The organism is Streptomyces sp. NPDC093261, assembly GCF_044753645.1.
Classification (GTDB): domain Bacteria; phylum Actinomycetota; class Actinomycetes; order Streptomycetales; family Streptomycetaceae; genus Streptomyces.
The window spans coordinates 1-112,371 of sequence record NZ_JBIVNO010000006.1; the positions used below are offsets into that span (position 1 = coordinate 1).

The 112,371-nt window shown below is 70.0% G+C and carries 109 protein-coding genes, 1 tRNA gene and 3 pseudogenes; 34 read left to right on the forward strand and 79 right to left on the reverse strand.

Annotated elements, in window-relative coordinates:
- On the forward strand, positions 1-969 hold a 969-nt coding region (locus ACIP94_RS15415), incomplete at its 5' end, for an alpha amylase C-terminal domain-containing protein (RefSeq protein ID WP_402424977.1).
- Between the two features lie 59 nt (positions 970-1,028).
- Here ACIP94_RS15415 and ACIP94_RS15420 read toward each other — a convergent pair.
- The 6 genes from ACIP94_RS15420 to ACIP94_RS15445 all read right to left on the reverse strand — a co-directional run bounded on the left by ACIP94_RS15420 (position 1,029) and on the right by ACIP94_RS15445 (position 7,043).
- Positions 1,029-3,293: a HelD family protein gene (locus ACIP94_RS15420; RefSeq protein WP_402424980.1), complete on the reverse strand. Its 2,265-nt coding sequence runs from the start codon at positions 3,291-3,293 to the stop codon at positions 1,029-1,031.
- Positions 3,294-3,432: 139 nt separating this feature from the next.
- Positions 3,433-3,765: a thioredoxin family protein gene (locus ACIP94_RS15425; RefSeq protein WP_402424983.1), complete on the reverse strand. Its 333-nt coding sequence runs from the start codon at positions 3,763-3,765 to the stop codon at positions 3,433-3,435.
- Positions 3,762-4,190 (reverse strand): MerR family transcriptional regulator, encoded by a 429-nt coding sequence (locus tag ACIP94_RS15430; RefSeq protein ID WP_402424986.1) that lies wholly within the window; start codon positions 4,188-4,190, stop codon positions 3,762-3,764. Before ACIP94_RS15430 ends, ACIP94_RS15425 begins: the two co-directional genes overlap by 4 nt.
- A 10-nt stretch (positions 4,191-4,200) precedes the next feature.
- Positions 4,201-4,467 carry a hypothetical protein gene (locus tag ACIP94_RS15435; protein ID WP_402424989.1) on the reverse strand — a complete coding sequence of 89 codons (267 nt, stop codon included), beginning with the start codon at positions 4,465-4,467 and terminating at the stop codon, positions 4,201-4,203.
- 35 nt (positions 4,468-4,502) lie between these two features.
- A complete protein-coding gene (locus ACIP94_RS15440) occupies positions 4,503-5,273 on the reverse strand; it encodes a DUF2127 domain-containing protein (RefSeq protein ID WP_402424992.1) in 771 nt (256 codons plus the stop codon).
- A 393-nt stretch (positions 5,274-5,666) separates the two neighbouring features.
- Complete coding sequence (locus ACIP94_RS15445; protein WP_402424995.1) at positions 5,667-7,043, reverse strand: cation:dicarboxylate symporter family transporter; 1,377 nt, start codon at positions 7,041-7,043, stop codon at positions 5,667-5,669.
- 393 nt (positions 7,044-7,436) lie between these two features.
- Here ACIP94_RS15445 and ACIP94_RS15450 point away from each other — a divergent pair, with 393 nt between their 5' ends.
- From ACIP94_RS15450 to ACIP94_RS15460, 3 genes are all read left to right on the forward strand, one after another.
- Positions 7,437-9,134, forward strand: coding sequence for an ATP-binding protein (locus ACIP94_RS15450; protein ID WP_402424998.1), 1,698 nt, complete (start codon positions 7,437-7,439; stop codon positions 9,132-9,134).
- Positions 9,131-9,823 (forward strand): response regulator, encoded by a 693-nt coding sequence (locus ACIP94_RS15455; protein ID WP_402425001.1) that lies wholly within the window; start codon positions 9,131-9,133, stop codon positions 9,821-9,823. The genes ACIP94_RS15450 and ACIP94_RS15455 overlap by 4 nt, the downstream gene beginning before the upstream one ends.
- 768 nt (positions 9,824-10,591) lie before the next feature.
- Entirely contained in the window at positions 10,592-11,221 is a 630-nt protein-coding gene (locus ACIP94_RS15460) for a helix-turn-helix domain-containing protein (RefSeq protein WP_402425693.1), read from the forward strand.
- Between the two features lie 42 nt (positions 11,222-11,263).
- On the opposite strand, the gene ACIP94_RS15465 is transcribed toward ACIP94_RS15460, so the two are convergent.
- Complete coding sequence (locus ACIP94_RS15465; protein WP_402425004.1) at positions 11,264-12,289, reverse strand: ATP-dependent 6-phosphofructokinase; 1,026 nt, start codon at positions 12,287-12,289, stop codon at positions 11,264-11,266.
- A 260-nt stretch (positions 12,290-12,549) separates the two neighbouring features.
- Here ACIP94_RS15465 and pta point away from each other — a divergent pair, with 260 nt between their 5' ends.
- The 3 genes from pta (at position 12,550) to pyk (ending at position 17,372) form a co-directional block, all read left to right on the forward strand.
- On the forward strand, positions 12,550-14,640 hold the full coding sequence (gene pta / locus ACIP94_RS15470; RefSeq protein WP_402425007.1) for a phosphate acetyltransferase: 2,091 nt from the start codon (positions 12,550-12,552) through the stop codon (positions 14,638-14,640).
- Positions 14,637-15,845 (forward strand): acetate kinase, encoded by a 1,209-nt coding sequence (locus ACIP94_RS15475; RefSeq protein ID WP_402425009.1) that lies wholly within the window; start codon positions 14,637-14,639, stop codon positions 15,843-15,845. The genes pta and ACIP94_RS15475 overlap by 4 nt, the downstream gene beginning before the upstream one ends.
- A gap of 96 nt (positions 15,846-15,941) precedes the next feature.
- The gene (gene pyk, locus ACIP94_RS15480; protein ID WP_402425011.1) at positions 15,942-17,372 is read left to right on the forward strand and encodes a pyruvate kinase; all 1,431 of its coding nucleotides are present in this window, start codon (positions 15,942-15,944) and stop codon (positions 17,370-17,372) included.
- Positions 17,373-17,528: 156 nt separating this feature from the next.
- On the opposite strand, the gene ACIP94_RS15485 is transcribed toward pyk, so the two are convergent.
- From ACIP94_RS15485 to ACIP94_RS15500, 4 genes are all read right to left on the reverse strand, one after another.
- Positions 17,529-18,890: a hypothetical protein gene (locus ACIP94_RS15485; RefSeq protein ID WP_402425014.1), complete on the reverse strand. Its 1,362-nt coding sequence runs from the start codon at positions 18,888-18,890 to the stop codon at positions 17,529-17,531.
- Positions 18,880-19,419 carry a DUF6114 domain-containing protein gene (locus ACIP94_RS15490; RefSeq protein WP_402425017.1) on the reverse strand — a complete coding sequence of 180 codons (540 nt, stop codon included), beginning with the start codon at positions 19,417-19,419 and terminating at the stop codon, positions 18,880-18,882. The genes ACIP94_RS15485 and ACIP94_RS15490 overlap by 11 nt, the downstream gene beginning before the upstream one ends.
- A gap of 144 nt (positions 19,420-19,563) precedes the next feature.
- A complete protein-coding gene (locus tag ACIP94_RS15495; protein WP_402425020.1) occupies positions 19,564-20,253 on the reverse strand; it encodes a DUF6230 family protein in 690 nt (229 codons plus the stop codon).
- Positions 20,254-20,872: 619 nt separating this feature from the next.
- Positions 20,873-21,847 (reverse strand): tetratricopeptide repeat protein, encoded by a 975-nt coding sequence (locus ACIP94_RS15500; RefSeq protein WP_402425023.1) that lies wholly within the window; start codon positions 21,845-21,847, stop codon positions 20,873-20,875.
- Between the two features lie 260 nt (positions 21,848-22,107).
- Between ACIP94_RS15500 and ACIP94_RS15505 the strand changes: the two genes are divergently transcribed.
- Positions 22,108-22,734 (forward strand): TetR/AcrR family transcriptional regulator, encoded by a 627-nt coding sequence (locus tag ACIP94_RS15505; RefSeq protein WP_402425026.1) that lies wholly within the window; start codon positions 22,108-22,110, stop codon positions 22,732-22,734.
- Positions 22,735-23,570: 836 nt separating this feature from the next.
- On the opposite strand, the gene ACIP94_RS15510 is transcribed toward ACIP94_RS15505, so the two are convergent.
- The gene (locus tag ACIP94_RS15510) at positions 23,571-24,287 is read right to left on the reverse strand and encodes a class I SAM-dependent methyltransferase (protein WP_402425028.1); all 717 of its coding nucleotides are present in this window, start codon (positions 24,285-24,287) and stop codon (positions 23,571-23,573) included.
- Between the two features lie 53 nt (positions 24,288-24,340).
- A complete protein-coding gene (locus tag ACIP94_RS15515) occupies positions 24,341-24,856 on the reverse strand; it encodes a hypothetical protein (RefSeq protein ID WP_402425031.1) in 516 nt (171 codons plus the stop codon).
- A gap of 135 nt (positions 24,857-24,991) precedes the next feature.
- Between ACIP94_RS15515 and ACIP94_RS15520 the strand changes: the two genes are divergently transcribed.
- Together ACIP94_RS15520 and ACIP94_RS15525 are read left to right on the forward strand one after the other, a co-directional pair.
- Entirely contained in the window at positions 24,992-26,251 is a 1,260-nt protein-coding gene (locus ACIP94_RS15520) for a histidine kinase (RefSeq protein ID WP_402425034.1), read from the forward strand.
- Entirely contained in the window at positions 26,239-26,889 is a 651-nt protein-coding gene (locus tag ACIP94_RS15525; RefSeq protein WP_089100675.1) for a response regulator transcription factor, read from the forward strand. Before ACIP94_RS15520 ends, ACIP94_RS15525 begins: the two co-directional genes overlap by 13 nt.
- Positions 26,890-27,199: 310 nt before the next feature.
- On the opposite strand, the gene ACIP94_RS15530 is transcribed toward ACIP94_RS15525, so the two are convergent.
- From ACIP94_RS15530 to ACIP94_RS15540, 3 genes are all read right to left on the reverse strand, one after another.
- The gene (locus tag ACIP94_RS15530) at positions 27,200-28,900 is read right to left on the reverse strand and encodes a methylmalonyl-CoA mutase (RefSeq protein ID WP_402425037.1); all 1,701 of its coding nucleotides are present in this window, start codon (positions 28,898-28,900) and stop codon (positions 27,200-27,202) included.
- 75 nt (positions 28,901-28,975) lie between these two features.
- Positions 28,976-29,314, reverse strand: a complete 339-nt coding sequence (locus ACIP94_RS15535) for a DUF3817 domain-containing protein (RefSeq protein ID WP_402425040.1) — start codon at positions 29,312-29,314, stop codon at positions 28,976-28,978.
- A gap of 68 nt (positions 29,315-29,382) precedes the next feature.
- Positions 29,383-29,889, reverse strand: a complete 507-nt coding sequence (locus tag ACIP94_RS15540) for a MarR family winged helix-turn-helix transcriptional regulator (protein WP_402425043.1) — start codon at positions 29,887-29,889, stop codon at positions 29,383-29,385.
- 124 nt (positions 29,890-30,013) lie between these two features.
- On the opposite strand from ACIP94_RS15540, the gene ACIP94_RS15545 reads away from it, so the two are divergent.
- Positions 30,014-30,445 carry an SRPBCC family protein gene (locus ACIP94_RS15545; protein WP_402425045.1) on the forward strand — a complete coding sequence of 144 codons (432 nt, stop codon included), beginning with the start codon at positions 30,014-30,016 and terminating at the stop codon, positions 30,443-30,445.
- 293 nt (positions 30,446-30,738) lie between these two features.
- Here ACIP94_RS15545 and ACIP94_RS15550 read toward each other — a convergent pair whose 3' ends face one another.
- The 5 genes and pseudogenes from ACIP94_RS15550 to ACIP94_RS15570 all read right to left on the reverse strand — a co-directional run bounded on the left by ACIP94_RS15550 (position 30,739) and on the right by ACIP94_RS15570 (position 33,183).
- Complete coding sequence (locus ACIP94_RS15550; RefSeq protein WP_402425048.1) at positions 30,739-31,371, reverse strand: TetR/AcrR family transcriptional regulator; 633 nt, start codon at positions 31,369-31,371, stop codon at positions 30,739-30,741.
- A gap of 107 nt (positions 31,372-31,478) precedes the next feature.
- A pseudogene (locus tag ACIP94_RS15555) lies at positions 31,479-31,574 on the reverse strand (DUF4166 domain-containing protein); the annotation flags it as partial.
- 35 nt (positions 31,575-31,609) lie between these two features.
- Complete coding sequence (locus tag ACIP94_RS15560) at positions 31,610-32,362, reverse strand: hypothetical protein (RefSeq protein WP_402425051.1); 753 nt, start codon at positions 32,360-32,362, stop codon at positions 31,610-31,612.
- Positions 32,363-32,545: 183 nt separating this feature from the next.
- Entirely contained in the window at positions 32,546-32,842 is a 297-nt protein-coding gene (locus tag ACIP94_RS15565; protein WP_402425054.1) for an MTH1187 family thiamine-binding protein, read from the reverse strand.
- Entirely contained in the window at positions 32,839-33,183 is a 345-nt protein-coding gene (locus ACIP94_RS15570; protein WP_402425057.1) for a DUF3817 domain-containing protein, read from the reverse strand. The genes ACIP94_RS15565 and ACIP94_RS15570 overlap by 4 nt, the downstream gene beginning before the upstream one ends.
- Before the next feature lie 216 nt (positions 33,184-33,399).
- Here ACIP94_RS15570 and ACIP94_RS15575 point away from each other — a divergent pair, with 216 nt between their 5' ends.
- The 4 genes from ACIP94_RS15575 to ACIP94_RS15590 all read left to right on the forward strand — a co-directional run bounded on the left by ACIP94_RS15575 (position 33,400) and on the right by ACIP94_RS15590 (position 36,044).
- Positions 33,400-34,032 carry an AIM24 family protein gene (locus ACIP94_RS15575; protein WP_402425695.1) on the forward strand — a complete coding sequence of 211 codons (633 nt, stop codon included), beginning with the start codon at positions 33,400-33,402 and terminating at the stop codon, positions 34,030-34,032.
- Position 34,033: 1 nt separating this feature from the next.
- A complete protein-coding gene (locus ACIP94_RS15580; protein WP_402425060.1) occupies positions 34,034-34,684 on the forward strand; it encodes an AIM24 family protein in 651 nt (216 codons plus the stop codon).
- A gap of 38 nt (positions 34,685-34,722) precedes the next feature.
- The gene (locus ACIP94_RS15585) at positions 34,723-35,475 is read left to right on the forward strand and encodes an AIM24 family protein (protein WP_402425697.1); all 753 of its coding nucleotides are present in this window, start codon (positions 34,723-34,725) and stop codon (positions 35,473-35,475) included.
- A 92-nt stretch (positions 35,476-35,567) separates the two neighbouring features.
- On the forward strand, positions 35,568-36,044 hold the full coding sequence (locus tag ACIP94_RS15590) for a MarR family winged helix-turn-helix transcriptional regulator (RefSeq protein WP_402425063.1): 477 nt from the start codon (positions 35,568-35,570) through the stop codon (positions 36,042-36,044).
- Between the two features lie 189 nt (positions 36,045-36,233).
- Here the strand turns inward: ACIP94_RS15590 and meaB are convergent, their stop codons facing one another.
- Together meaB and ACIP94_RS15600 are read right to left on the reverse strand one after the other, a co-directional pair.
- On the reverse strand, positions 36,234-37,190 hold the full coding sequence (gene meaB, locus ACIP94_RS15595) for a methylmalonyl Co-A mutase-associated GTPase MeaB (protein WP_402425699.1): 957 nt from the start codon (positions 37,188-37,190) through the stop codon (positions 36,234-36,236).
- A gap of 56 nt (positions 37,191-37,246) precedes the next feature.
- Positions 37,247-38,449 carry an acetyl-CoA C-acetyltransferase gene (locus ACIP94_RS15600; protein WP_402425066.1) on the reverse strand — a complete coding sequence of 401 codons (1,203 nt, stop codon included), beginning with the start codon at positions 38,447-38,449 and terminating at the stop codon, positions 37,247-37,249.
- Positions 38,450-38,598: 149 nt separating this feature from the next.
- On the opposite strand from ACIP94_RS15600, the gene mce reads away from it, so the two are divergent.
- From mce to ACIP94_RS15635, 7 genes are all read left to right on the forward strand, one after another.
- Positions 38,599-39,039, forward strand: a complete 441-nt coding sequence (mce, locus tag ACIP94_RS15605; RefSeq protein ID WP_402425069.1) for a methylmalonyl-CoA epimerase — start codon at positions 38,599-38,601, stop codon at positions 39,037-39,039.
- 235 nt (positions 39,040-39,274) lie between these two features.
- Positions 39,275-43,123 (forward strand): polarized growth protein Scy, encoded by a 3,849-nt coding sequence (gene scy / locus ACIP94_RS15610; RefSeq protein ID WP_402425072.1) that lies wholly within the window; start codon positions 39,275-39,277, stop codon positions 43,121-43,123.
- 181 nt (positions 43,124-43,304) lie between these two features.
- Positions 43,305-44,240, forward strand: coding sequence for a cellulose-binding protein (locus ACIP94_RS15615; protein ID WP_402425075.1), 936 nt, complete (start codon positions 43,305-43,307; stop codon positions 44,238-44,240).
- Positions 44,241-44,372: 132 nt separating this feature from the next.
- Complete coding sequence (locus ACIP94_RS15620; RefSeq protein ID WP_402425078.1) at positions 44,373-45,350, forward strand: ATP-binding cassette domain-containing protein; 978 nt, start codon at positions 44,373-44,375, stop codon at positions 45,348-45,350.
- 3 nt (positions 45,351-45,353) lie between these two features.
- Positions 45,354-46,124: an ABC transporter permease subunit gene (locus tag ACIP94_RS15625; RefSeq protein WP_402425081.1), complete on the forward strand. Its 771-nt coding sequence runs from the start codon at positions 45,354-45,356 to the stop codon at positions 46,122-46,124.
- A gap of 205 nt (positions 46,125-46,329) precedes the next feature.
- Entirely contained in the window at positions 46,330-47,625 is a 1,296-nt protein-coding gene (locus ACIP94_RS15630) for an ABC transporter ATP-binding protein (protein ID WP_402425084.1), read from the forward strand.
- A complete protein-coding gene (locus tag ACIP94_RS15635; protein WP_402425087.1) occupies positions 47,622-48,491 on the forward strand; it encodes an ABC transporter permease in 870 nt (289 codons plus the stop codon). The genes ACIP94_RS15630 and ACIP94_RS15635 overlap by 4 nt, the downstream gene beginning before the upstream one ends.
- A gap of 7 nt (positions 48,492-48,498) precedes the next feature.
- Here the strand turns inward: ACIP94_RS15635 and ACIP94_RS15640 are convergent, their stop codons facing one another.
- Positions 48,499-48,831 (reverse strand): ATP/GTP-binding protein, encoded by a 333-nt coding sequence (locus ACIP94_RS15640; protein ID WP_402425090.1) that lies wholly within the window; start codon positions 48,829-48,831, stop codon positions 48,499-48,501.
- Between the two features lie 221 nt (positions 48,832-49,052).
- On the opposite strand from ACIP94_RS15640, the gene ACIP94_RS15645 reads away from it, so the two are divergent.
- Positions 49,053-50,081: an LLM class flavin-dependent oxidoreductase gene (locus ACIP94_RS15645; protein ID WP_402425092.1), complete on the forward strand. Its 1,029-nt coding sequence runs from the start codon at positions 49,053-49,055 to the stop codon at positions 50,079-50,081.
- A 104-nt stretch (positions 50,082-50,185) separates the two neighbouring features.
- Here the strand turns inward: ACIP94_RS15645 and ACIP94_RS15650 are convergent, their stop codons facing one another.
- The gene (locus tag ACIP94_RS15650) at positions 50,186-50,578 is read right to left on the reverse strand and encodes an SCO5389 family protein (protein ID WP_402425095.1); all 393 of its coding nucleotides are present in this window, start codon (positions 50,576-50,578) and stop codon (positions 50,186-50,188) included.
- A 291-nt stretch (positions 50,579-50,869) separates the two neighbouring features.
- On the opposite strand from ACIP94_RS15650, the gene nucS reads away from it, so the two are divergent.
- Positions 50,870-51,541, forward strand: a complete 672-nt coding sequence (gene nucS / locus ACIP94_RS15655; RefSeq protein WP_402425098.1) for an endonuclease NucS — start codon at positions 50,870-50,872, stop codon at positions 51,539-51,541.
- Positions 51,542-51,635: 94 nt separating this feature from the next.
- Here the strand turns inward: nucS and ACIP94_RS15660 are convergent, their stop codons facing one another.
- The 3 genes from ACIP94_RS15660 to ACIP94_RS15670 all read right to left on the reverse strand — a co-directional run bounded on the left by ACIP94_RS15660 (position 51,636) and on the right by ACIP94_RS15670 (position 55,970).
- Entirely contained in the window at positions 51,636-54,401 is a 2,766-nt protein-coding gene (locus tag ACIP94_RS15660; protein WP_402425101.1) for an ATP-binding protein, read from the reverse strand.
- Positions 54,402-54,646: 245 nt separating this feature from the next.
- Positions 54,647-54,970, reverse strand: coding sequence for an STAS domain-containing protein (locus tag ACIP94_RS15665; RefSeq protein WP_311697334.1), 324 nt, complete (start codon positions 54,968-54,970; stop codon positions 54,647-54,649).
- A gap of 151 nt (positions 54,971-55,121) precedes the next feature.
- Complete coding sequence (locus ACIP94_RS15670; protein WP_402425104.1) at positions 55,122-55,970, reverse strand: 3-hydroxyacyl-CoA dehydrogenase family protein; 849 nt, start codon at positions 55,968-55,970, stop codon at positions 55,122-55,124.
- Between the two features lie 263 nt (positions 55,971-56,233).
- Between ACIP94_RS15670 and ACIP94_RS15675 the strand changes: the two genes are divergently transcribed.
- Positions 56,234-56,806, forward strand: coding sequence for a cob(I)yrinic acid a,c-diamide adenosyltransferase (locus ACIP94_RS15675; protein WP_402425106.1), 573 nt, complete (start codon positions 56,234-56,236; stop codon positions 56,804-56,806).
- 174 nt (positions 56,807-56,980) lie between these two features.
- Here the strand turns inward: ACIP94_RS15675 and ACIP94_RS15680 are convergent, their stop codons facing one another.
- Genes ACIP94_RS15680 through ACIP94_RS15700 form a run of 5 tightly spaced genes read right to left on the reverse strand, consistent with a single transcriptional unit; the run spans position 56,981 to position 60,449 of the window.
- Positions 56,981-57,220 (reverse strand): hypothetical protein, encoded by a 240-nt coding sequence (locus tag ACIP94_RS15680; protein ID WP_402425109.1) that lies wholly within the window; start codon positions 57,218-57,220, stop codon positions 56,981-56,983.
- On the reverse strand, positions 57,220-57,648 hold the full coding sequence (locus ACIP94_RS15685) for a hypothetical protein (protein ID WP_402425112.1): 429 nt from the start codon (positions 57,646-57,648) through the stop codon (positions 57,220-57,222). The genes ACIP94_RS15680 and ACIP94_RS15685 overlap by 1 nt, the downstream gene beginning before the upstream one ends.
- A gap of 50 nt (positions 57,649-57,698) precedes the next feature.
- Complete coding sequence (locus ACIP94_RS15690) at positions 57,699-59,162, reverse strand: sensor histidine kinase (RefSeq protein ID WP_402425115.1); 1,464 nt, start codon at positions 59,160-59,162, stop codon at positions 57,699-57,701.
- On the reverse strand, positions 59,159-59,857 hold the full coding sequence (locus ACIP94_RS15695) for a response regulator transcription factor (protein ID WP_402425118.1): 699 nt from the start codon (positions 59,855-59,857) through the stop codon (positions 59,159-59,161). Before ACIP94_RS15695 ends, ACIP94_RS15690 begins: the two co-directional genes overlap by 4 nt.
- A 10-nt stretch (positions 59,858-59,867) precedes the next feature.
- Positions 59,868-60,449: a hypothetical protein gene (locus ACIP94_RS15700; RefSeq protein ID WP_402425121.1), complete on the reverse strand. Its 582-nt coding sequence runs from the start codon at positions 60,447-60,449 to the stop codon at positions 59,868-59,870.
- 156 nt (positions 60,450-60,605) lie between these two features.
- On the opposite strand from ACIP94_RS15700, the gene ACIP94_RS15705 reads away from it, so the two are divergent.
- From ACIP94_RS15705 to ACIP94_RS15715, 3 genes are all read left to right on the forward strand, one after another.
- Positions 60,606-61,772, forward strand: a complete 1,167-nt coding sequence (locus ACIP94_RS15705; protein ID WP_402425124.1) for a sensor histidine kinase — start codon at positions 60,606-60,608, stop codon at positions 61,770-61,772.
- Positions 61,769-62,410 (forward strand): response regulator, encoded by a 642-nt coding sequence (locus ACIP94_RS15710; protein WP_402425126.1) that lies wholly within the window; start codon positions 61,769-61,771, stop codon positions 62,408-62,410. The genes ACIP94_RS15705 and ACIP94_RS15710 overlap by 4 nt, the downstream gene beginning before the upstream one ends.
- A 144-nt stretch (positions 62,411-62,554) precedes the next feature.
- Positions 62,555-64,390 carry a glycosyl hydrolase family 18 protein gene (locus tag ACIP94_RS15715; RefSeq protein ID WP_402425129.1) on the forward strand — a complete coding sequence of 612 codons (1,836 nt, stop codon included), beginning with the start codon at positions 62,555-62,557 and terminating at the stop codon, positions 64,388-64,390.
- Between the two features lie 79 nt (positions 64,391-64,469).
- On the opposite strand, the gene ACIP94_RS15720 is transcribed toward ACIP94_RS15715, so the two are convergent.
- The 25 genes from ACIP94_RS15720 to ACIP94_RS15840 form a co-directional block, all read right to left on the reverse strand.
- Entirely contained in the window at positions 64,470-64,916 is a 447-nt protein-coding gene (locus ACIP94_RS15720; RefSeq protein WP_402425132.1) for a DUF2550 domain-containing protein, read from the reverse strand.
- A gap of 128 nt (positions 64,917-65,044) precedes the next feature.
- Entirely contained in the window at positions 65,045-65,419 is a 375-nt protein-coding gene (locus tag ACIP94_RS15725) for a F0F1 ATP synthase subunit epsilon (RefSeq protein WP_311697346.1), read from the reverse strand.
- Positions 65,420-65,550: 131 nt separating this feature from the next.
- Positions 65,551-66,987, reverse strand: coding sequence for a F0F1 ATP synthase subunit beta (gene atpD / locus ACIP94_RS15730; protein WP_402425135.1), 1,437 nt, complete (start codon positions 66,985-66,987; stop codon positions 65,551-65,553).
- Between the two features lie 2 nt (positions 66,988-66,989).
- Complete coding sequence (locus tag ACIP94_RS15735; RefSeq protein WP_402425138.1) at positions 66,990-67,901, reverse strand: F0F1 ATP synthase subunit gamma; 912 nt, start codon at positions 67,899-67,901, stop codon at positions 66,990-66,992.
- 21 nt (positions 67,902-67,922) lie between these two features.
- Positions 67,923-69,515, reverse strand: a complete 1,593-nt coding sequence (gene atpA, locus ACIP94_RS15740; protein ID WP_402425141.1) for a F0F1 ATP synthase subunit alpha — start codon at positions 69,513-69,515, stop codon at positions 67,923-67,925.
- A gap of 115 nt (positions 69,516-69,630) precedes the next feature.
- The gene (locus ACIP94_RS15745) at positions 69,631-70,446 is read right to left on the reverse strand and encodes a F0F1 ATP synthase subunit delta (protein WP_402425144.1); all 816 of its coding nucleotides are present in this window, start codon (positions 70,444-70,446) and stop codon (positions 69,631-69,633) included.
- Complete coding sequence (locus tag ACIP94_RS15750) at positions 70,443-71,003, reverse strand: F0F1 ATP synthase subunit B (protein WP_402425147.1); 561 nt, start codon at positions 71,001-71,003, stop codon at positions 70,443-70,445. Before ACIP94_RS15750 ends, ACIP94_RS15745 begins: the two co-directional genes overlap by 4 nt.
- A 42-nt stretch (positions 71,004-71,045) precedes the next feature.
- The gene (gene atpE / locus ACIP94_RS15755; protein ID WP_234514092.1) at positions 71,046-71,291 is read right to left on the reverse strand and encodes an ATP synthase F0 subunit C; all 246 of its coding nucleotides are present in this window, start codon (positions 71,289-71,291) and stop codon (positions 71,046-71,048) included.
- A gap of 79 nt (positions 71,292-71,370) precedes the next feature.
- Entirely contained in the window at positions 71,371-72,141 is a 771-nt protein-coding gene (gene atpB / locus ACIP94_RS15760) for a F0F1 ATP synthase subunit A (RefSeq protein WP_402425701.1), read from the reverse strand.
- A 273-nt stretch (positions 72,142-72,414) separates the two neighbouring features.
- The gene (locus ACIP94_RS15765; RefSeq protein WP_402425150.1) at positions 72,415-72,852 is read right to left on the reverse strand and encodes a hypothetical protein; all 438 of its coding nucleotides are present in this window, start codon (positions 72,850-72,852) and stop codon (positions 72,415-72,417) included.
- Between the two features lie 300 nt (positions 72,853-73,152).
- Positions 73,153-74,508, reverse strand: coding sequence for an MraY family glycosyltransferase (locus tag ACIP94_RS15770; protein WP_402425153.1), 1,356 nt, complete (start codon positions 74,506-74,508; stop codon positions 73,153-73,155).
- A 128-nt stretch (positions 74,509-74,636) separates the two neighbouring features.
- Positions 74,637-75,878: a serine hydroxymethyltransferase gene (glyA, locus tag ACIP94_RS15775; protein ID WP_402425156.1), complete on the reverse strand. Its 1,242-nt coding sequence runs from the start codon at positions 75,876-75,878 to the stop codon at positions 74,637-74,639.
- Positions 75,879-76,026: 148 nt separating this feature from the next.
- Positions 76,027-76,728, reverse strand: a complete 702-nt coding sequence (locus tag ACIP94_RS15780; RefSeq protein ID WP_402425159.1) for a protein-tyrosine-phosphatase — start codon at positions 76,726-76,728, stop codon at positions 76,027-76,029.
- Positions 76,725-77,372, reverse strand: coding sequence for an L-threonylcarbamoyladenylate synthase (locus ACIP94_RS15785; RefSeq protein ID WP_402425162.1), 648 nt, complete (start codon positions 77,370-77,372; stop codon positions 76,725-76,727). Before ACIP94_RS15785 ends, ACIP94_RS15780 begins: the two co-directional genes overlap by 4 nt.
- Positions 77,373-77,427: 55 nt before the next feature.
- A complete protein-coding gene (prmC, locus tag ACIP94_RS15790) occupies positions 77,428-78,273 on the reverse strand; it encodes a peptide chain release factor N(5)-glutamine methyltransferase (RefSeq protein WP_402425165.1) in 846 nt (281 codons plus the stop codon).
- Between the two features lie 40 nt (positions 78,274-78,313).
- A complete protein-coding gene (gene prfA / locus ACIP94_RS15795; RefSeq protein WP_402425167.1) occupies positions 78,314-79,381 on the reverse strand; it encodes a peptide chain release factor 1 in 1,068 nt (355 codons plus the stop codon).
- 141 nt (positions 79,382-79,522) lie between these two features.
- Positions 79,523-79,744, reverse strand: coding sequence for a 50S ribosomal protein L31 (rpmE, locus tag ACIP94_RS15800; protein WP_103838593.1), 222 nt, complete (start codon positions 79,742-79,744; stop codon positions 79,523-79,525).
- 167 nt (positions 79,745-79,911) lie between these two features.
- Positions 79,912-81,051 (reverse strand): LCP family protein, encoded by a 1,140-nt coding sequence (locus ACIP94_RS15805; protein ID WP_402425171.1) that lies wholly within the window; start codon positions 81,049-81,051, stop codon positions 79,912-79,914.
- 376 nt (positions 81,052-81,427) lie between these two features.
- A complete protein-coding gene (gene rho / locus ACIP94_RS15810) occupies positions 81,428-83,407 on the reverse strand; it encodes a transcription termination factor Rho (RefSeq protein WP_402425174.1) in 1,980 nt (659 codons plus the stop codon).
- A gap of 410 nt (positions 83,408-83,817) precedes the next feature.
- Positions 83,818-84,735 carry a homoserine kinase gene (thrB, locus tag ACIP94_RS15815; protein WP_402425176.1) on the reverse strand — a complete coding sequence of 306 codons (918 nt, stop codon included), beginning with the start codon at positions 84,733-84,735 and terminating at the stop codon, positions 83,818-83,820.
- 241 nt (positions 84,736-84,976) lie between these two features.
- On the reverse strand, positions 84,977-86,035 hold the full coding sequence (gene thrC, locus ACIP94_RS15820) for a threonine synthase (protein ID WP_402425179.1): 1,059 nt from the start codon (positions 86,033-86,035) through the stop codon (positions 84,977-84,979).
- A gap of 6 nt (positions 86,036-86,041) precedes the next feature.
- Complete coding sequence (locus ACIP94_RS15825; protein ID WP_402425703.1) at positions 86,042-87,388, reverse strand: homoserine dehydrogenase; 1,347 nt, start codon at positions 87,386-87,388, stop codon at positions 86,042-86,044.
- Positions 87,389-87,560: 172 nt separating this feature from the next.
- On the reverse strand, positions 87,561-88,952 hold the full coding sequence (gene lysA / locus ACIP94_RS15830; RefSeq protein ID WP_402425181.1) for a diaminopimelate decarboxylase: 1,392 nt from the start codon (positions 88,950-88,952) through the stop codon (positions 87,561-87,563).
- Between the two features lie 24 nt (positions 88,953-88,976).
- Positions 88,977-90,254 carry an ArgS-related anticodon-binding protein NrtL gene (nrtL, locus tag ACIP94_RS15835; protein ID WP_402425184.1) on the reverse strand — a complete coding sequence of 426 codons (1,278 nt, stop codon included), beginning with the start codon at positions 90,252-90,254 and terminating at the stop codon, positions 88,977-88,979.
- A 136-nt stretch (positions 90,255-90,390) separates the two neighbouring features.
- Entirely contained in the window at positions 90,391-90,981 is a 591-nt protein-coding gene (locus ACIP94_RS15840; protein WP_402425187.1) for a response regulator, read from the reverse strand.
- 107 nt (positions 90,982-91,088) lie between these two features.
- Between ACIP94_RS15840 and ACIP94_RS15845 the strand changes: the two genes are divergently transcribed.
- Positions 91,089-91,160 (forward strand) — tRNA-Arg (locus tag ACIP94_RS15845).
- Between the two features lie 198 nt (positions 91,161-91,358).
- Here the strand turns inward: ACIP94_RS15845 and ACIP94_RS15850 are convergent.
- The 17 genes from ACIP94_RS15850 to ACIP94_RS15930 all read right to left on the reverse strand — a co-directional run bounded on the left by ACIP94_RS15850 (position 91,359) and on the right by ACIP94_RS15930 (position 102,329).
- The gene (locus tag ACIP94_RS15850) at positions 91,359-91,787 is read right to left on the reverse strand and encodes an SMI1/KNR4 family protein (RefSeq protein WP_402425190.1); all 429 of its coding nucleotides are present in this window, start codon (positions 91,785-91,787) and stop codon (positions 91,359-91,361) included.
- 191 nt (positions 91,788-91,978) lie between these two features.
- Positions 91,979-92,224, reverse strand: a complete 246-nt coding sequence (locus ACIP94_RS15855) for a hypothetical protein (protein WP_402425193.1) — start codon at positions 92,222-92,224, stop codon at positions 91,979-91,981.
- A 230-nt stretch (positions 92,225-92,454) separates the two neighbouring features.
- Positions 92,455-92,763, reverse strand: a complete 309-nt coding sequence (locus ACIP94_RS15860; protein ID WP_402425196.1) for a putative quinol monooxygenase — start codon at positions 92,761-92,763, stop codon at positions 92,455-92,457.
- Between the two features lie 262 nt (positions 92,764-93,025).
- The gene (locus tag ACIP94_RS15865; protein WP_402425198.1) at positions 93,026-93,526 is read right to left on the reverse strand and encodes a DUF6083 domain-containing protein; all 501 of its coding nucleotides are present in this window, start codon (positions 93,524-93,526) and stop codon (positions 93,026-93,028) included.
- A 75-nt stretch (positions 93,527-93,601) separates the two neighbouring features.
- Positions 93,602-94,975, reverse strand: coding sequence for a tyrosine-type recombinase/integrase (locus ACIP94_RS15870; RefSeq protein WP_402425201.1), 1,374 nt, complete (start codon positions 94,973-94,975; stop codon positions 93,602-93,604).
- Entirely contained in the window at positions 94,972-95,166 is a 195-nt protein-coding gene (locus tag ACIP94_RS15875; RefSeq protein WP_402425204.1) for a helix-turn-helix transcriptional regulator, read from the reverse strand. Before ACIP94_RS15875 ends, ACIP94_RS15870 begins: the two co-directional genes overlap by 4 nt.
- Complete coding sequence (locus tag ACIP94_RS15880) at positions 95,142-96,461, reverse strand: replication initiator (protein ID WP_402425206.1); 1,320 nt, start codon at positions 96,459-96,461, stop codon at positions 95,142-95,144. The genes ACIP94_RS15875 and ACIP94_RS15880 overlap by 25 nt, the downstream gene beginning before the upstream one ends.
- 130 nt (positions 96,462-96,591) lie before the next feature.
- The gene (locus ACIP94_RS15885) at positions 96,592-96,858 is read right to left on the reverse strand and encodes a SpdD protein (RefSeq protein WP_402425209.1); all 267 of its coding nucleotides are present in this window, start codon (positions 96,856-96,858) and stop codon (positions 96,592-96,594) included.
- A gap of 14 nt (positions 96,859-96,872) precedes the next feature.
- Positions 96,873-97,067: a hypothetical protein gene (locus ACIP94_RS15890; protein ID WP_361772238.1), complete on the reverse strand. Its 195-nt coding sequence runs from the start codon at positions 97,065-97,067 to the stop codon at positions 96,873-96,875.
- A 9-nt stretch (positions 97,068-97,076) separates the two neighbouring features.
- On the reverse strand, positions 97,077-97,268 hold the full coding sequence (locus tag ACIP94_RS15895; RefSeq protein ID WP_402425212.1) for a mobile element transfer protein: 192 nt from the start codon (positions 97,266-97,268) through the stop codon (positions 97,077-97,079).
- The gene (locus tag ACIP94_RS15900) at positions 97,268-97,468 is read right to left on the reverse strand and encodes a hypothetical protein (protein WP_402425215.1); all 201 of its coding nucleotides are present in this window, start codon (positions 97,466-97,468) and stop codon (positions 97,268-97,270) included. Before ACIP94_RS15900 ends, ACIP94_RS15895 begins: the two co-directional genes overlap by 1 nt.
- A 19-nt stretch (positions 97,469-97,487) precedes the next feature.
- Positions 97,488-98,117 (reverse strand): DUF2637 domain-containing protein, encoded by a 630-nt coding sequence (locus tag ACIP94_RS15905; protein ID WP_402425218.1) that lies wholly within the window; start codon positions 98,115-98,117, stop codon positions 97,488-97,490.
- 82 nt (positions 98,118-98,199) lie between these two features.
- On the reverse strand, positions 98,200-99,573 hold the full coding sequence (locus ACIP94_RS15910; RefSeq protein ID WP_402425221.1) for an FtsK/SpoIIIE domain-containing protein: 1,374 nt from the start codon (positions 99,571-99,573) through the stop codon (positions 98,200-98,202).
- A 5-nt stretch (positions 99,574-99,578) separates the two neighbouring features.
- A complete protein-coding gene (locus ACIP94_RS15915) occupies positions 99,579-99,929 on the reverse strand; it encodes a hypothetical protein (protein WP_402425224.1) in 351 nt (116 codons plus the stop codon).
- A gap of 124 nt (positions 99,930-100,053) precedes the next feature.
- Positions 100,054-100,782: a GntR family transcriptional regulator gene (locus tag ACIP94_RS15920; RefSeq protein ID WP_402425227.1), complete on the reverse strand. Its 729-nt coding sequence runs from the start codon at positions 100,780-100,782 to the stop codon at positions 100,054-100,056.
- Positions 100,783-100,871: 89 nt separating this feature from the next.
- Positions 100,872-101,309 carry an ATP-binding protein gene (locus ACIP94_RS15925; RefSeq protein ID WP_402425230.1) on the reverse strand — a complete coding sequence of 146 codons (438 nt, stop codon included), beginning with the start codon at positions 101,307-101,309 and terminating at the stop codon, positions 100,872-100,874.
- A 279-nt stretch (positions 101,310-101,588) separates the two neighbouring features.
- The gene (locus ACIP94_RS15930) at positions 101,589-102,329 is read right to left on the reverse strand and encodes a GntR family transcriptional regulator (protein WP_402425233.1); all 741 of its coding nucleotides are present in this window, start codon (positions 102,327-102,329) and stop codon (positions 101,589-101,591) included.
- A gap of 80 nt (positions 102,330-102,409) precedes the next feature.
- Here ACIP94_RS15930 and ACIP94_RS15935 point away from each other — a divergent pair, with 80 nt between their 5' ends.
- Positions 102,410-103,504 carry a DUF1152 domain-containing protein gene (locus ACIP94_RS15935; protein ID WP_402425236.1) on the forward strand — a complete coding sequence of 365 codons (1,095 nt, stop codon included), beginning with the start codon at positions 102,410-102,412 and terminating at the stop codon, positions 103,502-103,504.
- A 50-nt stretch (positions 103,505-103,554) separates the two neighbouring features.
- Here ACIP94_RS15935 and ACIP94_RS15940 read toward each other — a convergent pair whose 3' ends face one another.
- Positions 103,555-103,683: a hypothetical protein gene (locus tag ACIP94_RS15940; RefSeq protein WP_402425239.1), complete on the reverse strand. Its 129-nt coding sequence runs from the start codon at positions 103,681-103,683 to the stop codon at positions 103,555-103,557.
- Between the two features lie 309 nt (positions 103,684-103,992).
- Here ACIP94_RS15940 and ACIP94_RS15945 point away from each other — a divergent pair, with 309 nt between their 5' ends.
- Positions 103,993-105,087 (forward strand): acyltransferase family protein, encoded by a 1,095-nt coding sequence (locus ACIP94_RS15945; protein ID WP_402425242.1) that lies wholly within the window; start codon positions 103,993-103,995, stop codon positions 105,085-105,087.
- Positions 105,088-105,136: 49 nt separating this feature from the next.
- Here the strand turns inward: ACIP94_RS15945 and ACIP94_RS15950 are convergent.
- The 3 genes and pseudogenes from ACIP94_RS15950 to ACIP94_RS15960 all read right to left on the reverse strand — a co-directional run.
- Positions 105,137-105,339: pseudogene (locus ACIP94_RS15950) on the reverse strand (ISAzo13 family transposase); the annotation flags it as partial.
- Positions 105,340-105,372: 33 nt separating this feature from the next.
- Positions 105,373-105,831, reverse strand: a complete 459-nt coding sequence (locus tag ACIP94_RS15955; protein ID WP_402425705.1) for a GNAT family N-acetyltransferase — start codon at positions 105,829-105,831, stop codon at positions 105,373-105,375.
- Positions 105,832-105,921: 90 nt separating this feature from the next.
- Positions 105,922-106,155 (reverse strand): annotated as a pseudogene (locus tag ACIP94_RS15960) (helix-turn-helix domain-containing protein); the annotation flags it as partial.
- A gap of 52 nt (positions 106,156-106,207) precedes the next feature.
- Here ACIP94_RS15960 and ACIP94_RS15965 point away from each other — a divergent pair.
- The 3 genes from ACIP94_RS15965 to ACIP94_RS15975 all read left to right on the forward strand — a co-directional run bounded on the left by ACIP94_RS15965 (position 106,208) and on the right by ACIP94_RS15975 (position 111,868).
- Positions 106,208-107,167, forward strand: a complete 960-nt coding sequence (locus ACIP94_RS15965) for an IS481 family transposase (RefSeq protein WP_402425245.1) — start codon at positions 106,208-106,210, stop codon at positions 107,165-107,167.
- Between the two features lie 330 nt (positions 107,168-107,497).
- Complete coding sequence (locus ACIP94_RS15970; RefSeq protein ID WP_402425248.1) at positions 107,498-110,350, forward strand: NACHT domain-containing protein; 2,853 nt, start codon at positions 107,498-107,500, stop codon at positions 110,348-110,350.
- A gap of 522 nt (positions 110,351-110,872) precedes the next feature.
- Complete coding sequence (locus ACIP94_RS15975) at positions 110,873-111,868, forward strand: hypothetical protein (protein WP_402425250.1); 996 nt, start codon at positions 110,873-110,875, stop codon at positions 111,866-111,868.
- The last annotated feature ends 503 nt before the right edge of the window (positions 111,869-112,371 follow it).

Genomic DNA, 112,371 nt, shown 5'->3' on the forward strand with positions numbered 1-112,371 from the left:
TACTCACGCGAGTACGGCCAGTGGCGGCCGAACGAGCACGGCGGCCGGGAGAACCTGGACGCCGTGGCGTTCCTCCAGGAGATGAACGCCACGGTGTACCGGAGGAATCCGGGTGTGGTGACCGTCGCCGAGGAGTCGACCGCCTGGGACGGCGTCACCCGCGCCACGCACCACCGGGGCCCGAGCGGCTTCGGGGGGCTGGGCTTCGGCCTGAAGTGGAACATGGGCTGGATGCACGACTCGCTTCAGTACATGGCCCATGAGCCGGTCCACCGCACGTACCACCATCACGAGATGACGTTCTCGATGGTGTACGCGTACAGCGAGAACTACGTCCTGCCCATCTCCCACGACGAAGTGGTGCACGGCAAGCGGTCGCTGGTGTCGAAGATGCCCGGCGACTGGTGGCAGCAGCGCGCCGGCCTCCGTGCCTATCTGGGCTTCATGTGGTCCCATCCGGGCAAGCAACTGCTCTTCATGGGGCAGGAGTTCGCCCAGGGATCCGAATGGTCCGAGGCGCACGGCCCCGACTGGTGGCTGCTCGACCCGGGCTACGGCGCCGCGGCCGACCACCGGGGCGTACGCGATCTGGTCCGCGACCTGAACACGGTCTACCGCGGGACTCCGGCGCTGTGGCAGCGCGACACCGAACCGGCCGGGTTCCAGTGGGTGACGGGGGACGCGGCCGACGACAACGTCCTGGCGTTCCTGCGCTTCGACACGGACGGCACGCCCCTGCTGGCCGTGTCCCACTTCTCACCGGTCGTCCGCCACGACTACCGACTGGGCGTCCCGGACGATGTGCCGGCCTGGCACGAGGCCTTGAACACCGACCTCGCGCGCTACGGCGGCAGCGACGTCCACAACCCCGACCCGCTGAAGCCGGAGCCCACCCCCTGGCACGGCCGCCCGGCGAGCATCCGGCTGACGCTGCCGCCGCTGGCGACGGTGTGGCTGCGGCCCGCCTGACGCGTGAGGTCCCGCGGGGGCCTCCGGGGGCGGCGGCCCCCGGAGGCGGGCACCCGCACCTACGCCGTCGGCGCCTCGGCCAGGGCCCGGGGCAGCGGGTCCCGGTGCAGGATCCCCAGCCGCTGGGTCGCCCGGGTCAGGGCCACATAGAGGTCGCTCGTGCCGTACCGGCCGGGCTCGACCACCAGCACGGAGTCGAACTCGAGCCCCTTGGACTGGCGCGGGTCGAGCAGGACGACGGTCCGCGTCAGATCGGGCTCCGCCCCCGCCGTCACCCCGTCCAGCCGCGCGGCGAGCGACCGGTGCAGATCGCGCGGGGCGATCACCGCGAGCCGGCCTTCGGAGGGGGTGAGCTCCCGGACCGCCTCGGCCACGGCGCCGGGCAGGTCGTCGGTGGCGCGCACCCAGGGCCGTACCCCTGTGGACCGCACCGAACTCGGCGGCTCGAAGTCCGGGTGCTCGGCCCGTACGACCGCCGCCGCGACCTCCATGATCTCGGCGGGTGTGCGGTAGTTGACGCCGAGGCGCGTGTGCTCGAAACGGTTGTCGACATACGGCGTGAGGATCCCCGACCAGGAGCCGACTCCTGCGGCCTCGGCCGTCTGCGCCGGATCCCCGACCAGTGTCATGGAGCGGGTCGGGCAGCGCCGCATCAGCAGCCGCCACGCCATCGGTGACAGCTCCTGTGCCTCGTCGACGATGATGTGCCCGAAGGCCCAGGTGCGGTCGGCCGCCGCGCGTTCGGCGGCGCTGCGGTGGTCCGCCTCCTCGTGCCGTTCGGCGAACCGCTCCGCGTCGATGATGTGGTGCGCGGACAGGACCTCGGACCCGTCGGGGTCGTCCTCCTCCTTGTCCTCGAACTCGTAGGTCCGGGAGGCGTACGACACGTCCAGCACGCCCTGCGCGTACGACACCTGGTTCTCCCGCTCGCGCTCGGCGCGGGCGCGCGCCGGCCGGTCGTCCTCGCCGAGGAGTTCGGCCGCCTCGTCGAGCAGCGGCACATCGGCGGCGGTCCAGACCCGGGTGACCGGGCGGCGGACGGCGGCCGCGTCCTCGTCGGACAGATATCCCTCCGGGTCGGCGAGGAAGTCCGCGACCAGCCGCTGCGGAGTCAGCCGCGGCCACAACCGCTCGATCGCCGACCAGACTTCGGGGTTCTCCGCCAGCTCGTCGCGGATCTGGGTGATGTCGCTCGCGTCGAGGAGGTTGGAGCCGTCGTAGGGGTCGGTCCCGATCCGCTCGGCAACCATGTCCGTCAGGGTGTTGAGGATATGGCCCTCGAAGTGCTCGCGCGCGACGTTGTGCGGCAGTTTCGCCGCGCGGGTCCGCTCGCGGGCCATGTTCACAAGCCCGTCGTCGAGCAGCAGCACGTCCCGGTCGTGCTCGATGGCGATGACCGGGTCGGGCAGCGCCTGGCGGTCGCTGACGACCCGGGCGAGGACATCGGCCATCTCCGCGCGGCCCTTGACGACGGCCGCCTCGGGTGTGTCGGTCGCGGTGGCCCTGACGCCGGGGAACAGTTCGCCGACGGTCGCCAGCAGCACGCCGGTCTCGCCCAGGGAGGGCAGCACCTCGCCGATGTAGCCGAGGAAGGCGGGGTTCGGGCCGACGATGAGGACGGCGCGGCGGGCGAGCAGTTCCCGGTGCTCGTAGAGCAGATAGGCGGCTCGGTGCAGGGCGACGGCTGTCTTGCCGGTGCCGGGGCCGCCCTCCACCACGAGCACGCCCCGGTGCGGGGCGCGGATGATGCGGTCCTGGTCTGCCTGGATGGTCTGCACGATGTCGCTCATCCGGCCGGTGCGGGCGGAGGTGAGCGCGGCCAGCAGCACGGCGTCACCGGACGGGTCCTCGTGGCCGGTGCGCTCGTGGTCGGCGAGGTCGAGGATCTCGTCGTGCAGGGAGGTGACGCGGCGCCCGTCGGTGCCGATGTGCCGGCGCCGGCGCAGGCCCAGCGGAGTGTGGCCGGTGGCCAGGTAGAAGGGGCGCGCGACCTCGGCCCGCCAGTCGACGAGGATGGGCGTGCGCTCCGCGTCGTCGGCGCGCAGCCCGATGCGCCCGATGTGGTGGCTCGCCCCGGAGGTGAGGTCGATACGGCCGAAGCAGAGCGAGCCGTCCACGGCGTTCAGCGCCGCCAGCAGCCCCGAGCGTTCGGCCACGAGGATGTCCCGCTCCAGCCGGGCCTGCATGGGCTTGTCACCCTGCGCGAGCGCGTCCGCGACGGAGGTCTCGGTGTCGCCGCGCAACGCGTCCACCCGCGCGTACAGCCCGTCGATGAATTCCTGCTCATGCCGCAATTCATCGTCCGGAAATTCGGTGTTTGACAATTCCGCTCCCGACCCGATATACTGTGCTCACTGAACTTCTCCGCGACCCGCATGCAAATGAAGTCGCGAATCATTGAATATACGCAGAGAAATCCCCCGGGCACAATTGCCCCGGGGGATTTCTCTGTTGCGGACCAGGTCAGAGCACGTCGGACAGCTCCTCCAGCAGCCGTCGCCTCGGCCTGGCTCCCACCATCGCCTTCACCGGCTCACCGCCGCGGAACACCATGAAGGTCGGCATGGACAGCACCTTGTACTCGTTCGTCGTCGCCGGATTGGTGTCCACATCCAGCTGCACCACCTTGAGCCGTCCCTCCTCCTCCGCGGCCAGGGCGCTGAGCACCGGCCCCATCTGCCGGCATGGCGGACACCAGTCGGCGGTGAACTCCACCAGCACCGGCAGCTCCGCCCCGATCACCTCTTCCTCGAAGTCCGCGTCCGTCACCTCGGCCACACCCGCCGCCTTGATCACCGCTGTCGCCCTCCCAGCTCGCACACCGGTTCCGGACCGCCCGGAACCTCAGCCTCGGCCGCCAGCGCGTCGCGCGCCTGCTCCGCCCTCGCGAGCTGTGCCCCGACCTGCGCCCGCACGGCGTTCAACTCGCCGATCAGCGCGTCGAGTTCGTCCAGCTTGCGACGGTAGACCTCAAGCGACGCCGGGCAGGAGTCGCCCTCGGGGTGCCCGGCCCTCAGACACTCCACGAAGGGCCGGGTCTCCTCCAGGTCGAACCCGAAGTCCCGCAGGGTCCGGATCTGCCGCAGCAGCTTCAGATCGCGCTCGTCGTAGGTGCGGTGCCCGTTGCCCGCGCGCCGCGCGGTCAGCAGACCCCGTGACTCGTAGTACCGCAGGGCCCGGGTGGTGGTCCCGGCCCGCGCCGCCAGCTCGCCGATTCGCATGCGCCCGACGCTAGCCCTTGACGCCGACGTCAAGGCAACACCTCGGCCGGGCGGCGGCAGCGGCACGCGCGGGGCGGCCCCGCCAGCCGGGCGGCAGCAGCGCCCGCCGGGCCGCGCGCCGTCGTCCGGCGCCATGCGGCCCGGACGTCATCAGCGCGGCGGCCGCCCCGATGGCCACCGGCAGCCCGGCCACCGCAGCGGACGCGGCCCCGGCGCCCCGGGCCAAGAACACACTGCCGAGCAGGGCGACCCCGAACGTCGAGCCGGGCTGCCGCACGGCCTTCAGCAGCCCGGCCGCGAGCCGGTCTCAGGTCAGACGCTGACCTCGAGGCCCGCCGACTCCTCCACCTCGAGGAGCGAGGCGCTGTGCCGCTCCTCGTCGAACGCCTTGCGCCCGCCGCGCAGCCCGAACAGCCGTTTGGCGAGGGCGATGTAGAGGACCGCGAGGATGTTGAGGACCAGCGTGGCGATCTTCAGCCCGCTGACGTGCTCGGTGAGTTCGTAGACCTCCAGGGGGAGGAAGGCCGCGGTGGCGACGACCGTCAGGTACTCCGCCCAGCGCTTGGCGTACCAGAGCCCGACCGCCTCGACCAGCTCGATCAGCGCGTACGCCAGCAGCAGCCCGGCGACCAGGAGCAGCGTGGAGTGCCGGTAGCCGAAGGCCTTCTGGATGGTGCCGACCACGGGTGAGTGGTCGAGGTCGTAGTGGAAGTGCCGGAAGACGGGCCGCAGCACGTCGAGGTACTCGGTGAAGAGCCGCCGCACCGCGTCCTGGCTGTTGCTGAACTTCCACACGGCCACCGCGACCAGCACGATGAACACGCCGCGCACGGCCCGTTCGACCGCCAGGAAGCGCAGGATGAACAGGTCGCGCAGCACCTTGCCGCGCGGCACGAGCGGTGCGTCGGAGGCCGGTCCGGTGCCGTGCGGCTCGCCGAGCACGAAGTCGCCACAGCGCAGACAGCGCCACACGTCCCCGAGCGCGGTCCGGGCGTGCAGCCGTACCCGCAGCCGGGGATCGTCGGGCGCGTAGGTCACGTGCCCGCGGCGCGCACAGGTGCGCCGGTCCCAGTCGATCTTCATGCCCCGTGCCTCCCGGACAAAGGCGCCGTGCCGGTCGGTCCGGCACGGCACGGTCGTGCATGTACTACGAGACGTAGGCGCAGGGCCGGGGGTTCCGCGACGGATCAGCGGGTTCCGGCGGCCTCGGGCTCGCGCTCCTCATTCTCCCCCCGCACGGCGGCCGCATCCCAGCTGCCCGGCGGCAGCACCCCGGCCGGCCTGGTCCCCACGGCGGGGATCACCGCGCCGACCAGGCTGGTGTGGGCGACGGCATCGGGCCGGCCGCCCCGAGTACGGGGAACAAGGGGGATGCGGGGACGGGGTACGGGGGCGGGGATACGAGGACGGGGACAGGAGGACGGGGACAGGAGGACGGGGTACGAGGACTGGGGGTACGAGGACGGCGATTCGGCCTCAGGCCTTGGCCAGTTCCTTGTCGCCGCCCTGCTCGGGCACCGGGGCCGCGGCGCCGTCCTCGTCCAGCAGGGTCTGCTCGTCGAAGGGGATCTCGCCGGCGAGCACCCGCCGCACCCGCTCCTTGTCGACCTCTCCGGTCCAGGTGCCGATGAGCAGGGTGGCGACCGCGTTGCCCGCGAAGTTCGTGACGGCGCGGGCCTCGCTCATGAACCGGTCGATGCCGATGATCAGGCCCACACCGTCCACCAGGGCGGGCTTGTGCGACTGGAGTCCGCTGGCCAGGACGGCGATGCCGGAACCGGAGACACCGGCCGCGCCCTTCGAGGCGACCATCATGAACAGCAGCAGGCCGATCTGCTGTCCGATGCCCAGGGGCTGGTCCAGCGCGTCCGCGATGAACACCGAGGCCATCGTCAGGTAGATCATCGTGCCGTCGAGGTTGAAGGAGTAGCCGGTCGGCACGGTGATGCCGACGACAGGACGGCTGACGCCCAGATGTTCCATCTTGGCGATGAGCCGCGGCAGCGCGGACTCCGAGGAGGAGGTGGAGACGATCAGCAGGAACTCACGGCCGAGGTACTTCAGCAGATGCCAGATGTTGACCTTGGCCACCACCCGCACCAGCGCGCCGAGCACGATCCCGACGAACAGCAGACAGGTGACATAGAACCCGACCATGATCGTGGCCAGCGCCTTCAGCGCGTCCACGCCGGTCTCGCCGACCACGGCCGCCATGGCGCCGAAGGCACCGATCGGGGCGGCCCACATGATCATCGCGAGCACCCGGAAGACCAGCTTCTGAATGTGCTGGACGCCACGCAGGACCGGCTCGCCGGCGCTTCCCATGGCCTGGAGGGCGAAGCCCACGAGCAGCGCGACGAGCAGCGTCTGGAGTACCTGCTCCTGGGTGAAGGCCGACACCATGGTGGTCGGGATGATGCCGAGCAGGAAGTCCACCGGTCCCTCGGCGGCGGCCTTGGCCTGCGCATGCCCGACGCCCTTCACGGCCTCCGTCAGATGCATCCCGCTGCCGGGGTGGATGACATTGCCGACCACGAGGCCGATGGCGAGCGCGACGAGGGACATCGCGAGGAAGTAGCCGAGGGCCAGCCCGCCCACCTTGCCGACCTTGGCGGCCTTTCGGACGGAGCCGACACCGAGCACGATCGTGCAGAAGATGATCGGCGAGATCATCATCTTGATCAGGCTCACAAAGCCCGTACCGAGCGGCTTCAGTTCCTTGGCGAAATCGGGCGCGGCGAACCCCACGGCTATACCGAGGGCCACCGCGGCGATCACCGCGAGGTAGAGATAGTGGGTACGGTCCCGCCTGGCTGCGGGCGCGGCAGGTGCCGTTCGGGGTGTGCTGGCCACGGCTGCCCTCCTCGACGACGTCGTCGGATCATCCGGCGTGCGGCTCACGTCCGGGGAAACCGGGAGCGGTCTCCCCCGGTGGCCGGAAGGCATACCCCCGACGACCGGGAGGCGTCTTGCTCCCGGGGATGCGGTGACTATCTCCCGCCGTGTGAGGGCGGTCACCCTTCCGTTCATTTAGTTCACGCTTATACGGCGGCCTGGGCGGCCCGCGTGCGTCCCGGGCGGACCGGAGCCCTCCCGTACGGCGGGCGGCACACCGGAAGCCCCTCCCCTACGGCGGGCGAACCCCCGAATCCCCTGCCGTCCGGCGGGTCGCACCCCCGAATCCCCTGCCGTCCCGCGGGTCGCACCCCTCGACGCCGGGCCGGACCCGCGAGGCAGACTGAACGCATGCGCGTGCCCAGACTCCCGAGACCCCGCAGCCTGGCCGGCCAGCTCTTCGCGATGCAGGCCGTGCTGATCACGGTGCTCGTCGCCGGGTACGCCCTCTTCTCCTACGTCAGCGACCGCGGCCAGGCCCAGGAGGCGGCCGGCCGGCAGGCGATGGCGGTGGCCCGCTCGGTCGCGGACGCCCCCTCGGTGCGGACGGCGATCCGCACCCCGGACCCGACACGGACGCTCCAGCCGTACGCGTCCCAGGTGCAGCGGCACACCGGCGTCGACTTCGTCACGATCATGAACCCCCAGGGCATCCGCTGGACCCACCCCAACCCGTCGCTGATCGGCGAGCGCTTCCTCGGCCACACCGCCCGCGCGCTGAAGGGCGAGTCGTTCACCGAGACCTACACAGGAACCCTGGGTCCGTCCGTCCGCGCGGTCACCCCCATTCGCGACGGCGGCCGGATCGTCGGCCTGGTGAGCGCGGGCATCAAGGTCGACACCGTCTCGGCCCGGCTCCGGGAACAGGTGACGACCCTGGTCTCGGTGGCGGGCGGGGCCCTGGCCCTGGGCGCCGTCGGCACCTATGTGGTCAACGCGCGGTTGCGCCGGACCACCCACGGCATGAACGCCACCGAGCTGAGCCGTATGCACGACTACCACCAGGCCGCGCTGCACGCCGTGCGCGAGGGCCTGCTGATGCTGGACGGCCGGTTCCGGGTGGCGCTGATCAACGACGGCGGCCAGGAGTTGCTCGGGGTGAGCGGCGAGGTGGTGGGCCGCTCGGTGGCCGGCCTCGGGCTGCCGGCCCCGCTGACGGGCGCGCTGCTGTCCTCCGAGCCCCGGGTCGACGAGGTCCATCTGACGGCGACGCGGGTGCTGGTCGTCAACACATCCCCGGTCTCCGGCGGCGAACGCCGGGGCACGGTGGTCACGCTGCGCGATGTGACCGAACTCCAGTCGCTGATGGGCGAGCTGGACTCGGAGCGCGGCTTCACCCAGGCGCTGCGCTCCCAGGCGCACGAGGCGGCCAACCGTCTGCACACGGTGGTCTCGCTGATCGAACTGGGCCGCGCGGAGGAGGCCGTCGACTTCGCCACGGCCGAACTGGAACTGGCGCAGACCCTCACGGACCAGGTCGTCGCCGCCGTGAACGAGCCGGTGCTCGCGGCCCTGCTGCTCGGCAAGGCGGCGCAGGCCAACGAGCGGGGCGTCGAGCTGGTGGTCTCCGAGGCGAGCCGCATCGACGACGGGCTGCTGCCGCCGTCCCTGCCGCCCCGGGATCTGGTCACGATCCTCGGCAATCTGATCGACAACGCGGTGGACGCGGCACAGGGCTCGGAGGGTGGCCGGGCGACGGTGACCGCGCGCGTGGACGGGGCCGAGCTGGTCCTGCGGGTGTCGGACACGGGCGCCGGGGTCGATCCCGCGCACGCGGAGGCCGTCTTCCGGCGCGGCTGGTCGACCAAGCCGGCCGCCGCACCCGGCGGCCGGGGGCTCGGCCTCGCCCTGGTCCGCCAGACGGTACGCCGCCACAAGGGCACGCTGACGGTGTCGGAGGCCGCGGGAGGCGGGGCCGAGTTCGAGGCGCGGATCCCGTTGCCTACCGTGGGGGCGGCTTCGGGGGCGGACACGGCCGCGGATTCGGGGGCGGCCGGGGAGGTTCCCGGGGTTTGCCCTGAGCCCGCCCCGCCCGGAGGTGACGTATGAGCGAGCCCATCCGCGTCCTCGTAGTGGAGGACGACCCGGTCGCGGCCGACGCCCATGTGATGTACGTGGGCCGGGTGCCGGGCTTCACAGCGGTGGGCACGGCGCACACGGGCGCGGAGGCGCGGCGCCTGCTGGACCGCACCCCCGTGGACCTGCTGCTCCTGGATCTCCATCTGCCGGATGTGCACGGCCTGAACCTGGCGCGCTCCCTGCGGGCGGCGGGCTACCACGCGGATGTGATCGCGGTGACGTCGGCGCGGGATCTGGCGGTGGTGCGGGAGGGGGTCTCGCTGGGGGTGGTCCAGTACGTGCTGAAGCCGTTCACCTTCGCGACGCTGCGGGACCGGCTGGTGCGGTACGCGGAGTTCCGGGGCGCGGCGGGTGAGGCGAGTGGCCAGGAGGAGGTCGACCGGGCGCTGGCCACACTGCGGGCGCCGGGACCGGCGGCGCTGCCCAAGGGGCTGAGCGCGCCGACGCTGGAGCGGGTGACGCGTGTGCTGCGGGACCGCGAGGAGGGTCTGACGGCGGCGGGGGTCGCCGAGGCCGTCGGCATCTCCCGGATCACCGCCCGCCGCTATCTGGAGCATCTGGTGGAGGCGGGCCGGGCCGGTCGCAGTCCGCTGTACGGGCAGGTGGGGCGACCGGAGTTGGTGTACCGGTGGATCCGGGAGACGGGGCGGCCACGCTGAGCGGCCGCCGAGGCCCGGTCCCGGGTCTCGGCGGCCCGGGCGGAGCCGCCCGCCCGGGCGAAGGCCCTGGCGGCCAGGAGCAGGGCGGTGCGACCCGGTCCAGGCGGTGTGCGTCCTGGAAGACGTCCGCCAGTGCGCCGAGTGTTCGGCCGTCCGTCCGTCCGGCCGTCCGCGTACCGGTCGCCGGACTCCACGCGGATCCCCAGGTGTGCGGGGTAGGCCTCGACGGCCCCTCCGTCCCGTCACGGGCACGCTTATGCCCCGTCACCTGCCCGACACCCTCCGCGCCGCCCGTGGGATCACCACCCTGCCCGGGCCGCCCGGCAACGACAGGTTCGCGCCGCCCCGGCCACTCCTCCCCAGCCCCCGTCACCCGCCTTGCCCTCATGTATCAGCCCCTGTGTTCGCCCGCCCGGGTGCTCCCCCGGCCGTCCCGTCCGTTCCGTGATCACCGGAGGCGGCTGCGGTCGCGGCCACGCATATGCCCCGTCACCTTGCCCGACACCCTCCGCGCCGCCCGTGGGATCACCACCCTGCCCGGGCCGCCCGGCCCCTCCGGCGCCCCCGACCGGAGGACCGGCCGTCAAACCTCTGACGGCCGAAACCGTATGTTCCTACAATCCGTGAGTGTGGCCGAACAGACCGTAGTCACCGCAGTCCACGCGCCCCTACGTTGTGCGCGTGCACCGACCGCAGTCGCAGCCGCCCACCCCGCCCACCCCGCCGTTCAACGCCCTGGCCGCCCGGAGACTGCGGGCGGCGCTCGGGATGCGGCCCGAGCATGTCGCCTACGGCATGCGCTCCTCGTACGGGCTCCCCTATGTGACCGTCGATCTCGTGATCGCCTGGGAGCGCGGCATCACCGCCCCGAGCACCTCCGAACTCACCGCGCTGGCGGGCATGTTGTGGTGCTCCCCCGGTGAACTCATCGGCGCGCCGCGCACCCTGCGCGAGCACCGCGTCGCGCGCGGGCTCGCCCAGGAGGACGTCGCGCGCGCCGTGGGGCTCGAACTCCTCGTCTACGTAAGGATGGAGGAGGCGGGCGAGTGGCGCGGCAACGACCGGCAGTCCGCCGCCCTCGCCGAGGTGCTGGAGCTGACCCTGCCCGACTTCATCACGGTGACCGGGCGCGACGGCCGGCTCGCCGAACTGCTGCGCGGCGCGGTCACCACCCGCTGGCAGGCGTACGTCCGCCCGCTCGGCAAGCTGCTGTCCCTGGACCGCCATCTCCTGGAGGACGTCCTGGAGGAGATGCACGCCGACTACCAGGGGCAGATGGTCGCCACGCTCAACTGGGGTGCCACGGCGGCCGCGGCCGACTCCGAGGAGGCCGGCCGCGACTATCTCGACCACATCGTCGGGACCTTCTGGTCCACGGTCGAGAGGAGCACCGCCTGAGACCGCCGGGCGGCCGGCACGCGGCCGGTATCCCAGCCGCTCCTAGAAGACCGACTCCGCCTCGTCCATCCGGTCCTTGGGCACCGTCTTCAGTTCGGTCACCGCCTCCGCCAGCGGCACCATCACCACGTCCGTGCCGCGCAGCGCCGTCATCATGCCGAACTCGCCGCGGTGCGCCGCCTCCACCGCGTGCCAGCCGAAGCGGGTCGCGAGCACCCGGTCGTAGGCGGTCGGCGTGCCGCCGCGCTGGACGTGGCCGAGGATGACCGGCTTGGCCTCCTTGCCGAGCCGCCGCTCCAGCTCGTAGGCCAGTGCCGTGCCGATGCCCTGGAAGCGCTCGTGGCCGTACTGGTCGATCTCACCCTTGCCGTAGTCCATGGTGCCCTCGGCGGGGTGCGCGCCCTCGGCGACGCAGATCACCGCGAACTTCTTGCCGCGGGCGAAGCGCTCCTCGACCATCTTGACCAGGTCGGCGGGGTCGAAGGGGCGCTCGGGCAGACAGATGCCGTGGGCGCCGGCCGACATGCCCGACTCCAGCGCGATCCACCCGGCGTGGCGGCCCATGACCTCCACGACCATCACGCGCTGGTGGGACTCGGCCGTGGTCTTCAGACGGTCCATGGCCTCGGTGGCCACGGTCACCGCGGTGTCGAAGCCGAAGGTGCGATCCGTGGACGAGATGTCGTTGTCGATCGTCTTGGGCACGCCGACCACGGGCAGACCCGCGTCCGAGAGCATGCGCGCCGCGGTGAGCGTGCCCTCGCCGCCGATCGGGATGAGGGCGTCGATCCCGAAGTCGCGGATCATGTCCGAGGCGTTCTCGCACGCCTCGCGCAGCCGGTCGCGCTCCAGGCGGGAAGAGCCGAGAATCGTGCCGCCGCGTGCCAGGATGCCGCTCACGCCGTCGAGGTCGAGGCTGCGGTAGTGGCCCTCCAGCAGGCCTCGGTAGCCATCCTCGAAGCCGATGACCTCGTCGCCGTACTGCGCCACCGCCCTGTGGACGACGGACCGGATCACTGCGTTCAGGCCCGGACAGTCGCCGCCCGCGGTGAGGACTCCGATGCGCATCGTGCTGTGTCTCCTGCTCGCTTTGGTACCGGTGAGCCAATCCGATTCTTTCACGCTCCACAGGCCGGTGCCGCGCCCACCCTCGCCGGCTCCCGCCGCCTTCCGGCCCCGGGACCTGACGGGCGCTTTATCCAGCCCCAAGGGTATTGTCAAGAGGGTTCTGGTCCCCCTCGCGGTGGATTTTCGCGCGCCGCGGAACCCAACAAATACCCCCAGAAACGGTCAACGACCCCACCCGAGAGACGAAACGGAGAGCACGCGTGACGCCCAGCGTGTACGTGACCGGGATCGACCGCGGCGACGGCCGCCAGGTCGTCGAGCTGGGAGTGATGGAGCTCCTGAGCCGGCAGGTCGACCGGGTGGGCGTGTTCCGCCCGCTCGTCCACGACGGACCCGACCGCCTCTTCGAGCTGCTGCGTGCGCGGTACCGGCTGTCCCAGGACCCGGCGACCGTGTACGGGATGAACTACCGGGAGGCGTCCGCGCTCCAGGCGGAGCGCGGGACGGACGAGCTGGTGTCGGCCCTCGTGGACCGGTTCCGCGCCGTGGCCCGCGCGTACGACGTCGTCCTCGTCCTCGGATCCGACTTCGCCGACACCCAGCTCCCGGACGAGCTGTCCCTCAACGCCCGGCTCGCCAACGAGTTCGGGGCGTCCGTGATCCCCGTCGTCGGCGGGCGCGAGCAGACCACCGAGTCCGTGCGGGCCGAGGCGTGGAACGCCTACCGCGCGTACCACGGGCGGGGCTGCGACGTCCTCGCCATGGTCGTCAACCGGGTCGCCCGCGACGACCGGGACGAGATAGCCGAGCGGCTGGACTCCCGGCTGCCCGTGCCCTGTTACGTCCTCCCCGACGATCCCGCCCTCTCGGCCCCGACGGTCGCCCAGATCGCCCACACCCTCGACGCCAAGGTCCTCCTCGGCGACGACTCGGGGCTGGCCCGGGACGCGCTCGACTTCGTCTTCGGCGGCGCCATGCTGCCGAACCTCCTGGGCGCCCTGACCCCGGGATGCCTGGTGGTGACCCCGGGCGACCGCGCCGACCTCGTCATCGGCTCGCTCGCGGCGCACAGCGCCGGCACCCCGCCGATCGCGGGGGTGCTGCTCACCCTGAACGAGGTGCCCCGCGAGGAGATCCTCACCCTCGCCGCCCGCCTCGCCCCGGGCACCCCGGTGCTCTCGGTGTCCGGCAACAGCTTCCCCACCGCCGCCCGGCTCTTCTCCCTGGAGGGGAAGCTGAACGCGGCCACCCCGCGCAAGGCGGAGCGGGCGCTCGGTCTCTTCGAGCGGTACGTCGACACCGCCGACCTCCTCACCCGGGTGTCCGCCCCGAGCAGCGACCGGGTCACGCCGATGATGTTCGAGAACAAGCTGCTCGAACAGGCCCGTGCCGACAAGCGCAGGGTCGTGCTCCCGGAGGGCACCGAGGAGCGTGTGCTGCACGCCGCCGAGGTGCTGCTGCGCCGCGGCGTGTGCGACCTCACCCTGCTCGGACCCGTCGACCAGATCCGCAAGAAGGCCGCCGACCTCGGCATCGACCTCGGCGGCTCACAGCTGATCGACCCGGCCACCTCCGAGCTGCGCGACGCCTTCGCCGAGCAGTACGCCCGGCTGCGCGCCCACAAGGGCGTCACCGTGGAGCTGGCGTACGACGTGGTCGCGGATGTGAACTACTTCGGCACCCTCATGGTCCAGGAGGGCCTGGCCGACGGCATGGTCTCCGGCGCCGTGCACTCGACGGCCGCCACCATCCGGCCCGCGTTCGAGATCATCAAGACCAGGCCCGACGCGAAGATCGTCAGCTCGGTGTTCTTCATGTGCCTCGCCGACAGGGTGCTCGTCTACGGCGACTGCGCGGTCAACCCCGATCCGAACGCCGAGCAGCTCGCCGACATCGCCATCCAGTCGGCCACCACCGCCGAGCAGTTCGGCGTGGAGCCCCGGATCGCGATGCTGTCGTACTCCACCGGCACCTCCGGCTCGGGCGCCGACGTCGACAAGGTGCGCGAGGCCACCGAGCTGGTGCGGCAGCGCCACGGCGATCTGCGGATCGAGGGTCCCATCCAGTACGACGCCGCGGTCGAGCCGACCGTCGCGGCGACCAAGCTGCCGGGCTCGGAGGTCGCGGGGCAGGCGTCCGTGCTGATCTTCCCGGACCTCAACACCGGCAACAACACCTACAAGGCCGTGCAGCGCTCGGCCGGCGCGATCGCCGTCGGCCCGGTCCTGCAGGGCCTGCGCAAGCCCGTCAACGACCTGTCCCGGGGCGCCCTCGTCCAGGACATCGTCAACACGGTCGCCATCACGGCGATCCAGGCCCAGACCCCCCACGAGAAGGCGACCGCCCAGTGAGTCCCTCCCGCGTCCTCGTCCTCAACTCCGGCTCGTCGTCGGTGAAGTACCAGCTGCTGGACATGGGTGACGGCAGCCGGCTGGCCGCCGGTCTCGTCGAGCGCATCGGCGAGCAGACGTCCCGGCTGAGGCACACGGCGCTCGCCACGGGCGACACCCGCGAGCAGAACGGGCCGATCGCCGACCACCAGGCCGCACTGAAGGCGGTCGCCGAGGAGCTGGCCAAGGACGGGCTGGGTCTCGACTCGCCCGAGCTGGCCGCGATCGGCCACCGGGTGGTGCACGGCGGCATGTTCTTCACCGAGCCCACCGTCATCGACGACGCCGTGCTCACCGAGATCGAGCGGCTGATCCCGGTCGCGCCGCTGCACAACCCGGCCAACCTCACCGGGATCCGCACCGCCATGGCGCTGCGGCCGGACCTGCCGCAGGTCGCCGTCTTCGACACCGCGTTCCACACGACGATGCCGGAGTCGGCGGCGCGCTACGCGATCGACACGAAGATCGCCGACCGGCACCGGGTACGGCGCTACGGGTTCCACGGGACCTCGCACGCGTATGTGTCCCGGGCGACCGCGAAACTGCTGGGCAAGGCGCCGGAGGACGTCAACGTCATCGTGCTGCACCTGGGCAACGGGGCGTCCGCCTCGGCGGTCCGGGGTGGGCGGTGCGTGGACACCTCCATGGGGCTCACCCCGCTGGAGGGGCTCGTGATGGGGACGCGCTCCGGCGATCTGGACCCCGCCGTCATCTTCCATTTGGAGCGGGTCGGCGGAATGTCCATGGACGAGATCGACACTCTTCTCAACAAAAGGAGCGGTCTGTTCGGTCTCTGCGGCGACAACGACATGCGGGAGATACAGCGCCGGATCGACGAGGGCGACAGGGAGGCACGGCTCGCCTTCGACATCTACATCCATCGGCTGAAAAAGTACATCGGCGCGTACTACGCGGTACTCGGCCGGGTGGACGCGGTCGCCTTCACGGCGGGCGTGGGCGAGAACGCGGTCCCGGTGCGCAGGGCCGCCGTGGCGGGCCTTGAGGAGATGGGCCTGGCGGTGGACGACGGCCTGAACGCCGTACGCGGTGACGCGCCGCGGCTGATCTCGCCCCCGTCGGCGCGGGTGGCGGTCGCCGTGGTGCCGACGGACGAGGAACTGGAGATCGCCAGGCAGACATACGCACTGGTGGGAATGGACAAGTGAACAATTGGCGCGCTCTCGCCTGAGCGCCGGCCCGCCCATTTGTATTTTCCGCCAGCCGGAATATTCCGCGCCGAAACAAACCGATAGGATCGCCCCATGCGCCGTTCGAAAATCGTTTGTACTCTCGGCCCCGCGGTCGACTCCCACGAGATGCTCGTTGCGCTGATCGAAGCCGGCATGAATGTCGCCCGCTTCAACTTCAGCCACGGCACCCACGACGAGCACCAGGGCCGGTACGACCGTGTCCGTGCCGCGTCCGCCGAGACCGGCAAGGCCATCGGCGTCCTCGCCGACCTTCAGGGCCCGAAGATCCGCCTGGAGACCTTCGCGGAGGGCCCGGTCGAGCTGGTGCGCGGTGACGAGTTCACCATCACCACGGAGGACGTCCCGGGCGACAAGTCGATCTGCGGCACCACGTACAAGGGCCTGCCGGGCGACGTCTCCAAGGGCGACCAGATCCTGATCAACGACGGCAACGTCGAGCTGAAGGTCCTGGACGTCGAGGGCCCCCGGGTGCGGACGATCGTCATCGAGGGCGGTGTCATCTCCGACCACAAGGGCATCAATCTGCCCGGCGCGGCGGTGAACGTCCCGGCGCTGTCCGAGAAGGACATCGACGACCTGCGGTTCGCGCTGCGCATGGGCTGCGACATGGTCGCGCTGTCCTTCGTGCGGGACGCCAACGACGTCAAGGACGTCCACCGCGTCATGGACGAGGAGGGGCGCCGCGTCCCGGTCATCGCCAAGGTGGAGAAGCCGCAGGCGGTGGCGAACATGGAGGACGTCGTGATGGCGTTCGACGGCGTGATGGTCGCCCGCGGCGACCTGGCCGTCGAATACCCCCTCGAGAAGGTCCCGATGGTGCAGAAGCGGCTCATCGAGCTGTGCCGCCGCAACGCCAAGCCGGTGATCGTGGCGACGCAGATGATGGAGTCGATGATCACCAACTCCCGTCCGACCCGCGCCGAGGCCTCCGACGTGGCCAACGCCATCCTGGACGGCACCGACGCGGTCATGCTGTCGGCCGAGTCGAGCGTCGGCGCGTACCCGATCGAGACGGTCAAGACGATGTCGAAGATCGTCCAGGCCGCCGAGGAGGAGCTGCTCTCCAAGGGCCTCCAGCCGCTGGTCCCGGGCAAGAAGCCGCGGACGCAGGGCGGTTCGGTGGCCCGCGCGGCGGCCGAGATCGCGGACTTCCTGGGCGGCAAGGGCCTGGTCGCCTTCACCAAGTCCGGTGACACCGCTCGCCGGCTCTCCCGCTACCGGGCCTGCCAGCCGATCCTGGCGTTCACCACGGACGAGTCCACCCGTAACCAGCTCACCCTGAGCTGGGGCGTGGAGTCGCACGTCGTGCCGTTCGTGAACAGCACCGACGAGATGGTCGAGCTGGTCGACCAGCACCTGGTGCGGCTCAAGCGGTTCAACGACGGCGACATCGTGGTCATCACCGCCGGCTCCCCGCCCGGCGTCCCCGGCACCACGAACATGGTCCGCGTCCACCACCTGGGCGAGGGCCGCCGCAACTGACGTCCTGACGACGGCTGTACGGCGCTGAGGGCGCCTCCTGTGCCAGGGGGCGCCCTCAGCGACAGCCGGCCGCGTCGCATACGTCAGGGCCCCGCCGGTGTCGTCGTACCGGCGGGGCCCTGACTCCTGCGGCTCCCGGAAAGGTCTTGAGGGTGTTCAGCTCCCGCCGGTGACGTACTGGTGCATGCCGGGGACGGTCAGCGTGCCGCCGAACTGGCCGGCCTGGGTGACCTTCACGTTGGTGAAGTAGATGAGCGGGATGTTCAGCGGCGGCGGGTTGTCCGGGCTGAACGTGACCGGGATCAGGCCCAGCAGATTGCCGGAGATGCTCTCGGTGTACATCACCGTCTTGCCGCCGGTGATGGTGGACGTGGAGCCCTTGGCCGCCTGGACGTGGTACGTCTCGCCCTTCTGGCCGTCGACGAGCTGGTGAAGGTCGCCGATGTCCGTGCCACCGGAGATCACGTACTTCAGGACCTTCTTCACTGTCCCATTGGCGGTGCGCACCTTGACGATGCCCTGGTAGTCGGCGCCCTTGAGCGTCAGCGAGCTGGCCTGGAGGTGCCAGGGCGCGTCGGGCAGCGCCGTGATCTTCTCGACGCCGCCCTCGTCGTCGGTGGCCGCGACACAGTCCGCGGAGGGACTGGAGCTCGCGGACGGGCTCGGGGTCGCGGACTCCGCCGACTTCAGGGCGTCGTCCGCCGACTTGGTGGCGTCGGAGGCCGCCTTCGTCGCCGTGTCCGTGGTGTCCTTCACGGTGTCCTTGACCGTGTCGGTGACCTTCTTGGCCGTCTTGGTGACGGAGGACGACGAGGACGTGGAGGACGTGCCGCTGCTGTCCTTGGTGGCCTTGGTGCCCGTGGTGTCCTGGGTCGCGGACGGCGACGGCGTCGCGCTCGCATCCGTCGTCCCCGACGAGCCGCCGCCGGGCGTGAGGATGCCCTTGATCGCGTTGCCGAGGTCGTCCAGCACGCCGCCGTGACTCGCGGAGGCCGACGGGCTCGGCGTGGAACCCCCGCCCGCCGACGTACCGGATCCGCTCGCGGAGGACGCGGACGGCGCGGGCGCGGCCTTGTCGTCGGAACCTGAATCCGACGAAGAGGACGTGCCCGGCTTGGTGTCCGACGTCTTGTCCGGCGCCTTGTCCGACGTGGCCGAGGGTGCCGGCTCGGTCGTGCCGGCGGACTTCGACGCGCTCGCCGAGGCGGACGGCGACGGCGTGGCCGAGGCGTCCTTGGAGTCCTTCGAGCCCTTGGACTTGTCCAGAACCTCGACACACTTCTGGTACTCGTCGGCCGTCATGGTCTTCGACGACGCGTGATCGTCCGCGCGGGCGAGCGTGGACGTCAGCCCCATTCCCATGAGGACCGCCGTCGGCATCGCCGCCAGGGCTATCGCCTTGCCCGCCGGCACGTGGAACCTGGTGAACAGCGGCTTCCTCGGGGCCGCGTGGCGCGGCCCGGTTCTCGCACGGGACGCGTCCACGTCCGTCCCGTGGGTCACCTCGTCAGCCGGCACTGTGCCTCCCGTTCGTCCCGTTGACCGGGGTCGTCTTGGTCAGGTCCTGCGGCTCGTTCACCCCGTCCGGGGCCACCTGAGGGGCACCGCCGTCGCCCGCTGCCTCCGCCTGGGCCGGCTGCTCCACGGGCGGGACGCCCGGCGCCCAGGACACGGCCATCGCGCCGCCGACGAGGGCGAACAGGAAGCCCATGATGAAGCCGCCGAAGTTGGACACCGGGAGGGACACCAACGCCAGCAGGATCGCCGCTACGCCCGCGAAGGTGCGGATGTGCTGCTGAAACCAGAGGCTGAACCCCAGGACGACGAGCAGCACACCGATGATCAGGGAGCCGGAGCCCGCGGTGGTGGCCATCGCCACCGTCAGGTGCCCGACCTGGAGATGCGCGTACGGAAAGTACATGATCGGGAAGCCGGCGAGCAGGACGAACAGGCCGGCCCAGAACGGCCGGGTGCCCCGCCAGTCGCGGAACTGCAGCCTCCGGCGGGTGAACTGGCCGCGTGCGGCAGCAGGATTCTCGGCGCTCATGGAAAACAGCTCCCTGGTACAGCGTTGCTGTGGGTGGTGGTGCGGTGGTGATGTGGGGGGTGTGTGAAGTTGTGGCCGAAGAGCGGACGGGCGGGGGGCGCCACAGGCCTCCCCCCGCCCGTCAGGCAATGCCCAAGGCAGTGCCTAGTAGCACTCGGCCGTCTTGGGGTCCGTCGACAGCGACATGTGCAGACCCGGCAGGGTGAAGGTTCCGGCGGTGGTCGCCCACGCCGTCTGCTGCACCCCGTACAGGTCCGCCGAAGTGGCCTGCTGGGCGAAGCCGTACGGGCTGGCCTGCTCGTTGCCGCCCTTCATGCCCGGCCCCTTGCCACCCTTGCCCTCGGCCGTGTCACCGGCGGCCACACCGATGTCGATGCCGTGGAAGACGGCGCGACCCTGCTCGTGACCGTTGTCCTTCGTCTGAAGGTCCTGGACATCGATGTAGAGGTGGTCGGCCGAGACCTGCGCCTTCTCGTCACTGCTGTTGCCCGCCTCGAGCCGCAGAACCACGGACCCGAACAGCGGGACGTTCGGAGTGACGACCGACTGGCACAGGTTCTTGATCGTCGCGCTCTTGAACGAGGAGACCGCCACCGGGTGGGCGGTCTTCGTGCCGGAGAGCGTGTAGCCGGGGTCGATCGCTCCGTACTGCGCGAAGCCCTGGCCGTGCAGCTCGTCGGCCGTGACCTTGAACGACTGCCCCGACACACTGAACGACGCCGCGAGAGCGCCCTGCGCCAGGGCCACGCCTATCGCTGCCGTCGCGGCGACGCTGGGCACCATGACCACAGCGAACCGCTTCCATCTGGTCCCGCCACGCACCTGGGACTCCATAATTCCTCCTTCTCGGACGTACATCTCCTGACCCAGCTCGCTACCGATCGGCGGCTCAGCCGGGCAGGGATGGGAGAAGTGCTACGTCCTCGGGAAGGAGAGCGCCCGCGCTCGGAGGCGCGAACCGCGCCCGAATCACCGGCGATCACCCCCGAGCGACAACCACTGGTCGCGCCTGACACGCATCACGCACAACCTGCCGGACAGGCTCCGCCGGGGCGGAGACCCCCCTGTCCAGGAGCCGGCGCCACTGCCGTCGGCTCCTGCCCGGTGGGGACCCACGAAATCCCGTTGCCCCGGCTGGCTGTCGGGTACGGCGATGGACCGAGCGTGGCCGATCGTGGTGCATTCTCGCCGCCCCCGCAAGGGGGTTCGTTACTCACTAGTAACGGCCGGATAACCGAACAACGACCCCCCGGTCTCGTTCGGCAACTCTTCGTGCCCCAAAAGGAGATGATGAAACGGTTGAAGTGCGGACAGAACCCGACAGAACATGGGGCCCGACTTACTCCAAGTAACGGCGGCCGCGATTACCAAGATTTGGTAAAGCGCGGCCGCGATGCGCCCCTGGCGTCAAACCTTCACCCGGGCATCACACGCCCTGGCGTTTAGCAACTGGTCAGAACAGAGCCCGCGCGAGCGCCCGGCGCGCCGCCGCCACTCGCGGGTCCTCGGCACCGACCACCTCGAAGAGTTCCAGCAGCCGCAACCGCGCGGCCTCCCGGTCCTCTCCCGCCGTGCGGCGCACGGTCTCGACGAGCCGGCCGAGTGCGTCCTCCACATGGCCGCCCACCAGGTCCAGGTCCGCCGCGGCCACCTGAGCCGCCACATCGCCGGGCTTCTCCGCGGCCTCCTTGCGCACCTGCTGCGGGTCCAGATCGCGCACACGCCGGAGCAACTCGGCCTGTGCGAGGCCCAGTCGGGCCTCCGCGTTGCCCGGGTCGTCGCTCAGCACGTTGTGATACGCCTGGATCGCACCGCCCAGGTCGCCCGCGTCCAGGGCCTGGGCCGCCGCCTCGAGGAGCGCGTCATGGGGGCCCGCCGGAACCTCGGCGGCCACCGGCGCCGCTCCCGGCTCGGCGTCGGGGTCGACCGCAAGACCGGTCAGCCCGAAGCGCTGCTCGGCGACCTGGACGAGCTGGTCGAGGGTCGCGCGGATCTGCTGCTCGGGGGCGGCTCCCTGGAAGAGGGGGAGCGCCTGGCCGGCGACGACGGCGAAGACCGCCGGGATCCCCTGGATGCCGAACTGCTGCATCAGCAGCTGGTTGGCGTCGACGTCGATCTTGGCGAGCACGAAGCGGCCGTTGTACTCCTGGGCCAGCCGCTCCAGGATCGGGCTCAGCTGCTTGCAGGGCTGACACCACTCGGCCCAGAAGTCGATGACGACCGGCACCTCGTTGGAGCGCTGCAGGACGTCTCGCTCGAACCCCGCCTCGTCGACGTCGATGACGAGGTCGGCCGGGGAGACCGCCCCTCCCCCGCCCTGCCGGGCCGCTTGCGCGCGCGCCTGCTCCGCCTTCGTCTTGGCCTCCTGGGCGGCCTTCACCGCGGCGAGGTCGACGACTCCGCTCATGGACATGTTCCGTGGCTGCATGAGTACATCCTCCCCCCTCCGAAACGCCGCTGTGAAAAGCGCCGTGAAAGCCGTGCCCGCCGGTCGTGGTCCGCGCCGGGTCCCCACCCGGCGCCAGTGGTCGTCGCTGCTCGGCGCGCCGCTTGGACGCGCTTTCGCTACGAGTCGTAGCGTAACTGCACGCGGGGGTCACCGTCGCCCGTACGCGGGTGATCTCCCTCACCACTTCACACAACGCACGCATACGGCCGGAAACCGCAGCGGCGGATAGGGTCACCGATATGCAGCGCAGCACGTCCGCCGCCCGCACGGGGCGCCCCCGCAGCGCCGCCGCGGACGCCGCCATCCTGGAGGCGACGCGGGAGGCGCTGGTCGAGCTGGGCTGGTCGAAACTCACGCTCGGGGACGTGGCCACCCGCGCGGGAGTCGCGAAGACCACGCTCTACCGCCGCTGGTCGGGCAAGAACGAGCTGGTGGTGGACGCGGTGACGGCCCTGTTCGACGAGCTGGAGCTGCCCGACCGGGGGAGCCTCGTGGCGGACATCGAGGGGGTGGTGCTTCAGTTCGCGGCGATCCTGGACCGCCCCGAGGCCAAGAGCGGCCTGATGGCCGTCGTGGCGGAGTCGACGCGCGACGAGGCCCTGCGCGAACGCATCCGCACCTCGATCGTCGACCGTCAGAAGCGCCTGGTCCTCCAGGGCCGGGCCCGCGCGGCGTCACGCGGGGAGCTGCCCCCCGAGACGGACCCCGAGGCCGCCTCGCGCTCGGCGGACCTGATCTTCGACATGGTCGCGGGCGCGGTGGTCCACCGCACCCTGGTCAGCGCCGAGCCCGTGGACGAGGACTGGGCCCGGCGCTTCGCCGCGGTGCTGTTCGGCGGGCTCGTGGCGACCGGGGCCGGCACCTGAGGCCGTACGGCACGCACCGGTCGCCCTCCCGGCAGAACCACAGGAGTTCGCCGGTCGTGCGGCGCCGAGCCTTGTCGTTATGGCATGTTCCGGTCATCATGCGCGACGGTGTCTACTCGCATAGACCCCGCCTCGGGTTCCACCGGCTCCGCCCCCTGACAGCGCGTCATCGACTCTTCGCCTTAGGAGGACCGATCCACATGAGACCTCGTCAGAGGTATCGGCGCAACGGCGCAACGCGGAGGGCCGGCGGGAACGGGTCCCCGCCGGGCCTCCGCGTCCGCCCGTCAGAGCGCGAGCCGCCCCCGGAGAGAACCCCGGGGAGGTGACCCGCACAGCCGACCTGATCTTCGATCTGGCGGTGGGCGCGCTGGTGCATCGCACGCTGGTCAGCGCGGAAGCGACGGACGAGGGGTGGGCGCGCGTCGCTGCACGCGAGCGTTGCTGCAGGCTTGCGGCGGCGTCGCGGAACGCCCACGCGCCCGCTGCGGCTCCCGTCGTCCAGCCCCGCTCACCTGTGGCTGGGTAGCACCGCCGAAAACCGCGCGGAATGGGCCAGTCGGCACTGCACCACCACAGGCCCGCTCGCAGAACTCCGCGGGGCCGCCGGACGCACCCGCCTTATCGCCGCCGCCCTGGCTTGCTGCCGAAGAGGACCCAGCACGATCGGAGACCGGAATCACGCAGCAGAAGCCGCAGGACTTGCCTCTCACCGTGCGGGGGCGCCGCGGTTTTCGTGGCCGGCCGCGGTTGGGGCGGAGCCCCCTCGCCTCCTGGAGCGGCCTACCGCGCGCCAGGTTGTTCAGCTCGGTGATCGCGGTCCCTGCGTGCGGTGCTCACGCTTCCCCGTCGTTGGTGTCCCGGTCGCTGTGGGCGAGGCGCTCGCTCTGGTGGCCTGGCGCGTCGGCTCTGCAGGGTCGGAAGCGGGCGAGGTATGCCGGGCTTGGGCCGCGGCGCTCGGTCAGGTGGAGGCCGGCGGCGTCGGCGAGTCGGTGCAGCCGGCCGAAGGGGATCCAGTGCCGGTCGAAGAACTCGCCGATCACCAGCCGCCCGCCTGGTGCCAGCACCCGTGCCGCCTCGCGCAGTACCCGATCCGGCTCGGGGATCTCGCCGAGCGCGGTCACGGCGTATACGGCGTCGAATGTCCCGTCGGCGTAGGGCAGTTCACGTGCGTCCGAGCGGGTGGGCCTGATCGTCGCCAGGCCGTCGCGCTCGGCGCGGCACATCACGTGGTCGAGCATCTCCTGCTGGATGTCGAGCACATCGAGCCGTCCCTCCGGCCCGAGCTGCGGGGCGACGTGCAGCGACTGCAGGCCCGTCCCCGGGCCGATCTCCAGGATCCGCTCCCCCGGCCGCGGACGCAGTACGGTGTCCATCCGGTCGGCGGTCAGGAACGGCAACGGCACGTCGAGCAGGCCTCGTTGGGCGTACGGATAGGGCGCCGTGTCGCCCAGCCACCAGGCGGCGGCCAACGCGGCGCCGACGCCGGCGGCGACCGCCCAGCGGTTCCGGGCCGGGATCGGGGCGACGGGGGCGGTGGTGATGCGGTGCATGGTGTTCTCCGGTGAATCGATTCGGTCCGTGGTACGTAGTCGGGCGGTCGGCGTCACGCGTGCCGGCTCAGCGCCCGCAGCGCCAGCCGGCCGCACAGCGCGGCGAGCGGCAGCTCGGCGCCGAGCGCCATGGCGACCGCGGTGGCGAAGTCGCCGCCCGGGGCCGCGGTCGTGGTGTCGAACCAGGCGTCCACCACAAGCAGCGTCGCGGTCGCGGCGGCTGCCAGGGCGTGCCGCCGGTCGCCGCGGGCGGCGAGGAGGCCGGTGGCGATCAGGCCGAGCGCCTCCAGCGCGTCGAGCCCGACCCAGGCGACCGGCCAGTGCGCCGCGGTCGTGGTGGCCGGCAGGCCGGTGGCCAGCACGTACAGCCACGGCAGCAGGGCGAGCCCGCAGGCGACCAGCAGCCATCCGGCCCGCCGCATGCCCCGCGCCGGGCGCGGCTCCTCCGCCTCCTCGTGGAGCGGGATGACCTCGGCGCGGTCGAAGCCTTCGGCACCGGACAATTCGTCGTCGCACAGCACCAGTTGACGCATCGTCTTCCCCCGCTCCCCGTCGGCTCTCCCCTTCACGTGCTCCACCCTCCGCCGCACACCAGGGCGCCGTCAGTCACGCAGGGTTCCGGCCCGGGGTGGGGAAAAGTGCACCCCCGAACCGGGCGGGAGCGTCATGGCACGGGGATGGCCTGCGGCTTTACCGTTTGACGCATGCAACTCACGACGTGGCTGCAGCTGGTACCGGGCCGGCCGTTCCGCAGGGCGGGACACCGGACCGCGCTCGTCGCCGCCGGCCTGCCGCTCCACCTCGCCGTGGTGCCACTGTGGCTCTGGCTGGCCGGCACGATGGCGGCCAGGGTGTGGGCCCTGACTCCGCTGCCCGTGCTGGTCACGCTCGTGGTGTCACCCCTGCTGACCGCCGGGCAGCGGCGGCGCTACCGGGCGCTCGTCGGCAAGGACCTCCCGCGCCCCGCCGCAGCCGGGCCCGGACGCAACTGGAAGTCGGCGGTACGTCGGCTGACCACGCGGGCCTTGTGGCGGCAGGTCTGCTACCACGCCGTGGCGGGTCCGCTGCTCACCGTCCTGGACCTCGCCGTCCTCGCCGTCTGGGCCGCCGCTCTCGTGGCCGCCTCCCTCTACGTGTGGATCTGGGCGCTGCCCCCGCAGTGGCGGGTCACCGACCTCGGGTACACCACGCAGGCCGTGTACATCACCGCCGGCGGCCTCGCCCTGCTGTTCCTCGGGCCCCGGCTGACCGGCGCTCTGGTGCGGCTGGACACCCGGGCGGCCGAGGTCCTGCTCGGCCCCAGCCGCACGGAGAAGCTGGCCCGCCGGGTAGCCGACCTCGCCGAGAGCCGGGCCGGCGTGCTCGACGCCGCCGACGCCGAGCGGCGGCGGATCGAGCGCGACCTGCACGACGGCGCACAGCAGCGCCTCGTCTCACTCGCCGTCAACCTGGGCCTGGCCAGGTCCACCCTCGGCGACCTTCCGGAGGACGCCCGCAAGGTGATCGACGAGGCGCACCGCGAGGCGAAGGAGGCGATCGCCGAGCTGAACAACCTGGTGCGCGGCCTGCATCCGGCCGTCCTTGAGGACCGCGGCCTCGACGCCGCGCTGTCCGGGGTCGCCGCCCGCCTCCCGATACCGGTGCGCGTGGCGGTGGACCTGCCGCAGCGCCCCTCACCCACGGTCGAGGCCGTCGCGTACTTCGTGGTCTCCGAAGCCCTGACGAACGTGGTCAAACACGCCCAGGCGACCCGGGCGGATGTGACCGTGGAGCGGATCGGGGAGACACTGCTGGTGGTCGTCGCGGACGACGGCGCGGGTGGCGCGGATCTCGCGGCGGCCGGCGGTGGCACCGGGCTCGCCGGGCTCGCCAAGCGCGTCGCGTCCGTCGACGGCACGTTCTCCTGCCGCAGCCCCGCCGGGGGCCCGACCGTCATCACCGTGGAGCTGCCGTGCGCGCCGTGATCGCCGAGGATTCCCTCTTGCTGCGCATCGGCGTGGTCAAGGTGCTGGAGGCGGCCGGCTTCGAGATGTGCGCGCAAGTCGCCGACGCGGAAGGGCTGCTGGCAGCCGTCGAGGAGCACCGGCCCGACATCGCCGTGGTCGACGTGCGCATGCCGCCCGGCTTCACCGACGAGGGAGTGCGCGCCGCGCTGGTGATCCGCCGCCAGTACCCGCGTACGGCCGTGCTCCTGCTGTCGCAGTACGTGGAGGAGCGGTACGCCGCCGATCTGCTCGCCGCCAACACCTCGGGCGTCGGCTATCTGCTCAAGCAACGGGTCGCCGACGTGGAGGAGTTCGCCGAGGCGGTACGCCGGGTGGCGGCCGGCGGCACCGCGCTCGACCCGCAGGTCGTCGCGCAGCTGCTGGTGCGCCGGCACAGCGATCCGCTCGACCGGCTGACCCCGCGCGAGCGGGAGGTGCTGGAGCTGATGGCGGGCGGCCGGTCCAACTCCGGCATCGCCGCCGAGCTGGTCGTGAGCGAGAGCGCGGTCGCCAAGCACATCAACAGCATCTTCACCAAGCTCGACCTGCCCAAGGCCGACGCCGACCACCGCCGCGTCCTAGCGGTGCTGCGCTTCCTGGGCGTTGCGACCGCATAGTGCGCGATCACGCCCCATGCCCAGTCGACAACGGTGCTGAGCAGCACTTGGTGGGGAATGCGGCGCCTTCGGACAGGATCTTCCTCTGGTCAGGTGACGCGGTAACCGATGGCCACAACGGTGGGGAAGACGGCGCAGCGTGAGGAAGGCAGCCGCTCCTGTGTAGTTCCTATGCGACGTCGCCTTTACCGCTCGATCGCGGAAACTTTCGCGCCGCGCACACTGTGTCACCATGAGATGCGCATCACACACATGGAAACGCGCTGTCCACCGGCCCTCGGGCCGCCGCACAGCGCGTTGGTGAATTTCGTCAGAAGCCGGCCGGCTCCGTGTACACCCCCCACTCGTCCCGCAGGGCCCCGCAGATCTCGCCGAGGGTCGCCTCCGCGCGTACGGCGTCCAGCATCGGCCCGATCATGTTGGAGCCGTCGCGCGCGGCCGTGAGCATGGTGTCGAGGGCCGCGCGCACCGCCGCCTCGTCCCGCCCGGCCTTCCGCTCGCGCAGCACCCGCACCTGCTCGCGCTCCACCTCGTGACTGACCCGCAGGATCTCCAGGTCCCCGGTGACCGACCCGGTGTGGACGTTGACGCCCACCACTTTCTTGTCGCCCTTCTCCAGGGACTGCTGGTACCGGAACGCGGACTCGGCGATCTCGCCCGTGAACCAGCCGTCCTCGATGCCCCGCAGGATCCCGGAGGTCATCGGCCCGACGGGGTGCCGCCCGTCGGGATGGGCCCGCAGCCCCCGCTCCTTGATCTGGTCGAAGATCTTCTCCGCGTCCGCCTCGATCCGGTCCGTCAGCTGCTCGACGTACCAGGCACCGCCGAGCGGGTCGGCGACATTGGCGACGCCGGTCTCCTCCATGAGCACCTGCTGGGTCCGCAGCGCGATCTCCGCGGCCTGCTCGCTCGGCAGCGCCAGCGTCTCGTCCAGCGCGTTGGTGTGCAGCGAGTTGGTCCCGCCCAGGACCGCCGCCAGCGCCTCCACCGCCGTACGGACGACGTTGTTGTAAGGCTGCTGTGCGGTCAGCGAGACGCCTGCCGTCTGGGTGTGGAAGCGCAGCCACTGCGCCTTGGCGGTCTTCGCCCCGTACACGTCCCGCATCCAGCGTGCCCAGATGCGGCGCGCTGCCCGGAACTTGGCGATCTCCTCGAAGAAGTCGACATGCGCGTCGAAGAAGAAGGACAGGCCGGGGGCGAAGACATCGACGTCGAGGCCGCGGCTGAGGCCCAGCTCCACATAGCCGAAGCCGTCCGCCAGCGTGTAGGCCAGCTCCTGCGCGGCCGTCGCGCCCGCCTCGCGGATGTGGTAGCCCGAGACGGACAGCGGCTTGTAGGCGGGGATGCCGGCCGCGCAGTACTCCATCAGGTCGCCGATCAGGCGCAGGTGCGGCTCCGGCTGGAAGAGCCACTCCTTCTGGGCGATGTACTCCTTGAAGATGTCGGTCTGCAGCGTGCCGTTCAGCACGGCCGGGTCGACGCCCTGGCGCTCGGCGGCCACCAGGTACATGCAGAAGACGGGGACGGCCGGACCGCTGATCGTCATCGAGGTCGTGACGTCGCCCAGCGGGATGTTCCTGAACAGGACCTCCATGTCCGCGGCCGAGTCGATCGCGACCCCGCAGTGCCCGACCTCGCCGCGGGAGCGTGGGTCGTCGGAGTCGCGGCCCATCAGGGTGGGCATGTCGAAGGCGACGCTCAGGCCGCCGCCGCCGGCGTCCAGGATCATCTTGTAGCGCTCGTTCGTCTGCTCGGCGTTGCCGAACCCGGCGAACTGCCGGATGGTCCAGGTCCGCCCTCGGTAACCGGTCGGGTACAGCCCGCGAGTGAAGGGGTACTCGCCGGGCCAGCCGATCCGCTCGAAGCCCTCGTATGTGTCGTGGGGCCGCGGCCCGTACACCGGCTCCACGGGGTCGCCGGAGAGCGTGGTGAAGTCGGCCTCGCGCGTGCGTGAGGCGTCATAGCGGGCCTGCCAGCGTCGGCGGCCCTCCTCGATGGCGTCAGCGTCCATACCCTCGAATTTACTAGGACGTCCAAGTAAATGTCGATGGCTGACCGCCGTACGGCATCCGTACGGCGGTGTCCGTTACGCCTTGGCGACCGCGGGGGCGCCCTCCGCGACCCGCGCCTCCAGCTCGTGCGTGACCTTGCGCTCCACGAAGAAGGCGGCGGTGGGGATGGTCCCCGCCAGCAGCACCCACAGCTGCTTGCCGACCGGCCACTTGGCCTTGGAGCCCAGGTCGAACGCGAAGACCAGGTAGATGACGTACAGCCAGCCGTGGGCGATGCCGACGACACGGGTGAAGTCCGCGGCACCGTTCACGTCGAGCACGTACTTGGCGATCACACCGAGGGTCAGCAGGACCAGCAGCACACCGGTGACGTAGGCCATCACGCGGTAGCGGGTCAGCACGCTCTTTTTCATGGCTACGAGCGTAACGGCACGTATCGGGCGATCTTCGAGTGCCCCCGGGGTCCGGCGGCCGCCGCCCGCTACTCGGTGAAGTCCCCCGCGGCGATGCGCAGCGGTCGCAGCATCGCGAAGATCTCGGCGCACTCCTCGGCGTCGTACGTGCCGAGCCCGAACTCCACCGCCATCAGATCACGGGTGGCGGCGTCGCAGACCTCCCGCCCCTTGTCGGTGATGGAGGCGAGGGTGCCGCGCCCGTCGTTGGGGTTGGGCCGCTTGGCGACCAGGCCGGACCGCACCAGGCGGTCGACGGTGTTGGTGACGGAGGTGGGGTGGACCATGAGCCGCTCGCCGATCTTGGACATCGGCAGCTCACCCGCCTTGGAGAAGGTGAGCAGCACCAGCGCCTCATACCGCGCGAAGGTCAGCCCGTACGGCTTCACGACCGCGTCCAGCTCGGCGAGCAGGATCTGCTGGGCTCGCATGATCGAGGTGATCGCGGCCATCGACGGCACGTTGCCCCACCGCTGCTTCCAGTGTTCGTCGGCGCGGGCGATGGGATCGAAGGACAGGCTGAGCGGCTTCGGCACGGCATCGACCTTACCCGCCGGTCACATGGTGGTCAGCCCTGTCTCGCCCTTCGGTCGCCCCGGGGCCCGGGGCGCACACTGGAGACAGAGGGCCCCGTACGCGGGGCGAACGTGGAGGTGAGCCATGAGCACCCTCGAGGAACACGTCGACATCGCGGTCCCGATCGACACGGCCTGGGACAGCCTGCACCACGCGGAGGAGTATCCGCGCTTCATGGACGGGGTGCGCGACGCCCGTGCGGAGGCGGGCGGCCGGGCACATCTGGACGTCGAGGCGGGCGGCCGCTCCCGGTCGTTCGAGGCGGAGGTCTCCGATCACGGCGACCGGCGCGTGATGGAGTGGCGCACCACGGGCGATCCCCGGCTGGCGGGGTCGTTCTCGTTGCAGCCGATCGACCAGGACCACACCCGTGTCCAGGCGCGGGTGGAGTACGACCCCGCTCCGGTCAGGGAGGCCTTCGGCGGGCCGAAGGGGTTCGCCCAGGCGAACGCCATCGAGCGGCTGGTCCGCGGCGATCTGGAGCACTTCAAGGAGTACCTGGAACGGCAGCGGTGAGCACCGGGGGCTGCCGCGGCCCGCGGCGGTCTCCCGAACGGCCTTACGCCCGGCGGGTGCGGCCCTGCGCCCGGGAACACGCGCCCCACCGGACCGCGACACGTGCCTACGACCGGAATGCGCACCCTGCGCCCGACATCCGCGCCCTACGACCGGAATGCGCACCCCGCGCCCGGGACCACCCGCCCCACCGGACCGCCACACGCGCATACGACCGGGATGCGCACCCTGCGCCCGGCATCCGCGCCCTACGACCGGAATGCGCACCGCGACCTTCGACCGGTGGCCGCGCCCTACGCGTGGGGGGCCCGGCGCAGCGCGTGCCGTACCGCCCGCTGTGCCACCGGGCCGAGACCGTCGAGCGCCGCCACCAGCGCGGCCAGCTGGTCCAGGGCGGCCAGCGCGGCGCGCGCCCCCGCGGCGTCCACCCCTTCGTACAGCTCGATGCCGACGAAGGACGCGGACACCGCGCGGGCCAGCCCGGCCGGGTCCGCGAACTCCCCCGCCGGTGTCGCAGCCAGCACCCGCACGAGCACCCGCTCGATCTCCGCTATCCACAGGTCGAGCCCTGCCGCCGTGGCCGGCGCGAGCCGGGGATGGGTCTGAGCGCCGGCCAGCAGCTGGCCCAGCACGGCCACATGCCCCGCCGCCTTCTCCTCCTCGTGCATCTCCCGCCCGAAGGCCAGGAGTTCACCGAGCGAGCCGATGCCCTCCAGCCGCTCCCGGTACCGCGCCACCCGCTGTTCCGTGCCGTACCGGCACGCCGCCGCCAGCAGCTCGTCCACCGAGCCGAAGTGATAGAAGACCAGCGCCTGGTTGACCCCCGCCGTCGCCGCGATCGTGCGCGCCGACGTCTTGGCGATCCCCTGCTCGGTGAGCGTCCGCAGCGCCCCCTCCAACAGCTTCACCTTGGTCGCCTCGCTCATGCCCGCGCCCCCTCCCGCACGGGCCGCGGCCGTAGCCCTAAGCATGGGTGCGCCGCCCGCACCCGTATCCGGAGCAAGTGCGGCTTGCCCGCCGGGAGTTGGACTGTGCCGGGGAGTGGGAAGGTGCGCACGGACGACACCGTCTCACGGCCGAAGGGGTCGGTGCAGGGAACATTCTCGATCGTGCAGGGGACGTCGCGGCCTCCGCCGTCGCCCGGCACCGTGCGGAGGACCGAGGTCACGACGGCCGCTCCAGGGCGGCGAGCAGACGTGGTGCACGCACCCGTGTGGGCGGGGTGCGCAGACAGCGGCGGGCCGCCGGGGTGCCGGCGAGGGGTGCCTTGAGCAGCGCCAGGGAGATGGCGAGGGTCAGCAGCAGCGGGCACAGATACGCCATCGCCGCCGCCAGCGGGCCGAACAGCCGTAGGCAGGAGCCCTGCCCGAGGCCGGTGCAGGCGGCCGTGAGGACCAGGCCCCGGACGGCCAGTTCCGCACACCAGTTCGCGAGCGCGCGCTCCGGTGTCACTCCTCGCTCCACCCAGAGGCGGAGGCGGTCGAAGGACCAGGCCGTCGCCCAGCCCATGAGGGGCCTCAGGAGGAGCCGGTCGGCGAGGCGGCCGAAGGCGCCCCAGCGCGGCCGGTAGTCGCACCCGGTGAGGAAGCGGACGCCGTCCCCGTCGGGCACATAGCGCCAGTAGCCGCCGCCCTCGGCGATCAGCGACAGCGGGTGCGGTGCCAGGAAGCGCAGCACGGAGGTGCGCGTCCCGTCCGGGCGCGTCTTCTCCCCGGCCGCCACCCCGGTCCCGCAGACCGTCAGGAACGGCAGGATCCGCGTGGCGTACCGGAAGCGGCGCGGTTCGCCCTCAGCGCCCGGCAGATAGTCGATCTCGGCGAATCGGAGGTCCCAGCGCCGGTGCTGCGCGGGGTCCTGGGTGCGCGTCCACAGCTCGTCGAGGTCACCCCGTATGTGCGCCTCCACGTAGAGCCCCATTGCCGATCCCCCATGCCAACGGCCCTATTTGAGCGACTGCTCAATTCAACTGTCCTGACAGTACAGGCATTTGAGCGGTCGCTCAAACCGCGGCAACGGGAAAGCCCCGGCCGCCGGGGCCGGGGCTTTCCGCCGGGTCCACGGCCGGGTCCTCAGCCGGGATGCCCGTTGCCGGAGGGTGGGTCACCCGGTGGACAGGTGCCGCTCCACGGTCTCCACCTTCGAGGTGAGGCCGTCCGTCACGCCCGGGCGGATGTCCGCCTTCAGTACGAGGGAGACCCGCGGGGCGCGCCCCTCGACCGCCGCCACGGCGCGCTTCACGACGTCCATGACCTCGTCCCAGTCGCCCTCGACCGATGTGAACATCGCGTCGGTGCGGTTCGGCAGACCGGACTCCCGCACCACCCGCACGGCGTCGGCGACGTACTCCCCCACGTCCTCCCCGACACCCAGGGGCGTCACCGAGAAGGCGACGATCATGCGTTCACGATCCCTTCCTTGCGGGCGCGGGCCGCGATGACCGCGTCCTCGGCCTCACGGCGCAGCCTGCGCTCGGCGAAGAAGCCGCCCGTCGGCAGCACGGACAGGACGAAGTAGAGGGCGGCCGTCCCTACGGACCACTTGGCGCGGTTCCAGGCGTCGGCCCAGAAGATCACGTACAGGATGAAGAGCACACCGTGGAGCGAGCCCATGACGGGCACCGCGTTGAAGTCCGTGGTGCGCTTCAGTACCGAGCAGACGAGCAGCAGCAGGAAGGAGACGGCCTCGGGGGCCGAGACCAGGCGGAGCCGGCGGAGGGCGGTGGCGGTCTTTATGTCCACGGGTCACCTTCGGTGGGAGTTTCACTGAGACGCAGTCGCTTTGTGAACGCATGCACAAGCATCCCTATTGTGGCATCCGGGACGTGGGGGGCCGAGGACGGGGGGCGGGGTGTCGGCGGCGGATCATCGACGCCCCTCAGGGGCCGGTCAGGGTCGCGATCCACCTTCGGGCTCTGTGCGCTCCACCCGCCCGGCGGCTACCTTCACCTCGTGGCGATGTTCCGACTCCAAGGCAGCAAGGTGCTGGCCGTCGACATGACCGGAGACGCCGTGAAGGCGAAGAACGGCTCCATGGTCGCGTACGACGGGCAGATGGCCTTCAAGAAACTCACCGGCGGCGGCGAGGGGATCCGGGGGATGGTGACCCGAAGACTCACCGGCGAGCAGATGACGGTGATGGAGGTGAAGGGACAGGGGACGTGCTGGTTCGCTGACCGCGCGTCCGAGATCAACCTCGTGCACCTCCGCGGGGACAGGTTGTACGTCGAGTCGAGCAATCTCCTCGCGACGGACGCCGGCCTGCGCACGGGCACCACCTTCACGGGCCTGCGCGGCGCCTCCCAGGGCAACGGGCTGTTCACCACGACCGTCGAGGGCCACGGCCAGGCGGCGATCATGTCGGACGGCCCGGCGGTGGTGCTGCGGGTGAGCGCGCAGTACCCGCTGACCGTCGACCCGGGGGCGTATGTGGCCCACCAGGGGAACCTGCGGCAGTCGTTCCAGTCGGGCGTGACGTTCCGCACATTCCTCGGCGAGGGCGGCGGCGAGGCCTTCCAGATCCGCTTCGAGGGGGACGGACTGGTCTACGTCCAGCCCAGTGAGCGCAACACGATCGCGGGGGATCTCTGACATGGGCTTCCGCGAGGTGAACTCGAAGATGATCGAGGCGACGGTCGTGCCGGGGCAGCGTCTGTACAGCCAGCGGGGCGCGATGCTCGCCTACAAGGGAGACGTCTCCTTCACCCCGAACATCCAGGGCGGGCAGGGCGGGGTCATGTCGATGATCGGCCGCCGGATCGCGAACGAGGCGACACCGCTGATGACGGTCGAGGGCAGCGGCACGGTGCTCTTCGGGCACGGCGGCCACCACATCCAGGTGATCAACCTCACGGGAGACACGCTCTACGTCGAGGCGGACCGGCTGCTCGCCTTCGAGGGCACGCTCCAGCAGGGCACCATGTTCCTGGGCTCACAGGGCGGCGTCATGGGCATGGTGCGCGGCCAGGTCGCCGGCCAGGGCCTGTTCACGACCACCCTCACCGGGCACGGCGCGGTCGCCGTGATGGCGCACGGCGGCGTCTTCGAGGTGCCGATCACCCCGCAGCGCCCGGTCCATGTCGACCCCCAGGCCTATGTCGCGCACCACGGTGACGTACGCAACAAGCTGTCCACGGCGCTCGGCTGGCGCGACATGGTGGGCCGCGGCTCCGGCGAGGCGTTCCAGCTGGAGCTGAGCGGCAGCGGTGCGGTGTACGTGCAGGCGTCGGAGGAGAAGCTGTGACCACCTACCCGGGCGCCGGCCCCGTCGTGTACGACCCGATGACGCTGCCGGCCGACGACAACGTCGACAAGTACACCTTCTGCGTGGAGCTCAAGGGGAGCCAGTGGTTCATGCAGAAGGGGAAGATGATCGCGTACTACGGCTCGATCGAGTTCAACGGCGTCGGGCACGGCCGTCTCGACCGCCTCGTCCGCACTTCCTTCCATTCGCCTCTGCATGCGAGCGACTGGGTGGTGGCCGACGGCTCCGGCAAGATGCTCCTCGCCGACCGGGCCTTCGATGTGAACTCCTACGACCTGGACGACGGCAATCTGACCATTCGCTCGGGCAACCTGCTCGCTTTTCAGCCAAGTCTCGCGCTCAAGCAGTCGATCATTCCCGGTTTCCTGACGCTCATCGGAACCGGCACGTTCGTGGCCGCGTCCAACGGTCCGGTGGTGTTCATGGAACCTCCGATCCGGGTGGACCCCCAGGCACTGGTCGGCTGGGCCGACTGCCCCTCTCCGTGCCATCACTACGACCACGGGTACCTGACCGGCGTATGGGGCGGTCTACGTGCGATGACGGGCCTCGGCGGGGCCTCCGGGGAGGAGCACCAGTTCGAGTTCGTCGGGGCCGGCACGGTGCTGCTCCAGTCGTCCGAGACACTGATGGCGGAGCAGGCGACGGGAGCGGTTCCACACGAGCCCGGCGTACCGGGCGGCAGCGGGGTACCCGGTCATCAGGGACAGCCGGGGACACCGCGCCTTCCCGGACAGCTGGGAGACCTCCAGCGTCGCTTCGGGCTGTGAGCGGTAGTCTGCGGAGTGTGACGTCGAACGCGTGCGCACTGTCACACCACCCTCACTAGTTCGCCTTTCAACCTTTTAGGTAGACTTCATTCATGGAGACCGAGACGGCCACGCGCTGGCTGACCGATGCGGAGCAGTGCGCCTGGCGCACCCACCTGGAGGTCAACAGGCTGTTGACGTACCAGCTCGAAAGGGATCTGCAACCGTTCGGCCTGACGATGAACGACTACGAGATCCTGGTGAATCTCTCGGAGTCGGAGGGCATGCGGATGCGGATGAGCGATCTCGCGGCCGCCACCCTCCAGTCCAAGAGCCGGCTCTCGCACCAGATCACTCGTATGGAGAACGCGAACCTGGTACGCCGCGAGAACTGCGAGTCCGATCGGCGGGGTCTGTTCGCCGTGCTGACGGACCACGGTCTGGAGACGATGAGAAAGGTCGCGCCCTACCACGTGGCGTCCGTGCGGAGACACTTCATCGATCTGCTCTCCCCGGACGACCTCGAGCAACTGCACAAGTCCCTGCGCCCGATCGCGGAACACCTGAGGGGCCAGCGAGGCAAGCCCTGACGCTTCGCCTGGGCGGCGCCGCGACCGCCGGCGCCTCCGGCAGAGCCAGGACGCTCTCGGGGGCGGCACACCCCCGACACAGCCGCGACGGGGCCTGTCGGAGGCGGAACACACCCCCGACAGGCCCCGTCGCCTGTGGCGCCGCGGTACCGCGGCGCCGAGCGGTCCGCCGGCGCCGGCGGACCGGGCTCAGCCCGTCGTCAGGCCCGCCACCAGTTCGTCCGCGGCCCGGTAGGGATCCAGTTCACCCGCCACGATCCGCTCGGCCAGCGCGCTCAGCCGGCGGTCGCCGTGCAGATCGCCGATGCGCTCCCGCAGGGCCGTCACCGCGATCGTCTCGACCTCGTGCGCCGCCCGGGCCAAGCGGCGCTCCGCGAGCACCCCCCGCTCCTCCATCCACGCCCGGTGCTTCTCCAGCGCCTCGACGACCTCGTCGACGCCCTCGGCGCGCGCCGCGACCGTCTTCACGATCGGCGGGCGCCAGTCGCCCGGGGCCCGCGACTCCCCGAGCCCCAGCATGTGGTTCAGCTCGCGCGCGGTCGCGTCCGCGCCGTCCCGGTCGGCCTTGTTGACCACGTACACATCGCCGATCTCCAGGATGCCCGCCTTCGCGGCCTGGATGCCGTCGCCCATCCCGGGGGCCAGCAGGACGACCGAGGTGTCCGCCTGGGAGGCGATCTCCACCTCCGACTGGCCGACGCCCACCGTCTCCACCAGGACCACGTCGCAGCCCGCCGCGTCCAGCACCCGGATCGCCTGCGGGGCCGCCCAGGCGAGTCCGCCCAGATGGCCTCGCGTGGCCATGGAGCGGATGTACACACCGGGGTCGGACGCGTGCTCCGACATCCGCACGCGGTCGCCGAGCAGGGCGCCGCCCGAGAAGGGCGAGGACGGGTCGACGGCCAGGACGCCGACCCGCCTGCCCTGCTTGCGGTACGCCGTCACGAGCGCCGACGTGGACGTGGACTTACCGACGCCCGGGGAGCCCGTGAGCCCCACGACATAGGCGTTGCCGGTCAGCGGGGCCAGGGCCGCCATGACCTCCCTGAGCTGCGGGGACGCCCCCTCCACCAGGGAGATCAGCCGGGCCACGGCACGCGGCCGGCCTTCCCTGGCCTGGGCCACCAGCGAGGAGACGTCCTGCATCACAGCTCCGTTCACGCGTTCACGACGGTCACGTCAAGGGGTCGGGGCGAGGCCGCTCAGGCCTTGGGTACCCGCACGATCAGCGCGTCACCCTGGCCGCCGCCACCGCACAGCGCGGCCGCGCCGACACCTCCGCCGCGCCGCCTGAGCTCCAGGGCGAGGTGAAGGACGATCCGGGCGCCGGACATGCCGATCGGGTGGCCCAGGGCAATGGCACCGCCGTGAACGTTCACCATTTCGGGGGAAACGCCCAGGTCCTTCATTGACTGCACGGCGACCGCTGCGAACGCCTCGTTGATCTCGATCAGATCGAGGTCCGAGACCTCCAGGCCCTCCTTCTTCAGCGCGTGCAGGATCGCGTTCGACGGCTGCGACTGGAGGGAGTTGTCCGGACCCGCCACATTGCCGTGGGCGCCGATCTCGGCGATCCACTCCAGGCCCAGCTCCTGCGCCTTGGCCTTGCTCATCACGACCACGGCCGCCGCACCGTCCGAGATCTGCGAGGAGGAGCCGGCCGTGATGGTGCCGTCCTTGCTGAAAGCCGGGCGCAGCTTCGCCAGCGACTCAGGCGTCGTGTCGCCGCGGATGCCCTCGTCCTTGCTGAAGACGACGGGCTCGCCCTTGCGCTGCGGTACCTCCACGGGGGTGATCTCGGCCTCGAAGACGCCGTTCCTCTGGGCGGCCGCGGCCCGCTGGTGGGACAGGGCGGCGATCTCGTCCTGCTCCTTGCGGCCGATGCCCAGACGGGTGTTGTGACGCTCGGTGGACTCACCCATGGCGACGCCGTCGAACGAGTCGGTCAGGCCGTCGTAGGCCATCGCGTCGAGCATCTGGACGGCGCCGTACTTGAAGCCCTCGCGGGACTTCGGCAGCAGGTGGGGGGCGTTGGTCATGGACTCCTGGCCGCCCGCGACGATCACGTCGAACTCACCCGCGCGGATGAGCTGGTCGGCGAGCGCGATGGCGTCCAGCCCGGACAGGCACACCTTGTTGATCGTCAGGGCCGGGACGTTCATCGGGATGCCCGCCTTGACCGCGGCCTGGCGCGCCGGGATCTGCCCCGCCCCGGCCTGGAGCACCTGGCCCATGATCACGTACTGCACCTGGTCGCCGCCGATCCCCGCACGGTCGAGGGCGGCCTTGATCGCGAAGCCGCCGAGGTCGGCTCCGGAGAAGGACTTCAGCGAGCCGAGCAACCGTCCCATCGGGGTGCGGGCACCCGCGACGATGACGGAGGTCGTGCTGTTCGTTCCAGACATGAGCTGCGATCCCCTTCCGGCCTGCACAGCCGAGGAGTGAACGAGGGTTTACTTCGAATGTACTGAGGGGTACTGCGCCCCGTCATCGGGCTGTCAGTGTGATCGCGCGCACGTTGCGTAACCACGTCAGGAGCGCTGCACTGATTCCTATGCTGACGCGAATCGACCACATCGGGATCGCCTGTTTCGACCTGGAGAAGACCGTCGAGTTCTACACCTCGACATACGGCTTCACGGTGTTCCACACCGAGGTCAACGAAGAGCAGGGCGTGCGCGAGGCCATGCTGAAGATCAACAACACGGACGACGGCGGCGCCTCCTACCTCCAGCTCCTCGAACCCGTCCGCGAGGACTCCACCGTGGCCAAGTGGCTGGCCAGGAACGGCGAGGGCGTGCACCACATCGCCTTCGGTACGGCGGATGTCGACGAGGACTCCACCGCCATCCGGGACAAGGGCGTACGCGTCCTGTACGACGAGCCACGACGTGGTTCCATGGGATCGCGGATCACCTTCCTGCACCCCAAGGATTGCCATGGTGTCCTCACAGAACTCGTCACATCGGCGGCTGTTGAGTCACCTGAGCACTGACTGCCGTACATAAGGGCCGGTAGGGTTGGGGGCGGTCGTCGCTCCACCAGGACGACCGCGTCCCGCCGTGGCCGGCGGGACGACAGACCGGGGTCCGGGTTTGCGGGGGACGAGCGTCGGGGCAGCAGCCCATGCTCCGCCGTTGATCTGACACCATTCCCCGGGGGCCCCGTTCGGCGGATGGACGGAGCTCGTTTGGAGAGACTTGCGACCAGGGGACGGATGGGACCGCGCAGTGCGGGGCTACGAACGCCAGGAGCGAGAGCCGGCGGCTGACGTCGACCACCTCTCTCGGTTCGAGGCCGAGATGGAGCGGCTGAAGACCGAGCGGGAAAAGGCGATCCAGCACGCCGAGGACCTCGGCTACCAGGTCGAGGTGCTGCGCGCCAAGCTGCACGAGGCGCGGCGCACGCTCATGACCCGTCCCGCCTACGACGGGGCCGACCTCGGCTATCAGGCCGAGCAGATGCTCCGTACGGCGCAGATGCAGGCGGACCAGCTGCGGGCGGACGCGGAGCGCGAGCTGAGCCAGGCCCGCGCGCAGACGCAGCGCATCCTGCAGGAGCACGCCGAGCAGGTCGCCCGTCTCCAGGCGGAGCTGCACGCGGAGGCGGTCGCCCGCCGCCAGCAGCTCGACCAGGAGCTGGCCGAGCGCCGACAGACCGTCGAGTCGCACGTCAACGAGAACGTGGCGTGGGCCGAGCAGCTGCGGGCCCGCTCCGAGGCGCAGGCCCGCCGGCTGGTCGAGGAGTCGCGCGCCGAGGCCGAACAGTCCCTGGCCGCCGCCCGCGCCGAGGCCGAACGGCTCACCACCGAGGCCCGGCAGCGGCTCCAGAGCGACGCCGAGGCCGCCCGCGCCGAGGCCGACCAGATCCTGCGCCGGGCCCGCGCGGACGCCGAGCGGCTGCTCAACGCCGCCTCTGCCCAGGCCCAGGAGGCCACCGACCACGCCGAGCAGCTGCGGTCCTCCACCGCGACCGAGTCGGACGCCGCCCGCCGTCAGGCGTCGGAGCTGAGCCGGGCCGCCGAGCAGCGGATGGCGGAGGCCGAGGCGGCCCTGCGCGAGGCGCGCGCCGAGGCCGACCGGGTCGCCACCGAGGCCAAGGAGGCCGCCGCCAAGGCCCTCGCCAATGCCGAGTCGACCAACGAGCAGCGCACCCGCACCGCCAAGGAACAGGTCGCCCGGCTGGTCAGCGAGGCCACCAAGGACGCGGAGGCCACCAAGGCCGAGGCCGAGCAGGTGGTCGCGGACGCGCGCGCCGAAGCCGAGAAGATCCTCACCGAGGCCGCCGAGAAGGCCCGCAGCATCACCGCCGAGGAGACCGCCTCCCAGCTCGCCAAGACCGCCCGTACGGCCGAGGACGTCCTCACCAAGGCGTCCGAGGACGCCAAGGCGACCACCAAGGCCGCCTCCGAGGAGGCCGAGCGGATCCGCCGGGAGGCCGAGGCAGAGGCGGACCGGCTGCGCGCCGAGGCGCACGACATCGCCGAGCAGCTCAAGGGCGCGGCGAAGGACGACACCAAGGAGTACCGGGCCAAGACCGTCGAGCTCCAGGAGGAGGCCCGGCGGCTGCGCGGCGAGGCCGAGCAGCTGCGCGCCGACGCGGTCGCCGAGGGCGAGAGGATCCGCGCCGAGGCCCGCCGCGAGGCCGTCCAGCAGATCGAGGAGGGGGCCAGGACCGCCGAGGAGCTGCTCGCCAAGGCGAAGGCCGACGCGGACGAGCTGCGCCAGAGCGCCACCACCGACAGCGAGAAGGTCCGTACCGAGGCCATCGAGCGCGCCTCGATGCTGCGCCGCCAGGCCGAGGAGACCCTGGAGCGCACCCGCAAGGAGGCCGAGACCCAGCGCGCCGAGGCCGTCGAGCTGTCGGACGCGATCAAGGAGCAGGCCGAGAAGGCCGCCCGCGAGCTGCGCGAGGAGACCGAGCGGGCCGTCGAGGCGCGCCGCACGGAGGCCGCCGAGGAGCTGACCCGTCTCCAGACCGAGGCCGAGCAGCGGCTCGTCTCCGCCGAGCAGGCGCTCTCCGACGCGCGGGCGGAGGCCGAACGGATCCGCCGCGAGGCCGTGGAGGAGGCCGACCGGCTGCGCACGGAGGCCGCCGAGCGCAGCCGTACGCTCCAGGCGCAGGCCGAGGCCGAGGCCGACCGGCTGCGCACGGAGGCCGCCGCCGACGCCTCCGCCTCCCGCGCCGAGGGGGAGGCCATCGCCGTACGCCTGCGTTCGGAGGCGGCGGCCGAGGCCGAGCGGCTGAAGTCGGAGGCGCAGGACACCGCCGACCGGGTGCGGGCCGAGGCCCAGGCCGCCGCCGAGCGGCTGGCCACCGAGGCCACCGAGACGCTCGCCGCCGCCCAGGAGGAGGCCGCCCGGCGCCGCCGCGAGGCCGAGGAACTGCTCGGCGCCGCACGCCAGGAGGCCGACCAGGAGCGTGAGCGGGCCCGCGAGCAGAGCGAGGAACTGCTCGCCGTGGCACGCGCCCGGGTCGAGGAGGCCCAGACCGAGGCCGTACGCCTGGTGGAGGAGGCCGACCGGCGCGCCACCGAGATGGTGTCGGCCGCGGAGGTCCACGCCCAGCAGGTGCGGGACTCCGTGGCCGGGCTGCACGAGCAGGCCCAGGAGGAGATCACCGGACTGCGCTCGGCCGCCGAGCACGCGGCGGAGCGTACGCGCACCGAGGCGCAGGAGGAGGCGGACCGGGTCCGCGCCGACGCCTACGCGGAGCGCGAGCGGGCGGCCGAGGACGCGAGCCGTATCCGCCGGGAGGCCGCCGAGGAGACGGACGCCGCCAAGTCGCTGGCCGAGCGGTCGGTCTCGGAGGCGATCGCCGAGGCCGAGCGCATCCGCACGGACGCCGCCGAGCACGCCCAGCGCGCCCGGACCGAGGCGTCGGACACCATCGCCGCCGCCGAGCAGGACGCGGCCCGTACCCGGGCGGAGGCGCGTGAGGACGCGAACCGCATCCGTTCGGACGCGGCCACGCAGGCGGACACCCTGATCACCGAGGCGACGTCGGAGGCCGAGCGGCTCGCCACGGAGACCGCCGCGGAGGCCGAGCGGGTCCGGGCGGAGTCCGTGGCCAAGGCCGACGCGCTGCTTTCGGAGGCCACCGCGGAGGCGGAGCGGCTGCGCGCCGACGCCGCCGAGACGGTAGGGTCCGCGCAGGCGCACGCCGAGCGCACCCGCGCGGAGTCGGCTCGACTTCGGGCCGATGCCGAGGCGGAGGCCGAGCGGATCACCACGGCCGCGCGCGAGGAGGCCGAGCGCACCCTGGACGAGGCACGCAAGGACGCCAACAAGCGGCGCTCCGAGGCGGCCGAACAGGTGGACACCCTCATCACGGAGACCACTGCCGAGGCCGACAAGCTGCTCACGGAGGCCCAGCAGACCGCGCGCACGACGACGGCGGAGGCCGAGGCGCAGGCGGACACGATGGTGGGTGCCGCGCGCAATGAGGCCGAGCGCCTGGTCGCCGAGGCGACGGTCGAGGGCAACACACTGGTGGAGCGCGCCCGGTCGGACGCGGACGAACTGCTCGTCGGCGCGCGCCGGGACGCCACCGCGATCCGGGAGCGCGCGGAGGAGCTGCGCGAGCGCATCACCACGGAGATCGAGGAGCTGCACGAGCGGGCGCGGCGCGAGTCGGCCGAGGCGATGAAGTCGGCCGGCGAGCGGTGCGACGCGCTGGTCAAGGCCGCCGAGGAACAACTCGAGAAGGCCAGGGCGCAGGCGAAGGAGACCCTCTCGGAGGCCAACTCCGAGGCCGGCAAGGTCCGTATCGCCGCGGTCAAGAAGGCGGAGGGCCTGCTGAAGGAGGCCGAGCAGAAGAAGGCCACGCTGGTCTCCGAGGCCGAGCAGATCAAGGCCGAGGCCATCCGCGAGGCCCGCAAGGCCGTTGAGGAGGGCAAGCGGGAGCTGGAGATCCTGGTGCGCCGGCGCGAGGACATCAACGCGGAGATCTCCCGTGTTCAGGATGTCCTGGAAGCCCTCGAGTCCTTCGAGGCTCCGTCCGGTGGCAAGGACGGGGGTGTCAAGGCGGGGGCCGCGGCGGGTGCGACCCGTTCGGGTGGCAAAGCGTCAGAAGGGTAGCCGGAAGCGTTGATTCTGTGCTTGCCGGGACGTTTCCCACGGGTCCTGGCAAGCCCCCGGACAGTTAGCCACCCAAAAGGAGTGTCATTCTCCAGATCAAACACGCATCCGCTCGATGACACGCCGCATCGACCCCTAGGATTCCCTTATCACCTCACCGGTCTCATTCGACAGGAACCCCATGAGCGACACTTCCCCCTACGGCTTCGAGCTTGTGCGGCGTGGGTACGACCGCGCTCAGGTGGACGAACGGATCTCCAAGCTCGTCTCCGACCGTGACAGCGCTCTCGCCCGCATCACCGCTCTGGAAAAGCGCATCGAGGAGCTCCACCTCGAGACGCAGAACGCCCAGGCCCAGGTCAGCGACGCGGAGCCGTCGTATGCCGGTCTCGGCGCGCGCGTCGAGAAGATCCTCCGTCTCGCCGAGGAGGAGGCCAAGGACCTGCGCGAGGAGGCCCGCCGCGCCGCCGAGCAGCACCGTGAGCTGGCCGAGTCGGCGGCCCAGCAGGTACGCAACGACGCAGAATCGTTCGCTGCGGAGCGCAAGGCCAAGGCCGAGGACGAGGGCGTCCGGATCGTCGAGAAGGCCAAGAGCGACGCCTCGCAGCTGCGCGCCGAGGCGCAGAAGGACGCGCAGTCCAAGCGCGAGGAGGCGGACGCCCTCTTCGAGGAGACCCGCGCCAAGGCCGCGCAGGCCGCCGCCGACTTCGAGACGAACCTCGCCAAGCGGCGTGAGCAGTCCGAGCGCGACCTGGCCTCCCGTCAGGCCAAGGCCGAGAAGCGTCTGGCCGAGATCGAGCACCGCGCCGAGCAGCTGCGCCTGGAGGCCGAGAAGCTGCGCACGGACGCGGAGCGCCGCGCCCGCCAGACGGTGGAGACGGCCCAGCGCCAGGCCGAGGACATCGTGGCCGACGCGAACGCCAAGGCCGACCGCATCCGCTCGGAATCCGAGCGGGAGCTGGCGGCGCTGACGAACCGTCGCGACTCCATCAACGCCCAGCTCACGAACGTCCGCGAGATGCTCGCGACGCTCACGGGCGCGGCGGTGGCCGCCGCCGGTTCGCCGGCCGAGGACGAGCCGATCTCCCGCGGGGTGCCAGCGCAGCAGTCCCGGTAACGCCTGACCGGACGTGTGTGACAGGGCCCGCACCCCCCGGGGTGCGGGCCCTGCCGTCTGCGGGCACGGCCCCCCTCCGCCGGCCGACCGGCTCGGGTGGCAGGCCCCGAACGCCCGTCTTACGGTGGCCGCATGATCGAGCTGGAGGGGCTGACCAAGCGGTACGGCGGGAAACTGGCGGTCGACGACCTCACGTTCACCGTCCGACCGGGCGTGGTCACGGGCTTCCTCGGGCCGAACGGCGCCGGGAAGTCCACCACCATGCGGATGGTGCTGGGGCTCGATCACCCCACGGCGGGCGACGTCCGTATCGACGGCATGCGCTACGACCGGCTGAAGGACCCCCTGACCTGCGTCGGCGCCCTGCTCGACGCGGGGGCCGTGCACGGCGGGCGCAGCGCCTTCCACCATCTGCTGTGCCTCGCGCAGAGCAACGGCCTTCCCGCCTCCCGCGTCGACGAGGTCCTCGACACCGTCGGCCTGACCTCCGTCGCCCGCATGAAGGCCAAGGGTTTCTCGCTCGGCATGGGCCAGCGTCTCGGTATCGCGGCCGCGCTCCTCGGCGACCCGCGCATCCTGATGTTCGACGAGCCGGCCAACGGCCTCGACCCCGAGGGCATCCACTGGATCCGCACCCTGATGAAATCGCTGGCGGCGCAGGGGCGGACCGTGTTCGTCTCCAGCCATGTGATGAGCGAGATGGCGCTGACCGCCGACCATCTCGTGGTGATCGGCCAGGGCCGGCTGCTCGCCGACACCTCCATGGCCGACTTCATCCGGCAGAACTCCCGGACCTACGTCCGGATCCGCACCCCGCAGCGCGAGCGGCTGCTCGATGTGCTGCACGAGGGGGGCATCACGGTCGTCGAGTGCGGCAGCGGCGCGCTGGAGGTGGACGGCGAGAAGGCGGAGCTGATCGGCGAACTGGCCGCCCGCCACCAGATCGTGCTGCATGAGCTGAGCCCCCGGCAGGCCTCGCTGGAGGAGGCGTTCATGCGGCTGACGGCACCGGCGGTGGAGTACCACGCGCACGGCGACGTGCCCGGCGACGGCTGGCCTCGGCAGGCGTCGCGCGCCGGGTGGGGCGCCGGCCGGGGAAAGGGAGGCTGAGCGATGGCGGCGACGCAGGTGCTGCGCTCGGAGTGGACCAAGATCCGGTCGGTGGCGTCCACGGTGTGGACCCTGTCCCTGGCCCTGGTCGTCACCGTGGTCCTCGGCATGCTGATCTCGGCGCTGACCCGCAGCGAGTACGACCGGACGCTCCCGGCCGACCGGCTCTCCTTCGACCCGACCTATGTGAGCTTCGCCGGGATGAGCCTCGGCCAGCTCGCGATGATCGCGTTCGGGGTGCTCGTCGTGTCGAACGAGTACAGCACCGGCATGATCCGCACCTCGCTCGCCGCGGTCCCCCGGCGCGGCACCTTCCTGTTCGGCAAGGTCGCGGTGGCGGCGGCGCTCGCCCTCGTCGTCGGCATGGCCACCAGCTTCGCCGCCTTCCTCCTCGGTCAGGCGGTGCTCGGCCCCTACCGGGCGTCGCTGGGCGAGCCCGGCGTGCTGCGCGCGGTCTTCGGCGGCGGGCTCTATATGACGCTCATCGCGATGTTCTCGATGGGGGTCGCGGCGATGCTGCGCTCGCCGATGCTCTCGCTCGGCATCCTGATGCCGTTCTTCTTCCTGATCTCCACCGTGCTCGGGAGCGTCTCCGCGACGAAGAAGATCGGCCGGTTCCTGCCCGACCAGGCCGGCAGCAGGATCCTTCAGGTCGTGCCGAGCCTCGGCGACGACACCCCCTACGGCCCCTGGGGCGGCCTCGGGATCATGGTGCTGTGGGTGGCCGCGGCGCTGGCCGGAGGCTGCGTCCTGCTGCGAAGAAGGGACGCCTGAACGTCCCGCCTCCATATCACCTCGCGCCCTGGGCGGCGCCGACCGGCCAGGACCGCCGTCTTTGCCGGGTAATGCCCAATTCACTCCCTTGACCTGCGGGCTTTTGCATTCTCTTGAGTGGAACCGTCAGCGCCCGGATATCCTCCTAACCCTTACGGGGACAGTGTGGGCCCTGACGTCCTGAACCTTTCGATGGGTGCGGAGCATGATCGAGGCAGTCGGCCTGACGAAGCGCTACGGCGACAAGACGGCCGTGTACAACCTTTCCTTCCAGGTGCGGCCGGGTGCCGTCACCGGCTTCCTCGGGCCCAACGGCTCGGGCAAGTCGACGACCATGCGCATGATCCTCGGCCTGGACAATCCCACCTCCGGGCAGGTGACGATCGGCGGCTACCCGTACCGCAGGCTGCCGAACGCCGCCCGCCAGGTGGGCGCCCTGCTCGACGCCAAGGCCGTGCACGGCGGCCGGACCGCCCGCAACCACCTGCTCAGCCTGGCCCAGCTGTCCGGCATCCCGGCCCGCCGCGTCGACGAGGTGCTCGCCGTCGTCGGGCTCCAGGACGTGGCCAGGAAGCGGTCCAAGGGCTTCTCGCTCGGCATGGGCCAGCGCCTCGGCATCGCCGCCGCGCTCCTCGGCGACCCCCAGGTGCTGCTGTTCGACGAGCCGGTCAACGGCCTCGACCCCGAGGGCATCCTCTGGGTGCGCAATCTGATGAAGGCGCTGGCGGCGGAGGGCCGTACGGTCTTCGTCTCCTCCCACCTGATGAGCGAGATGGCGCTCACCGCCGATCACCTGATCGTGATCGGGCGCGGGCAGCTGCTGGCCGACATGAGCGTCAAGGACTTCATCTCCGCCAACTCCGCGGACTTCGCGCGGGTGCGCACGCCCGACGCCGAGCCGCAGCAGCGCGAGAAGCTGACCTCCGCGCTCACCGAGGCGGGCGGGCATGTGCTGCCCGAGCAGGACGGCGCCCTGCGGATCACCGGGCTGCCGCTGCCGCGCATCAGCGACATCGCGCACGACAGCGACGTACGCCTGTGGGAGCTCTCGCCGCACCAGGCGTCGCTGGAAGAGGCGTACATGCGGATGACGCAGGCCGCCGTCGACTACCGCTCGACGATCGACCAGAAGGCCGGTCTGATGCAGCCGCTGCCGCCCGGCGTCCAGCCGCCGATGCCGGTGCCGGGACAGGGCCAGCCGGGCTGGTACGCCCCGCCGCCGCCCCAGCAGGGCGGCCAGCCGTTCACGCTGCCCGGACAGCCGCCCGCGGGGCCCTACGACGGCCAGGGCGCGCCCGTCGCGAACGGGCGGCCCACCCCCTACGCTCAGCCGGCCCAGCAGGAGGAGGCCCCGGCTCCGGCCGCCGCGCCCGCCGTCACGGCTCCCGCGGACTCCGCGCCCCAGCAGCCGCCCGCGGCCACGCCTCCGGCTCCTGCCGCCGCCCCTGCCTCCGCTTCCGCACCCGCCGCCGACCTGACCGAGTCCGAGGACGCCCGATGAGCACGCCCCAGCCCCCGATACCGCAGGCCGCGCCCGCCTGGCAGACGGCCCCCGGCTCCGCGTATCCCACCTACACCTCGCCGATCCCCGTGGTGCGCACGCACCTCGGGAACGCCATCGCCTCGGAGTGGACGAAGATCAGGTCGGTGCGCTCCACGATGTGGACGCTGGGCGTGTTCGTCCTGCTCGTCGTCGGCATCGGTCTGCTGGTCGCCGTGCTGGTGGCCGCCAACTCCGGGACGGCGGAGCTGACCGGGCAGAATCCGCTGTCGTTCGGCGTCTTCGGGCTGCTGCTCGGCAGCATGTGCCTCATCACGCTGGGCGTGCTGACCACGGCCTCGGAGTACGGCACCGGCATGATCCGCACCACGATGGTCGCCTGCCCCTCCCGCGGGCGGGTGCTGGCCGCGAAGGCGGTGGTGTTCTTCGCGGTCGCGTTCACCGTCACCCTCGTCTCCGTCGGGCTGGTCGCCTTCGCCGATGTGGCCCTGCTCGACGGCGCCCGGACGCCCTCCGGCGGGGAGTGGCTGAAGGGCACGCTCGGGATCTCGCTCTACCTGGCGCTGCTCGGGCTGCTCTCGCTCGCCGTCGGCTCGGTCATCCGGCACTCGGCGGGCGCCATCACCATCATGATCGGCCTGGTGCTGGCCCCGTTGGTCATCGCGCTCTTCATGTTCTCGGACTCGCTCGACGGCGTGCGCAAGGCCCTGTTCGAGTACTCGATCCCGAACCAGCTCAGCGTCTTCTACTCCAACTCCCTGACCTCCTCGGGCCCGTCCGGCTGGGACCCGCTGTGGATCATGGCGGGAGTCACCGCCGCCGCCTTCGCGGGCGCCTGGCTGCTGCTGGAGCGGCGGGACGTGTAGTCCGCCCTCAGTACCTCGGCGCGTTACGGGACCGCTGCACCCGCGTGGTGCGGCGGTCCTTCGCGTTCCAGCACGCCCGGTGCCAGTGCCGGCGGTCGTCCACGCCCGCGTGCTCGGGCCAGGCCACCACATGCGGGACGCCGGAGGGGATCACCTGGTCGCAGCCCGGGCAGCGGTAGGTCTTGCCCTCGGCGGCGGCGCCCGCGACATGGCGCACGCTCCACTCCTCGCCGCGCCAGCTCTCGGTGGTCTGCCGGCCACCGTAGCGGAGCTGGTCGTCGCCCTCCGCGCTCCGGCCGGACGAACCTGAGCCCTTGGGACGGTTGCGACGCGGCGACACGGAACACCTCACGGAGTCATGCGGGGAGCAGGGACCGTATCCAGCCTACGCGGGCCCTGCGGGGGTACGCGTACGTATCCAACCCTGACAGAACCCCCTCTCACCGGCCGATTCTGCAGACAATCCGCAAATCTCTCCGAGAGGCCGTGACTTAGGCACATGTCAGGCAGTTATGCCGGGTGGGGGAGCTCCGTGTCGGAGCCAGGAAAGCAGGAAATGCCATGCGCGTAGGAAGTTTTGTACTGGCCGCCCAGTTTCCGGGCCAGGGACAGGGGGAGGCGCTGCACCGTGCGGTGCGGTCGGCCGAAGTGGCCGAGGAGGCGGGCCTGGACGCGGTGTGGCTGGCCGAGCACCACTTCGTACCGTACGGGACGTGCCCCTCCGCCATCACCCTGGCAGCCCTCCTGCTGGGCCGCACCCACCGGATCCGGGTCGGCACGGCGGTGAGCGTCCTGCCCACCGCCCACCCGGTGGCGCTCGGCGAGCAGGCCGCGCTGCTGCACCTCACCACGGGCGGCCGCTTCTCCCTCGGGGTGGGACGCGGCGGCCCCTGGGTGGATCTGGAGGTCTTCGGCACGGGCCTGCGGGCGTACGAGAGGGACTTCCCCGAATCACTCGATCTGCTGGTGCGCTGGCTGCGCGAACCGTCCGTCGGCGCCGCGGGGGAACGATTCACCTTCCGTGAAGTCCCGGTCGTCCCGCGCCCGTCCGAGTCGCTCACCGACACCGAGGGTCCCGAGGTCGTCGTGGCCTGCACCTCGCCCGCGAGCGTGCGGCTGGCGGCCGAGCGGGGGCTGCCGATGCTCCTCGGCATGCATGTCGGCGACGAGGAGAAGGCCGACATGGTCGCGCAGTGGCGCAGTTGCGCCCGCGCGGCCGGAATCGACGCAGACGCGATCGCCCGCGCCGGTCATGTCTCGGCCGGCGTCTGCCAGATCGCCGACCGCCGCACCGACGCGGTCGAGACGTTGACGAAGGCGATGCCAGGCTGGCTGAAACAGGGGCTCGACGCGCATGTGACGGTCGACGGCCGGAACCGGACCATGCGGGATCCGCTGGCGTACACCGAACTGCTCTGCGGACTGCACCCGGTGGGCACGCCACGGCTGTGCGCCGACCGTCTGACCGCCACCTCGGAGCGGACGGGCATCCGCCGCTTCGCCCTGCTGCTCGAGGGCTCCGGGGACCTCGCGGCCACGGAGGAGAACGTGCGCAGGCTGGGTGCCGAAGTGCTCCCCCAGCTCCGCTGAGCCCGCCGGGCCGGGCCCGTCACCCGGGCCCGGCGGGAGCTTGCCGCTCCGGTACAGAAGCACCTCCCGCGTACCGAGCGGCAAGCCTTACGGCTTGGTGTGACTCAGCAGTCGCGCAGTTCCGGCGACTGGTTGAGCAGTTGACTGCGGACCGAAGTGAAGCGAGCCAACGTGTCGTCCACTGAGGAGTCCAGCGGGAACACCGCCACCCGGTGGCAGTTCTGGAAGGCCAGGCGCACTCCGAAGTGCCGCTGCAGCGCGCCGCGTATCGCGTCACTCGCAAGCGCACGCAGCAGCTGTCCACGTGCCTGCTCGTCCGGCGGGGGCGTCTGGTTGTCGGCGAACTGGCCGCCGTCCACCTTCAGCTGGGCCACCAGGGAGCTGATCATCTCCCACGCATAGGGCAGGGAGGTCCGGACGCAGTCGACGAAATCGGCTTCGTCGACCTCGCCTCGCTCGGCCTTTTCGAGTAGGGCCGGTGAGACGTCGAGCGACATGGGTACTCCTCTCGCACCCCGAGACAACAGGGGTTGACGGACAGGGAAGGGAGTTCGCAATCTCGAACACGCTGCGTACACAACACGCGACCTCCCGTTTACTACGGTAGGCAACGGACGGTGACGGCACCAGGAGAATGCGCGCAGAGCCGACTCCCATTAGGCACACAACAAGCCAATGGCGAACGGGGGCATCCCGGGTGAAACGGAGGGCGCGGGGTGGGCGGCCGTCCGGGGGGACGAGGAGGGCGAATCGCGTCGGGGCGGTGAGGTCGAGTAGCGTTGCCGACCATGCGTCTCGTCATTGCCCGGTGCTCCGTCGACTACGCGGGTCGGCTCACCGCCCACCTTCCCTCCGCACCCCGTCTGATCCTGGTGAAAGCGGACGGCAGCGTCTCGATCCACGCGGACGACCGGGCCTACAAGCCCCTCAACTGGATGTCGCCGCCCTGCACGCTGAAGGAGGGGACGGGCGACGAGGAGGGCGTCTGGACCGTCATCAACAAGACGGGCGAAAAACTGATCATCACAATGGAGGAGATCCTCCATGACTCCTCCCACGAACTGGGCGTGGATCCCGGTCTGATCAAGGACGGCGTGGAGGCGCACCTGCAGGAGCTGCTCGCCGACCGCATCGAGACCCTCGGCGAGGGCTACACGCTCATCCGCCGCGAGTACATGACGGCGATCGGCCCGGTGGACATCCTGTGCCGGGACGCCGAGGGCGGGACCGTGGCGGTCGAGATCAAGCGGCGCGGCGAGATCGACGGGGTGGAGCAGCTCACGCGCTACCTGGAGCTCCTGAACCGCGACCCGCATCTCGCCCCGGTCCGCGGCATCTTCGCGGCCCAGGAGATCAAGCCCCAGGCCCGTGTCCTCGCCACGGACCGCGGCATCGGCTGCGCGCTCCTGGACTACGACGCGCTGCGGGGCATCGAGGACGACAAGCTGCGGCTGTTCTGAGCCCGCTGGTCCGACCCTGCGGCTCCGCCGACCGACGGCCGGGGCCGAGCCCGTTCCACAGGGGCTCGGCCCCGGCCGTCGGTCGTGGCGGCGGTCAGGCGAGGTTCGCCGCCTTGGAGGTGCCGGAGGACGCGGGGGCGGAGGAGCCCCCGGCGCTGGGCGTCGGGCCGCTCGCCGAGACGCTGGACGTCGGCGTCATGGTGCCGCCGGTCGTCCCACCCGTGGTGCCGCCGTCCGTGCCGCCCGTGGTACCGCCGTTGGTGCCGCCGGTCGTCCCACCCGTCGTCCCGCCGTTGGTGCCGCCGGTCGTCCCACCCGTCGTCCCGCCGTTGCTACCGCCGGTCGTCCCGCCGGTGGTACCGCCGTTGGTACCGCCGTTGGTACCGCCCGTCGTCCCGCCGTTGCTACCGCCGGTCGTCCCACCCGTCGTCCCGCCGTTGCTACCGCCGGTCGTCCCGCCGGTGGTACCGCCGGTTGTCCCACCCGTGGTGCCGCCACCCGTGCCGCCGCCGTGCGACGCGCTGGACGACCCCGACGGCTTGGGCGACGAGCCCGAGGACGCGCCACCGGTGGACGGCTCGCCGCTCTGCGGCGGCCGGGTGTTCCCGGGCGGTGTCGGGTCGTCCGAGGTCCCGAGGACGCCGTCCTTGCCCGGGTCGGTCGGGCGGCTCGCGACGCCCACGCCGCCCGTGTCGCCGCCGCCGGCCTTGTTCGCGCCGAGGCCGTCGCCGTTCGGGCCCTGGCTTGCCGAGGGGCCCACGCGGACGTTCTCGGACGGGGTGTCGCTGTGGTTGTCGGTCATGCCGAGGGTCACCACGGTGCCGAGCACGGCGACCAGGGCCGCTCCCGCGCCCGCGGCCACCAGATTGCGCCGGGTGCCCCACACCACACCGCGGATGCCGCCGGCCCGGGGCGCCGGCGTGGCCGTCGCCTGGTAGGTGACGAGCGTCGCCGTGTCGCTGCCCGACGCGGCCGGACCGAAGGCGGCCGGCACGCCGAAGGGCGGGGACCCGGGCTCCTCCTGGCGCGTGTCGGGCGTCTCCTCACCGGCCACGGCGCGCGCGTCGAGCGTCCCCGTGGCCGCACGGTCGGAGACCAGGGCGAGGGCGCGCCGCCCGGCGATCGTGCCGCGCTTGTCGGCGAGGGCGCCGCGCAGGCCGATGGACGCCTCGAGTTCGGCGCGGGCCCGGTCGACCTGGCCCGCGCAGAGCGCGAGTATGCCCAACTCATGGTGGAAGTAGGACTGTTCACTGACCGAACCGGCGAGCCGGGAGGCCTCCGCGCCGGAGCGCAGCGCCCGCTCCCACGCCCCCCAGTCGAGACCCGCGGCGAACGCGGGCGCCGCCTGCCGGGCCAGCCGCACGGCGGGGCTGTCCTCCTCGTCCTCTCCGGGCGAGGCCGGGGCCCCCTCCTGCTCGGACGAGGCCGGGACCCGGGGGGAGAGCGGCGCCAGGGCGGCCAGCGCGGCCAGCACGGCGTCCGCCTCGGCCACGACCCTCGCCGGGGTGACGGAGGGGTGTCCGGCCCACCAGGAGTAGTGCTGGGCGGCCTTGAGCGCGTACTCCTCCGCCCCGGTCGCATACCCGGCCGCCTCCAGCTGCGCCAGCACCCCGGCCGCGAGGCGGTAGCGGGAGCCGGCCGGGGAGACCAGCGCGCAGTCGGCCAGCTCGGCGAGCGCCGCGTCCGCGTGGGTGTCGTCCACCAGGGCCGGAAGATGCGTCTGGTGGGGCACCTCGCCGCCCAGCGCGACCGCGAACTTGAGCGTCTCGCGCGCCGAGGTGCTGAGCCGGGAGGCGAGCAGCGGGGCGGCCGCGGCGGCCTCGGCGAGCGACGGCAGCGCGACGTCGGGTCCGTCCCCGGCGTCGTGGGGCGCGGGGGCGCCGGTCTGCTCGGGTGCGGCCTTGGTGCCGGGCAGGTCCTGGAAGACGCCGTACTCGTCGACGGCGTCCTCCTCGGCCCGCTGCCGGTCCCGCTGCCGCAGCAGCGCCCCGGCCTGCATGAAGCGCAGCGGCAGCCCCTCGGACTCGAACCACAGGTCGCCCGCCCAGTTGGTCTCCTCCTCGGTGAGGTCGCGGCCGACGGCGCGCTCCAGGAGTTCCAGGCTGCCCGGACGGTCGAGTCCGCCGAGGAAGACCTCCTCCACATGCGAGTCGGCCGAGGGCGCGGGCACCTCGGGCGTGGCGGCGAGCAGGAAGGCGCACTCGGGCGTCGCGTCGAGCAGTTCGTCGAGCGCGCTGCCGCCGAACTCCAGGTCGTCGAGGACGACGACGGCGCCGATCTCCCGGAGGTACCGCGCCAGCTCCTCCCGGCCCGGGCGGAACAGGGGCGCGTCATACACGGCGGCGAAGAGGTCGTACAGCAGGTCACTCGTGGTGCGCCGGCAGCCGGTCAGGCGGATCACGCCGTCGGGGGCGAGGTCCGCGCAGTCCTCCGCGACGAGGTCCGCAAGCGCGGTGCGGCCGGAGCCGGACGGCCCGGTGAGCCGGACCGAGCGGCCGCGCGCGAGGAGCCGTACCAGACGCTCCCGCTCCTCCTGGCGCTCCAGCAGGGGCGGCTGGGGCCGGGCCGGCCCGGGCGGTACCGGCGGCTTCGCGGCGCGGGCCTTCTCCGCCCGCTCGGCGGCGGAGTACTTCACCGGCGGCTCGGGCCGCTGCCCGGGCGGGCACACCTCTATCTCGCTGCCGTCGACGGGGTTGACGGTGACCAGGAAGTCGTCCGTCACCAGCTGCACCGTGCGCGCGAGTGCCGGTGCCGGCTGTACGAAGTCGGATGTCATGGGATCCCGCGGCGGGCGCTGGCGCGGTGTGGCATGGGCGCCGTCGTGACCGTACTGCTCGGGTCCCGGCTGGTTCGGGTCCATAGGTCCAAGCCCCCCAAAAGCGTCGTGTGCTGAGCCCCTCCCGGCCTTGCCGCACACTGCTTCGTCGCTTCTGGTCCGGTGCCCGCACGAGGGACGCGGGCGGCGGGCAGCCGAACCCTAAACCTTCGCACAGTATCTCTGACAAGCCGGGGTACCGCCCGGCCCGAGACGTCACAGTCTCGTGAGGATTGCGCGCGACGTGCGTTTCGTGGCCGTTCACTCGCGTGACGCCGCGCGCCGGGCACTCACACCCCGGGAAGCGACTCCACGCCGATACCGCCCTCGATGGCCAGGATCCGGTGCAGCCGGGTGGCCACCAGCAGGCGCTGCATCTGCGGCGGGACGGCCCGCAGCACCAGCCGCCGGCCGCACCGCCCGGCCCGCCGGTGGACGCCCATGATCACCCCGAGTCCGGTGGCGTCCCAGGAGTCCAGTTCGGACAGGTCGAGCACCAGGTCGCCGATCCCGTCGTCGACGGCCGAGTGCAGGACCGTACGGGCGTCCGCCGCGCTGCGGACGTCGAGGCGGCCCCCGACGACCAGCTCGGCGTGGTCGCCCCTGATGTGCATATGCGCTCCCCGAGAGTGCGTCGCCCGTACTCCGTGTTGTGGTTGTGCTTGTGCAACTTCTGACTGCGCCGAGCGCCATCAGGTTGCCGTCTGTAAGCGAACCGATACCGAATTCACTCGATGAGGTGATACCTCAGGAGTACGTGCGGATTCAGTACGTGTAGAAGCCCTGCCCGGTCTTGCGCCCGAAGTCACCGGCGTCAACCATCCGGCGCATCAGCTCCGGCGGAGCGAACTTCTCGTCCTGGGACTCGGTGTAGATGTTGCTCGTGGCGTGCATCAGGATGTCGACGCCGGTGAGGTCGGCCGTGGCCAGCGGTCCCATGGCGTGCCCGAAGCCCAGCTTGCAGGCGAGGTCGATGTCCTCGGCGGTGGCCACGCCCGACTCGTACAGCTTCGTCGCCTCGACGACCAGCGCCGAGATGAGACGGGTCGTCACAAAGCCCGCGACGTCGCGGTTGACGACGATGCAGGTCTTGCCGACGGACTCGGCGAACTCGCGCGCCGTGGCCAGGGTCCGGTCGCTGGTCTTGTAGCCGCGGACCAGCTCGACGAGCTGCATCATCGGCACCGGGGAGAAGAAGTGCACACCGACGACCCGCTCCGGGCGCTCGGTGGCCGCCGCGATCTTGGTGATCGGGATGGCGGAGGTGTTGGACGCCAGCACGGTGTCCTCGCGCACGATCTTGTCGAGCGTCCGGAAGATCTCGTGCTTGACCTCGAGCTTCTCGAAAACGGCCTCGACGACGATGTCCGCGTCGGCGGCGGCGTCCAGGTCGGTGGTCGCCGTGATGCGGGCGAGCGCGGCGTCCGCGTCGTGCGCCTCGAGCTTGCCCTTGCTCACGAACTTGTCGTAGGAGGCCTTGATGGCGTCCGTGCCGCGCGTCAGCGCCTCGTCCGTGACGTCACGCAGGACGACGTCCCAACCGGCCTGGGCCGATACCTGCGCAATACCGGATCCCATGAGTCCGGCTCCGATGACGGCAAGCTTCCGTGCCACTGTGCGACTCCCCTGACGCGCTGTCCTGTAAGGCCTCTCGGCCGGACCCTAGCGCCCTGAAGGCGCTGTGTGACCGGTTAGTAACGCGCGTCACGTCTCACATGACGGACTTCACACCGCCAGGAATCATGCCGCCGCCCGGACGGCCTACTTGAGCATCCGGCCGCCCAACGGCTGCTCCCCGGCGCCCGCGTCGCTCCGGCCCCCCGTGGCCCGAGGGCACGGGGTGTTCCACCCGGCCGGGCTCTCATTACGCTGGTCACATGGTCAATCTGACGCGCATCTACACGCGGACCGGCGACAAGGGCAGCACCCACCTCGGGGACATGAGCCGGGTGCCGAAGACCGATCTGCGCATCGCCGCCTACGCGGACGCCAACGAGGCGAACGCGGTGATCGGCACCGCGATCGCGCTGGGCCGCCTCGACGAGGAGGTCGTCAAGGTCCTCACCCGCGTCCAGAACGACCTGTTCGACGTGGGCGCGGACCTGTCGACGCCGGTCGCGGAGAACCCGGAGTTCCCGCCCCTGAGGGTCGAGCAGTTCTATGTCGACCGGCTGGAGTCGGACTGCGACCGCTTCCTCGCCGAGCTGGAGAAACTGCGCTCGTTCATCCTGCCCGGAGGGACCCCGGGCGCGGCCCTGCTGCACCAGGCGTGCACGGTCGTACGGCGGGCCGAGCGCTCCACCTGGGCCGCGCTGGAGGTCCACGCCGAGGTGATGAACCCGCTGACCGCGACCTATCTCAACCGGCTGTCGGACCTGCTGTTCATCCTGGCCCGCCATGCCAACAAGGAGACCGGGGACGTGCTGTGGGTCCCGGGCGGGGAGCGCTGACCGGCGTCCCTCACCACACGCTGACCGGCCGGCACTCCCCCCATGAGGCGGACACCGGCCGGCACTCCCCCATCAGGCGGACACCGGCCGGCACTCCCCCATCGGATCCCCCATCAGGCGGACACCGGCCGGCACTCCCCCATCGGGCGCACACCGGCCGGCGCATCCCCGTCCTCAGCGGTCGCCGTCGCCCTGTGCGGCGTCCCGGTCCGCCGCCGTGAGCGCCGACTCCGCGGCGGCCACCTTCTTCTCCATGTCCTGCTGTGTCTCCTGCCGCGTGTCCGCGGAACCGGAGGGCGTGGCGGACGAGGCGGGCGGGGCAGCCGTGCCGTGGCCCGCTGCGCAGCCCGCGGTGAGGCCCACGAGCAGGACCACCGCGGGGGCCGCGAGCCGCAGCATCCGCCGCCCCCGCATCAGCTCGCCGCCTTTCCGTTCCCATGGGCCGAGCACCAGCTCTTGACCCCTACGAGGTCCTTCTGCCGCTGCTCCAGCGTCGGCACCAGGGACTTGCGGAAGTCCAGCCGGTGCTGGAGATAGGTGGCGATCTCGCCGTGGCCCGCCTTCTTGGCGTTGTCCACGCGCTGCTGGAGCCGCGCGACGGACCCCCGCACGCCCACGCCCCCGTCGAGCCGCTTGAGCGCCCGCTCGATCCTCCGGTCGATCTTCGGCACGCGCTTGCACAGTGCCTGCGCCCCGTCGCCGGACGGAGCCGGAGCGGTCGAGCCGGCGGCCGGAGCCGGTGCGGTCGAGCCGGCGGCCGCGGCCGCCCCGGCCCCGCTCACCAGCAGCGCCGCCGTGGCCAGCCCCGCGAGCAGGGTGCGCCGCCTTCGTCGTACGTTCATGGTCGCCTCCGTTCCCGGACGGGCCCGTCGTCCGTCCGTCGCAGCGGAGGCTAGGAACCGTCTTTGTGGGAACTCTGTGACCGGTTTGCCCCGGCTGCTCCGATCAGCCAGTCCCGCCGCTCGGGCAGCGCCCCGCCCGCCCTCGGCAGCCGTACCTCGAACCGCGCCCCGGCCCCCTCCGGGCGGTCCGTCACCGTGACACTCCCCCGGTGCAGGGCCGCCTGCTGGGCGACCAGGGTCAGGCCGAGACCGGAGCCCGCGCTGTCCGGTCCCCGCCGGAACCGTTCGAAGATCCACCCGCGGGCCTCGGCGGGGACGCCCGGACCGCGGTCGTCCACCGTGATCACGGCCGCGCCGCCGTCGCCCGCCACCCCGACGTCCACGGTCGCGCCTCCCCGCGGGTCCCGTCCGTGCGCCAGCGCGTTGACGAGCAGGTTGTCCAGCAGCAGCCGCAGTCCGGGTTCCCAGCCGGGCACGGTGAGCCCCGGCTCGGCCCGCAGCGTGATCCGGGCGTGCGGATCGCGGCGCCGGGCCTCGGCGACCGCCGCGTCCGCCGTCTCCGCCACGTCCACCGTCCCGAACGCCTCCGCTTCCACCAGATCGCCCCGCCCCAGCTCACGCAGCATCAGCAGCAGCCCGAGCAGACGGGCGTGCTCTCGGCGCAGATCGCTGAGGACCTCCGTGCGGTCGGGCTCGGGCAGAGCGGGGTGCTCCATGAGGATGTCGAGATTGGTGCCCATGCTCATCAGCGGGGTGCGCAGTTCGTGCGACGCGGCGGCGGAGAAGGAGCGGGCGGTCTGAAGGGCCTCGGCGGTGCGGGCGGCCTGCTCGTCGTAGCGGGCGAGGACCGTCCGCAGGGTGACCGCGAGGTCGTCGACCTCCCGCACCCCGGTCGGCTCGTGGTCCAGCCGGGCGGCGCTGGTCCGCGGGTCGAGGCCCGCGGCGCGGCGGCCGAGCCGGCGCAGCGGGCCGGTGGCACCGGTGGCCACACCCCAGGCGAGCAGGCCGGACAGCGGAGCGGCGAGCAGGGCGGTCAGCACCACCCGGCGCCGTACGAGCCGGAGTTGGGTGCGATCGGCGGTGTCGGGCCGGAACACCCAGAGGGTGCCCGTGACGCGGGGGCCCCGGATCGGCACGGCCAGGGCCCGCCAGCTGTGCCCGGCGTCCCGCACGGTGACCGGTCCGGCGGACCGCGCGGGGAGGGCGACCGAGGCATCGGGCTGGGGCCCGCCGCTGAAGGTCGCCGTGGGCCCGACGACGCGGACGCCGACATCGAGCGCGGCGCTGTACAGCTGCCGTTCCCTGGTGTCGGCCGCGCGGGGCCTGCCGGCGGCGGCCGCGCGGAGCAGGGAGCGGGCGTCCGGGGCCACGGCGGTGGCCCGCTGGCGCAGATGGTCGTCCTCCTCATGGCGCAAGTCCTGGGCGACCAGGCGCAGCAGCAGCCAGCCGGAGGCGAGCACGAGCAGCGGGACGGTGAGTCCCACGGCCAGTCCGATACGGGTGGACAGTCTCATGACGGCTCCCCCCGCAGGACGAAGCCCACCCCCCGCACGGTGTGCACGAGCCGTGTGCCGCCGTCCGCCTCCAGCTTGCGCCGCAGATAGCTGACGAAGGTGTCGACGGCGTCGGTGCGCACCTCGAAGTCGTAGCCCCACACCCGGTCCAGGAGCTGGTCGCGGGTGAGGACGAGACCGGCGTTGCGGGCGAGCACCTCCAGCAGTTCGAACTCGCGCCGGGTCAGCTCCAGCGGCCGGCCGGCCCGCTCGGCGGTGCGCGCCGCCGGGTCGATCACCAGGTCCGCGACCCGCAGCAGCTCACGGCCGGTCGGCGGCCTGCGGCGCAGCAGCGCGTGCAGCCGGAGCACGAGTTCCTGGAGGGCGAACGGCTTGACCAGGTAGTCGTCCCCGCCCGCCTGGAGGCCGGCGATGCGGTCGGCGGTCTCGTCGAGCGCGGACAGCATGAGGACGGGCAGGTCCTGGCCCTCGTCGCGGAGCCGGGTGCACACCTCGATGCCGCTCATGCCGGGCATCGACACATCGAGGACGAGCACGTCGGGCGGTGCGTCCCCGATGGCGGCGAGCGCCTCCGCCCCGCTGCCGGCGGTGCGCACCGCGAAGCCGCTCAGCCGCAGCCCGCGCTCCAGGGAACGCCGGATGGCCGCGTCGTCGTCCACGACCAGGACGCCCCCAAGACGTGCCGGATGACTCATGCGTCCCTCCTCATCGTCCGGAAAGCGTACGACCCTCCTCCGTACGGGTGGCAGCGGCAGCCGGCGCCTTCTTGGGCCAGAGCGCGTACGTCAGGGCGATCAGCCCGTGGATCACGGTGATCCGCAGCGCCGCCCACTGCCAGGACCTCAGCGGGCCGGCGCCTTCCCCGTCGCCCACGTACCAGATCGCCGCCTGGAGCAGGGCGGCGGCCACGGCCGCGGCCAGCAGGGTGCGCAGCCAGAGCCGGCCCTCGTGCCGGGCGCGTGCCGATCCGTAGCGGGGCGGTTTCGGCGGGCGGGGGGCACCGGCCAGGCGGTGTGCCGCATGGCCGTCCAGCCACTGGATCGTGTGGTGGCCGTAGCCCACGGTGAAGCCGATGTACAGCGCGGCGAGGCCGTGCTCCCAGCCGGGCTCGGCGCCGTTCTCCAGGTCGACGGCCGTCGCCACGAACAGCACGACCTCCAGCAGCGGTTCGCCCAGCAGCAACGCCACGCTCGTACGGCGCCACTTCAGCAGACAGCGGGCGGCCAGGCCGGCCGCCGGCAGCACCCAGAACCCGGCCTCGCACGCCACGATCAAGCCGACGATCACGGTTCGCTCCTCTCGATCCCCGTTCCTTCCAGGCTCCCGGCGGCCCGCGGCCGGGGCCTCGTCGGCGGTGACGAGGTGCGGGTACATCGAAAGATGCAGTCGGGGACCCTTCCGGGGACGCACGCGGGAGGCGCGGGCGCCGTGTTGGATGGGGTCATGGCCCCTCGACTCCCCCGCCCCCACCGTGACGATGTGCGTATCGCGGCGGCCGGGCTGCTCGGTGGACTGCTGCTGTGGGTCCTCGGGCTGAGCCCCCGTGGGATCCACGATCCGGTGGTGCTGTGGCCGGCGCGGTGGGTGCTGCTGGTGCCGCTCGTCGTCACGGCCGGCTGCGAACTGCTGCGCCGCACCCACCCGAAGGCCGCCCTGCTGGTCGGCACGGCCGCGGTGTGCGCCGACACGGTGACCCGGGGAAACGTGGCCACCGTCGTGATGTTCACGGATCTGATGTACGCGGCCGTCCTGTACGGCACCCCGGCCTCCGCCCGTCGGCTGCCCTGGGTCACGGGGCTGCTCACGGTGATCGGCGGGGTCCTGCCCCTGGCCCTGTGGCGCGACCCGCGGGGGCTGCTGATCGGCGTCGGGGTCGGCGTGGTCACCCTCGCGCCCGCCGCCACGGGCTGGGTGGTGCGCGACCACCGCGACGCCGCCGAGGCCGCCCGGCTGCGTGCCGAACAGACCGCGCTGCTCGCCGAGATGGACCGTGCCCAGGCGGTCGCCGACGAACGGGCGCGGGTGGCCCGGGAGTTGCACGACATGGTCGCCAACCATCTCTCCGCGATCGCCATCCACTCCACGGCGGCGCTCTCCCTCGACGACCCGGAGACCTCCCGGGACGCGCTCGGCGTCATCCGGGAGAACAGCGTGGCGGGGCTCGCCGAGATGCGGCAGCTCATCGGCATCCTGCGCGCGGACGACCGGCCGCCGGCCGCCACGCCCACCCTCGACGGGCTCGGCGCCATGGTGGAGAACGCGCGCACCAACGGGCTCGACGTGACGCTCGACGCGCGGTGCGGGGACGTGCCCGCGCCGGTGGAGCTGGCCGCGTACCGGATCGTGCAGGAGTCCCTGACCAACGCCCTCAAGCACGCCGGGCCGGGCCGCGTCACGGTGTGCCTCGCCCAGGACGACGATGCCCTCGCCGTGCGGGTGGCCAGTCCCTACGGCCGCCCGGACGCGCCGCGCGCTCCTGGTTCCGGGTCCGGGCTCGTCGGGATGCGGGAGCGGGCCGCGCTGCTCGGCGGTACGTTCACCGCCGGTCCGGACGGGACGCTGTGGACCGTGCGCGCCGTCCTTCCCCTGACCCAAGGAGATCCCTCGTGATCCGTGTGCTCGTCGCCGAGGACCAGTCCGCCGTACGCGCCGGGCTGGTGCTCATCCTGCGCGGTGCGTCCGGCATCGAGGTGGTCGGGGAGGCGGCGGACGGCGAGGAGGCGGTGGCGCTCGCCCGGGAGCTGCGGCCGGATCTGGTGCTGATGGATGTGCAGATGCCGCGGCTGGACGGGGTGTCGGCGACCCGGCAGGTGGTCGGCGAGGGGCTCGCCGACGTGCTGGTGCTGACCACCTTCGACCTCGACGCGTATGTGTTCGGCGCGCTGCGGGCCGGGGCCGCCGGATTCCTGCTGAAGGACGCGGAGGCGGCGGATCTGGTGGAGGCGGTCCGTACGGTGGCGCGCGGGGAGGGGCTGATCGCGCCGGCCGTGACCCGCCGGCTGATCGCGGAGTTCGCCGCGGGAGGTCCGCGGGAACCGCGGGCCGACCCGGCCGTGCTGGACGCGCTCACCCGCCGCGAACGGGAGGTGCTGTCGTGTCTGGGCGAGGGGCTCTCCAACGCCGAGATCGCGGCCCGGCTCGATATGGCGGAGGCCACGGTGAAGACCCATGTCAGCCGGCTCCTGCACAAGCTCCGGTTGCGCAGCCGGGTCCAAGCGGCCGTACTCGCCCGGGAGTTGGGGATCTAGCACCCCACCTGGGCACTGGTCCAGACCTATTGACCTATGGTCCAGACCTTTCTATTCTCGCCGCACTGTGGGCTGAAGGCTCAGTCATGCCCACGACACCGGCTGTGACGCCCCGGCGGCGCACATCGACAGGAGGAGGCGCGCATGCGCGTCAGACACCGAGCCGCGGCAGGGCTGGCGACCCTGTTGCTCCCACTGGCCGGACTGGTCGGCCTCGCAAGCCCCGCCCCGGCCGCGGCGGATGCCGCGTCGGCCACCGCCACCTACGCCAAGACCCAGGACTGGGGCACCGGCTTCGAGGGCAAGTGGACCGTCAAGAACACCGGGACCACCACGATCAGCGCCTGGACGATCGAGTGGGACTTCCCCTCCGGTACGTCCGTGACCTCCGCATGGGACGCGGACGTCACCAGCTCCGGCACCCACTGGACCGCCAAGAACAAGTCCTACAACGGCACCCTCGCCCCGGGTGCCTCCGTCTCCTTCGGCTTCAACGGCGCGGGCTCCGGCGCCCCCGCCAACTGCAAGCTGAACGGCGGAGGTTGCGACGGCGGAACGCTCCCCGGCGACAACCCGCCCTCCGCACCGGGCACCCCCACCGCGTCCGGCATCACCGACACCTCGGTGAAACTGTCGTGGGCGGCGGCCACGGACGACAAGGGCGTCAAGAACTACGACGTCCTGCGCGACGGCGCCAAGGTCGCCACCGTGACGTCCACCTCGTACACGGACACCGGTCTGACCGCCGGCACCGACTACGCGTACACCGTCCAGGCCCGTGACACCGCCGACCAGACCGGCCCGGTCAGCGGCGCGGTCTCCGTGCACACCACCGGCGGCGGCAGCAACCCGCCCCCGACGAACGGCTCCACCGTCAAGCTCGGCTACTTCACCGAGTGGGGCATCTACGGCCGCAACTACAACGTCAAGAACCTGGTGACCTCCGGCTCCGCAGCGAAGATCACGCACATCAACTACGCCTTCGGCAACGTTACGGGCGGCAAGTGCGCGATCGGCGACTCCTACGCCGACTACGACAAGGCGTTCACCGCCGACCAGTCCGTCAGCGGCGTCGCCGACACCTGGGACCAGCCGCTGCGCGGCAACTTCAACCAGCTCCGTGAGCTGAAGGCGAAGTACCCGAACCTCAAGGTGTTGTGGTCCTTCGGCGGCTGGACCTGGTCCGGTGGCTTCGCGGACGCCGCCAAGGACCCGGCGGGCTTCGCCCAGTCCTGCTACGACCTCGTGCACGACCCGCGCTGGGCCGATGTCTTCGACGGCATCGACATCGACTGGGAGTACCCGAACGCCTGCGGTCTGTCCTGCGACACCAGCGGGGCCGCGGCCTTCAAGAACGTGATGGCCGCGCTGCGCGCCAAGTTCGGCTCCTCCGCCCTGGTCACCGCGGCCGTCACCGCCGACGGCTCCACCGGCGGCAAGATCGAGGCCGCCGACTACGCGGGCGCCGCGAGTTACGTCAACTGGTACAACGTGATGACGTACGACTTCTTCGGCGCCTGGGACGCCCAGGGCCCCACGGCCCCGCACTCCCCGCTCACCTCGTACAACGGCATCCCGAAGGCCGGCTTCACCACGGCCGACGCGATCGCCAAGTACAAGGCGATCGGCGTGCCCGCGAGCAAGCTGCTGGTCGGCATCGGCTTCTACGGCCGCGGCTGGACCGGCGTCACCCAGGACGCCCCGGGCGGCACGGCCACGGGCCCGGCGGCGGGCACCTATGAGCAGGGCATCGAGGACTACAAGGTGCTCAAGACGTCCTGCCCCGCCACCGGCACCGTCGCGGGCACGGCGTACGCCCACTGCGGCAGCAACTGGTGGTCCTACGACACCCCGGCCACCATCGGCACCAAGATGGCGTGGGCCAAGTCCCAGGGCCTGGGCGGCGCCTTCTTCTGGGAGTTCAGCGGTGACACCGGCAACGGTGAACTGGTGAGCGCCCTGAGCAACGGCCTGTCGTAACCCTGATCGAAGGCCTCAGGCCATATTGGCGCTCCCGCGGACGTCGTCCGGGGGGACCCCGCCCAGCGAGTGAACGCGGCTACGCCACGTTCACTCGTTGGCCAGGGGGAGCCGCTTCCAGCCACGCCAGGAACCCGGTCAGCGCGTCCTCGCTCATGGCCAGCTCCAGACGGGTGCCGCGATGGTGGCAGGCGAGGATCACCGCGTCGGAGAGCAGGGCCAGCTCCTCCTCGCCCTCCGGGGCGCGCCGGCCGGCGACCTCGATCGCCGAGCGCTCCAGCACCCGGCGGGGGCGCGGCGCGTACGAGAAGACCCGGAACCACTCGACGCGGTCACCGTTGTAGCGGGCGATACCGTAGCCCCAGCCCTTGCCGCTGGTGTCGGGCTCCTCCGGGACGTTCCACCGCAGGCTGCAGTCGAAGGTGCCGCCGGAGCGCTGGATGATACGGCGCCTGAGGCCGAAGACGAACAGCCCCACCAGCACGAGTGCCACAACCAATCCGCACGCGCTCAGAGCGAGGACCATCGCCACCGACCTCCTCGTCTCCTAGGTAACGGAACGGAAAAAACACCCGGATTCGCCTCAGCCGCGGCTGGGACCGGATTGCTCCGGTCCCAGCCGCGGCTGAGTCACGTCTTACATGGCGCCCTGTGTCAGTGCCCCGACACCGCACGCAGTCGGACCTCCGCGCGGCGCTCGGCGGAGGCGTCCGCCTCCGTCTTCGCCCGCTCCAGGGCCCGCTCCGCGCGCTGGACGTCGATCTCGTCCGACAGCTCGGCGATCTCGGCCAGCAGCGACAGCTTGTTGTCCGCGAACGAGATGAAACCGCCGTGCACCGCGGCGACGACCGTTCCACCATCACTCGTACGGATGGTCACCGGGCCCGACTCCAGCACACCGAGCAGCGGCTGGTGACCGGGCATGACGCCGATGTCGCCGGACGTGGTGCGCGCGACGACCAGGGTGGCCTCGCCGGACCAGACCTGGCGGTCGGCGGCGACCAGCTCGACGTGCAGCTCAGCAGCCAAGAGAGGCTCCTCGGGTCACCACCCGGCTGGACTGCCGGGTGTTGGGATGAATTCTAGTAGGCGTACGGAGGGGGACGGGACGCGGCCCGGGGTCCGGGTCGGTCTCGTCCCCCTCTGTCACGAGCACGGGGTCAGGAGACGCCCAGCTCCTTCGCGTTCTTCTTCAGGTCGTCGATACCACCGCACATGAAGAACGCCTGCTCCGGGAAGTGGTCGTACTCGCCGTCGATGATCGCGTTGAAGGCCGCGATCGACTCGTCCAGCGGGACGTCCGACCCGTCGACGCCGGTGAACTGCTTGGCGACGTGGGTGTTCTGGGACAGGAAGCGCTCCACGCGACGGGCACGGTGGACGACGAGCTTGTCCTCCTCGCCCAGCTCGTCGATACCGAGGATCGCGATGATGTCCTGCAGGTCCTTGTACTTCTGCAGGATCGTCTTGACGCGCATGGCCGTGTTGTAGTGGTCCTCCGCGATGTAGCGCGGGTCCAGGATGCGGGACGTGGAGTCCAGCGGGTCCACGGCCGGGTAGATGCCCTTCTCCGAGATCGGACGGGAGAGCACCGTCGTCGCGTCGAGGTGGGCGAAGGTGGTGGCCGGGGCCGGGTCGGTCAGGTCGTCGGCGGGGACGTAGATCGCCTGCATCGAGGTGATCGAGTGACCGCGGGTCGAGGTGATGCGCTCCTGGAGGAGACCCATCTCGTCGGCCAGGTTCGGCTGGTAACCCACCGCGGACGGCATACGGCCGAGCAGGGTGGAGACCTCGGAGCCGGCCTGCGTGAAGCGGAAGATGTTGTCGATGAAGAACAGCACGTCCTGCTTCTGGACGTCGCGGAAGTACTCCGCCATCGTCAGACCCGCTAGGGCCACGCGCAGACGGGTGCCCGGGGGCTCGTCCATCTGGCCGAAGACCAGGGCCGTCTTGTCGATGACGCCCGAGTCGCTCATCTCCTCGATGAGGTCGTTGCCCTCACGGGTGCGCTCACCGACACCGGCGAAGACGGAGACACCGTCGTGGTTGTTGGCGACACGGTAGATCATCTCCTGGATGAGCACCGTCTTGCCGACGCCGGCACCGCCGAACAGACCGATCTTGCCGCCCTTGACGTACGGGGTCAGCAGGTCGATGACCTTGACGCCGGTCTCGAACATCTCGGTCTTGGACTCGAGCTCGTCGAAGCTCGGGGGCTTGCGGTGGATCGGCCAACGCTCGCCCTCGTACTTCTCGTCCACGTTCAGGACTTCACCGATGGTGTTGAACACCTTGCCCTTGGTGAAGTCGCCGACCGGGACGGAGATCGGGGCGCCCGTGTCCGTCACCGCGGCCTGGCGGACCAGACCGTCGGTGGGCTGCATGGAGATGGCGCGGACCACGCCGTCACCCAGGTGCTGGGCGACCTCCAGGGTCAGCGTCTTCTTCTGGCCGGCGTTGGCCGGGTCGGCCACGTCGACGTGAAGGGCGTTGTACATGTCCGGCATCGCGTCGACGGGGAACTCCACGTCGACGACCGGGCCGATGACCCGCGCGACGCGGCCCGTCGCCGTGGCCGTCTCAACAGTGGTGGTCATGTTCAGTCACTCCCCGCGGTCGCGTCGGCCAGGGCACTGGCGCCACCGACGATCTCGCTGATTTCCTGGGTGATTTCGGCCTGGCGGGCCGCGTTGGCAAGCCGGGTGAGATTCTCGATGAGGTCTCCGGCGTTGTCGGTGGCCGACTTCATCGCGCGCCGCGTGGCGGCGTGCTTCGAAGCGGCCGACTGGAGCAGCGCGTTGTAGATACGGCTCTCCACGTAGCGCGGCAGCAGGGCGTCGAGGACGTCCTCCGCCGACGGCTCGAACTCGTAGAGCGGCAGGATCTCGCCCTTGGGCGTCTCCTCGGCCACCTCCTCGAGGCTGAGCGGCAGCAGGCGGGCGTCGACCGCCGTCTGCGTCATCATCGAGACGAACTCGGTGTAGACGATGTGGAGTTCGTCCACGCCGCCGTCCGCCGTCTCCTTCTCGATGGCCTCGATCAGCGGCGCCGCGACCTTCTTGGCGTCCGCGTACGTCGGCTCGTCCGTGAAGCCCGTCCACGACTCCGTGATCCTGCGCTCACGGAAGTTGTAGTGGGCGACACCGCGACGGCCGACGATGTATGTGTCGACCTGCCTGCCCTCGCGCTCCAGCCGCTCGGTCAGCTGCTCCGCCGCCTTGATCGCGTTGGAGTTGAAGGCGCCGGCCAGACCGCGGTCGCTCGTCAGGAGCAGCACCGCCGACCGGGTCACCGTCTCGGCCTGGGTGGTCAGCGGGTGCTTGGTGTTCGAGCCGGTGCCGACCGCCGTGACCGCGCGGGTGAGCTCGGTCGCGTACGGGGTGGAGGCCGTCACCTTGCGCTGCGCCTTGACGACGCGCGAGGCGGCGATCATCTCCATCGCCTTCGTGATCTTCTTGGTCGCGCTGACGGATCGGATGCGACGCTTGTAGACCCGGAGCTGGGCTCCCATGAGTCAGGTCCCTTCCTTACGTCACTTGGCGGCAGCGGCAGGAACGTCCTCGCCGAGCAGCTTGCCGTCCGAGGTCTCGAACTGCTTCTTGAACTCCGCGATGGCGTCGTCGATCGCCTGGATGGTGTCGTCCGACATCTTGGCGCCCTCCTTGATGGAGGTCATGAGGCCCTGGTGCTTGCGGTGCAGGAAGTCCAGGAGCTCACGCTCGAAGCGACGGATGTCGGCGACCGGAACGTCGTCCATACGGCCGTTGGTGCCGGCCCAGATGGAGACGACCTGGTCCTCGGTGGCCATCGGCTGGTACTGCGGCTGCTTCAGCAGCTCGACCATGCGCTGACCGCGCTCCAGCTGCGCCTTCGACGCGGCGTCCAGGTCGGAACCGAAGGCGGCGAACGCCTCCAGCTCACGGAACTGGGCGAGGTCCACGCGCAGACGGCCGGAGACCTGGCGCATCGCCTTGTGCTGGGCGGAGCCACCGACACGGGAGACCGAGATACCGACGTTCAGAGCCGGGCGCTGGCCGGCGTTGAACAGGTCGGACTCCAGGAAGCACTGGCCGTCGGTGATGGAGATGACGTTGGTCGGGATGAACGCCGAGACGTCGTTGGCCTTGGTCTCGACGATCGGCAGACCGGTCATCGAGCCGGCACCCATGTCGTCGGAGAGCTTGGCGCAGCGCTCCAGCAGACGGGAGTGCAGGTAGAAGACGTCACCCGGGTAGGCCTCGCGGCCCGGCGGGCGGCGCAGCAGCAGGGACACGGCGCGGTAGGCGTCGGCCTGCTTGGACAGGTCGTCGAAGACGATCAGGACGTGCTTGCCCTGGTACATCCAGTGCTGACCGATGGCCGAACCGGTGTAGGGCGCCAGGTACTTGAAGCCCGCCGGGTCGGACGCCGGGGAAGCGACGATCGTCGTGTACTCGAGCGCGCCGGCCTCCTCCAGCGCGCCGCGCACGGACGCGATGGTGGAGCCCTTCTGGCCGACGGCGACGTAGATGCAGCGGACCTGCTTCTTCGGGTCGCCGGAGCGCCAGTTGTCGCGCTGGTTGATGATCGTGTCGACGGCCAGGGCGGTCTTGCCGGTCTGGCGGTCACCGATGATCAGCTGGCGCTGGCCACGGCCGATCGGGGTCATCGCGTCGACGGCCTTGTAGCCGGTCTCCATCGGCTCGTGCACCGACTTGCGCTGCATGACCGTGGGGGCCTGCAGCTCGAGGGCGCGGCGACCGTCGGTCTCGATCTCGCCGAGGCCGTCGATGGGGTTGCCGAGGGGGTCGACGACGCGGCCGAGGTAGCCCTCGCCGACGGCCACGGAGAGCACCTCACCGGTGCGGTGCACCGGCTGTCCCTCCTCGATGCCGCTGAACTCACCGAGGACGATGGCACCGATCTCGCGCTCCTCGAGGTTGAGGGCGAGGCCGAGGGTGCCGTCCTCGAACTTCAGCAGTTCGTTGGCCATGGCCGAGGGCAGGCCCTCGACCTTCGCGATGCCGTCGCCGGCAAGGGTGACCGTACCGACCTCCTCGCGCGAGGCCGCGTCCGGCTTGTACGACTGGACAAAGTTCTCCAGCGCGTCCCGGATCTCCTCCGGCCGGATCGTGAGCTCCGCCATCTGGGTTCCCTGCTCTCCTTGTTGGGCCCGAAGTTTCTGTGGGGGTCTGGGGGCGACCCCCAGGAATCCTCTGCACGGCCCAACGCGGGCCGTAGTACTGCGTATGGAGTTGCTGCTAGCTCGCCATGCGGCGGCGGGCGTCCTCGAGCCGGTCCGCGACCGACCCGTTGATCACCTCGTCACCGACCTGCACCCGCATCCCGCCGATGACCTCGGGATCCACGTCCAGGTTGAGGTGCATCTGACGGCCGTAGAGCTTGGCCAGTGCGGCGCCGAGGCGCTGCTTCTGCGTGTCGCTCAGCGGGACCGCCGAGGTGACGACGGCGACCATCCGGTTACGGCGCTCGGCCGCCAGCTTGGACAGGGACTCGATTCCCGTCTCCAGGCTACGTCCCCGCGGCGCGGTCACAAGGCGCTGCACCAGACGCTCGGTGGTCACGTTGGCCCGGCCGCCGAGCAACCGGTGCACCAGCTCGGTCTTGGCCGAGGCGCCGACCGCACGGTCCGTGAGCGCGGCGCGCAGCTCCGTGTTGGAGGAGATGATCCGGCCGAAGCGGAACAGCTCGTCCTCGACGTCGTCCAGCGCACCCGCCTTCTCGGCGCCGGTGAGGTCGGCGAGGTTCGCCAGCTCCTCCAGCGCGTCCACCAGATCACGCGGCTGCGACCAGCGCGAGCGCGCCATGCCGGCGAGCAGGTCCACGACCGGCCCGCTGACCTGGCCGCCCAGCAGACGCTGGACCAGCTCGGCCTTGGCCTCCGCGGGCTGCGCCGGGTCGGTGAGGACCCGGCGCAGCCCGGCCTCGCGGTCGAGCAGCGCGGTGACGGCGGCCAGCTCGTCGGCGAGCTGCGCCGCGTCCATGGACGTGGCGTCCGTCAGCGCGTCGAGACGCTCACGTGCGGCAGCCAGGGCCTCGCGGCTCGCTCCGTTCATCGTGCGGCCTCAGCCTTCGAAGCGGCCTCGTCGAGCCCGTCGAGGAAGCGGTCGATCACGCGGCTCTGCCGGGCGTGGTCCTCGAGGGACTCGCCGACGAGCTTGCCGGCCAGCTCGGTGGCCAGCATGCCGACGTCCCGCCGCAGCGCCTGCGCGGCGGCCTTGCGGTCGGCCTCGATCTGCGCGTGGCCGGCGGCGATGATCTCCTCACGCTGCCGCTGGCCTTCCGCGCGCATCTCCGCGATGAGCGTGGCGCCCTGCTCCTGCGCCTCCTGGCGCAGCCGCGCGGCCTCGTGCCGGGCCTCGGCGAGCTGAGCCTTGTACTGCTCAAGAACGCTCTGGGCCTCGACCTTCATGGCTTCGGCCTCTTCGATGCCGCCTTCGATCGCCGCGCGACGCTCCTCCAGAACCTTGTTGATGTTCGGAAGCAGCTTCTTCCAGAAGAAGAAGAACACGATGGCGAAGGCGATGGTGCCGACGAGCAGCTCGGGGCCGGCCGGGACGAGCGGGTTCTGCTCGGTCTCCGCGGCCGCCAGCTGCACCAGGTTGGCGATCACATCAGTGCCTTTCGTCGTCGATTCGTGCCAGTAAGAAGGTGATTACTTACCGAACACGAACGGCATAACGATGCCGATGAGGGCGAGCGCCTCACAGAAGGCGAAGCCCAGGATCTGGTTGGCGCGGATCAGACCGGCGGCCTCGGGCTGACGGGCCAGGGCCTGGGTGCCGTTGCCGAAGATGATGCCGACGCCGATGCCGGGGCCAATGGCGGCGAGGCCGTAACCGATGGAGCCGACGGAGCCGTGGACACCGGTGGCAGCGGCGAGGGTCTCAAGAGCGGACATGCCGGTTCTTCCTTCTCTTTCATGGACCGGTGGGGGTTGGCCACCGGACGTCTGGAGGTGTGCGGGCAGGTGGTTCGACTCAGTGGTGCTCGGCGAGAGCGCCCTGAATGTAGGAGCAGGCGAGGAGCACGAAGACGTACGCCTGGACGGCCTGGATGAAGAGTTCAAAGACGATCATGGCCACGGTCATCACGAACGAGACGCCGGCGGCCGGGATCATGTAGCTGTTCAGCAGGTACCAGGAGGCGACGGTGAACATCACCAGCATCAGGTGACCGGCGAACATGTTGGCGAACAGTCGCACCGCGTGCGTGAACGGGCGGACCAGCAGGTTCGAGAAGAACTCGATGACCATCACGAGCGGCAGGACCGCGCCGAGCGACTTGTCATAGCCCGTGATGTTCTTGAAGAAGCCGACGAAGCCATGGCGCTTGAAGGTCAATGAGACCCACATGATCCAGACGATCGCGGCGAGGACCATCGGGAAGGCGATCACCGAGGAGACCGGGAACTGGGCCAGTGGGATCACCGACCACACGTTCATGATCCAGACGAAGAAGAAGAGCGAGACCATGAACGGGACGTACTTCTCGCCCTCGCGCTTACCGAGCGTCTCGTAGACGATGCCGCGGCGCACGAAGTCGTAGCCGGCCTCGGCCACCATCTGGAGCTTGCCCGGGACGACCTTGGCATTGCCGAAGGCGGCCCAGAAGAACGCGACGACCACCACGCTGGTGAGCAGCGCGAGCAGTATCACCTTGTTGAACTCGAAGCCGCCCGCCGTGAACAGGGGCTTGAAGAGGAAGGAGTTCAGGCCCGGTGCCGGAAAGCCACAGCCGTTGTCGGACAGGATGCGGCAGCTCCAGTCAAAGGCGAGCTGGGTCTGGTCAGCACTCACCGCGGGCTCCTTCGGCGTGACGCATGGGTACGGCAACCTCGTTGTGTCGGCGCGGCGCGCAGCCGCGGATCGGCACCGGACTGGTGTTACGGATGTGGGGGCGGCCTTCGGGGATCAAGCCTCGCGATTGAGCAGGCGTCAGCTCAGATGCCCGCGCCCGCGATGCCGCAGTTGGCACCGGACGATAGCAGGATCTCTCGCACGTCTTTATCCCGGCCCTACCCCTCACGACGTGGACCCTGTCTTCTCGGGCTTCTCGCTCTTCTCGGAGTCCGGGTCGATGTAGAAGATCTTGGCCTTCATATGCGCGCGCGCCTGCGCCGCCATCCACACGATTGTCGCGATCACAAGTGCGATCGCGAACGTCTTCGGATCGAAGAGGGAAGTGCCCTTGAAGAGAGCCACGAAGATCAGGAGCAGCAGGAGCTGAGCGACGTACAGCATCAGCCCCATGGCCTGGAACAGCTGGGGGAGCGTTTTTGCCGTCCATTGCAGGACGTAGAGCCCGACCCCCATGAAGACCAGGGCGAGCACCGTGCCGACGGCCGCACCGAGCGCCCCCTTGCCCCCCGCGACCGCGGCGCTGACGGCGACGGCGACCACGCCGGCGGCCGCTGTGGGCGCAGCGATCTGCAGAAGGTTCCGGGCGTCATTGGACGGCATGGCGGCAACTCCGCTTACTGAAGGGGGCAGGGGTGTCGTCATGGACGAGCGTAGTCCCGGGGCGAGTGGGCACCTCACACCGAAGGGCCGGCACAGAGGGCCCCCCGGCTCTATCCCCGGGGTTCTCGTGAACCGTATCACAAACTATTTGATGCGGTCTTTACCTAGGGGGTGTGCCGACAGTCACACATGAGAGTGACCCCGCGCGTCTGTGCACGCGAAGCACCCACTTGTCTGGTATTGGGGCGCTATACACCCCCACGAATTGGCAACGCACTCGTCAGATTCTTACCTTGTGCGTCAGCGCGACGACTCGGCTTCACGCCGCTCCGGACGCGTCCGGGCGCCGAGCGCCGTGGACCCGTGGGCAGCCGAGACGCCCGCGGCAACCGGGGTGCGAGGCGGTTCCCCGGCGATGGGCTCCCCCCGCGCCGGCTCCAGGCTCTCGTCCACGGCCCCGTCCGCGACAGCCGCGGCCCCGGCGCGGCGTCCGCGGCGGTAGCGCGGCGGCACGAAGGACTCGGCCCAGCGCGGCGCGCGCGGGGTGAACCTCGGCAGCAGAAGCAGCACCAGGCCCACGGCGCTCAGCGCCATGATGCCGAGCACGATCCACATGGACGCCGAGTTGACCGAGTACGCCAGGGCTCCGAAGGAGATGAGCGCCGCCCAGAAGTACATGATCATCACGGCCCGGCTGTGTGAGTGCCCGATGTCCAGCAGCCGGTGGTGCAGATGCCCGCGGTCCGCGGCGAACGGCGACTGACCGCGCCAGGTGCGGCGCACGATCGCGAGGAAGAAGTCGGCGACCGGGACGGCGATGATCGTCAGTGGGAGCAGCAGCGGGATGTAGACCGGGACGGTCTGGTGCACCGTCGCACGCTCGGAACCGGAGAAGAGGTTCATCGCGTCCGGGTCCACCTGGCCGGTGACCGAGATGGCGCCGGCCGCGAGCACCAGCCCGATCAGCATCGAGCCCGAGTCGCCCATGAAGATCCGCGCCGGGTGCATGTTGTGCGGCAGAAAGCCCAGGCACATGCCCATCAGGACGGCCGCGAACAAGGTCGCGGGGGCCGCGGCCTCCAGGCCGTAGCCGTACCAGATGCGGTACGCGTACATGAAGAACGCTGCGGCCGCGATGCACACCATGCCGGCGGCGAGGCCGTCGAGGCCGTCGACGAAGTTCACCGCGTTGATCGTGATGACGACCAGCGCCACCGTCAGCAGGGTGCCCTGCCACTGGGTGAGCGAGACCGTGCCGACGCCCGGGACCGGCAGCCACAGGATGGTCAGACCCTGCATCACCATCACGCCCGCGGCGATCATCTGGCCGCCCAGCTTGATCAGCGCGTCGATCTCGAACTTGTCGTCCAGCACGCCGATCAGCCAGATCAGCGCGGCGCCGGAGAGCAGGGCCCGGGGCTCGTTCGACTTGGCGAAGACCTCGTTGAGGTTCTTGAGGTGGTCGGCGACCAGGAGGCCCGCGCACAGGCCGAAGAACATGGCGATACCGCCGAGCCGGGGGGTCGGTTCCCGGTGCACGTCCCGGGCCCGGATCTCCGGCATGGCTCCGGCCACGATCGCGAACTTGCGTACCGGCCCTGTCAGCAGATACGTCACGGCGGCCGTGATGCAGAGCGTCAGCAGGTATTCACGCACGGGCTTCCCCATAAGTCTCGCTGGGCGTCCTCAGCACCACACCCTAGCTTCGCGTGCATACGGTTGAGGACTCACGGGTAGCCACGATGGTTGCACGAGTGGCTGTGTACTCCGCTGCGTCCACCCCCTCAGTGCCCGGGATACGGCGGAAATCCGTCGGTCAGCTCCCGCACTTCTTCACGCGCCCCTTTGGGCTTCTCCTCCTCGCGCAGCACGGCCCCGAGGACGGCGGCGATCCGCGCCATCTCCGTCTCGCGCATGCCCTGCGTGGTCACCGCCGCGGTGCCCAGGCGCAGCCCGCGGACGTCGCCGTGAGGCAGCGCACAGGTGTCGAGGACCATACCGGCCGCCGCGAGCCGACCCCGGGCGGTTTGGCCGTCCACGCCCAGCGGGGAGGGATCCACGGTCAGCAGATGGGTGTCGGTGCCGCCGGTGGTCACATGCAGCCCCTCGGCGGCCAGGGCCGCCGCGAGCATCCGGGCGTTGGCCACCACCTGGTGGGCGTAGACCCCGAAGTCCGTGGTCGCCGCCTCCCCGAACGCGACGGCCTTCGCGGCGATGCTGTTCATCTGGGCGCCGCCCTGGGTGAACGGGAAGACGGCCCGGTCCACGCGCTCGGCCAGTTCGCCGCCGCACAGGATCATGCCGCCGCGCGGGCCGCGCAGCACCTTGTGCGTGGTGGCGCAGACGATGTCGGCGAACGGCACCGGGCTGGGTGCCGCTCCCCCGGCGACCAGCCCGATCGGGTGCGCGGCGTCGGCGATGAGATACGCCCCGACCTCGTCGGCGACCTCCCGGAAGAAGGCGTAGTCGATATGGCGTGGATAGGAGATGGACCCGCACACGATGGCCTTCGGACGGTGCGTACGGGCCAGGGTGCGCACCTGCACATGGTCCATCAGCCCGGACTCCGCATCGACGCCGTAACCCACGAAGTCGAACCAGCGGCCGGAGAAGTTGGCGGGCGAGCCGTGGGTGAGGTGGCCGCCGTGCGGCAGCCCGAGGGCGAGCACGGTGTCGCCGGGCCTGAGCAGGGCGGCGTACGCGGCGAGCATCGCGGACGATCCCGAGTGCGACTGCACATTGGCGTGCTCGGCCCGGAACAGCGCCTTGGCCCGCTCCACGGCGAGGCGCTCGGCGACGTCGACCAGCTCGCAGCCGCCGTGGTACCGGGCGCCCGGATACCCCTCGGCGTACTTGTTGGCGAGCGGGGAGCCGAGGGCGGCGAGCACCGCCGGGGAGGTGAAGTTCTCGGCCGCGATGAGCTGCAATGTCGTCGACTGCCGGACGAGTTCCCCAAGCAGGATCTCGGCCAGCTCGGGATCCTGCCGGTGCAGGACGTCGGCCTCGAGGGTATGGGTGACCGCCATGGTGGGCTCCGGGGCTCCGGGCGACGGGTGTACGTCCAATGTAGGCCCGCGCCCCCTGTGGCGCCCGGGCGCCACGTCCGTCCGCCCACGCGCCTCGTACCCGCGCCACCCGGCGGACGCACCCGGCGAACCCGTCACCGGTGCCGGCTCAGGCCCGTGCGGGCACTCCCGTCAGGGCCGTGACGACCGGGTCCAGGGCCTGGTGGATCTCGTCCCCGATCGAGCGGAAGAACGTCAGCGGCGCCCCGTACGGGTCGAACACCTCGTCGGCCTCCGCCGTCGGCGCCAGCAGCCAGCCGCGCAGGGCCGCCGCGGCCCGTACCAGGGCGCGGGCGCGTGCCACCACGCCGTCCTCCAGGGGCGGCAGCGTGGCGGGGTCTATCGCCCGTACGAGACGGGTGAACTCCTTCAGCGTGAACGTGCGCAGGCCCGCCGAGTGCCCCATGGAGATGACCTGGGCACGGTGGTCACGGGTCGCGGTGAGGACCAGGTCGGCCCGGATGACGTGCTCGTCCAGCAGTTCCCGGCCGACGAAGCCGGAGGCGTCCGCGCCGAAGTCCGCGAGGACCGCCTCCGCGTTCGCCTCCATGGGGGCGCCCTCGTGGCCCCAGGTGCCCGCGCTCTCCACGATCAGCCCGCCCATGGGGGTCCCCCCGGCGAGGCCGGGCGCGGGGCAGCCGAGCCGGTCCGCGAGGAAGTGCCGGGTCAGGCGCTCGGTGATCGGCGAGCGGCACACGTTGCCGGTGCTGACGTGGAGGATGCGGAAGGTGTCGCCCGGGAGGCCCGGCTCCGCCAGGCCTCCCGTCCCGTCCCCGTTGCCTATGCCACGCCCCGCGTCGGGCGGTGTCAATTCGCCACCTCGAGGTCGGGTACGACCTTGCGCAGCTCGTCCGCCGACAGCGCGCCCTGGCGCAGCAGCACCGGCACCTTGCCGGTGACATCGACGATCGAGGAGGGGACGTTGCCGGGGGTGGGGCCGCCGTCCAGGTAGACGGAGACGGAGTCGCCGAGCATCTCCTGCGCGGCGTCGCAGGTCTCCGGGGCCGGGTGGCCGGTGAGGTTCGCGGAGGAGACGGCCATCGGGCCGACCTCCGTGAGCAGCTCGATGGCGACCGGGTGCAGCGGCATGCGCACCGCGACGGTGCCACGGGTGTCCCCGAGGTCCCACTGGAGCGAAGGCTGGTGCCGCGCGACGAGCGTGAGCGCGCCCGGCCAGAACGCGTCGACCAGTTCCCAGGCCATCTCGGAGAAGTCCGTGACGAGGCCGTGCAGGGTGTTCGGGGAGCCGATCAGAACGGGCGTGGGCATATTGCGGCCCCGGCCCTTGGCCTGGAGCAGGTCGCTCACGGCCTCCGAGGAGAACGCGTCGGCGCCGATGCCGTACACGGTGTCGGTCGGCAGCACCACGAGTTCGCCACGGCGGACGGCGGACGCGGCCTCGCGCAGACCCGTCGTGCGGTCGGTCGCGTCGTTGGTGTCGTATCGCCGTGCCATGTCTAGAGGACCTCCTCGTACACGTCCTGCTGAGGGAAGAGATGCTGGGGCGCGCTCACGGCAGTGCCTTGCGTGCGGTCGCGAAGCGCGGGCGGTTGTTGAGGTCCGGGTGGTCGGCCGCGTCGGCCCAGCCCCGCTCCTCGGTGAAGATCCACGGCACCTGGCCGCCCTGGGTGTCGGCGTGCTCGATGACGACGACGCCTCCGGGGCGCAGCAGCCGGTGCGCGGTGCGCTCCAGACCACGGATGAGGTCGAGGCCGTCCTCGCCCGAGAACAGGGCCATGTCCGGGTCGTAGTCGCGGGCCTCGGGAGCGACGTACTCCCACTCGGTGAGCGGGATGTACGGCGGGTTGGAGATCACGAGGTCGACCTGGCCGTCGAGGTCCGGGAAGGCCGTGAGGGCGTTGCCCTGGCGCAGATCGACCCTGGACCCCGCCACGTTCTTGCGGGTCCACTCCAGGGCGTCCTCGGACAGCTCCACCGCGTGCACCCGCGAGCGCGGCACCTCCTGCGCCAGGGCGAGCGCGATGGCGCCCGAGCCGGTGCACAGGTCCACGATCAGCGGTTCGACGACGTCCATGGCCCGTACGGCGTCTATGGCCCAGCCGACGACCGACTCGGTCTCCGGGCGGGGCACGAACACGCCGGGGCCGACCTGGAGCTCCAGATAGCGGAAGTAGGCGCGCCCGGTGATGTGCTGGAGCGGCTCGCGGGCCTCACGGCGGGCGATGACCTCCCAGTAGCGGGCGTCGAAGTCCGCGTCCTTCACGGAGTGCAGCTCGCCCCGCTTGACGCCGTGCACGAACGCGGCGAGCTCCTCCGCGTCATTGCGCGGCGAGGGCACGCCGGCGTCGGCCAGCCGCTGGGTGGCCTGGGCCACCTCCGCGAGCAGCAGGTTCACGCTGGTCCTCCGGGGCTGAGCGTTGTGCTGGTACGGGGGCTTACGCGGCCGCGAGCTTGGCGGCCGAGTCCGCGTCGACGCACGCCTGGATCACCGCGTCGAGGTCGCCGTCCAGGACCTGGTCCAGGTTGTACGCCTTGAAGCCGACCCGGTGATCCGAGATGCGGTTCTCGGGGAAGTTGTACGTACGGATCTTCTCGGAGCGGTCGACCGTGCGGACCTGGCTGCGGCGGGCCGCGGCGGCCTCCTTCTCCGCCTCCTCCTGCGCCATGGCGAGCAGCCTGGAGCGCAGGATACGCATCGCCTGCTGCTTGTTCTGCAACTGGCTCTTCTCGTTCTGGCAGGAGGCGACGACCCCGGTCGGCAGGTGCGTGATGCGCACGGCGGAGTCGGTCGTGTTGACGGACTGGCCGCCGGGGCCCGAGGAGCGGTAGACGTCGATCCGGAGGTCGTTCGGGTTGATCTCGATGTCGACGTCCTCCGCCTCGGGGGTGACCAGCACACCGGCCGCGGAGGTGTGGATACGGCCCTGGGACTCCGTCGCGGGCACGCGCTGCACGCGGTGCACCCCGCCCTCGTACTTCAGGCGGGCCCACACGCCCTGGCCGGGCTCCAGCCGGCCGCGGGCCTTCACGGCGACCTGGACGTCCTTGTAGCCGCCGAGCTCGGACTCGGTGGAGTCGATGATCTCGGTCTTCCAGCCGACGCGCTCGGCGTACCGCAGATACATGCGCAGCAGATCACCGGCGAACAGGGCGGACTCGTCGCCGCCCGCGCCCGCCTTGATCTCGAGGATGACGTCCTTGTCGTCGCTGGGGTCGCGAGGGACGAGCAGGAAGCGCAGCTTCTCCGTCAGCTCCTCACGCTGCCTTTCCAGGTCCCTGACCTCGGCGGCGAACTCCGGGTCGTCGGCGGCCAGTTCGCGCGCGGTCTCGATGTCGTCACCGGACTGCTTCCAGGAGCGGTAGGTGGCGACGATCGGGCTCAGCTCGGCGTAGCGCTTGTTGAGCTTGCGCGCGTTCGCCTGGTCGGCGTGGACCGACGGATCGGCGAGCTTCTTCTCCAGGTCGGCGTGTTCCCCGACCAGTTCCTCGACCGCCTCGAACATCTCCGGCTCCCTGAGTGTCCCCCGCCCGGCCTGGGCGTGGGGGACGTACGTACGACAATGAGTGGGCTGCACCGCAAAGCGCCGGTCCCGGCACCCCCGTATCCGTGCACGGGAGCACCGGAGACCGGCGCTGTGGGCTCGCTACTTCTTGGCAGCGGCAGCCTTGCCGAAGCGGGCCTCGAAGCGGGCCACACGGCCACCGGTGTCGAGGATCTTCTGCTTGCCCGTGTAGAACGGGTGGCACTCGGAGCAGACCTCGGCCCGGATGGTGCCGGACTCGATCGTGCTACGGGTGGTGAACGACGCGCCACAGGTGCAGCTGACCTGCGTCTCGACGTACGCGGGGTGGATGTCGCGCTTCAAGGTGTCTCCTAGGTTTCGGGAGGGCGCCGGGTCGCAGCCGCGGGATGCGGAGGCGTGAACCGGGGCCGACGTACCAGTCTGCCAGGACTGACCGCATCCCCCAAAACCGGGGGCACAGGTGATCTATTCCCCGTGGACGCGCGGGGGCGCCGGGGCCCCGGCCCGGGTCAGGACGACGTGACCACGCCCTTGGCCTGGCCGCTGGCCGTTCCCTTCGTCGCGTCCGCCGGAATCGGCCGGTCGTGCTTGAGGGCGTCCCACACCAGGGCGGCCTTGGTCTTCTCCGGCAGGACGCGGTTGGGGTCGGTCGGGTCGTACCGGACCGGCACCGTCACCATGTTCATATGGGCCGAGCTGATCCCCTTCAGCCCGTTCGCGAAGGACGCCAGGTTCTTGACGGAGCCCAGGTCGGAGTCGGTGGTGACGGTCTTGGTCGCGGTGTCGGCGAAGTTCACCAGTTTGGTGGGGTTCGTCAGCACGCCGAGCTGCTTGACCTGGGCCACCAGGGCCTTGACGAAGGCCTGCTGGAGCTGGATGCGGCCGAGGTCGGAGCCGTCACCGACGCCGTGCCGGGTGCGGACGAGGCCGAGCGCCTGCCGGCCGTCGAGGGTGTGCTCCCCGGCCTTCAGGTCAAGGTGGCTGTCCTGGTCGGCGATGTCCTTGGTGGTGGTCACCTGTACGCCGCCGAGGTCGTCGACCAGTTTCCGGAACCCGGAGAAGTCCACCTCGATGTAGTGGTCCATGCGCACACCGCTGATCGACTCGACGGTCTTCACGGCGCACGCGGCGCCCCCGGTGGAGTACGCGGAGTTGAACATCACCCCGGACGCGGCCGGGTGCACGGTGCCCTTGGTGTCGGTGCACTCGGGGCGGTCGATGAGGGTGTCGCGCGGTATCGAGACGACCGCGGCCTTCTTGTGGCCCTTGTAGAGGTGCACGACCATCGCCGTGTCCGAACGGGCACTGCCGTCGTCGACGCCGCCGCCCAGCTTCTTGTTGCCGCCGGAGCGGCTGTCCGAGCCCAGGACGAGGAGGTTCTCGGAGCCGTTGTCGGCCTTCGCGGGCCGGTGGCCGCCGAGTGCCGCGTCGATGTCGACGGTCCTGAGGTTGCCGTTGAGCTTGAAGTACAGGATGCCGGCGCCGGTGCCGCCCAGGAGGAGGATGCCCCCGGCGGTCCAGGCGGCGACGAGCAGGGCCGTGCGTCCCTTTCCGCGCGGCTTGCGGCGGCGGCCCTTGGCCCCGCGGCCTGGGTTCGTCGCGGCGGTGTCCTCGTCGGCTATGGCGTCGGGTGTGCTCTCGGCGGGCATGTGCTCCCTCAGTCGTCGTCCGGTCGGGTACCCCCCGCGGTCTGGGCCAGGCCTGGCGGAGCGACCCTTTCCCACCGCTCGGCTCACCCGAGTGGGGGACCCCCGTCGCTCCATCGTCACTCCGTTCGGTCGGACGGAGAAACCGGGGCCAGGGTTGCACAACACGGTCCGGTCGGTACGTACGGGGACGAACACACAGGGTCATCGCAAATCCCGGAAGCCTCCTGCTCACCTGGGTATTTCCCCGGGGGTGCGCCACCCGGGGCGGCCACCAGGGCTCCCGGCGCCTGTGGCGAACGTCTCGACGGCGGACCGCCACGGGCAACGCAAAGGGCCGCTCCCCTCGCAGGACGGGGGGAGCGGCCCTTCGACCGGATCAGTCGCCGTTCGGCGTCGGCGTCGTCTTCTGGATCTGCATCAGGAACTCGACGTTCGACTTCGTCTGCTTCATCTTGTCGAGGAGCAGCTCGATCGCCTGCTGCTGGTCGAGCGCGTGCAGCACCCGGCGCAGCTTCCAGACGACGTTCAGCTCCTCGGCGCCGAGCAGGATCTCTTCCTTACGGGTACCGGACGCGTCCACGTCCACCGCCGGGAAGATGCGCTTGTCGGCGAGCTTCCGGTCGAGCTTGAGCTCCATGTTGCCGGTGCCCTTGAACTCCTCGAAGATCACCTCGTCCATGCGCGAGCCGGTGTCGACCAGCGCGGTGGCGAGGATCGTCAGGGAGCCGCCGTCCTCGATGTTGCGCGCCGCGCCGAAGAAGCGCTTCGGCGGGTACAGCGCGGTCGAGTCGACACCACCGGACAGGATGCGGCCGGAGGCGGGCGCGGCGAGGTTGTACGCACGGCCCAGACGCGTGATCGAGTCGAGCAGCACGACGACGTCGTGGCCCAGCTCCACCAGGCGCTTGGCGCGCTCGATGGCGAGCTCGGCGACCGTGGTGTGGTCCTCGGCCGGGCGGTCGAAGGTCGAGGAGATGACCTCGCCCTTGACCGACCGCTGCATGTCGGTGACCTCTTCCGGACGCTCGTCGACGAGGACGACCATCAGGTGGCACTCGGGGTTGTTGTGCGTGATCGCGTTGGCGACCGCCTGCATGATCATGGTCTTGCCGGTCTTCGGCGGGGCCACGATCAGACCGCGCTGGCCCTTACCGATGGGCGAGACGAGGTCGATGATGCGGGTGGTGAGGACGCCGGGGTCGGTCTCCAGGCGGAGCCTGTCCTGCGGGTACAGCGGGGTCAGCTTGTTGAACTCCGGGCGGCCACGGCCGTGTTCGGGCGCCATGCCGTTGACGGAGTCCAGGCGGACCAGCGCGTTGAACTTCTCGCGCCGCTCGCCGTCCTTGGGCTGGCGGACCGCTCCGGTGACGTGGTCACCCTTGCGCAGGCCGTTCTTGCGGACCTGGGCGAGGGAGACGTACACGTCGTTCGGACCCGGCAGGTAGCCCGACGTACGGATGAAGGCGTAGTTGTCGAGGATGTCCAGGATGCCCGCGACGGGGATCAGGACGTCGTCCTCGGCGAGCTGCGGCTCGGCGATCTCGTCGCGGCCACGGCGGCCACGGCGGTCGCGGTAGCGCCCGCGACGGCCACGGCGGCCACCGTCGAAGTCGTCGCCGTCCTCGTCGGCCCGCTGGCGGTCCTGGCGGCCGCCGCCCTGCTGCTGGCCCTGCTGCTGACGCTGCTGGCCGCCCTGGCCCTGCTGCTCGTCGCCCTTGCCGCGGCGGTCGCGGTCCCGGCCGCGCTCACGGCGGTCGCGGCGGCGGCCCTCGCCGCCGTCACCCTGCTGCTCGGACGAGGCGGAGTCAGCGGCCTTGGGCTCGCCCTGCGCCTGCTGGGCCGGAGCGGCCGCGGTCTCGGCCTTCGGCTCGCTCTTCGCCTCGGCGGCGACCGTCTCGGGGCTGCCGGCCTCGGCGGTGGCACGGCGCCGGCGGCGCTCGGCCGGAGCACCGTCACCGGCTCCCTGGCCGGGAATCTCGATCTGCTGCGGGGCCACGGACTGCTCGGGCTTGTCGGCCTTCGGCTCGGCCGCGGCGCCGTCCTCGCCGGTGCGGGTCCTGGAGGTGGACCGGCGCTTCGGCTTGGTCTCGGTGGCGGCCTCGGCCTTGGCCGGGGCACCGCCGTGGGCCTGCGCCTCCTTGATGACCTCGATCAGCTGGCTCTTGCGCATGCGCGCGGTGCCCCTGATGCCGAGGCCGGATGCGACCTGCTGCAGTTCGGCCAGCACCATGCCCTCGAGGCCGGTACCGCGGCGCCGCCGGGAGCCGGCACCGGTGGCAGGCGCGGAAGCGTCCGTGGCGGGCGCGGCAGCGGTCTCCTCGACACGTGCGCCCATCAGATCGGTGGTGTCGCTCACGAAGGGTCCTTCCCTGGAGCGGACGTCGGCCTGTCTGGCTCGGCGACCGGTTGTGCTGTCCGGCTTCGGTCCGGTGTGTGTGGACCGTGCCGGGGCGGTGGTCCGCCAAAGCGGCGGAGGAAATAACTGGTGATTGGCGTTTCCCTGCAGGCCGTGACACCCGGTTTTGTGCCACGCGGCTCGGTCACGCCGATTCCGGAGCGTGCTCGGCAAACAGCTCAGTGTTCGCGTACGACATACCGCTCACGTACGTGATACGGAACACAGTGCGGTTTGGGAAGCTCCCGGAAGAAGGGTTGTCCCGGACGGGGACACGAAGCACCTCGCCATGGCTGGGTCGGGTGCAGACTTGAGGTTAACACTACCGGATCCAACAAACATTCCCCCTCTCGAAATCCGGCGAACGTGTGTCAGGACGCAAGCGGCAGCACGCTCGCTCCCTGGCTGTCCAGCTCCAGCCGGTTGGCGGCCCAGCCCTCGCCCGCCAGGTCGGCCACCTTGTCGGCGCTCGCGTCGTCGGCCAGCGCCAGGACGGTGGGGCCCGCGCCCGAGATCACCGCGGGGATGCCGTCCGCCCGCAGCCGCTCCACGAGCGCTGCGCTGTCGGGCATCGCCGGGGCGCGGTACTCCTGGTGGAGCCGGTCCTCGGTGGCGGGCAGCAGCAGTTCGGGGCGCCTCGTGAGCGCCTCGACGAGCAGGGCGGCGCGGCCGGCGTTGGCCGCCGCGTCGACATGCGGCACGCTGCGCGGGAGCAGTCCGCGCGCCGTCTGGGTCAGGACCGGCTTTCCAGGCACGAAAACCACCGGAACGATGGAATCTGCGGGGTCCAGGCGGATCGCCCGGGCGCCGCCGCGCTCCATCCAGGACAGGGTGAAACCGCCGAGGAGACAGGCCGCGACGTTGTCCGGGTGCCCCTCGATCTCGGTGGCGAGTTCCAGCAGCGCGGTGTCGTCGAGCCGGCTGTCGCCGCCTATGGTCACGGCGCGGGCGGCGACGATGCCGGCGCAGATGGCGGCGGAGGAGGAGCCGAGGCCACGGCCGTGCGGAATGCGGTTGGCGCAGACGATTTCCAGGCCGCGGGGCTGCCCGCCGAGGATGTCGAAGGCGGCGCGCAGGGACCGTACGAGCAGATGGCTCTCGTCCCGCGGGAGCGTCTCGCTGCCCTCGCCCGCGATGTCGATGTTCAGCCCGGTGTCGGCCACCCGGACGACGACGTCGTCGTAGAGCCCCAGCGCGAGGCCGAGGGCGTCGAAGCCCGGGCCGAGGTTGGCGCTGGTGGCGGGGACGCGCACCCGGACGGCGGCGGCGCGGAACGCTGGACCGGCCATCGCTCGATGACTCTCCTTGAGCTGCGTGATGGTCGAATGAATTCGATGCGTACGGAAGACCCGGAGGCCGCAGGGACGGCGCGGCACCGCGGCATATGCGGCGGGCGGGTTCAGTACAGCCTATCGAAGGAAGGTTCTGTGGCGACATAGGGCGCACAGGAGGCGCACGATGCGTGTCGTAAGCCCCCTGTGCTCCCTCTGCCGGCTGTTCTCGTGGAGCTGTCCCCTCAGGGCGCCCGGGTTACGCGAGTCCGAGCCGTTCGGCCGCCGTCGCCGCGTCGACCGGGACCGTGACGGGCTGCGGGGCGCCGGCGACGGCCCAGTCGGGGTCCTTGAGCCCGTTGCCGGTGACCGTGCACACGATCCGCTGGCCGCGGTCGACCGTGCCCTGCTCGGCGGCCTTCAGCAGACCGGCCACCGACGCGGCGGACGCGGGCTCCACGAACACGCCCTCCTGCGCGGCCAACAGCCGGTAGGCGCGCAGGATCTCACGGTCCGTCACCTCGTCGATGGCGCCGCCCGACTCGTCCCGCGCCGCGAGCGCGTACTGCCAGGACGCGGGGTTGCCGATGCGGATCGCGGTGGCGATGGTCGAGGGGTCCTTGACGACCTCGCCGCGCACGATCGGGGCCGAACCGGACGCCTGGAAGCCCCACATGCGCGGGGTGCGGCCGGCGACGCCGTCGGCGGCGTACTCCCGGTAGCCCTTCCAGTAGGCCGTGATGTTGCCGGCGTTGCCGACCGGCAGGACATGGATGTCGGGGGCGTCCCCGAGCATGTCCACGATCTCGAAGGCCGCCGTCTTCTGGCCCTCGATACGCACCGGGTTGACCGAATTGACCAGCGCCACCGGGTAGTTGTCGGACAGCTCCCGCGCGAGGGTGAGGCAGTCGTCGAAGTTGCCGTCGACCTGGAGGATCTTCGCCCCGTGCACCAGGGCCTGCCCCATCTTGCCGAGCGCGATCTTGCCCTGCGGCACCAGCACGGCCGACACCATCCCGGCGCGTACGGCGTAGGCGGCGGCGGAGGCTGACGTGTTGCCGGTGGAGGCGCAGATGACCGCCTTGGCGCCCTCCTCCTTGGCCTTGCTGATGGCCATGGTCATACCGCGGTCCTTGAAGGACCCGGTGGGGTTGGCACCCTCCACCTTGAGGTGGACCTCACAGCCCGTGCGCTCGGAGAGCACCTGAGCGGGCACGAGCGGCGTACCACCCTCACGGAGCGTGATGACCGGCGTGCTGTCCGACACCGGCAGCCGCTCCCGGTACTCCTCGATGATTCCGCGCCACTGGTGGGTCATTGCTCGTTACTCTCCTTCAACCCGCATGATGCTGGCGACACCCCGCACGGTGTCGAGCTTGCGCAGCGCCTCGACGGTCCCGCTGAGGGAGGCGTCGGACGCCCGATGGGTGACGACGACGAGGGAGGCCTCCCCGCCCTCACGGCGCCCGCCACCACCCTGATCGATGGCGACCGCGTCGCCGCCACCTGGATTCCGGCCCTGCTGGCGAACCGTGTCGATCGACACGTCATGCTCGGCGAAGACGGTCGCGACCTGGGCGAGAACACCCGGTTTGTCGGCGACGTCAAGGCTGATGTGGTAGCGCGTGACGACATCGCCCATCGGCGACACGGGCAGGGCGGCGTAGGCGGACTCGCCGGGCCCGGTGGCCTCGCTGAGCCGGTTGCGGCACACGGCCACCAGATCGCCGAGCACGGCGGAGGCGGTCGGCGCACCGCCCGCGCCGGGGCCGTAGAACATGAGCTGACCCGCGGCGTCCGACTCCACGAAGACGGCGTTGTACGCACCGCGCACGGAGGCGAGCGGGTGGGTCAGCGGAATCATGGCGGGGTGCACGCGCGCGGTGACCGAGCCCCCGTCCGCGGCCCGCTCGCAGATGGCGAGCAGCTTGATGGTGCAGCCCATCTCCTTCGCCGAGGCGAAGTCGGCGGCGGTGACCTCGGTCATGCCCTCGCGGTAGACGTCGTCGAGGCGCACGCGCGTGTGGAAGGCGATCCCGGCGAGGATGGCGGCCTTGGCGGCCGCGTCGAACCCCTCGACGTCGGCGGTGGGGTCGGCCTCCGCGTACCCGAGGGCGGTGGCCTCGTCCAGGGCCTCCTGATACCCGGCCCCCGTGGAGTCCATCTTGTCGAGGATGAAGTTGGTCGTCCCGTTGACGATGCCCAGCACCCGGTTGACCTTGTCACCGGCGAGGGACTCGCGCAGCGGCCGGATCAGCGGGATCGCGCCGGCGACGGCCGCCTCGTAGTACAGGTCGCGGCCGTGCTCCTCCGCCGCCGCGTGCAGGGCCGCCCCGTCCTGGGCGAGCAGTGCCTTGTTCGCCGACACGACCGACGCGCCGTGCTCGAAGGCGGTGGTGATGAGGGTCCGGGCGGGCTCGATCCCCCCGATGACCTCGACGACGACATCGAGGTCGCCCCGTTTGACGAGGGCGGTGGCGTCGGTGGTGACGAGATCGGCGGGGATGCCCTCGCGCACCTTGGCGGCCCTGCGGACCGCGACCCCCGCCAGCTCGACGGGGGCCCCGATCCGGGCCGCGAGGTCGTCGGCGTGCGTCGTCATGATGCGCGCCACCTCTGAGCCGACAACCCCACAGCCCAGCAGCGCCACCTTCAGCGGACGCGTACGCATCATCCGACCTCGTTTCCTCATGCGGTCTACGGTGGATCCAGTCTCACTCACCGGACGAGGCTTTCCGCCCTTGGTCCGGATCGTGAGACATCGATTTCATCTCGTCAGCGGCGGAGGACAGCAGATCTTCCGCCGGTCCTCGGGCCCCGCCCCAGACTCTCCGGGACGGTCGTCACCCGACGTCGAGACGGAGCAGATCCTCCTCCGTCTCCCGGCGGACGATCACCCGGGCCTCGCCGTCGTTCACGGCGACGACGGGCGGGCGGAGCGCGTGGTTGTAGTTGCTGGCCATGGAGCGGCAGTACGCGCCCGTGGCCGGTACGGCGATGAGGTCACCCGGCGCGAGATCGGCGGGCAGGAAGGCGTCCTTCACCACGATGTCCCCGCTCTCGCAGTGCTTGCCGACCACCCGGGCCAGCATGGGCTGGGCGTCGGAGGTGCGGGAGACCAGGGCGACGCTGTACTCGGCGTCGTAGAGCGCGGTGCGGATGTTGTCCGACATGCCGCCGTCGACGGAGACGTACGTCCGCAGCCCTTCGAGCGGCTTGATCGTGCCGACCTCGTAGAGCGTGAAGGCGGTCGGCCCGACGATGGCGCGCCCGGGCTCGACGGAGATCCGCGGCGTCCGCAGCCGGGCGGCGTCGCACTCACGGGAGACTATCTCGCTCAGCGCCTTGGCGATCTCGTGCGGCTCCCGGGGATCGTCATCGCTCGTGTACGCGATCCCGAGCCCGCCCCCGAGGTCGATCTCGGGCAGCTCGATGCCGTGCTCGTCCCGGATGTCCTTCAAGAGCCCCACGACCCGGTGCGCGGCGACCTCGAAGCCGGACATGTCGAAGATCTGCGATCCGATGTGGCTGTGGATGCCGATGAGCTCGAGCCCGTCGAGCTGGAGCGCGCGGCGTACGGCCTCGGCGGCCTGGCCGTCCGCCAGCGGGATCCCGAACTTCTGGTCCTCGTGGGCGGTGGCGATGAACTCGTGCGTGTGCGCCTCCACGCCGACGGTGACCCGGATCTGCACCCGCTGCCGCCTGCCCAGGGACGAGGCGATGTGGGCGACCCGCACGATCTCCTGGAAGGAGTCGAGCACGATCCGCCCGACCCCGCTCTCGACGGCCCTCGTGATCTCCTCGGTGGTCTTGTTGTTCCCGTGGAAGGCGATGCGATCGGCGGGCATGCCCCCGGCGAGCGCGGTGGCCAGCTCTCCCCCCGAGCACACGTCCAGGTTCAGCCCCTCCTCGTGCAGCCAGCGCACCACGGCACGGGACAGAAACGCCTTCCCCGCGTAGAACACGTCCGCGTTCGGCCCGAAGGCGGTGCGCCAGGCGCGCGCCCGGGCCCGGAAGTCGGCCTCGTCCAGGAAGTAGGCGGGGGTGCCGAACTGCTCGGCAAGCGTCTTCACATCGATTCCGCCCATCGTGACAACGCCCTGGCTGTCACGGGTGACGGTCTGCGCCCACACCTTGGGGTCGAGGGCGTTGAGGTCGGCGGGCGGCGCGGAGTAGTGGCCCTCGGGCAGGACGTCGGCGTGGCGGGGCCCGGCGGGATGTGCGGAACGGCTCATGTCGGTCTGGGCTCTCTCGGGGTCTCAGAGGTAGTCGGGTGCGCTGATGCCGAGCAGGGACAGGCCGCCGGCCAGCACCGTCCCGGCGGCTTCGGCGAGGGCGAGCCGGGCGCGGTGGGCGGCCGAGGGTTTCTCGTCGCCGAGCGGAAGCACGGTGTGCTGGAAGGCGAGCAGCCCGTCGGCGACGGCCACGAGGTGCCGGGCCAGCCGGTCGGGCGCGCGGTGGACCGCCGCCTGGGTGAGGGCGTGCGGATACGCACCGAGGGCGCGCGTCAGGGATGCCGCATCGGCTACGTCACCGGGAACCGCGTCGAACCCCAGGCGGCCGGCGTTACGGCCGAGGGCACGGGCGCGCGCATGGGCGTAGCGAACACGGAAGAGAGGATTGCTCTCTCGCTGCAGCAGATGATCGGCGGTGATCCGCGGCCGGTCGTGCGCGGCGGGGTGCAACAGCGCCCACCGGGCGGCGTCGGGCCCGAGCGGCGCGGGATCCTCCGGCGCGGGAACGGGCCGAAGATCGACGGCTTCCCCGGCCCGCGCATGCTGCACCTCGGCCCGGCCGCCCTGGGTGGCAATGATCCGCACCAGCGTGTCGGCGACGACCTCGGCGCGGATGTCGTACGGGATCCGGAGGGGGATGACCTGGCCGGTGAGGGTGGGGGTGTGGCCGTAGGGGGTTGGCGGTGTGGCTTCGGTGCCGGGGGGGTGGGTTTCGGGGGATGGGTTGCCGTTGGTGCGGCTGTTGTCTTGGGTGCCGTTGTCTTGGCTGACGGTGGCGATGTTGCGGCTGTTGCCGGCGTTGCCATTGCCGGTGGTGGCGATGTTGCGGCTGTTGCCGGCAGTGGGGATCTTGCTGCTGTTCCCCCTGTTGCCTCTGTTGCCGATGGTAGTGATGTTGTTACTGTCCGAGCCGGCCGTGGCACTGCTGCCGATGCTGATAACCGTGGCGGCGTTGGCGCCCACGGCGATATCGCGGGGCCGCTGGAGGATCTCCCGAACGAGGGCGGCGGTGGCGGTGGCCCGTTCGAGGTGGATGTTGAGAAAACCCGGCCCGGTGATCTCGACGTCGGCGACCCCGGCGGCCTCCCGGATCAGGGGTCGAAGGATCTCGGCGACATCGAGGGGCGCCCGCCCGGCGGGACGGGCCAACCGGAGCGCGATGTTGGTGGCGTAGTCGCCACGGCCTCCGGGCCCCGGCGGGCTGACCACGGCACGCTCAGGGACGGCCACCCTCAGCTCCCCGTCCTCCACAGCACGACGCACCGCGCACAGCACGGTACGGGAGAGCTCAGCGGGGGTCACGGGACAAGGGTAGGGGAGGAGGGGGGTGGGTACGCGAACGGGTTTGGGCGGAGGTCCGGGATGTGGACGGGGGTGCGTCCCGGACCGCCGGGCGCGGCGACGGCCTGCCCGGCAGTCGGCACCGCCCGGCCGCCACTCAACTGCCGCCGGACCCCAATTGCCCCAGAGATCCCACTGGCCCCACCTGGCTGTTGCCGTTGTCGCTGCTGTCGGTGCTGTTGCTGTTGCTGTTGCTGTTGCTGTTGCTGAAGTTGCCGCTGAGGTCGGCGTGACCAATGGCGCCCCCACTCCCCCGCCCGCGACCATCCATCAGCTCCTTGACGAGCTGCACGAGTTCGGACGGCTCGAAGGGCTTGGCGAGGAACGCGTCGACACCGACGTCAAGGCCGCTCTCGACCTCGTGCTGGGTACAGGCGCTGATGATGGCGACGGGCAGAAACCGGGTCCGGGGGTCGGCACGAAGCCGGGCGGCGGTCCGCAACCCGTCGAGCCGCGGCATGACGACATCCAGGGTGACGACATCGGGGCGCACCTGATGGACGACGTCCAGACACTCGGCACCGTCGGCCGCGGTCACGACCTCGAGACCCTCCAGCTCGAGATTGACCCTGATCAGCTGCCGGATGACCTTGTTGTCGTCCACAACAAGAACCCGGCCGGACGCGCCTGGCACAACTCGAGAGTAGGTCGGCCCAACCGGCCGCGTCCGGGTTTTCCCCACTTCCACCCCGTCCGGGGGAACCCCCGCTCGACGGGACCACCGGGGAAACCGTTCATGACGACCCCGAAAGAGCTGGTAGGGTTCTACCCGTCGCCGCGAACACCGCGAGACACGCCCCCGTAGCTCAGGGGATAGAGCAACGGCCTCCGGAGCCGTGTGCGCAGGTTCGAATCCTGCCGGGGGCACCCTGCATGAGGTGCCCAAAGACCCCGTCACCAGCGGAAACGCTGAGGCCGGGGTCTTCGTGTTTGTGCAGCCGTGTGCGACCCTGAGCGGCCCTAGGACACGGTCTGTGGACTATTCGTGGACAGGATCTTGGGGCATCTGCCCAGGTCAGCCCCAACGATTGAAGAGGGCCCCGGACGATTCCATGGACCTGGCGCCTAGCGGTACCAGTCTCCGCTGTCCCGCAGAGCCCGCTCCAGGTACTGGCGCAGACCGCCCGCCACCATGAACCGGCTATCGGTCTCGTGATCCCAGACGAAGACCTCGCCCCGCTCTGGGGTACGAACAAAGCAGAACTGGTCTCCACCCGCGTCGTCACCGAAGAACATCAACGGCTCGACGGGCATGTACAGGTCGGCGAAGTCCGGAGCGCTTCGAAACGCCGCGTTGTCCCTCGCGACCTGCCCGGCGCTCCAGATCACGTCGACCCCGTCATGAGTCACGCCATTGCACTCCCGGAGCAGCGCGACAAGTTCAGCGGGAAGCCGCTGGCCCAAAGGCTGCTCTGTTGCGACCAAGACGACCTCGTCGGCAGGAGCGCCGAGAACAGCGTCAGGTGCCAGTTCAAGAATCAGTTCACGCCACATGCAGGGAGCCTTTCAAACGGCGAGGACGGCGGCGCGCCCGGCCCGCGACTGATCAGCCGACAAGCAATGCTCCCTGCTGTCGCCAGGGGAAGGTCCCGGCACTGTCTTCACTCGCACTCGCGCGACCGTTCTTGGAACTTGACGTCCCTGTCACGCCAACTGGGCAGCCAGGCAGACAGATTGTGGCTGGCTCACTGACCGAGGCGTCGGGCCCTCTTCGCTTCCGCCTTCGCCTGCAGCGCGAGGGCCTTCGGGGAGTAACCGTAGAACCACCATGTGTACCAGGTGATCCCAACGAAGAGCACAGCCCAGCCGACCGCCCATGGGGCCACCGCAGCCGGCGAAGCACCTTGAGTCATCCGGAGCCCGAGGATCGGGAAGGCCATCGCGGCCCCTCTGGCGGCGGCCACCAGGGTGCGCTTCAAGCGGTTCGACATGGCGCGCACTGTAACAGCAGATAGCACGATGTGCCTTTGGGTATTGGGGACTTCAAGCTTCTGCCAATTGCCCGAATAGGTGCCGTCCCGCCCTTCTAGTCCGGCAAACACAAGAGGCACCTTGGGGAGCCCACAGCAACGCGAAGGTCCCCGGACTCGTCCAGGCACCTTGAGTCGAGCGACACACGTACTCACTCGTACTCGCGCACCAGCTCTTCCATCAGTAGCGGTCAGCACTCCACGCCCTTGCCGGAGACGAGGTCCAAGCGATCAACCTCCGTGGCAGAGAGGTACTTGTCCCGCTCTGAGAGGAAAGCACGCACGTAGTCCTTCGACTCGTGCTCTTCGAAAGCGGCCTTGTCCCGATAGAGCTCGTAAAACACACGCTCCAGCGGACGGCGATCAACACGGTGCACCGCGTAAATCACCGTCCCAGGTTCGTTCGCCCGGATCTGCTCACCAGTCCGTGCAACCAGGCCATCGAACGCGGCCGCCGCGGCTTCATCCTTGCAGGTGAATCGCACAAACAGTCCAAACATGCCAGGTCCCCTCTCGTCGGCATCTGGTCGGCGCCCGTCCATCATGAGGCCCTCGCAGGACGACCATCGGGCTGACGTGGCCAGGAGCTCACAGGATGACCTGAGTCGGTGCGTAGACGACCACCTCTGGCATCGGCCTCGGGAAGCTCACGAAAAGGCGAGGGTCCCCGGATCGTCCGGCGACCTTGAGCCGAGCGACGCACGCGCTCACTCGTATTCGCGCAACAGCTCTTCGATCTTGCGGTTGGCGATGTCCCGTCGGTTACCCGACGTCCGGCCACTCCTCCGGGGGCTCCGGCGGCTCCGGGTCCGCCAGCCGCTCCGCTCGCCGCGCGTTCTCGTCTCGCAGTACCGTCAGCCACGGCCAAAGATCTGGCAGTGGCTGTGCCGAGCACGCCAGCCGATGTTCGATACGGCACCGCTGAAACGGATCTGGCGGGCACACGCCGTAGACGGCCACCCGGCCATCGGACAGCTCGATCCACCGATGCTCCGCCGGCACTGTGTGGGCGAGCGGCGCCATGTCCGGCTCCAGCAGCACCCAATCCTGCTCAAGCGTCGCCACCCGGTCCCCCAACAGCCCGCAGTACGGGCAACGGGACTGACCACCCCTGAGGCGACGCGGCACCTTTGCAGAAACCCCCATACCGTGAGGATCGACGGCCCGGCAACGCATTCGTAGACCGCGAATCGGACGAGACAGCTGAGGCGGTCGTCCATCGGTGAAATGGAAAGCGACGCAGCAGGTGCAACTAGCAACCATCGAATGACGGCACGCGGCTGAGACGCGACGAAGCCCCCGGCCCTTGGGCTAGGGGCTGACGCCTTGTGTGCGTGATCACTCGTATTCGCGCAACAACTCTTCAATCTTGCGGTTGGCGATCTCCTGCCGCCCATCGATGCACTTGGCATAACGGCTCAATAGGACCTCAACGCTGTTGCCCGCACGTTCGGCGACCTCAGTCGGGTCCACCCCGGAGTTGAGCCACGTCGACAGTGCTGAGTGTCGGAGGTCGTACGGCCGGGCAGCAAGCGGCGAGGCGACCGCGGCCGGCGGAAGGGCGAGCTCTCGCGCTTCCTGCCACACGCGGTAGTACGTGGAGGAGCCGACCACTCCCCCGCGCTCGTTCATGAACAGCCGCCCGTCATCCGCGGCGCCAAACGTGGCCAAGTGCTCCCGGAGGATCGCGACGAGCTGGGGCGGGATCGGCACTGGCCGGACCTCCTCCACGGGTCGGTTCTTGAGTCCCCGGTCGTCATGCGTCTCTCCGGAGTCGGTCCACAGCTTGCCGACGCTGGGGCGGGTGCGGTTCAGAAGCGCTGTACCCCAGCCGTCCGCGGACAGCTTCAGGTCTGCCCTCGTGAGGCCGACCGCTTCGGCCGGGCGTAAGGCGCCGTAGTACATGCAGGCGAACAACCCGACGAGTCGACGACCGCGAGCACGGCGATATCCACCGACGTAAGAGACCGCAGTCAGCAGGGCGCGAGCCTGCTCCGGATTGGCCACGACGCGGGGATCGACTTCGTTGGCAACCTTCGGCTTTTTCCAACGAATCGCCGTGATCGGGTTCTCTTGGAACTCTCCCAGGTCCACCGCGTAATGCATCGCGTTGACGAGCGTGCGTCGCTTGCGCCGTACGGTTTCCGCTGCGGCCGCCGTTCCGTCCAGCTTGAGTTTCAACGAGTCCAGGACCGCCCTGCCGATCGCTGCGTCGGCAAGGTCTGAAAGCGGTCGCGAAGCCTTGGCCACCCAGTGCAAAGCGTCTGCGATGTCGGTGGGCAACTCGCGATCGTCAGGGCTGGGAAGGACATAGGCCCAGTTGCGAAGTGCCTTCCTCAGCAGCTCGTCAGTCGGCCGCCCCGGACGCTCGTCGAGAAGCGCCACCGTCACGGCGGTCAGTGCTTCGTTGATCCCGTTGCGCGTGTTCGGTGCCGCGTGCGGCCACTTCATGGCCAGGTATTTCAAGGCGAACGCGTACCAGGTCATCGAGGGAGACTTCTCGATCATCGAGTCGGGCAGCCCGGTTACCGTGTCGAACTCTTCCCCTGTATGGGTGGCTCGGAGGAGCTTGGATCGGTAGTGGTCAGCCAGCCCCTTGGTGCGGAACTGTTCGGAGAAGACGTTCCCAGCCACCGTCCACCTGACGTCATAGGACGACTTCTTGGTGTTCCTCTTCCGGACGCCCCAGACCTTTACATCGAGAGACTTCACGCCGCCGCCTCCAGCTGCCGCAGCCATGCGCTGAAGTCGCTCCGCCAGACTCGCAGCTCGCCGTTGGGCAACTTGAACGCGGCCGGCCCAAGCCCCAGCTCGCGCCACCGGTAGAAGGTCCGCCGAGAGACACCACCCAGCTCATCGAGGACCTGGCTCACGGTCATCAACTCGTCGCGTCGACTGTCCATGTGGGCTCTCCTTCCGTTCCAGGAGCGGGTTCGAGGGATGCGGCAAGCCAGGCTTCGGCGGAGGACAGGCCGGTGCCGGCGAAGACCCAGTGGGCGAGGACGAGCGTTGTCTCGCCGTCCCGTGGGACGGCCGGAGCTGCTTGTGCGCGGCGCCATTCGGCGCGGGCGACGCGGAGGGCTCCGAGGGTGGTGGAGTAGCGGCGGGACTTGGTGGAGAAGTGGCCGCGGAAGCCGAGCATGTGGGCCCAGGCCCTGAGGCGGAGGTGCGCCAGCTCGGGTCGTGCGCCCAGGGTCCAGGCGGTACGGATCATCCGCCGGGCGTGGTCGCTGATCCGGACTTGGGCCAGCTCGGCGAGGAAGCGGATCGGCCGGTCGAGTGTGCCGGTCGCTGTCTCTGCTCCTTTCGTGGCGTACTTGGCGATGTAGGCCGCTACGGCCCGCTCGGTCAGCTCCTGGCCGTCGCCGAAGTCTGCCGAGCGGATGGTCCGGACATCCAGCTGACGACCGAAGGCGAAGGCGTGCGCACGGCCGTCGATCACCGGGCCGTCGACCTGCGCGGCGGTGGTAGCGGCCCGGATGGCGTCGGTCAGTAGCTCGGCCGTGGCCCAGGCCGACGGCGAGGAGTCTCCTCCTTCGGGCCCGTCGAGGCGGATCACGGCGTGGAAGTGGACGGCGCCACGCTTCTGGTACTCGGCGACCTTCGCGAAGGAGAGCCGGGCGTGGTCCCGGAACGCGCGCTGGGTGAGTCCGGCGCGCTTGGCGACCTCCCGACGGAGGTAGATCGAGAAGCGCCGCCACAGGGCTCCGGCGTGGGCGTTCCACAGCACGGCCGCCTCGTAGTCGTACGTGTCCGGGTCCAGGGGCGTGCCGAGCGCAGGGTCATCCTCCTCGTGACGGATGCGGCAGCGGCAGGCCCGGCCGCTGGAGGGGCGGTTGTGGACGGGGCCGAAGCTGGGGGCGGTGAAGGTGGCGAAGACGCGCGGGTGTGTGGCGACCTGTTCGGGGGTGCCTTTGCCGCCGCGGAGGCCGGCGGTGATCAGGTGGTAGGTGTCGCGGCGGTATGTCTCGGCGCAGGCCGCGCAGCGGGTGGCGCGGCGGTTGTTGCAGCGGACGAGGAGTTGCCCGGCGGGTAGGGCCGACGAGTCCAGGTGGTGCAGGATGCGGCCGATCTCGCCGGTCGTGGTGTCCACCGCGTACTCGGTGCGGTGGCCGTCGAGTCGGACGGGGCGGGTGCAGCCGCCCAGGCCGGACAGTTGGCGGGCCAGCTCGGGCATGGTGCCGAGAGAGGCCAACATGGAGAGTTCCGCCAGCGGGGGCGGAGTCTGCCGGGTGATGATGGCAGTTCCTTTCGGCTGCTTGGACGGTTGGGAGGGACGGCCCCGGGGCGGCGGGATGCTTGGCGGCGTTTGCCGCCCCGGCGGCCGGTCAGTGCTTGTGCGCGTTGCTGATGAGGGAGCGCAGGACTACGGCGGCTATGGCCACGGACACGGCCGAGATGGCGACGGCCGCCAGGAGCGCGGTGAGGACGACGCCGACGACGACCACAGCGCCGACCACGCCGACTCCGAGCCCTACGAAGGGGGCGAGCGGAAGGCCGGCGGACGGGGCCGGGTCTTGGTCCTGGCTGGTGGCCAGGTGAGTGGTGACGCTGGCGGGCAGGGGCGCGGGATCGGGGAGCTTGGGACGGAACACGTCGGGACTCCTTGTCAGTCGTGGGTGCCGTTGACGACTCCGACACCGCCGCGGGTGCCGGACTCGATGACGGGGGCGAGGAAGGTGTGCGAGAGCCAGAAGCCGAACAGGGCGATCACCACGGCCACCCACAAGCGGATGCCGAGGAACTTGATCGCGGCCCAGGCGATGACGCCCAGGACGATGACAAGCGGGAGGGAGACGGTCACGGCTGCTCCTCAGCGGACCGGGCAGCGGTGGGTGCGGGCAGCCAGTTCGGCGGCGGGGCGGCTGTCGTAGTCGGTGGAGAAGCCGCAGCGGGGTGCCGTGCACGCGGCGGTGTGTTTCTCGCGACCCCGGCCGTCGTAGTACGTGCCGACCTGCACGGGGCCGATGCGTAAGACGTTGCGGAAGCGGCGGTTGGCGGGCATCAGGCGATCTCCTTCGAGTCGTGGCGGTTCTCGCCGGTGAAGTCGGTGACGTGGTCGATCAGCCAGCGCCGGATCTCGTCGCCTTCGTCGTTGTCGGCGGCGAGAATCACGGGTTCGGCGATGAGCACCGCTTCGGTGAAGCGGTTCTGTCGGGTCAGCTCGGCGGCGCGGTTCAGCGCACGGAGCGTGGACGGTTGCACGGTGGAAGGTCCTCCGAGGTCAGCTGAGTTGGGCGGCGATGGCCTCGGCCAGCGGCATGGGGACGCCGAGCCGGGCGCGAAGGGTCGGGGTGTCGATGGCCGTTCCGGTCCTGCTGTGGTGCTCGTCGGCGACCTTGCGTGCGAGGGCGACCAGAGCGGGCGGAACGTGAGTGGTCGAGCGCGGAGTCGATGTCGGTTCCACAGCGGCCAGTTCGGGCGTAGTAGCGGAAGCTCCAGGTGCCGTCGCTTCCGGGCTCGATTGGTGCTCACCCTCTGGCTCACGTGGCGTTGGCCCGTGGGCGAGCAAGGTCCCACCGAGGAATGCGACCGCTGGCCATCCGGCGACGAGGATGCGGAGCCAGGCCGGTACGACAGCCAGGTCGAGCAGTCCGGCAGTGGCGATGTTGGCGCCCAGCGAGGCCGTCAGCGCGACGAGGAACCAGCACCACCCGGCTACTTTCGCCCCACCTGAGCGGAGCCGCCGCCAGGCCGCCACCAGCAGCAGGTCGACGGAGACCGGATAGGCCCACGCCTTCCATCCGTGCTGTCCGGCGGCCGAGGCCAGGGCGTGCAGGTGGGCGAAGGACAGCGCGGCGGCGATCAGCGCCTGGATGAGCACTGCGTCGAGGCGGACGGGCAGGGCACGCACGGCGCGACTCCTTCCGGTTCCGGGCATGGAGGGGGTAGGGACTTGGCGCAGATCGGCCGCGTCGGCCATGGGGTTGGGTGCGCTATTCGGTAACCGGACGTGGGGCCGTCACCGGGCCGGATTCCTTCACCGGCACAGGCGGGACGTACGGGCGGAAGGGCGTGAGCGCCGGTACGTCCGGGGCCAGGTCTGCTGTCTCGCGGCACATGGCCGCGGCATCGGCCAGGGACAGGTACGGGGTACGGATGCGGGACCAGCCGCCGGAGGTGTCGCCGACGACGGCCAGGCCGGGCAGCTCGGCGGCGATGGCACAGGCGGCGAATGCCGCTTCCGGGGCGATGTCACCGAGCGCCATCTTGGCGGAGGCTTCATCGTTCACGCGGTGGCAGACGCGGCCGGTGAGCTGCGCGCGGAGCATGGTCGCCCCTTTGCCCAGCTCGGCGCCGAAGCGCTGCCCGCAGACCTCCAGGTAGATCCCGGCAGCCCGGCCGAGCTGAGCGAGCCGGATCAACCGGGTCACCATCTCGTCCCGCCGTTCCTCCTCCTTCTTCGTTGCGACGAGGAACAGCTCGGCCACCTCGTCGATGAACAGCACCACGGGAGCCGGGCGTTCGTCTTCAGGCAGGCCCCAGACATCCGAAGTGATCAACTCATCCGGGGTCCCCGGAGCGATCCCTTGCCGGGCCTTGATCAGGTCGTATCGGTCCTCCATCTCCTTCACGAGCACCGGAAGCAGCTCGGCCGCCTGTTCCGGATCCGTCGCCAGCGCGGAGAGCCGGGAGGCGAACGGCGCCAGCTCGACCCCGCGCTTGCAGTCGATCCCGACCAGGACAACCGGCTGAGCGGCGAGGGCCGTGAGCAGGTTCCGTAAGTACATCGACTTACCGGACAGCGTGGCGCCGAGCACCAGCTCATGCGGAACGGTCCGGTAGTCCCGTACGAACGCGGTCGCGTCCTCCCGTAACGCCACAGGCACCCGAAGGGGCCCTCCGGCGGTGCGACGAGGCATGCGCACCTTCCGGAGGACATCGAAGCCGACGAGTCGCAGTTCGACGACACCGGGTTTGACGTCCTTCACGTGGACGGCGTGAACGCCCCACGCGTGCCGCAGCCGTTCGGCCGAGGCCACCACGTCCGCCGGCTCCTGGCCCGGGGCAAGCCGCAGCCGGATGCGCAGTCCGGTCGTGGTCGGTCGGATGATTCCCCGGCGGGGCGGTACCGGCCGGATCTCGCGGCGGGTGGCTGCCTTGACGGCCAGGGCCCGCCACCGGGAGGGCTCGACCGTCAGTCCGCACGCGTCCATGGTCGAGGAGTACGAGGCCACCAGCCGGACCGCCGAGACCGGCAGCCCGACGATGGGCCAGTACGCGGCCGGGTGAGCGTGCCGGGCATAGACCGCTCCGCCTATCGCAGCAAGCGGCCCGCCCAGCTCGGCCAACGTCACCAGGTCCGTCACGGCTATCAGCCCGCCTGCGCGACGGAGAAGGCACCGGGAGCAACGGCGGTCGCCCGGTAGGCGATGCCGTGCCGCTGCTGGCCGTTGAAGACGCTCTGCCACGGCCGAGCCACCAGGCCCGGCAGCGCGACCGGAGCCCCGACGGTCAGGCCCTCGGTAACGCCGCTCTCGGGGACGGTGACCTGGATCAGGGACGACTCGCCCTCGTCGATGTAGACGACGCCGACGGTCATCAGCGCCTCACCGCTCACGGTGTCCTTGGCGATCTCACCGGTCTGCCGGTCGCGCACCTTCGGCGAGGGCGCTTCAGTGAGCAGGATCGTGGCGGTCGAGGCGTCAACGCGGATTACACGCACAGAGATCTCTCCTTCTGAGTGGATCAACCCGCCACCTGACAGGTTGACTTAGCAAGTTCGAAACTAAAGATGCCAGGTTGACTTGTCAAGTGAGAACTAGAGCCAACTCACCCGATAGGCCTAGTCAGTTGAGGCGATAGGTGTCCTCAAGCTCCTGCCGATCAGCAGGAAGCAGCACGTCAGAGACCTGCAACGCTCGCCCTGAAGCGTCACACGCCACAACCAGCACGCTCAGAACAGGAAGACCGTCCGGTAGCGCCAGATGGGCGGCCTCATCGCTCTCGGGCAGTCGAGCGGAGACCCGCTCCGTGACGTGGTCGAAGCGAACCTTCTTCCGCGCCTCCAGGTACTCCCTCACACCGCCGTTCAGGGGCTCGGGGACCTCCAGGTCGGTGCCCTCGGCCATGCCGGCGGGGAAGTAGGAGGAGACCAGCTCGACCGGTTCGCCACCCTCCTCTACGAGGAAACGACGCATCAGAACCTCGGCTCGCTTCGGGAGTCCGAGTGCCGACGCGACGCGAGCCGGAACGGGCACGCGCTCGACCTGGACCAGACGCCCAGGGGCTTGCGACTCGTCGCGCTCCAGAGCCTCACGGCCCCGCCGGTCCTTCTGCTCGACGACTTCCGGACGGCCGCGGACCATCGTGCCGTACCCCTGCCGGGACTCCAGCCATCCGTCCCGCTTCAGCAGTTCCAGGGCTCGGACGACAGTGGGGCGGGACATGCCGAACGACTGCACCAGCTGGTTCTCACTCGGAACCCGGGTCCCCGGCGGGTAGGTACCGTCCTCGATACGGCGCTGGATCGTCTGCGCGAGGCGCACGTACTTCGGTGCCGCCACTTCATACGCCATGGGCGCCGCCTGTCGGTATTGGCCAAGTCAACTGGTCAACCAGACTAGCGACATTTCCACTGTGGCAGTAGAAGCGGGGGTGCATCCCCTCACTGCGGCCAGGCATCGGCCACGGCGAAGGAGACCATCGTTCCGCCGAGGCGACTGGGGCCGGCGTGCCAGGAGTCGGCGATGGAGTCGACCAGGAGCAGCCCCCGCCCGTGCGCGTCGTTCGCTTCCGGGTGCCGCATGCGCACGTTGGCGGGGAACCCCGGGTTGTGTACCTCCACCCGCAGCGAGGTCCCCTCTCGGTACCACTCCACACGGACCAACCACGGCTCATCCGACCGACCGTAGAGGACGGCGTTGGTCACGAGTTCCGAGATCATCAATGTGCAGTCGTCGACCGAGCAGATCGGGTTATGCGGGGCGATGAACCTTCGGAACCAGCGCCGGGCGCGAGGCACCGATTCCAGGGCCGGATGCAGGATCATTGCCCCGAGCCGCGTTGAGCCGGGACCGAAGTAGCGATCGATTGCGAAGGTCATCCGTGCACTCACTCCTTGCCGCTGCCGTCACAGTCGAGGCAGCGCCGCTTCGCCGTGGCACGGGGCCGGTCGTTGGCAACGGAGAGCGCCAGCGCCGTACGGGAGCCGACGCTCTTCCAGCCACGCCCCCGGCATCCTCGGCAAGCTAAGCGAGCCTCCTCATCCGGCCGCCGACTCGTCACGTCGTGCCCCTTCCATCCAAGGTGGCCTTAGCCACTTCCTGGATAGTGGCATTAGCCACTTTGGGAGTGCAAGCGGTTCGACGCAACTGTCGCACTCTCAGGTGAGCGGATAGCCCTGTTCGAAGGCCCAGCGGTGCGGAGGATAGGTGGCTTCGGCGAACTCCAGCGGCCGATCCTGCAGGTCGAAGACGACGTGGTGAACGATCAGGACCGCGGACCCAGGCTCCACCCCGAGGTCGGCCGCCTCTTCATCGGTAGCAGCCCGAGCGCACATACGGTCCTCGGCATAGCTCCCTTGACGCCCAGTCATCCTCTCGACATACATCAGCGTCCCCTCCTGGATCCGCTCAGGGTCCATGAGCTTGGGAGCCCGCTGGCCGACATCCGGGGCGAACCACGAGGTCGACAGGGTGATAGGCCCGTCCTGGTTGTTCGTCACGCGCCGGCGATGCACGGCCCGACGATCCTTGACCAGGCCCAACGCCTCAGCAACGTGATCCGGCGCCTCCAGCCATCCGGCCGAGGTGATCACGGCGTACTCCCCGGCCGTGTAGATCTTCCCGGTCTGCCGGGCCCGTCCGTACAGCTCGCGTGCGCGCCGGTTGACCTCCAGGCTCCGCACGTAGGTGCCCGACCCCTGACGCTTCTCGACCAGGCCCTGATGGCTCAGCGCCTGCAGGGACCGGGCGGCGGTCGGCCGGGACACGTTCCAGTCAGCGGCGAGCTGCCGCTCCGAGGGAACCTCATCCCCCGGCCTCAGATCACCCCGAAGGATCTGATCCCGGATGTGGTGCGCGATCTGGAGGTACTTCGGCTGAGCCTCCTCAATCTGAGGCATCGACCCTCCTAGGCAAAGTGGCTATGGCCTCTAGCCACTATAGGCTGAGTGGCCAATCTGTAAACCCGTAGTCTGAGCGCATGACGCGGTTGATCGTCGCAGCAGGAGGAGGGGGCGACGCAGTCGCCGCCGCCATGCTCCACACCGCCCTCTACGGCAACGAGGACCAGGCGGTGATCCTCGCGTACGCGTGGGACCGCCTGCTGATCGACCCGATACCGGGTCCGCGGGGAGCCTCCGACTTCACCGGGCTGAAGCGGATGACCCCCGCTGTATGGGCAGTGCCGGCGAAGGCCCGCCCGATCGCTCCTGCTGGCTCGACCCTCCCCCGGCTCGCAACAGAGCTCCCGCACACCTTCGCGTTGATCGACCCGCACCAGGGCGCCGAGGGCATCACCCGCCAACTCGAAGAGCTGGTGAACCACTTGACTCCCCAGTCGATCGATCTCCTGGACGTAGGCGGAGACATCCTGGCTCGAGGCGACGAGCCGACACTCAAGAGCCCGCTCGCCGATGCCCTCACCCTCGCCGCTTGCTGCCAGGTGAACGCACCGGTCCGGCTCCTGGTTGCGGGTCCCGGCCTGGATGGTGAGCTGCCACTGGAAGCTCTGCGCGGCATGCTCGGCCCCCTCGTTCACACCTTCACCGCGAAGGACGTGGAGCCGATCAGCGCGGTCCTGGAGTGGCACCCGTCGGAGGCGACCAGCGTGCTCGCAGCGACGGCCCGAGGCGTCCGAGGCGCCTGCGAGATCCGAGACGCAGGGCTCCCCGTACCGCTTACGGACGAGAGCCCGACAGTGCACGAGGTCGATCTGGACGAGGCAGTCAGCCGGAACCAGCTCGCCCAGGCCATCATGGCGACCGCGACCCTGGAGGAAGTCGAAGCGCACAGCCGCGAGATCTCCGGCTACTCGGAGATCGACTACGAGCGCAACAAAGCCCTGTGGCTCAAGGAGCAGCCGCCGACGAAGCTGGACCCGGAGGCGACATTGGCCCAACTCGACCAGTTCGAGGGCGAAGCCCGAGCCCGCGGAGTCACACACACGACGTTCCGCCGTATCACCGAGGCCCTGAACCTCAACGGCACACAACGCGACGACCTACGCCAGCTCCTCATCAACAGCCGACCGGAGCGATACGACGCGCCCCTATGGCGAGTCTCCGCAGAATCCTGAGTAACTGAAGGTTGACACCACCTTGGCTCGACTTGTCGGGATGACCGTGATCAGTCAGGGGATCCCGGGAGGGCGTCGTAGACATCGCCCAGGTCCGGCAGGTGGTCCATCGGGTTGCCCCCGCGTAGGCGCAGCAACCACCCGAGGAGCTCAGCCATCGACAGGGCGACGACGGGCATGGGCCGCCGCGGTCACGGACGCGCTCGCGCTGCCGCCGCAGGACACGTGGCAGCGCTGCGCACACTGTGAGCCCGCTGTCGATTTCCTTATCGTAGGTCAGTAACGTGAACGTCCCGTTCCTCCTGTAAAGGCTGGGCCTGCGGCCATGGTGTAGGGCAGCGCGGCCGGCCGTGACGAAAGCCTGCACATTGTCGAATGCCACGACGGATCACACACAGCCCGCTCATCATGTCCCCACCCAGGCTCCCGCTGCCCCGGCCCCAGCCCGGGCAGCGACTGGGACCACGCCGTCGCCGGACAGGGGGCGGTTGTACTTCCTGGACGCGTTGCGATTGATCGCGGCGCTCGCGGTGCTGGCGTGGCACTGGTTGGGAGTTCAGCGGTTCACGGGAGTGTGGCACGGTCGCACGGGTGCGTTGATGCCAGTCGGGCATGCCATCGGGGCGTACGGCTGGCTAGGGGTGGAACTGTTCTTCATGATCAGTGGGTTCGTGATCTGCATGTCCTGCTGGGGCCGGTCGGCCGGGGACTTCGTGACCTCCCGAGTGATACGGCTTTTCCCCGCCTACTGGGTGGGCGTGCTGCTCACAGCGGCCGTACTGTACTTCTCGCCGCACCGTTGGGGTCACGACCCGTCCAGGCCGACCGTGACACGGGTGCTGACCAACCTGACGATGTCGCACGCGCCGATGGGTGTCTCGGACATCGATCCGGTGTACTGGACTCTCTGGTCCGAACTGCGGTTCTACGTGCTGTTCGGGGTAGTGGTGTGGTTCGGCGTGACGTACCGCCGAGTGCTGGCATTTTGTGGCGTGTGGGGATTCTTGTCGCTGCTCGCGCCGCAGGCGCACTGGCCGCTGCTCGACATCGTGGTTCAATCGCAGTTCTCCTGGTACTTCATAGGTGGGATGGTTCTGTTCCTGATATACCGGTTCGGGCAGAATCTGCTGCTGTGGGGGATGCTGGGATTCTGCTGGCTGATGGCGCAGAACCGGATCGCGTTGATCATGACGGTCAACGAGTACGGTGCGAGAGAGCGGTTGTCGTGGCATGTGGCAGCGCTCGTCGTAACGGTGTGCTTCGTGGTGATGGCGGCGACCGCGTTGGGCGCGTTCAACTGGATCCGTTGGCGGTGGGTGGCTTCGGCCGGGGCTCTGACCTACCCGCTATACCTGGTTCATCAGGAGATCGGCTTCGAGGTCATCACCTGGCTCAGTCGTCGGCTGTCGCCCTACCCCACGTTGGCCGTCGTCCTCGCGCTCATGCTCGCGGCGGCGTGGCTGATCCACCGCTTCGTGGAGCGTCCGCTGGCCCCGCTGATGAAGCGTGGGCTCGTATCCTCTTTCGCCGCCATGCGCCGGGCCGAGAACCCGGCCGATAGGGTCGCCCGCAGTGTTGGCTGACCCGCGTGGGCACGGCGGGGAGTGGCCGTCCACCCCCGCATTACGTCTTGACCTGGTCGTTGCTGTAGTGGAACTGTGCCTCCCGGTCCGGGTGTCGGGCACCCTCGGTCGTGCGCGAGGTGCCCTGCAGGGAGAACCCTTCGGCCTTCAGTAGCGCGGCGGGACAGCTCCGCGGCCAGGACACGGGTGGACTTCACCGTCCAACGGCAGCGGCGACTCCGGGTCTCCCCGCTGGCCCGGCTCGACTAGTGCCGCATCACGCAACCTTTGCCTTGGGCGCGGACGTCAGCCAGCCCTGGGAACCTCCAGCTCCCTGCTCAGCAAGATCCCGCGTGGTCCGAAACCGGACGCGGAGTAGAAGTCGACGGCGTCCTTGTTCGGAGCGAAGATTCCGGCGTAGATGACCGAGACACCGCGGTCCACGGCAGTTCGCTCCGCTGCCGTGACCAAAGCCGCTCCCACGCCGCGGCCACGATGTCCGTCCAAGACCACGGTGTGGATCTCGGCCCCGCGACGGGGCACCAGGATCTGGTGATCTGGGGGCTCTGCCAGCAGGACCACCTCGGCCATTCCCACTACCTCGTCCTCGGCCTCCGCGACCGAGATCAGCACCTTGGATCCGTCCGCGAGCGACTCCTCGAAGTGCCTCCGCACCGCTTCGGCATCGGGAACCCGGTAGGTGTCTGGTGCGAGCTGGCTGTGCCGTTCGGCATTGGCGACGCGCAGACGGACAAGAGCGGGCACGTCCCTACCTTCGGCGGGTCGAACCAAGATCGACATGTGCAGAGCTTCCCACCGCCTCGATCGGGTATCAAGGCATCCTCCCAACTCAGGGGTCATCCGCGACGGCACCGCGCTCACCGTCCCGGACCGCTCCAGCACATGCGCGATCCGCCGCGGACCCCACTTCGGATGCTTGCGTCGCAGCTCACACACGGCCGCCTCCACCTCGGCAGAGGCCTGATGCGGACACGACGCCGGCCTACGGGAGCGGTCCGCCAACCCGGCCAGACCCGAAGCCTCATACCGCGACTTCCACCCGCTGACCGTCTGCCGCGACACCCTATAAAACTGACGATCATCGTTGACACCTGGGTCTCCGATCACTACGGAGATCCACATGCCGAAGTCCACCCCCACCAGCCCGCCGCTTGACCGTGAGGCCAAGCGGCGCCTGGCCGTCATACGCCACGTCGAAGAGGTCAGCGGGAACGTCGCCATGTCCTGCCGGTACTTCGGGATCAGCCGGCAGGCGTACTACACGTGGTACCGCCGCTACCAGGCCGAGGGCGTCGAGGGTCTGCGCACCCGCTCCAAGGCGCCGAAGAACTCTCCGAACGCGACCCATGTCGAGGTGGTCGGGAAGATCATCTACCTGCGGCAGAACTACCACTTCGGGCCCGAGAAGATCGCCATGTACCTCAAGCGGTACCACGACGTCACCATCAGTAAGTCCGGCGTCTGGCGCATCCTCAACCGCCTCGACATGGGCCGCCTGCCGGCCTCCCAGCGCTACAAGCGCCACGACCGCCGATGGAAGCGGTACGAGAAGCAACTGCCCGGCCACCGCGTTCAGATCGACGTGAAGTTCATCGAACCGCTCGCCTCGATGCCCCAGGGACGGCGCGGCGGCCGCAACAAGTACTTCCAGTTCACCGCGATCGACGACTGCACTCGCCTGCGTGTCTTGCGGATCTATCCGCAGCTGAACCAGAAAACCGCCATACAGTTCCTGGACTACGTGCTGCAACGTCTGCCGTTCCAGGTCGAGGTCATCCAGACCGACAACGGCGCCGAGTTCCAGTCCGCCTTCCACTGGCACGTGCTCGACAAGGGCATCGCCCACACCTACATCAAGCCCCGCACCCCGCGGCTGAACGGCAAGGTCGAACGCTCCCACCGCATCGACGCCGAGGAGTTCTACCAGCTCCTCGACGGCGTCATCATCGACGACGCCGAGGTCTTCAACGACAAGCTGCGCGAGTGGGAGGACTACTACAACTACCATCGCCCCCACGGCGGCCTCGGCGGCCAGACACCCTACGAACGCCTCAAACAGAAGACCACGACCCGGGCGTAATCGATCAACGTCAGTGGCACAACCAGCCTGCCAGCCAGTGAGTTACAACTTTCTCTACTGGTTCAAGGCGGCTCGCTCCGCTCACCGCGCGCGGCCCGGCCCCCGGCCGGGCCTGCGCTCCTGCCTCCGTCCCGCTCCAGCCCGGCCGGCGCCCGGGCCGCTCCCCACAGCCAACAGTCGCCTGATGCCAGAGAAGTAAGTCGTTGGGCTGGGACAGGTCGGGCACACCATCAGCAGTAGATGAGTCGCGAGCGGGCTGCCAGCTACATGCCAATACCTCTCTGACTCTTCTTATTGATCCTCCGCGTCACCGCCACGATGATGTAGCAGGTGGACTACGACCTGACTCGTCTCGGCACACGAGAGTTCGAACATTTGACTCAAGCGCTAGCAGTACGTGTACTTGGCGCGGGCGTCGAGGTTTTCGGCGATGGGCCAGACGGGGGCCGAGAGGCAGCGTTCCGCGGGCGCATGAGGTACCCAGAACCGGCGTCAGAAGGCAATTGGGATGGTTACGGAGTCCTGCAGGCCAAGTTCCGCGCAAGGCCACTAGGCACACAACTCGACACTGCCTGGTTTCTCGCTCAAGCAAAGGCAGAGCTCACGACATGGGCAAATCCCAAGTCCAAACGTGCACGGGCGCGCGAAATTCCACGGTACGTGCTTTTTGCAACCAACGTTGTACTTTCCCCCGTAGCAGAAGTGGGCGGCATCGATACGGTGAAGCGGGAGATTGACGCGCTGATCGCCAAGCTGAAGCTTCCAATCAGAGGCTGGCGAGTATGGCACTATGACCAGCTCAATACCCTCCTGGACAACTATCCAGCCGTACGCCAACCCTATGAAGCACTCATTACTTCCGGTGATGTTCTAGCGCATCTGCACAGAATGCTGGAAGGGAGTGGCGCGATTGAAATCGCCGAACGCGCCACAACCTATAGCGTGATGCAACTCAAGGCAGATCGGCACGTTCGACTTCATCAGGCCGGAGAAGGCGACAATCAGCGCCTGAATCTCTCAGATATCGCGATTGACCTCAAGGCGTATGTCGATAATCTAGATCCGTTCGACCAGCAGATTGTGAATACTGCCGAGTATGTACTTAAGCGAGGAAACACTATTCTTCGGCCAAGCTACAGCGGCGACGAATCCCCTAGACACTGCGTCATCCTTGGTGGGCCCGGGCAGGGAAAAACTACGCTAAGCCAACTAATTTGCCAGGCATATCGCGTAGCTTTCCTCGCCGAAAGTCCAGCCTTACTCTCCGGAGAACAGCAAGAACTGTTGAGCAGAATGAAATCACACCTAGGAGAGATTGGCGTCCCAGCACCGGCTCAACATCGCTGGCCAGCTCGAATCGATCTAGCTGATTACAGTGACGTGATCGCAGGTGGCGAAAACGTCAGCATCTTGAAGTACCTCGCGCAGCGGATGAACGAGAGCGCACCCGAGGTGAGCGCTAACCACCTTCGCGCGTGGCTAGGCAAATGGCCATGGCTGCTCGTGTTGGACGGCCTCGACGAAGTGGCCTCCAGCGCATCTCGGGAATCGGTTATATCAAAGCTCGACGACTTCTACACGGAAGCTCGGCAGCTGGATTCAGACCTCTTCGTTGTGGCCACCAGCAGGCCTCAAGGTTATCGTCAGGAGTTCTCCGACTCGGTTTATACTCATCTCTCTTTGAAGCCACTGGAGCCTGGCGAGGCTGTCGCCTACGCAGAGCTACTTGCTCACGCTCGATACCCAGGAGACAGTGAGACTGCACGCCAGGTATACACACGCCTACAAAGCGCGGCATCGGAAGAAATTACAGCGCGCCTTATGCGGACACCGCTACAAGTGACTATTATGTCAGTTCTTCTGGAGCGTCGCGAACGGGTGCCACAAGAGAGGTACAGGCTATTCGATGCTTATTACGAAACGATCTACAATCGCGAGGTTGGCAAGCCTGGCCCTGTCGGACGTCTACTCGATCAACACAGAACGACTATCGGTAGAATCCATCAGCAGGTTGGTTTGCAACTCCATGTGCTCGCCGAGAACGCAGGGGAGCACGGTGCTGCCATGCCCATCGAGCAACTGCAGGAAGTCGCTCAGCAGATCCTCTCATCCGCAGGTTATGACGACGAAAAGTCTTCTCGCAAGCTAGTCGACCAATTAGTCAATGCGGCAACAACTCGTCTTGTATTGCTGGCCCCGCAGGGGGATGGATTCGGCTTTGACGTACGTAGTCTGCAAGAGTTCATGGCTGCCCAGGCAATCGCTCGTGATCAAGCAACTGATATCAGCGAGCGACTACGCATTATTGCTTGGTCGGCGCATTGGCGCAACACATGGCTGTTGGCAGCAGGTAACGTGTTCTTTCACCAAGGCCGTCAGAGACACAACCTCATAAACCTGCTTCGCGAAATCCAGATCGAGGATGAGCTGTCTCTTCTAGTGAAACCTGGTTCGCTGATCGCCTTGGAACTTCTGGACGACGATGTGGCGGCAGCGACACCGAAGTTCCGTAGGCTCCTTGTGCAGCAAGCGCTGGAACTTCTTGATCTCCCACCTGGAGGCCGGATTGGTTCTACTCTTGCACGGGTCCTGAGTGATTCCGTAAAGGTCGATCCGGGATGCAAGCCAATTGTCTACCAAGCAATCGAGAGGGCAATCTCATCGACCGGCATGCCGGCAGTTGCCGCATTGGATGTTCTGCGCTCCTGGAGTATCGAGTCCACTCCCGAAGGTGCGAGGGCTCGTCGACTAATGGAAAAGATGCGACGTACGGCGACGCCCGCCATTCAAGGTTTCGGTGAATCCTGTCTTCGTTGCTGGGCAGCGAAAGACACCGAGGAGCGTAACGAACTGCTCTCCGACGTTCTGAACCTCTCTGGGAATCCGGAAGATGACTCCACCTGGGAAGCGACCGAATGGTGCCGTGATATCGGCGTCACCTTCAAGTTGACTTCCCGGGGGGTCTGGGTGGCCGAGACCGTAACCGGGCCAGCAGGCGAATCACTTTATCACACACAGATTCCAGAAGTTCGTGCACAGATGATTGAAACGGCCCTCCGTAGTCCTGTCGAACACGCCGTAATCGCATCGGTGTTGCGTAGATGGATTCTGAGTTGGGCTGAACGGCGTCCGTGTGGAACAAGTTTGCTGGATTCGGTAGCTAGGGATGAGCTTGGAATATAGCTACAAGTTCCCGGCTGATACGTCAATCACTACTACGGCGAACAGCGGGGAACACGACAGTCGGCACCCAGTCGGCGACGGCGCTCCGCTGCAATTCAGCAACTCAGTTACGTACCGGCCGTGACTGACTCTGGTCGACGCCACAAGCCAGTAGCGTGGCTGAGGCCGGTGGGGGTGTTGCGAGGCACACGCGCGCCTAGTTGCTCGGCGCCCCCTCCGTCGTGGCTGGCTGTCGTCGGCCGAGGTTCGTGCCACTGCCGTGCCAGATGCAGTGGTCATCCCGGTCAACAGGGGTGTCTCGCGGTCAAGGTGCTAGGCATCTCCCCAGACATCAAAGCCTCAGGTCACCGGCCCGACGCCCCGCCCTCCCTCCTAACGTGGTGCTCCAGTCCGCTCACCGAGTCCATAGCCGCTGGAACTTCTCGGCGGGGAGCTCTCAAGCGGGTGCTCTTCGCGGCTCACCAGCCCGTTTGAAGTCGGTAACCTTGGCGGTACGTCAGTTTGCCACCTAGGGGGGCGCAGGTGACCGATCAGCACAACAGCGATAAGCAGGGCGCCGAACGGAAGCGTCGAGTGGTGCGTCGGCGGCTAGACATGGATTTTACGCCCGTACGCAATGGCATGGACTTCCTACTCAGTGCTTTTGACCACCTGAGTCAGCGCAACGGCGAGCCGGGCGCACGAGATTTGAAATACGCAGTCCTTCACTTGCAGGCGGCCGTCGAGGTGCTACTCAAGGCCCGACTGATCCGTGAACACTGGAGCCTCGTCTTCAGCGATCTCAATAAAGCGAAGAGGAGCGACTACGAGAAAGGCAGCTTCAACAGTTGCACCGTCCTCAGTGCCGTTGACCGCCTCAACAACATCGTCGCTTTGCAAATCACGAAGGAGCAGAGGCAGGCCATCGGCACTCTCGCCGACACCCGCAATGCACTCACGCACCTAGGGCACACCGCCAGCGTCTACGCGGTCGAAGCCCAAGCCGCCGTGGTTCTCGACTTCCTGCTGACTTTCATCCACGAGGAACTGTGGCCGAAACTAAGCAGAGAAGGCCCTTATGTCTTGGAGACCATGCACCATTTGCACGCCCGCCTGGGGGACGTCAAGGCGCTTGTCAAACAACGATCCCAGCGACTTGAGAAAGAACTGCAGCCCTTGGCCGACCACACGGTGCAATGTCCGGAGTGCCAGCAATGGTCAGTCGTCCTCGGTGATGACCCGACCTGTCGCTTCTGCCTAACGAACTTCACTCCATATGAGGCTGCACAGTGGTACGCAGAGGATGGGTACGCTGCGACCGACAAGCTGTCCTCGTGCCCGAGGTGCAACACACACACCGTCGTCGTCGGTGCCAGAGTGGCACAGAACAAAATGGCCGGGGTAGACATCTGCTTCGGATGCACTACCGAGTACACCAATTGGCGCCTCTGCGAGGCGGGGTGCGGAGCGTTCGTGCCTCCCGACAAGGAGCCGTCGATCTGTGATGGCTGCCTTGGCGACTACTACGAAAGCTTTTAGCAAGACGCCGCTTTGGCCGTGCCACTCTCGACGAAGTCCGGCGGCTTCGTCCTCATCAAGCGGGAGGACGATGGCCAGCGGATCTGCCTGACACTGTTGAGGTGCACTGGTAGGCATGTGCGGTGGCGCTGGGCCGACCGGCCGGAGGAGCCGTTGGAGGCTCGTCTGGTGCCCAGCTGTTCCGCTGACATCCAACGCTGACATCAACGACTGAGGACGGCGTCGGCACACAGCAGCCCCGTATGGCCAGCGACTTCGGAGGTCGACGACGGCAGCAATGATCAGGGATCTGGCGACGGCTCGTGGCGAAGTCTGGACCGTCTCCAAGCCGTGCGAGGTGAACTACCAACGACAGAAGCCCACGGCATCTGAGGTCTGAGCAGCTCAGAGCCGTGGGCTTCCTGAGGTCCGCTGGCCGACGAGGCCCATTTTCAGATGACCAGTTACTGATCCCAGTGTGTGGCCGGCAATTGCCACGCCCATTCTGAAACCTGGCTGCCAAG

Bases quoted from the DNA above. Each gene is read 5' to 3' on its own strand.
- ACIP94_RS15430 (WP_402424986.1), bottom strand. From the start codon at position 4,190: ATGCGAATCGGCGAGCTGGCGGCGCGGGCCGGGACCACCACCCGGGCC.
- ACIP94_RS15440 (WP_402424992.1), bottom strand. From the start codon at position 5,273: ATGAAGATCGACTGGGACCGGCGCACCTGTGCGCGCCGCGGGCACGTG.
- ACIP94_RS15450 (WP_402424998.1), top strand. From the start codon at position 7,437: ATGCGCGTGCCCAGACTCCCGAGACCCCGCAGCCTGGCCGGCCAGCTC.
- ACIP94_RS15455 (WP_402425001.1), top strand. From the start codon at position 9,131: ATGAGCGAGCCCATCCGCGTCCTCGTAGTGGAGGACGACCCGGTCGCG.
- ACIP94_RS15460 (WP_402425693.1), top strand. From the start codon at position 10,592: ATGCGGCCCGAGCATGTCGCCTACGGCATGCGCTCCTCGTACGGGCTC.
- ACIP94_RS15465 (WP_402425004.1), bottom strand. From the start codon at position 12,289: ATGCGCATCGGAGTCCTCACCGCGGGCGGCGACTGTCCGGGCCTGAAC.
- pyk (WP_402425011.1), top strand. From the start codon at position 15,942: ATGCGCCGTTCGAAAATCGTTTGTACTCTCGGCCCCGCGGTCGACTCC.
- ACIP94_RS15490 (WP_402425017.1), bottom strand. From the start codon at position 19,419: ATGAGCGCCGAGAATCCTGCTGCCGCACGCGGCCAGTTCACCCGCCGG.
- ACIP94_RS15495 (WP_402425020.1), bottom strand. From the start codon at position 20,253: ATGGAGTCCCAGGTGCGTGGCGGGACCAGATGGAAGCGGTTCGCTGTG.
- ACIP94_RS15500 (WP_402425023.1), bottom strand. From the start codon at position 21,847: ATGCAGCCACGGAACATGTCCATGAGCGGAGTCGTCGACCTCGCCGCG.
- ACIP94_RS15505 (WP_402425026.1), top strand. From the start codon at position 22,108: ATGCAGCGCAGCACGTCCGCCGCCCGCACGGGGCGCCCCCGCAGCGCC.
- ACIP94_RS15510 (WP_402425028.1), bottom strand. From the start codon at position 24,287: ATGCACCGCATCACCACCGCCCCCGTCGCCCCGATCCCGGCCCGGAAC.
- ACIP94_RS15520 (WP_402425034.1), top strand. From the start codon at position 24,992: ATGCAACTCACGACGTGGCTGCAGCTGGTACCGGGCCGGCCGTTCCGC.
- ACIP94_RS15530 (WP_402425037.1), bottom strand. From the start codon at position 28,900: ATGGACGCTGACGCCATCGAGGAGGGCCGCCGACGCTGGCAGGCCCGC.
- ACIP94_RS15535 (WP_402425040.1), bottom strand. From the start codon at position 29,314: ATGAAAAAGAGCGTGCTGACCCGCTACCGCGTGATGGCCTACGTCACC.
- ACIP94_RS15545 (WP_402425045.1), top strand. From the start codon at position 30,014: ATGAGCACCCTCGAGGAACACGTCGACATCGCGGTCCCGATCGACACG.
- ACIP94_RS15550 (WP_402425048.1), bottom strand. From the start codon at position 31,371: ATGAGCGAGGCGACCAAGGTGAAGCTGTTGGAGGGGGCGCTGCGGACG.
- ACIP94_RS15560 (WP_402425051.1), bottom strand. From the start codon at position 32,362: ATGGGGCTCTACGTGGAGGCGCACATACGGGGTGACCTCGACGAGCTG.
- ACIP94_RS15565 (WP_402425054.1), bottom strand. From the start codon at position 32,842: ATGATCGTCGCCTTCTCGGTGACGCCCCTGGGTGTCGGGGAGGACGTG.
- ACIP94_RS15575 (WP_402425695.1), top strand. From the start codon at position 33,400: ATGTTCCGACTCCAAGGCAGCAAGGTGCTGGCCGTCGACATGACCGGA.
- ACIP94_RS15580 (WP_402425060.1), top strand. From the start codon at position 34,034: ATGGGCTTCCGCGAGGTGAACTCGAAGATGATCGAGGCGACGGTCGTG.
- ACIP94_RS15585 (WP_402425697.1), top strand. From the start codon at position 34,723: ATGACGCTGCCGGCCGACGACAACGTCGACAAGTACACCTTCTGCGTG.
- ACIP94_RS15590 (WP_402425063.1), top strand. From the start codon at position 35,568: ATGGAGACCGAGACGGCCACGCGCTGGCTGACCGATGCGGAGCAGTGC.
- meaB (WP_402425699.1), bottom strand. From the start codon at position 37,190: ATGCAGGACGTCTCCTCGCTGGTGGCCCAGGCCAGGGAAGGCCGGCCG.
- ACIP94_RS15600 (WP_402425066.1), bottom strand. From the start codon at position 38,449: ATGTCTGGAACGAACAGCACGACCTCCGTCATCGTCGCGGGTGCCCGC.
- mce (WP_402425069.1), top strand. From the start codon at position 38,599: ATGCTGACGCGAATCGACCACATCGGGATCGCCTGTTTCGACCTGGAG.
- ACIP94_RS15615 (WP_402425075.1), top strand. From the start codon at position 43,305: ATGAGCGACACTTCCCCCTACGGCTTCGAGCTTGTGCGGCGTGGGTAC.
- ACIP94_RS15620 (WP_402425078.1), top strand. From the start codon at position 44,373: ATGATCGAGCTGGAGGGGCTGACCAAGCGGTACGGCGGGAAACTGGCG.
- ACIP94_RS15625 (WP_402425081.1), top strand. From the start codon at position 45,354: ATGGCGGCGACGCAGGTGCTGCGCTCGGAGTGGACCAAGATCCGGTCG.
- ACIP94_RS15630 (WP_402425084.1), top strand. From the start codon at position 46,330: ATGATCGAGGCAGTCGGCCTGACGAAGCGCTACGGCGACAAGACGGCC.
- ACIP94_RS15635 (WP_402425087.1), top strand. From the start codon at position 47,622: ATGAGCACGCCCCAGCCCCCGATACCGCAGGCCGCGCCCGCCTGGCAG.
- ACIP94_RS15645 (WP_402425092.1), top strand. From the start codon at position 49,053: ATGCGCGTAGGAAGTTTTGTACTGGCCGCCCAGTTTCCGGGCCAGGGA.
- ACIP94_RS15650 (WP_402425095.1), bottom strand. From the start codon at position 50,578: ATGTCGCTCGACGTCTCACCGGCCCTACTCGAAAAGGCCGAGCGAGGC.
- nucS (WP_402425098.1), top strand. From the start codon at position 50,870: ATGCGTCTCGTCATTGCCCGGTGCTCCGTCGACTACGCGGGTCGGCTC.
- ACIP94_RS15660 (WP_402425101.1), bottom strand. From the start codon at position 54,401: ATGGACCCGAACCAGCCGGGACCCGAGCAGTACGGTCACGACGGCGCC.
- ACIP94_RS15665 (WP_311697334.1), bottom strand. From the start codon at position 54,970: ATGCACATCAGGGGCGACCACGCCGAGCTGGTCGTCGGGGGCCGCCTC.
- ACIP94_RS15675 (WP_402425106.1), top strand. From the start codon at position 56,234: ATGGTCAATCTGACGCGCATCTACACGCGGACCGGCGACAAGGGCAGC.
- ACIP94_RS15680 (WP_402425109.1), bottom strand. From the start codon at position 57,220: ATGCGGGGGCGGCGGATGCTGCGGCTCGCGGCCCCCGCGGTGGTCCTG.
- ACIP94_RS15685 (WP_402425112.1), bottom strand. From the start codon at position 57,648: ATGAACGTACGACGAAGGCGGCGCACCCTGCTCGCGGGGCTGGCCACG.
- ACIP94_RS15690 (WP_402425115.1), bottom strand. From the start codon at position 59,162: ATGAGACTGTCCACCCGTATCGGACTGGCCGTGGGACTCACCGTCCCG.
- ACIP94_RS15695 (WP_402425118.1), bottom strand. From the start codon at position 59,857: ATGAGTCATCCGGCACGTCTTGGGGGCGTCCTGGTCGTGGACGACGAC.
- ACIP94_RS15705 (WP_402425124.1), top strand. From the start codon at position 60,606: ATGGCCCCTCGACTCCCCCGCCCCCACCGTGACGATGTGCGTATCGCG.
- ACIP94_RS15715 (WP_402425129.1), top strand. From the start codon at position 62,555: ATGCGCGTCAGACACCGAGCCGCGGCAGGGCTGGCGACCCTGTTGCTC.
- ACIP94_RS15720 (WP_402425132.1), bottom strand. From the start codon at position 64,916: ATGGTCCTCGCTCTGAGCGCGTGCGGATTGGTTGTGGCACTCGTGCTG.
- atpD (WP_402425135.1), bottom strand. From the start codon at position 66,987: ATGACCACCACTGTTGAGACGGCCACGGCGACGGGCCGCGTCGCGCGG.
- ACIP94_RS15735 (WP_402425138.1), bottom strand. From the start codon at position 67,901: ATGGGAGCCCAGCTCCGGGTCTACAAGCGTCGCATCCGATCCGTCAGC.
- atpA (WP_402425141.1), bottom strand. From the start codon at position 69,515: ATGGCGGAGCTCACGATCCGGCCGGAGGAGATCCGGGACGCGCTGGAG.
- ACIP94_RS15745 (WP_402425144.1), bottom strand. From the start codon at position 70,446: ATGAACGGAGCGAGCCGCGAGGCCCTGGCTGCCGCACGTGAGCGTCTC.
- atpE (WP_234514092.1), bottom strand. From the start codon at position 71,291: ATGTCCGCTCTTGAGACCCTCGCCGCTGCCACCGGTGTCCACGGCTCC.
- ACIP94_RS15765 (WP_402425150.1), bottom strand. From the start codon at position 72,852: ATGCCGTCCAATGACGCCCGGAACCTTCTGCAGATCGCTGCGCCCACA.
- glyA (WP_402425156.1), bottom strand. From the start codon at position 75,878: ATGGCGGTCACCCATACCCTCGAGGCCGACGTCCTGCACCGGCAGGAT.
- ACIP94_RS15785 (WP_402425162.1), bottom strand. From the start codon at position 77,372: ATGGCACGGCGATACGACACCAACGACGCGACCGACCGCACGACGGGT.
- prfA (WP_402425167.1), bottom strand. From the start codon at position 79,381: ATGTTCGAGGCGGTCGAGGAACTGGTCGGGGAACACGCCGACCTGGAG.
- ACIP94_RS15805 (WP_402425171.1), bottom strand. From the start codon at position 81,051: ATGCCCGCCGAGAGCACACCCGACGCCATAGCCGACGAGGACACCGCC.
- thrB (WP_402425176.1), bottom strand. From the start codon at position 84,735: ATGGCCGGTCCAGCGTTCCGCGCCGCCGCCGTCCGGGTGCGCGTCCCC.
- thrC (WP_402425179.1), bottom strand. From the start codon at position 86,035: ATGACCCACCAGTGGCGCGGAATCATCGAGGAGTACCGGGAGCGGCTG.
- ACIP94_RS15825 (WP_402425703.1), bottom strand. From the start codon at position 87,388: ATGCGTACGCGTCCGCTGAAGGTGGCGCTGCTGGGCTGTGGGGTTGTC.
- lysA (WP_402425181.1), bottom strand. From the start codon at position 88,952: ATGAGCCGTTCCGCACATCCCGCCGGGCCCCGCCACGCCGACGTCCTG.
- ACIP94_RS15850 (WP_402425190.1), bottom strand. From the start codon at position 91,787: ATGTGGCGTGAACTGATTCTTGAACTGGCACCTGACGCTGTTCTCGGC.
- ACIP94_RS15855 (WP_402425193.1), bottom strand. From the start codon at position 92,224: ATGTCGAACCGCTTGAAGCGCACCCTGGTGGCCGCCGCCAGAGGGGCC.
- ACIP94_RS15860 (WP_402425196.1), bottom strand. From the start codon at position 92,763: ATGTTTGGACTGTTTGTGCGATTCACCTGCAAGGATGAAGCCGCGGCG.
- ACIP94_RS15865 (WP_402425198.1), bottom strand. From the start codon at position 93,526: ATGGTTGCTAGTTGCACCTGCTGCGTCGCTTTCCATTTCACCGATGGA.
- ACIP94_RS15875 (WP_402425204.1), bottom strand. From the start codon at position 95,166: ATGGACAGTCGACGCGACGAGTTGATGACCGTGAGCCAGGTCCTCGAT.
- ACIP94_RS15880 (WP_402425206.1), bottom strand. From the start codon at position 96,461: ATGTTGGCCTCTCTCGGCACCATGCCCGAGCTGGCCCGCCAACTGTCC.
- ACIP94_RS15895 (WP_402425212.1), bottom strand. From the start codon at position 97,268: ATGCCCGCCAACCGCCGCTTCCGCAACGTCTTACGCATCGGCCCCGTG.
- ACIP94_RS15920 (WP_402425227.1), bottom strand. From the start codon at position 100,782: ATGGCGTATGAAGTGGCGGCACCGAAGTACGTGCGCCTCGCGCAGACG.
- ACIP94_RS15925 (WP_402425230.1), bottom strand. From the start codon at position 101,309: ATGACCTTCGCAATCGATCGCTACTTCGGTCCCGGCTCAACGCGGCTC.
- ACIP94_RS15930 (WP_402425233.1), bottom strand. From the start codon at position 102,329: ATGCCTCAGATTGAGGAGGCTCAGCCGAAGTACCTCCAGATCGCGCAC.
- ACIP94_RS15935 (WP_402425236.1), top strand. From the start codon at position 102,410: ATGACGCGGTTGATCGTCGCAGCAGGAGGAGGGGGCGACGCAGTCGCC.
- ACIP94_RS15940 (WP_402425239.1), bottom strand. From the start codon at position 103,683: ATGCCCGTCGTCGCCCTGTCGATGGCTGAGCTCCTCGGGTGGTTGCTG.
- ACIP94_RS15965 (WP_402425245.1), top strand. From the start codon at position 106,208: ATGCCGAAGTCCACCCCCACCAGCCCGCCGCTTGACCGTGAGGCCAAG.